105 protein-coding genes and 1 tRNA gene (2 of these 106 running past the window's edge) are annotated in these 113,500 nt (G+C 63.8%); 56 read left to right on the forward strand and 50 right to left on the reverse strand.

What is annotated here, in order from left to right; all coding sequences use genetic code 11:
- Together DL237_RS02205 and DL237_RS02210 are read left to right on the forward strand one after the other, a co-directional pair.
- Positions 1–185 carry the end of a DUF1285 domain-containing protein gene (locus tag DL237_RS02205; RefSeq protein ID WP_119397666.1) on the forward strand. It extends 409 nt beyond the left edge of the window, so the window shows 185 of its 594 coding nt (coding positions 410–594); the start codon falls outside the window, past its left edge; the stop codon is at positions 183–185.
- 64 nt (positions 186–249) lie between these two features.
- On the forward strand, positions 250–1,038 hold the full coding sequence (locus DL237_RS02210) for a hydroxypyruvate isomerase family protein (RefSeq protein WP_119397399.1): 789 nt from the start codon (positions 250–252) through the stop codon (positions 1,036–1,038).
- Between the two features lie 315 nt (positions 1,039–1,353).
- Here DL237_RS02210 and DL237_RS02215 read toward each other — a convergent pair whose 3' ends face one another.
- Positions 1,354–2,328, reverse strand: coding sequence for a cation diffusion facilitator family transporter (locus DL237_RS02215; protein ID WP_119397400.1), 975 nt, complete (start codon positions 2,326–2,328; stop codon positions 1,354–1,356).
- A 94-nt stretch (positions 2,329–2,422) separates the two neighbouring features.
- Here DL237_RS02215 and DL237_RS02220 point away from each other — a divergent pair, with 94 nt between their 5' ends.
- Positions 2,423–2,833, forward strand: a complete 411-nt coding sequence (locus tag DL237_RS02220) for a MerR family transcriptional regulator (protein WP_119397401.1) — start codon at positions 2,423–2,425, stop codon at positions 2,831–2,833.
- A 127-nt stretch (positions 2,834–2,960) separates the two neighbouring features.
- Here DL237_RS02220 and polA read toward each other — a convergent pair whose 3' ends face one another.
- From polA to DL237_RS02240, 4 genes are all read right to left on the reverse strand, one after another.
- Positions 2,961–5,765 (reverse strand): DNA polymerase I, encoded by a 2,805-nt coding sequence (gene polA, locus DL237_RS02225; RefSeq protein ID WP_119397402.1) that lies wholly within the window; start codon positions 5,763–5,765, stop codon positions 2,961–2,963.
- Positions 5,766–6,046: 281 nt separating this feature from the next.
- Positions 6,047–6,238, reverse strand: a complete 192-nt coding sequence (locus tag DL237_RS02230; RefSeq protein ID WP_119397403.1) for a zinc-finger domain-containing protein — start codon at positions 6,236–6,238, stop codon at positions 6,047–6,049.
- A 98-nt stretch (positions 6,239–6,336) separates the two neighbouring features.
- Entirely contained in the window at positions 6,337–6,711 is a 375-nt protein-coding gene (locus tag DL237_RS02235) for an HIT domain-containing protein (RefSeq protein ID WP_119397404.1), read from the reverse strand.
- 46 nt (positions 6,712–6,757) lie between these two features.
- Entirely contained in the window at positions 6,758–8,335 is a 1,578-nt protein-coding gene (locus tag DL237_RS02240) for a DUF5928 domain-containing protein (RefSeq protein ID WP_119397405.1), read from the reverse strand.
- A gap of 177 nt (positions 8,336–8,512) precedes the next feature.
- Here DL237_RS02240 and DL237_RS02245 point away from each other — a divergent pair, with 177 nt between their 5' ends.
- Complete coding sequence (locus DL237_RS02245; protein WP_119397406.1) at positions 8,513–9,331, forward strand: sulfotransferase family protein; 819 nt, start codon at positions 8,513–8,515, stop codon at positions 9,329–9,331.
- Positions 9,332–9,441: 110 nt separating this feature from the next.
- Here DL237_RS02245 and DL237_RS02250 read toward each other — a convergent pair whose 3' ends face one another.
- The 4 genes from DL237_RS02250 to DL237_RS02265 form a co-directional block, all read right to left on the reverse strand.
- Positions 9,442–10,485: an acyltransferase family protein gene (locus DL237_RS02250; RefSeq protein WP_119397407.1), complete on the reverse strand. Its 1,044-nt coding sequence runs from the start codon at positions 10,483–10,485 to the stop codon at positions 9,442–9,444.
- A gap of 310 nt (positions 10,486–10,795) precedes the next feature.
- A complete protein-coding gene (locus DL237_RS02255; protein WP_119397408.1) occupies positions 10,796–11,896 on the reverse strand; it encodes a site-specific DNA-methyltransferase in 1,101 nt (366 codons plus the stop codon).
- Positions 11,897–12,001: 105 nt separating this feature from the next.
- Positions 12,002–12,631 carry a ribonuclease HII gene (locus DL237_RS02260; protein WP_119397409.1) on the reverse strand — a complete coding sequence of 210 codons (630 nt, stop codon included), beginning with the start codon at positions 12,629–12,631 and terminating at the stop codon, positions 12,002–12,004.
- A 208-nt stretch (positions 12,632–12,839) separates the two neighbouring features.
- Positions 12,840–13,367, reverse strand: a complete 528-nt coding sequence (locus DL237_RS02265) for a hypothetical protein (protein ID WP_119397410.1) — start codon at positions 13,365–13,367, stop codon at positions 12,840–12,842.
- Positions 13,368–13,588: 221 nt separating this feature from the next.
- Between DL237_RS02265 and DL237_RS02270 the strand changes: the two genes are divergently transcribed.
- Genes DL237_RS02270 through DL237_RS02280 form a run of 3 tightly spaced genes read left to right on the forward strand, consistent with a single transcriptional unit; the run spans position 13,589 to position 15,357 of the window.
- Entirely contained in the window at positions 13,589–13,903 is a 315-nt protein-coding gene (locus tag DL237_RS02270; RefSeq protein WP_119397411.1) for a hypothetical protein, read from the forward strand.
- The gene (locus DL237_RS02275) at positions 13,875–14,576 is read left to right on the forward strand and encodes a hypothetical protein (protein WP_119397412.1); all 702 of its coding nucleotides are present in this window, start codon (positions 13,875–13,877) and stop codon (positions 14,574–14,576) included. Before DL237_RS02270 ends, DL237_RS02275 begins: the two co-directional genes overlap by 29 nt.
- Positions 14,577–14,598: 22 nt before the next feature.
- Positions 14,599–15,357 carry a LamB/YcsF family protein gene (locus DL237_RS02280; protein ID WP_119397413.1) on the forward strand — a complete coding sequence of 253 codons (759 nt, stop codon included), beginning with the start codon at positions 14,599–14,601 and terminating at the stop codon, positions 15,355–15,357.
- 111 nt (positions 15,358–15,468) lie between these two features.
- Here the strand turns inward: DL237_RS02280 and DL237_RS02285 are convergent, their stop codons facing one another.
- From DL237_RS02285 to DL237_RS02300, 4 genes are all read right to left on the reverse strand, one after another.
- Positions 15,469–16,647, reverse strand: coding sequence for an ABC transporter permease (locus DL237_RS02285; RefSeq protein WP_119397414.1), 1,179 nt, complete (start codon positions 16,645–16,647; stop codon positions 15,469–15,471).
- Between the two features lie 4 nt (positions 16,648–16,651).
- Positions 16,652–18,361 carry an ABC transporter permease gene (locus DL237_RS02290; RefSeq protein ID WP_407691894.1) on the reverse strand — a complete coding sequence of 570 codons (1,710 nt, stop codon included), beginning with the start codon at positions 18,359–18,361 and terminating at the stop codon, positions 16,652–16,654.
- A 114-nt stretch (positions 18,362–18,475) separates the two neighbouring features.
- Positions 18,476–19,570 carry an extracellular solute-binding protein gene (locus DL237_RS02295; protein WP_119397415.1) on the reverse strand — a complete coding sequence of 365 codons (1,095 nt, stop codon included), beginning with the start codon at positions 19,568–19,570 and terminating at the stop codon, positions 18,476–18,478.
- 117 nt (positions 19,571–19,687) lie between these two features.
- The gene (locus tag DL237_RS02300) at positions 19,688–20,788 is read right to left on the reverse strand and encodes an ABC transporter ATP-binding protein (RefSeq protein WP_119397416.1); all 1,101 of its coding nucleotides are present in this window, start codon (positions 20,786–20,788) and stop codon (positions 19,688–19,690) included.
- Positions 20,789–21,202: 414 nt separating this feature from the next.
- Between DL237_RS02300 and DL237_RS02305 the strand changes: the two genes are divergently transcribed.
- Complete coding sequence (locus tag DL237_RS02305; protein WP_119397417.1) at positions 21,203–21,880, forward strand: TetR/AcrR family transcriptional regulator; 678 nt, start codon at positions 21,203–21,205, stop codon at positions 21,878–21,880.
- Positions 21,881–22,187: 307 nt separating this feature from the next.
- Here the strand turns inward: DL237_RS02305 and DL237_RS02310 are convergent, their stop codons facing one another.
- A complete protein-coding gene (locus DL237_RS02310) occupies positions 22,188–23,492 on the reverse strand; it encodes an NAD(P)/FAD-dependent oxidoreductase (RefSeq protein ID WP_119397418.1) in 1,305 nt (434 codons plus the stop codon).
- Between the two features lie 86 nt (positions 23,493–23,578).
- Positions 23,579–24,346: an IclR family transcriptional regulator gene (locus DL237_RS02315; RefSeq protein WP_119397419.1), complete on the reverse strand. Its 768-nt coding sequence runs from the start codon at positions 24,344–24,346 to the stop codon at positions 23,579–23,581.
- Positions 24,347–24,603: 257 nt separating this feature from the next.
- Between DL237_RS02315 and DL237_RS02320 the strand changes: the two genes are divergently transcribed.
- From DL237_RS02320 to DL237_RS02330, 3 genes are all read left to right on the forward strand, one after another.
- Positions 24,604–25,620 (forward strand): taurine ABC transporter substrate-binding protein, encoded by a 1,017-nt coding sequence (locus tag DL237_RS02320; protein WP_407691895.1) that lies wholly within the window; start codon positions 24,604–24,606, stop codon positions 25,618–25,620.
- A gap of 85 nt (positions 25,621–25,705) precedes the next feature.
- Positions 25,706–26,512, forward strand: coding sequence for a taurine ABC transporter ATP-binding protein (locus DL237_RS02325; RefSeq protein WP_119397421.1), 807 nt, complete (start codon positions 25,706–25,708; stop codon positions 26,510–26,512).
- Positions 26,509–27,777 carry an ABC transporter permease gene (locus DL237_RS02330; protein WP_119397422.1) on the forward strand — a complete coding sequence of 423 codons (1,269 nt, stop codon included), beginning with the start codon at positions 26,509–26,511 and terminating at the stop codon, positions 27,775–27,777. The genes DL237_RS02325 and DL237_RS02330 overlap by 4 nt, the downstream gene beginning before the upstream one ends.
- Before the next feature lie 105 nt (positions 27,778–27,882).
- Here DL237_RS02330 and DL237_RS02335 read toward each other — a convergent pair whose 3' ends face one another.
- Positions 27,883–29,202 carry a GH1 family beta-glucosidase gene (locus DL237_RS02335; protein ID WP_119397423.1) on the reverse strand — a complete coding sequence of 440 codons (1,320 nt, stop codon included), beginning with the start codon at positions 29,200–29,202 and terminating at the stop codon, positions 27,883–27,885.
- Between the two features lies 1 nt (position 29,203).
- Positions 29,204–30,235 carry a LacI family DNA-binding transcriptional regulator gene (locus DL237_RS02340; RefSeq protein WP_119397668.1) on the reverse strand — a complete coding sequence of 344 codons (1,032 nt, stop codon included), beginning with the start codon at positions 30,233–30,235 and terminating at the stop codon, positions 29,204–29,206.
- Positions 30,236–30,477: 242 nt separating this feature from the next.
- Between DL237_RS02340 and DL237_RS02345 the strand changes: the two genes are divergently transcribed.
- The 5 genes from DL237_RS02345 (at position 30,478) to DL237_RS02365 (ending at position 36,804) form a co-directional block, all read left to right on the forward strand.
- A complete protein-coding gene (locus tag DL237_RS02345) occupies positions 30,478–31,746 on the forward strand; it encodes an ABC transporter substrate-binding protein (RefSeq protein WP_119397424.1) in 1,269 nt (422 codons plus the stop codon).
- 124 nt (positions 31,747–31,870) lie between these two features.
- Positions 31,871–32,878, forward strand: a complete 1,008-nt coding sequence (locus DL237_RS02350; RefSeq protein ID WP_119397425.1) for a carbohydrate ABC transporter permease — start codon at positions 31,871–31,873, stop codon at positions 32,876–32,878.
- Between the two features lie 9 nt (positions 32,879–32,887).
- Complete coding sequence (locus tag DL237_RS02355; RefSeq protein WP_119397426.1) at positions 32,888–34,048, forward strand: carbohydrate ABC transporter permease; 1,161 nt, start codon at positions 32,888–32,890, stop codon at positions 34,046–34,048.
- A gap of 8 nt (positions 34,049–34,056) precedes the next feature.
- Entirely contained in the window at positions 34,057–35,715 is a 1,659-nt protein-coding gene (locus DL237_RS02360) for an alpha-glucosidase (protein WP_119397427.1), read from the forward strand.
- Positions 35,716–35,718: 3 nt separating this feature from the next.
- Positions 35,719–36,804: an ABC transporter ATP-binding protein gene (locus DL237_RS02365; protein WP_119397428.1), complete on the forward strand. Its 1,086-nt coding sequence runs from the start codon at positions 35,719–35,721 to the stop codon at positions 36,802–36,804.
- Positions 36,805–36,852: 48 nt separating this feature from the next.
- Here the strand turns inward: DL237_RS02365 and DL237_RS02370 are convergent, their stop codons facing one another.
- Positions 36,853–37,698, reverse strand: a complete 846-nt coding sequence (locus DL237_RS02370; protein WP_119397429.1) for an SDR family NAD(P)-dependent oxidoreductase — start codon at positions 37,696–37,698, stop codon at positions 36,853–36,855.
- A gap of 342 nt (positions 37,699–38,040) precedes the next feature.
- Here DL237_RS02370 and DL237_RS02375 point away from each other — a divergent pair, with 342 nt between their 5' ends.
- On the forward strand, positions 38,041–39,138 hold the full coding sequence (locus tag DL237_RS02375) for a DUF475 domain-containing protein (RefSeq protein ID WP_119397430.1): 1,098 nt from the start codon (positions 38,041–38,043) through the stop codon (positions 39,136–39,138).
- A 113-nt stretch (positions 39,139–39,251) separates the two neighbouring features.
- On the opposite strand, the gene DL237_RS02380 is transcribed toward DL237_RS02375, so the two are convergent.
- A tRNA-Lys gene (locus tag DL237_RS02380) sits at positions 39,252–39,327 on the reverse strand.
- A gap of 138 nt (positions 39,328–39,465) precedes the next feature.
- Here DL237_RS02380 and dapF point away from each other — a divergent pair.
- From dapF to DL237_RS02400, 4 genes are all read left to right on the forward strand, one after another.
- Positions 39,466–40,293 carry a diaminopimelate epimerase gene (dapF, locus tag DL237_RS02385; protein WP_119397669.1) on the forward strand — a complete coding sequence of 276 codons (828 nt, stop codon included), beginning with the start codon at positions 39,466–39,468 and terminating at the stop codon, positions 40,291–40,293.
- Between the two features lie 3 nt (positions 40,294–40,296).
- A complete protein-coding gene (gene mtaB / locus DL237_RS02390) occupies positions 40,297–41,553 on the forward strand; it encodes a tRNA (N(6)-L-threonylcarbamoyladenosine(37)-C(2))-methylthiotransferase MtaB (protein ID WP_119397431.1) in 1,257 nt (418 codons plus the stop codon).
- A gap of 341 nt (positions 41,554–41,894) precedes the next feature.
- Complete coding sequence (locus DL237_RS02395) at positions 41,895–42,536, forward strand: FMN-binding negative transcriptional regulator (protein WP_119397432.1); 642 nt, start codon at positions 41,895–41,897, stop codon at positions 42,534–42,536.
- Positions 42,537–42,620: 84 nt separating this feature from the next.
- Entirely contained in the window at positions 42,621–43,223 is a 603-nt protein-coding gene (locus DL237_RS02400; RefSeq protein ID WP_119397670.1) for a glutathione S-transferase family protein, read from the forward strand.
- 153 nt (positions 43,224–43,376) lie between these two features.
- On the opposite strand, the gene DL237_RS02405 is transcribed toward DL237_RS02400, so the two are convergent.
- Entirely contained in the window at positions 43,377–44,066 is a 690-nt protein-coding gene (locus DL237_RS02405; RefSeq protein ID WP_233544836.1) for an outer membrane protein, read from the reverse strand.
- 219 nt (positions 44,067–44,285) lie between these two features.
- Here DL237_RS02405 and petA point away from each other — a divergent pair, with 219 nt between their 5' ends.
- Genes petA through DL237_RS02420 form a run of 3 tightly spaced genes read left to right on the forward strand, consistent with a single transcriptional unit; the run spans position 44,286 to position 47,013 of the window.
- Positions 44,286–44,867 (forward strand): ubiquinol-cytochrome c reductase iron-sulfur subunit, encoded by a 582-nt coding sequence (gene petA, locus DL237_RS02410; RefSeq protein ID WP_119397672.1) that lies wholly within the window; start codon positions 44,286–44,288, stop codon positions 44,865–44,867.
- Positions 44,868–44,878: 11 nt separating this feature from the next.
- A complete protein-coding gene (gene petB / locus DL237_RS02415; protein ID WP_119397433.1) occupies positions 44,879–46,201 on the forward strand; it encodes a cytochrome b in 1,323 nt (440 codons plus the stop codon).
- 17 nt (positions 46,202–46,218) lie between these two features.
- A complete protein-coding gene (locus tag DL237_RS02420; RefSeq protein ID WP_119397434.1) occupies positions 46,219–47,013 on the forward strand; it encodes a cytochrome c1 in 795 nt (264 codons plus the stop codon).
- Between the two features lie 218 nt (positions 47,014–47,231).
- Here the strand turns inward: DL237_RS02420 and pbpC are convergent, their stop codons facing one another.
- Positions 47,232–49,292, reverse strand: coding sequence for a penicillin-binding protein 1C (pbpC, locus tag DL237_RS02425; protein ID WP_119397435.1), 2,061 nt, complete (start codon positions 49,290–49,292; stop codon positions 47,232–47,234).
- Entirely contained in the window at positions 49,289–54,769 is a 5,481-nt protein-coding gene (locus tag DL237_RS02430) for an alpha-2-macroglobulin family protein (protein ID WP_233544837.1), read from the reverse strand. Before DL237_RS02430 ends, pbpC begins: the two co-directional genes overlap by 4 nt.
- A gap of 156 nt (positions 54,770–54,925) precedes the next feature.
- Here DL237_RS02430 and DL237_RS02435 point away from each other — a divergent pair, with 156 nt between their 5' ends.
- Positions 54,926–57,367: a response regulator gene (locus tag DL237_RS02435; protein ID WP_119397436.1), complete on the forward strand. Its 2,442-nt coding sequence runs from the start codon at positions 54,926–54,928 to the stop codon at positions 57,365–57,367.
- Positions 57,368–57,477: 110 nt separating this feature from the next.
- Here the strand turns inward: DL237_RS02435 and yaaA are convergent, their stop codons facing one another.
- The 3 genes from yaaA to DL237_RS02450 all read right to left on the reverse strand — a co-directional run bounded on the left by yaaA (position 57,478) and on the right by DL237_RS02450 (position 60,769).
- Positions 57,478–58,251: a peroxide stress protein YaaA gene (gene yaaA, locus DL237_RS02440; RefSeq protein WP_119397437.1), complete on the reverse strand. Its 774-nt coding sequence runs from the start codon at positions 58,249–58,251 to the stop codon at positions 57,478–57,480.
- A gap of 68 nt (positions 58,252–58,319) precedes the next feature.
- The gene (gene recQ / locus DL237_RS02445) at positions 58,320–60,365 is read right to left on the reverse strand and encodes a DNA helicase RecQ (RefSeq protein WP_119397438.1); all 2,046 of its coding nucleotides are present in this window, start codon (positions 60,363–60,365) and stop codon (positions 58,320–58,322) included.
- A gap of 116 nt (positions 60,366–60,481) precedes the next feature.
- The gene (locus tag DL237_RS02450; protein ID WP_119397439.1) at positions 60,482–60,769 is read right to left on the reverse strand and encodes a YggT family protein; all 288 of its coding nucleotides are present in this window, start codon (positions 60,767–60,769) and stop codon (positions 60,482–60,484) included.
- A 127-nt stretch (positions 60,770–60,896) separates the two neighbouring features.
- Between DL237_RS02450 and DL237_RS02455 the strand changes: the two genes are divergently transcribed.
- The 6 genes from DL237_RS02455 to arfB all read left to right on the forward strand — a co-directional run bounded on the left by DL237_RS02455 (position 60,897) and on the right by arfB (position 66,296).
- Positions 60,897–61,436 carry an acyl-CoA thioesterase gene (locus DL237_RS02455; protein WP_119397440.1) on the forward strand — a complete coding sequence of 180 codons (540 nt, stop codon included), beginning with the start codon at positions 60,897–60,899 and terminating at the stop codon, positions 61,434–61,436.
- The gene (locus DL237_RS02460) at positions 61,402–62,895 is read left to right on the forward strand and encodes an MFS transporter (protein ID WP_325048623.1); all 1,494 of its coding nucleotides are present in this window, start codon (positions 61,402–61,404) and stop codon (positions 62,893–62,895) included. Before DL237_RS02455 ends, DL237_RS02460 begins: the two co-directional genes overlap by 35 nt.
- The gene (gene mepA, locus DL237_RS02465) at positions 62,895–63,821 is read left to right on the forward strand and encodes a penicillin-insensitive murein endopeptidase (protein ID WP_119397442.1); all 927 of its coding nucleotides are present in this window, start codon (positions 62,895–62,897) and stop codon (positions 63,819–63,821) included. The genes DL237_RS02460 and mepA overlap by 1 nt, the downstream gene beginning before the upstream one ends.
- A complete protein-coding gene (locus DL237_RS02470; protein ID WP_119397443.1) occupies positions 63,794–64,699 on the forward strand; it encodes an esterase-like activity of phytase family protein in 906 nt (301 codons plus the stop codon). The genes mepA and DL237_RS02470 overlap by 28 nt, the downstream gene beginning before the upstream one ends.
- A 63-nt stretch (positions 64,700–64,762) precedes the next feature.
- The gene (locus tag DL237_RS02475; RefSeq protein ID WP_119397444.1) at positions 64,763–65,407 is read left to right on the forward strand and encodes a queuosine precursor transporter; all 645 of its coding nucleotides are present in this window, start codon (positions 64,763–64,765) and stop codon (positions 65,405–65,407) included.
- Between the two features lie 475 nt (positions 65,408–65,882).
- Positions 65,883–66,296, forward strand: coding sequence for an alternative ribosome rescue aminoacyl-tRNA hydrolase ArfB (gene arfB, locus DL237_RS02480; protein WP_119397445.1), 414 nt, complete (start codon positions 65,883–65,885; stop codon positions 66,294–66,296).
- A gap of 250 nt (positions 66,297–66,546) precedes the next feature.
- Here the strand turns inward: arfB and DL237_RS02485 are convergent, their stop codons facing one another.
- The 3 genes from DL237_RS02485 to DL237_RS02495 all read right to left on the reverse strand — a co-directional run bounded on the left by DL237_RS02485 (position 66,547) and on the right by DL237_RS02495 (position 70,229).
- Positions 66,547–68,001 carry an ATP-binding protein gene (locus DL237_RS02485; RefSeq protein WP_119397446.1) on the reverse strand — a complete coding sequence of 485 codons (1,455 nt, stop codon included), beginning with the start codon at positions 67,999–68,001 and terminating at the stop codon, positions 66,547–66,549.
- A 44-nt stretch (positions 68,002–68,045) separates the two neighbouring features.
- Complete coding sequence (pncB, locus tag DL237_RS02490) at positions 68,046–69,338, reverse strand: nicotinate phosphoribosyltransferase (RefSeq protein WP_119397447.1); 1,293 nt, start codon at positions 69,336–69,338, stop codon at positions 68,046–68,048.
- A gap of 135 nt (positions 69,339–69,473) precedes the next feature.
- The gene (locus DL237_RS02495; protein WP_119397448.1) at positions 69,474–70,229 is read right to left on the reverse strand and encodes an SDR family NAD(P)-dependent oxidoreductase; all 756 of its coding nucleotides are present in this window, start codon (positions 70,227–70,229) and stop codon (positions 69,474–69,476) included.
- Between the two features lie 173 nt (positions 70,230–70,402).
- Between DL237_RS02495 and DL237_RS02500 the strand changes: the two genes are divergently transcribed.
- A complete protein-coding gene (locus DL237_RS02500; RefSeq protein ID WP_119397449.1) occupies positions 70,403–71,299 on the forward strand; it encodes an AraC family transcriptional regulator in 897 nt (298 codons plus the stop codon).
- A gap of 4 nt (positions 71,300–71,303) precedes the next feature.
- Here DL237_RS02500 and pncA read toward each other — a convergent pair whose 3' ends face one another.
- On the reverse strand, positions 71,304–71,897 hold the full coding sequence (gene pncA / locus DL237_RS02505) for a bifunctional nicotinamidase/pyrazinamidase (RefSeq protein WP_119397450.1): 594 nt from the start codon (positions 71,895–71,897) through the stop codon (positions 71,304–71,306).
- Positions 71,898–72,086: 189 nt separating this feature from the next.
- Between pncA and trhO the strand changes: the two genes are divergently transcribed.
- Entirely contained in the window at positions 72,087–73,001 is a 915-nt protein-coding gene (gene trhO, locus DL237_RS02510; protein ID WP_119397451.1) for an oxygen-dependent tRNA uridine(34) hydroxylase TrhO, read from the forward strand.
- Between the two features lie 109 nt (positions 73,002–73,110).
- Here the strand turns inward: trhO and fliP are convergent, their stop codons facing one another.
- The 4 genes from fliP to fliF are packed head-to-tail and all read right to left on the reverse strand — an operon-like array spanning position 73,111 to position 76,322.
- Complete coding sequence (gene fliP, locus DL237_RS02515) at positions 73,111–73,857, reverse strand: flagellar type III secretion system pore protein FliP (RefSeq protein ID WP_407691898.1); 747 nt, start codon at positions 73,855–73,857, stop codon at positions 73,111–73,113.
- Entirely contained in the window at positions 73,857–74,144 is a 288-nt protein-coding gene (locus tag DL237_RS02520) for a FliM/FliN family flagellar motor switch protein (protein WP_119397452.1), read from the reverse strand. The genes fliP and DL237_RS02520 overlap by 1 nt, the downstream gene beginning before the upstream one ends.
- Complete coding sequence (locus DL237_RS02525) at positions 74,137–74,733, reverse strand: FliH/SctL family protein (RefSeq protein ID WP_119397453.1); 597 nt, start codon at positions 74,731–74,733, stop codon at positions 74,137–74,139. Before DL237_RS02525 ends, DL237_RS02520 begins: the two co-directional genes overlap by 8 nt.
- On the reverse strand, positions 74,730–76,322 hold the full coding sequence (gene fliF, locus DL237_RS02530) for a flagellar basal-body MS-ring/collar protein FliF (RefSeq protein WP_119397454.1): 1,593 nt from the start codon (positions 76,320–76,322) through the stop codon (positions 74,730–74,732). Before fliF ends, DL237_RS02525 begins: the two co-directional genes overlap by 4 nt.
- Positions 76,323–76,444: 122 nt before the next feature.
- On the opposite strand from fliF, the gene DL237_RS02535 reads away from it, so the two are divergent.
- From DL237_RS02535 to DL237_RS02575, 9 genes are all read left to right on the forward strand, one after another.
- Positions 76,445–76,939, forward strand: coding sequence for a flagellar basal body-associated FliL family protein (locus DL237_RS02535; RefSeq protein WP_119397455.1), 495 nt, complete (start codon positions 76,445–76,447; stop codon positions 76,937–76,939).
- A gap of 11 nt (positions 76,940–76,950) precedes the next feature.
- Complete coding sequence (locus DL237_RS02540) at positions 76,951–77,376, forward strand: hypothetical protein (RefSeq protein ID WP_233544839.1); 426 nt, start codon at positions 76,951–76,953, stop codon at positions 77,374–77,376.
- A 9-nt stretch (positions 77,377–77,385) separates the two neighbouring features.
- Positions 77,386–78,057 carry a MotE family protein gene (locus DL237_RS02545; protein ID WP_233544840.1) on the forward strand — a complete coding sequence of 224 codons (672 nt, stop codon included), beginning with the start codon at positions 77,386–77,388 and terminating at the stop codon, positions 78,055–78,057.
- Positions 78,058–78,106: 49 nt separating this feature from the next.
- Entirely contained in the window at positions 78,107–78,976 is an 870-nt protein-coding gene (gene motA / locus DL237_RS02550; protein ID WP_119397456.1) for a flagellar motor stator protein MotA, read from the forward strand.
- On the forward strand, positions 78,973–81,324 hold the full coding sequence (locus DL237_RS02555) for a hypothetical protein (RefSeq protein ID WP_119397457.1): 2,352 nt from the start codon (positions 78,973–78,975) through the stop codon (positions 81,322–81,324). Before motA ends, DL237_RS02555 begins: the two co-directional genes overlap by 4 nt.
- Positions 81,325–81,460: 136 nt before the next feature.
- Positions 81,461–83,551 (forward strand): flagellar biosynthesis protein FlhA, encoded by a 2,091-nt coding sequence (gene flhA, locus DL237_RS02560; protein WP_119397458.1) that lies wholly within the window; start codon positions 81,461–81,463, stop codon positions 83,549–83,551.
- Entirely contained in the window at positions 83,544–84,311 is a 768-nt protein-coding gene (locus DL237_RS02565; protein WP_119397459.1) for a flagellar biosynthetic protein FliR, read from the forward strand. Before flhA ends, DL237_RS02565 begins: the two co-directional genes overlap by 8 nt.
- Before the next feature lie 10 nt (positions 84,312–84,321).
- Positions 84,322–85,410: an EscU/YscU/HrcU family type III secretion system export apparatus switch protein gene (locus DL237_RS02570; RefSeq protein WP_119397460.1), complete on the forward strand. Its 1,089-nt coding sequence runs from the start codon at positions 84,322–84,324 to the stop codon at positions 85,408–85,410.
- On the forward strand, positions 85,407–85,871 hold the full coding sequence (locus tag DL237_RS02575) for a hypothetical protein (RefSeq protein ID WP_119397461.1): 465 nt from the start codon (positions 85,407–85,409) through the stop codon (positions 85,869–85,871). Before DL237_RS02570 ends, DL237_RS02575 begins: the two co-directional genes overlap by 4 nt.
- Before the next feature lie 6 nt (positions 85,872–85,877).
- On the opposite strand, the gene DL237_RS02580 is transcribed toward DL237_RS02575, so the two are convergent.
- From DL237_RS02580 to DL237_RS02620, 9 genes are all read right to left on the reverse strand, one after another.
- The gene (locus DL237_RS02580) at positions 85,878–86,384 is read right to left on the reverse strand and encodes a flagellar basal body-associated FliL family protein (RefSeq protein ID WP_119397462.1); all 507 of its coding nucleotides are present in this window, start codon (positions 86,382–86,384) and stop codon (positions 85,878–85,880) included.
- A 9-nt stretch (positions 86,385–86,393) separates the two neighbouring features.
- The gene (flgH, locus tag DL237_RS02585) at positions 86,394–87,131 is read right to left on the reverse strand and encodes a flagellar basal body L-ring protein FlgH (RefSeq protein ID WP_119397463.1); all 738 of its coding nucleotides are present in this window, start codon (positions 87,129–87,131) and stop codon (positions 86,394–86,396) included.
- On the reverse strand, positions 87,128–87,547 hold the full coding sequence (flgA, locus tag DL237_RS02590) for a flagellar basal body P-ring formation chaperone FlgA (RefSeq protein ID WP_119397464.1): 420 nt from the start codon (positions 87,545–87,547) through the stop codon (positions 87,128–87,130). The genes flgH and flgA overlap by 4 nt, the downstream gene beginning before the upstream one ends.
- Positions 87,547–88,332, reverse strand: a complete 786-nt coding sequence (gene flgG, locus DL237_RS02595) for a flagellar basal-body rod protein FlgG (RefSeq protein WP_119397465.1) — start codon at positions 88,330–88,332, stop codon at positions 87,547–87,549. Before flgG ends, flgA begins: the two co-directional genes overlap by 1 nt.
- Before the next feature lie 9 nt (positions 88,333–88,341).
- Entirely contained in the window at positions 88,342–89,055 is a 714-nt protein-coding gene (locus tag DL237_RS02600) for a flagellar hook-basal body complex protein (RefSeq protein WP_119397466.1), read from the reverse strand.
- 2 nt (positions 89,056–89,057) lie between these two features.
- Positions 89,058–89,324 (reverse strand): flagellar biosynthetic protein FliQ, encoded by a 267-nt coding sequence (locus DL237_RS02605; RefSeq protein WP_119397467.1) that lies wholly within the window; start codon positions 89,322–89,324, stop codon positions 89,058–89,060.
- 82 nt (positions 89,325–89,406) lie between these two features.
- On the reverse strand, positions 89,407–89,700 hold the full coding sequence (gene fliE, locus DL237_RS02610) for a flagellar hook-basal body complex protein FliE (protein WP_119397468.1): 294 nt from the start codon (positions 89,698–89,700) through the stop codon (positions 89,407–89,409).
- A gap of 12 nt (positions 89,701–89,712) precedes the next feature.
- On the reverse strand, positions 89,713–90,105 hold the full coding sequence (flgC, locus tag DL237_RS02615) for a flagellar basal body rod protein FlgC (RefSeq protein ID WP_119397469.1): 393 nt from the start codon (positions 90,103–90,105) through the stop codon (positions 89,713–89,715).
- 20 nt (positions 90,106–90,125) lie between these two features.
- On the reverse strand, positions 90,126–90,518 hold the full coding sequence (locus DL237_RS02620; protein WP_119397676.1) for a FlgB family protein: 393 nt from the start codon (positions 90,516–90,518) through the stop codon (positions 90,126–90,128).
- An 85-nt stretch (positions 90,519–90,603) separates the two neighbouring features.
- Between DL237_RS02620 and DL237_RS02625 the strand changes: the two genes are divergently transcribed.
- The gene (locus DL237_RS02625; RefSeq protein ID WP_119397470.1) at positions 90,604–92,043 is read left to right on the forward strand and encodes a FliI/YscN family ATPase; all 1,440 of its coding nucleotides are present in this window, start codon (positions 90,604–90,606) and stop codon (positions 92,041–92,043) included.
- A gap of 221 nt (positions 92,044–92,264) precedes the next feature.
- Here the strand turns inward: DL237_RS02625 and flbT are convergent, their stop codons facing one another.
- The 5 genes from flbT to DL237_RS02650 form a co-directional block, all read right to left on the reverse strand.
- Positions 92,265–92,669, reverse strand: coding sequence for a flagellar biosynthesis repressor FlbT (gene flbT / locus DL237_RS02630; protein WP_119397471.1), 405 nt, complete (start codon positions 92,667–92,669; stop codon positions 92,265–92,267).
- Positions 92,666–93,046 carry a flagellar biosynthesis regulator FlaF gene (gene flaF / locus DL237_RS02635; RefSeq protein ID WP_119397472.1) on the reverse strand — a complete coding sequence of 127 codons (381 nt, stop codon included), beginning with the start codon at positions 93,044–93,046 and terminating at the stop codon, positions 92,666–92,668. The genes flbT and flaF overlap by 4 nt, the downstream gene beginning before the upstream one ends.
- An 83-nt stretch (positions 93,047–93,129) precedes the next feature.
- Complete coding sequence (locus tag DL237_RS02640; RefSeq protein ID WP_119397473.1) at positions 93,130–94,404, reverse strand: flagellin; 1,275 nt, start codon at positions 94,402–94,404, stop codon at positions 93,130–93,132.
- Positions 94,405–94,619: 215 nt separating this feature from the next.
- A complete protein-coding gene (locus DL237_RS02645) occupies positions 94,620–94,979 on the reverse strand; it encodes a flagellar export chaperone FlgN (protein WP_119397474.1) in 360 nt (119 codons plus the stop codon).
- A complete protein-coding gene (locus DL237_RS02650) occupies positions 94,976–95,254 on the reverse strand; it encodes a rod-binding protein (protein ID WP_119397677.1) in 279 nt (92 codons plus the stop codon). The genes DL237_RS02645 and DL237_RS02650 overlap by 4 nt, the downstream gene beginning before the upstream one ends.
- A gap of 114 nt (positions 95,255–95,368) precedes the next feature.
- Here DL237_RS02650 and DL237_RS02655 point away from each other — a divergent pair, with 114 nt between their 5' ends.
- The 3 genes from DL237_RS02655 (at position 95,369) to DL237_RS02665 (ending at position 99,421) form a co-directional block, all read left to right on the forward strand.
- Positions 95,369–97,747, forward strand: a complete 2,379-nt coding sequence (locus tag DL237_RS02655) for a flagellar hook-length control protein FliK (protein WP_147405304.1) — start codon at positions 95,369–95,371, stop codon at positions 97,745–97,747.
- Between the two features lie 18 nt (positions 97,748–97,765).
- Entirely contained in the window at positions 97,766–98,461 is a 696-nt protein-coding gene (locus DL237_RS02660; protein WP_119397476.1) for a flagellar hook capping FlgD N-terminal domain-containing protein, read from the forward strand.
- Positions 98,462–98,524: 63 nt separating this feature from the next.
- Positions 98,525–99,421, forward strand: a complete 897-nt coding sequence (locus DL237_RS02665) for a phosphotransferase (protein ID WP_233544841.1) — start codon at positions 98,525–98,527, stop codon at positions 99,419–99,421.
- Between the two features lie 43 nt (positions 99,422–99,464).
- On the opposite strand, the gene ubiB is transcribed toward DL237_RS02665, so the two are convergent.
- Positions 99,465–100,994: a 2-polyprenylphenol 6-hydroxylase gene (gene ubiB, locus DL237_RS02670; protein ID WP_119397477.1), complete on the reverse strand. Its 1,530-nt coding sequence runs from the start codon at positions 100,992–100,994 to the stop codon at positions 99,465–99,467.
- Positions 100,995–100,997: 3 nt separating this feature from the next.
- Positions 100,998–101,741, reverse strand: a complete 744-nt coding sequence (ubiE, locus tag DL237_RS02675; protein WP_119397478.1) for a bifunctional demethylmenaquinone methyltransferase/2-methoxy-6-polyprenyl-1,4-benzoquinol methylase UbiE — start codon at positions 101,739–101,741, stop codon at positions 100,998–101,000.
- A 240-nt stretch (positions 101,742–101,981) separates the two neighbouring features.
- Here ubiE and mutM point away from each other — a divergent pair, with 240 nt between their 5' ends.
- Together mutM and DL237_RS02685 are read left to right on the forward strand one after the other, a co-directional pair.
- Positions 101,982–102,833 carry a bifunctional DNA-formamidopyrimidine glycosylase/DNA-(apurinic or apyrimidinic site) lyase gene (gene mutM / locus DL237_RS02680; protein ID WP_119397479.1) on the forward strand — a complete coding sequence of 284 codons (852 nt, stop codon included), beginning with the start codon at positions 101,982–101,984 and terminating at the stop codon, positions 102,831–102,833.
- 87 nt (positions 102,834–102,920) lie between these two features.
- The gene (locus tag DL237_RS02685) at positions 102,921–103,697 is read left to right on the forward strand and encodes an enoyl-CoA hydratase (protein WP_119397480.1); all 777 of its coding nucleotides are present in this window, start codon (positions 102,921–102,923) and stop codon (positions 103,695–103,697) included.
- A 29-nt stretch (positions 103,698–103,726) separates the two neighbouring features.
- On the opposite strand, the gene DL237_RS02690 is transcribed toward DL237_RS02685, so the two are convergent.
- Positions 103,727–104,869 carry an NAD(P)/FAD-dependent oxidoreductase gene (locus DL237_RS02690; RefSeq protein ID WP_119397481.1) on the reverse strand — a complete coding sequence of 381 codons (1,143 nt, stop codon included), beginning with the start codon at positions 104,867–104,869 and terminating at the stop codon, positions 103,727–103,729.
- A 397-nt stretch (positions 104,870–105,266) separates the two neighbouring features.
- On the opposite strand from DL237_RS02690, the gene rpsT reads away from it, so the two are divergent.
- The 8 genes from rpsT to gyrB all read left to right on the forward strand — a co-directional run.
- Entirely contained in the window at positions 105,267–105,530 is a 264-nt protein-coding gene (rpsT, locus tag DL237_RS02695) for a 30S ribosomal protein S20 (RefSeq protein ID WP_119397482.1), read from the forward strand.
- 496 nt (positions 105,531–106,026) lie between these two features.
- On the forward strand, positions 106,027–107,463 hold the full coding sequence (gene dnaA / locus DL237_RS02700) for a chromosomal replication initiator protein DnaA (protein WP_119397483.1): 1,437 nt from the start codon (positions 106,027–106,029) through the stop codon (positions 107,461–107,463).
- 173 nt (positions 107,464–107,636) lie between these two features.
- Positions 107,637–108,419, forward strand: a complete 783-nt coding sequence (locus tag DL237_RS02705) for a transglutaminase-like domain-containing protein (protein WP_119397484.1) — start codon at positions 107,637–107,639, stop codon at positions 108,417–108,419.
- A gap of 609 nt (positions 108,420–109,028) precedes the next feature.
- Positions 109,029–110,147: a DNA polymerase III subunit beta gene (gene dnaN / locus DL237_RS02710; protein ID WP_119397485.1), complete on the forward strand. Its 1,119-nt coding sequence runs from the start codon at positions 109,029–109,031 to the stop codon at positions 110,145–110,147.
- A 68-nt stretch (positions 110,148–110,215) separates the two neighbouring features.
- Positions 110,216–111,331 carry a DNA replication/repair protein RecF gene (recF, locus tag DL237_RS02715; RefSeq protein ID WP_119397486.1) on the forward strand — a complete coding sequence of 372 codons (1,116 nt, stop codon included), beginning with the start codon at positions 110,216–110,218 and terminating at the stop codon, positions 111,329–111,331.
- Positions 111,328–111,756: a VOC family protein gene (locus tag DL237_RS02720; RefSeq protein WP_119397487.1), complete on the forward strand. Its 429-nt coding sequence runs from the start codon at positions 111,328–111,330 to the stop codon at positions 111,754–111,756. The genes recF and DL237_RS02720 overlap by 4 nt, the downstream gene beginning before the upstream one ends.
- A gap of 10 nt (positions 111,757–111,766) precedes the next feature.
- Positions 111,767–112,387, forward strand: a complete 621-nt coding sequence (locus DL237_RS02725; protein ID WP_119397488.1) for a LysE family translocator — start codon at positions 111,767–111,769, stop codon at positions 112,385–112,387.
- Between the two features lie 151 nt (positions 112,388–112,538).
- Positions 112,539–113,500: the start of a DNA topoisomerase (ATP-hydrolyzing) subunit B gene (gyrB, locus tag DL237_RS02730; RefSeq protein ID WP_119397489.1), read on the forward strand. 1,456 nt of this gene lie beyond the right edge of the window; the window shows 962 of its 2,418 coding nt (coding positions 1–962); it begins with the start codon at positions 112,539–112,541; its stop codon lies off the right edge, out of view.

Here is a 113,500-nt window from a genome sequence, read left to right on the forward strand (position 1 = left end):
CGGGCGAGCCATCGCCCTATGTGCTGGTGCGCGACAGGCTGGAGGCGTTGATTGATCGCAAGAGTTTCTACCGCCTCGTCGATCTGGGCGACACCTGCGAAAGTGAGGGGCAGGACTGGTTCGGGGTCTGGTCCGGCGGCACGTTTTTCCCGATTATTCCGGCGGACGAGTTGACCGCGCCCTAGGCCGCACGCATCCTGATTCCAGACGGTCGGGCCCCTTGGGCCTTGCGCGGAAGGGGGATGAACCATGCCGAAATTCGCAGCCAGCCTGACGACGCTGTTTACCGAAATTCCCATGCAAAAAAGGGTCTTGGCGGCAGCCGAGGCCGGGTTCGAGGCGGTCGAGATCCCGTTCCCCTATGACACGCCCGCGCAGGACATCCGCAATGCCCTGGGCTTTGCGAACCTGCCGCTGGTCCTGATCAATGCGCCACCGCCCAACTACACGGGTGGCACGGCGGGGTTCGCCGCGATTGTCGGCGCGCAGGAGAGGTTCCGGCATGATTTCCGGCGCGCGTTGCGCTATGCGCAGACGTTGAAAGCCAGGCATATCCACGTCATGTCCGGGGCCGCGTGGGGCGACCAGGCCTTTGATACCATGGTTGAAAACCTCAGATGGGCCTGCGCCTTCGCACCAGAACAGAGCCTGACCATCGAACCGATGAATGCGACCGACCTGCCCGGCTATTTCCTGTGCGATTTCGAGCGTGGTGCGGGGGTCATCGCGGCGGTTGGCGCAGAAAACCTCGGGCTGCAATTCGACACCTACCATGCCCATATGATCACCGGTAACGTACTGGAAAGCTGGGATAAATATGGCGGTCTGGCGCATCATGTGCAGATTGCCGGGCCGCAGGGCCAGCATGAGCCCGAGCAGGGAGAGATCGATTTCCGCAGCTTTTTCGCCCGCCTCGATGCCAGCGGCTATGACGGCTGGGTCGGTGCCGACTATCGACCACGCGGCAGGACCCAGGACGGACTGGGCTGGCTTGCCGATGCGCAGGCGGGACTCGGGGCGTTCAAACGGCCCGCCTGACGTCTGCGATTGGGGCGATGACGCCCCCTGCTGACCCGGATTCAGGAACGTCGGTATTTGAGCGGTATCTGGGCGGTAACTAGGCGGTTTTTGCGCCGCTGAAACCTTTACGAACAATGACTTGGTGCGCACGTTGCCACGTCGGTATCCGGCACCGCCATGCGCCGCGAAAGGTGGCGTCGCGGGCTGGCCGAAGCGTGGCCGCCGACGCCGGGTTGAGCGGCCTTTCACAACCCCGACGAGGAGCCTCGATCAGGCCGACCAGAGGGGGAGACCGATTTGCCCGGGCGGCGGGCCACGCGCCTGTGCCGTATGTCAGTGACCGATCAGGGGGGCGTCGTTGCAGGCATTCGTCGGCTCCTCAAGCTCGATCGTGACATGGGTCAGGCCAAAGGACTCGGACAGGCATTGCTTGATCGCCGCGCGGGTATCTGCGCCGCCGGAAGGGGCCGCGAAGGCGTCGGGGGTCAGAACGACATGCGCCTCGAGCGCGACTTCGCCTTCCTGCATCTGCCACAGGTGCAGGTGGTGGACCGAGGCGACGCCGGGCACGGTGCCGAGCTGCGCCGTCACATCGCCCACGGTCGGGGTTTCGGGACTGCCCAGCATCAGCAGGCGGATCACAGGCGTAATCTCGCTGCCGGCGTGCCACAGGATATAGGCTGAGATGGCGATGGTGACGATGGGATCGACCAGCGTCCAGTCATACAGCAGGATCACCGTACCGGCGACAATCACCGCAACCGAGCCGAGCGCATCAGCCACGTTGTGCAGAAAGGCCGCCCGCATGTTCACGCTGTCACGGGACAGGCGCAGCACCAGCAGCGCGGTGATGGTGTCGATGACCAGCGCGACGGCGGCGACGATGACAACCATCCATCCCGCCACATCGCGCGGTTCAAAGAATCGCTGCACGCCTTCGGCTGCGAGGAACAGGGCGATGACAATCAGCGTGGTATAGTTGATCAGGGCGGCGACGACTTCGGCCCGGCCATAGCCGAAGGTCATGCCGGCATCCGCCGGGCGGCGGGCAATGCGGCGCGCCAGATAGGCGATCACCAGCGACAGGGCGTCCGACAGGTTATGCACCGCATCCGCGATCAGGGCCAGGGAACCGGACAAGATACCGGCGATGATCTGAACGACCGTCAGCAGGATGTTGACGGCGACGGCCCATGCAACGCGGCGGTCCCCGACAAGATCCGGATCGGTATGATGATGCCCGGCGTGGGAGTGGCCCGCGTGGGAGTGACCTTGGGGGCTGTCGTGGTGCGAATGATCATGCGGCATATTGCGTCTTTCGTAAGGGTTTGTCGGGGCTGGCCCCCAGGTTGCCCTTAATCTAGGATCTCTAGTCACTAGAGCTTCAAGAGGAGATTTCACAATGTTTTCCATCGGAGCCCTGTCCCGGCAGACCGGGGTGAAAGTGCCGACGATTCGCTATTACGAACAGGCCGGGCTGTTGCCGGAGGGCGAGAGGACGGCGGGCAATCAGCGCCGCTATGGTCGCGCCGGGTTGGACCGGCTGCATTTCATTCGCCATGCCCGCGACCTGGGCCTGCCACTGGAGGCGATCCGGCATCTGCTGGAGCTGAGCGACAAGGGGCGTGACTGCCACGGCGCCCATGAGATTGCGCGCGACCATCTGGCCGACGTGCGGTCGCGCATCACCCGGTTGAAACGGCTGGAAACCGAGCTGGAGCGCCTGGCCGCCACCTGTGACCATGCCCCGGGAGAGCCTTGCGGGCTGATCGAGGCGCTTGGCGACCACGGGCAGTGCAGCGGCGCGCATTAGGCCCGCGATTCGGCACATCTCCGGCCCGCCCCGCCGCGCAGGGGGCGCGATGCAATCGCGGGCCCTGTTCGCGGAGAGGGTATTAGCGGGGGCGGGTTTGCAGGGCCGGGTTTGCGGGGGCCGGGCGCTAGTGCGCCTCGGCCCAGCTCTTGCCCTTGCCCGCATCGACGACCAGCGGCACGTCGATGTGCACTGCCGGATCGGCGGCATTTTCCATGACGCGGCGGGCGACCTCGGCCACCTCGTCAGCGGCGCTTTCGTCGACCTCGAACACCAGTTCATCGTGGACCTGCAACAGCATCTTGGCGGGCAGGTCGGCGATGGCGTCGGGCATCCGGATCATGGCGCGGCGGATGATGTCGGCGGCAGTGCCCTGGATCGGCGCGTTGATGGCGGCGCGCTTGGCGAAGCCGGCGCGAGGGCCGCTGGCGGCGATTTCGGGCGTGTGGATGCGACGGCCGAACAGGGTTTCGACAAAGAGGTGTTCCTTGGCGAAGGCGGTCGTGGCCTCCATGTATTCCTTGATGCCGGGGAAGCGTTCGAAGTAGCGGTCGATGAAGCCCTGAGCTTCGGCGCGCGGAATGCGCAGGTTTCGCGCCAGGCCAAAGCCCGAGATGCCGTAGATGACGCCGAAGTTGATCGCCTTGGCCTGACGGCGCACGTCCGACGTCATGTCTTCGAGCGGGACGCCGAACATCTCGGACGCGGTGGCGGCGTGAATGTCCTGGCCTTCGTGGAAGGCCTGTTTCAGCGCGTCGATGCCGGCGGTATGGGCCAGGATGCGCAATTCGATCTGGGAATAGTCGAGCGACAGCAGCACCTTGCCTTCGGGGGCGACGAAAGCCTCGCGGATGCGGCGGCCTTCCTCGGAGCGCACGGGGATGTTTTGCAGGTTCGGGTCGGTCGAGGCCAGGCGCCCGGTGTTGGCGCCGGTCTGGACATAGGAGGTATGAACGCGGCCCGTTTCGGGATTGATGTGTTCCTGAAGCGCGTCGGTATAGGTCGATTTCAGTTTGCTGAGCTGGCGCCAGTCGAGGATGCGGCCCGGCAGGTCATGTTCGGTCGCGAGGTCTTCGAGGATATCCGCGCCGGTGACATAGGCGCCGGTCTTGCCCTTCTTGCCGCCGGGCAGGGACATCTTGTCGAACAGGATCTCGCCCAGCTGCTTGGGCGAGCCGACGTTGAAGGTTTCGCCCGCGAGGTCGTGAATTTCGGATTCGAGTGCGGCCATCTTTTGGGAAAAGGCATTGGACATCCGCGAGAGCGTGTCGCGGTCGACCTGGATGCCGTGCATTTCCATCTGCGCCAGCACGGGCGAGAGGGGGCGTTCGAGGGTTTCGTACACCGTCGCGACCTTTTCGCGGTGCAGGCGGGGTTTCAGCTGCTGCCAGAGGCGCAGCGTGACATCGGCGTCCTCGGCGGCGTATTTCGCGGCCTTGTCGATGGCGACCCGGTCGAAGGTGATCTGGGATTTGCCCGACCCGATCAGCTCCTTGATCGGGATCGGGGTGTGGCCGAGGTAGCGTTCGGACAGCGCGTCCATGCCGTGATTGTGCAGGCCCGCATTCAGGGCGTAGCTGATCAGCATCGTGTCGTCGTAGGGGGCGACGGTGATGCCGTAGCGGCGCAGGATCTTGGCATCGTATTTCATGTTCTGCCCGATCTTGAGGACTGAGGCGTCCTCAAGCAGCGGTTTCAGCATGTCGAGCGCCGTGTTGAGGGGCATCTGGCCATCGGCCAGCGTGTCGGAGGCAAAGAGGCCCTCTCCTCCGTCCTCGGCCTTGTGACCGACGGGGACATAGCAGGCATGGCCGGCGTCGATGCAGAGGCAGAACCCGACCAGGTCCGCGACCATTTCGTCCAGCCCCGTGGTTTCGGTGTCGAGCGCGAGGTGGCCGCGTTCGTAGGCGCGGTCGATCCAGGATTGCAGCGCGGCGGCGTCGGTGACGATCTCGTACCGGCTGTCGTCGATCGCGGGCGCTTCGGGCATATCCGCCGCGGCAGCCGAGGGCGCGGGTTCGGTGATTTCAGGGGCCTCGGCGCCGAGGTGTTCGGCGACCCGGCGCGACAGGGTGCGGAATTCCATCTCGGCCAGGAAGGGCAAGAGGACCTCGGGGTCGGGGTCGCGCACCTCGAGGTCGTCGAGGGTGAATTCGAGCGGCGTATCGCAATCGAGCTGGACCAGCTTCTTGGACAGTTCGATCTGTTCGCGGAAGTCGATCAGGGTCTGGCGACGCTTGGGCTGCTTGATTTCCCCGGCGCGATCCAGAAGGTCTTCGAGCGAGCCGTATTCGTTGATCAGCAGGGCCGCCGTCTTGATGCCGATGCCGGGGGCACCGGGGACGTTGTCGACGCTGTCGCCCGCCAGGGCCTGCACGTCGACGACGCGGTCGGGCTTGACGCCGAACTTGGCCTCGACCCCCTCGACATCGATGCGCAGGTTCTTCATCGCGTCGAGCATTTCAACCCCGCCGCCGACCAGCTGCATCAGATCCTTGTCGGACGAGATGATGGTGACACGCCCGCCTGCCTCGCGTGCCTGGCAGGCAAGGGTGGCAATGATGTCATCGGCCTCGAATCCCTCGATCTCCTTGCAGGCGATGTTGAAGGCTTCGGTCGCGCGGCGGGTCAGCGGCATCTGCGGGCGCAGATCCTCGGGCATGGCGTCGCGGTTCGCCTTGTAGAGATCATAGAGATCGTTGCGGAAGGTATGGCTGCCCTTGTCGAAGATCACCGCGACATGGGTGGGCGCGTCGGGACCGGTGTTTCCCTCGACATAGCGGTGCAGCATGTTGCAGAACCCCGCGACCGCGCCGATCGGCGCGCCATCGGATTTGCGGGTCAGCGGCGGCAGGGCGTGGTAGGCGCGAAAGATGAAGGCCGAGCCATCGATCAGGTGAAGATGGCAGCCCGTGCCGAATTGTGTGCTCATGTTGCGCCTCCGGATGTTGCGGAGACCGTAATGCCACGAAGACCGCGGAGTCGCCAGCGTGCATCAACCGCCCTTGCCGCGACGGCCGCGCCCCCGACCGGCGAATGTGTCGGGACAAGGGGGCAATCCGGGGGCAAGGGAGGGGGGCGCTGCCCCCCGCGCCGGGGCGGCGCCCCCCCGGGGTATTTCCCGCCAGATGATGAAGAGCGCGCGGCGAAGACGGACCGACGGTGAGTTTAGGCGCGCCGGGCCGTGGGTGCGTGCGGGCCTAGTGACTGGGCCTAGTGGCTGGGCGCGTCGGGGGTGCCGTGGTCCTTGAGGACATATTTCGCGTCGCAATAGCCGCATTCGACGAAGCCGGTGTCGTCGGGGATGGTGAGCCAGACGCGCGGGTGACCGAGCGCCCCTTCGCCGCCGTCACAGGCGACCTTGTGGCTATCGACGATCCTGGTTTCCGGTGCTTCGATCGGCATGGGCTGTCCCTTTGCGAATGGCTGAGCTGCTGTGCTGGAATTACCGCGAAACAAGGCTCCGTGGCAAGCGGTGAGGCAGGCGGGCGCCGCGGCGCCGGTCAGGCCTGAGGCGCGACCATGCGGCCCATGTTGCGACCGGCCAGGATATGCAGGTGGAAATGCGGCACCTCCTGCACGCCATCGGGGCCGGCGTTCGAGATATAGCGCGCGCCGGTGTCCGGGGTGATCCCGGCGTCGGCGCAGATGCGCGCGACGGTGCGGTTGAAATCGACGATCTCGGCGTCGCTCGCCTCGGCTGCGAAATGGTCATAGGTCACGTAGGGGCCCTTGGGGATGACCAAGACATGAGTCGGGGCCTGCGGGCGGATGTCCGCGAAGGCCAGGGTGTGATCGGTTTCGAGAACGGTGTTGTTGGGAATTTCACCGCGCAGGATTTTCGCGAAGATGTTCTGGTCGTCGTAGGAATAGGTCAAGGTTTACCTCGGGTTGGCAGGGGTCGGGTGCGGGTCAGGACGGGCCTCAGTCCGTGAACAGGTGGTCGAGCGCCACGATATCATGTGCGGTGGCCAGTGGCACGCCCAGGAATCCGGCGACCGCGGGGGCATTTTCCGCCGCTGCCTGCTGTTCGCGGATGCGGTAGAGATTTTCGAAATCGCTGTCGCGGATCTGATCGGATTCGAAGGTCATGTCGTGGCGGATGGTGGGCAGCAGGCGCGCCAGGGTTTCGGGCGGCGTGCGTTCGCCCGCGAGACCGACGCGCCGGGCGTGGCCGGTGAGATAATCGTCGCTAAAGGCGCAGTCGATTTCGAGCAGGCGGGTCTGGGCGCGATCACTGCAGAAGTCGTGCAGCAGGTCGAGGCCGGAGGGATCCATGCAGACGACCATGCGGTCCGTCTTGTGATAATCGAACAGCATCCGCATCAGCGCGCGTCGGTGGCGGGTGCGTTTTTCCAGGTTGGTCTGGATGCCGCCGAGGTCGGGCAGCGGCGTGTGGTCTTCGTGAAACAGGTAATCGACGCAGTGCAGGCCGGTCACCTGGCGGATCTGGTCGACCAGCCGCTTTGCGACGTGCCATTTCTTGCAGATCACGATCATCAGCTGGCGTTCCCGTCCCAGCGAGCTTTCGGTTTCCCAGAAGCGGGTGGCAAAGCGGCGCCCGACGCGGCCGCGCCCCGAGAGGAACCGGAACAGCGAGCGCCCCTCGTTCGAGATCTGGAAATCGACACCGCGGGCGGCGTAGAGCTGACCCAGGCGGCGCTTCATTTCATGCGCCTGGGGGCTGATCTTGCGGGCAAAGAGGTAATCCTGGCCAAGCAGCAGGTCGTAGTGGTCGTTGTAGAAGGTGACCGGCATGCCGTAGTCGGTGAACAGCAGGAACGTCAGGGTGCGGGCGCTGATTTCGGTTTCCGGCACCAGGTGGCGCACGAGGGTCTGGAAGAACGTCTCGTCCGGGATCCAGGTGCGGCGGAAAAAGCGCATCACGTCGCGGCGGGTGCGGCAAAAATCGAGGATCGCCTCGATCGTGCGGCGGCGCAGGCACCACCACTGGGAGCCGATCTGGATCTGCAGGTCCGCCGGGATGCTGCGCGCCAGACCGAAGCGCCGTTGAAAGGCGATGGATCTGTAGAAAAGACGCTTGTTCTTTCGCTCGTTGAAGGGGTGCCGGTAGATCAGCCGTTCTTCCTTGATGCCGGTCTTGATCCAGCCCGAGCTGTGGAAATCGAAACTTTCGATATAATCCACCTCGTCGCGGTCAAGGACATCATGGGCGTATTCGGCGGATTTGATCGCCATGCAGTCGCCGGAGACCATGTAGAAATGCGTCGCACGCGGAAAGGCGTCGACGGCGGCCTGCACGGCGTGGAGCGTGGCCTGCACCAGGCTCCATTCGCCCCATCCGCACTTGGCCCGCTTGTGCGCAAAGACGACACGGGGATTGTCGTGGAGCGCGGCGCGAATGCGCTGATAGTCCGCCGGACTGGCACGGGCGTCGAAATGAATCGACATGTAGTCGCCCACCGCTGTCAGCCGCTGCGCCTGATCTATGATGGCCTCAGGATCCTTGTGGCACAACAATATGAATGCAATGGTCGCCATTGGCGAAACGTTAAGCCTTTCGACTGCATCAAGGTAGCCAAGTTTATGCGGCAACTTGGGTGCAAAAAACAGGCCTTGTTTGGGTTTTGCTGCACTATGGTCAAAGGGGCCGGAACGGGAGACGAGACCGGAACTGGCCGCGCGCCGGATCTGGCGGTGAGATCGGAGACTGGGTGAATGGGTTTTCCCGGAACATGGATGACGGAGAGCGAGAGCGTGATCTATCGCGTGGTGCCCAAGTGCGCCTGCTCGACCATCGGACAGATCCTGTATTATTCCGACCACGGACAATTCTTTGACGGGGACATCCATGATGCCACGGGCGGCCTGCACAAATGGGCGCTGGAGGCGAGCCAGCCCCTGATCGAGGGCAATGCAAGGGCGCACAAGAGCTTTGCCTTTACCTGCGTGCGCAATCCCTACACGCGCATCCTGTCCTCCTTTTTCGACAAGATCTGCGGCATCCAACGCAACGGCAGCCGCTATCGGGGCAACCTGGTGCCGATGCTGACCCAGAAATACGGCATCGAGGTTGGCGGCGCCGATGGCACCGAAACGTTTGACCAGATTGCCAGTTTTCGACGGTTTCTGCTGTTTGCACGCGACACGATCCGCTGGCGGCGCCCGATGGACCCCGATATCCACTGGTCGGCCATGTCGGGGCATGTCTCGACCTATATCGTCAACGGCGGGCGCTATGACGCGATCTTGTGGACCGAGGCGTTCAACGATGGCATGGGCAAGGTACTGGACCACATCAAGACCCCGCATCCCGTCGACCTGGCCACGATCCCGCGTTTCAACGAAAGCGAAGGGCATGGCCCGAAACGCCTGCACCCGGTCGAGGATTATTTTGACGATCTGTCGATGCACCTGGTGTACGAGATCTACAAACGCGATTTCGACATGTTCAAATACGACGCGCACGACCCGTCCAACAAGATGCCGGGGGGCGAGATCGACCTGGACGAGGTGCACGCGAAGCTGGGGGAGTAGGGCGGCCATGCGCGCCGCCCCCCCCTCACCCGTCGCCGGAAGCCAGCCCCCCCCGACACCGGCCAAGAATAGTCTGGCCGCAACCGCAAGACGATCGGCCTTGCCATGGCTCAGGCGGGTCGCACCGCCCTGAAAGGCCTGGTCCACCGGGTCACCGCCGCAAGCAAGGGCTTTTCGAGGCATAGATACGTCCCGACGCCCGCAGCGACCCCCAGCGTGACCATGATCAGCAGCGCAATCCAGGGATGGTTCGGCACGAACGGCGAGGCCAGCCGTACCGAGAAGTGAAACGACAGCAGGTGCACAAGGTAGATGGAGAAACTGGCATCGCCAATCAGCTCGAGCCCCGGAAATCGCCTTGGGGTGCCCGACGCGGCGAAAATCGCGCAGGCCGAGACGGCCCCATAGATCAAGGTTCGCGCCGCGCTGGACAGGCCCGGCAGGTTGAACAGCACGATCGGGGCGACGATCAAAGCCACAACCGAGACCGCAAACGCCCCGGTGGTATCGCGCATCCCCTTCGCCCGCAGGTAGAGCGCCGCCACACCGACGCCCATGGGAAACAGCAGGTTGAGATTGCCGGCCAGCACGTATTTCAGGGTCGCAACGCCAGAGTAATCGGGGCTCTGACGCACTGTGAAAGCCAGGCAGCTTAGTGCCCAGATCGCCAGAAGGACGTAAAAGGCGCGGCTGGAAAAGAAGAAGCACGCAAAAACGAGATAGAAGAAAAGCTCGTGCCTCAGCGTCCAGATGACCACCGGCAAGGGGCGCTCGACCGCGGGTATGATCAGCGCCGAGCTTAGCCAGGTCAGGACTGAATGGGTTTCATTCGTCACACCCACCGCGTTCAGGACGACCAGGAACGCGAACCAAAGCGAGACGACCATGAAGGTGATCGGAAAGATCCTGACAAAGCGCTTGAGCGCGTAGTTCTGAAGCGAGACCGGCCCCTTTTCGTCAGCGGCGTGGATGAAATATATGATGAACCCGCTCAGAACGAAGAACAATTCGACACCGCGCGTCCCAAGGTCCAGGTCCTCGACCCGGGTCAGGGTCGGGTTCTGCCTGGCCAGCCAGCTGGAGGCGTGATGAACAACGACGCCCGTCGCGGCGAGTCCCCTGAGCACCTGCAATCCGGCCAAGTGCCTTTTCATGTAACCACCTGATTAAAAAGGAAAAGCACCTAAGCGTGGTGAGCGTGTCGCCGGCATGTCAAGTCAAAGCCGCACCGCGATCCGCCTCTTTGGATTGCCCGCACAAAGATGCCGCGAAACCCGCCTGCTTGAACGCGGATGCCCATTTTCGCGCCCCCTCGGCAATCCCCGGGCCGCACAAAAAAAGCCCCACCGCAAGCGGCAGGGCCCAGTGCGCACCCTGCGTAAGACGCAGCGGTACAGGCGGCTGTGGTTTGGAGGGTACCCCGCGCGGGACCGGGTCAGGCGCGGGGCGAATTTCGCAGTGACGTCAGATCATCTCGGCACGAATCTGCTGGCGCAGCAGGTCGATCGGGATGGTCTGGCCATCTTTCTTGAAGCACCAGTAAGTCCAGCCATTGCAGGAAGGTGCACCTTCCAACGCGGCGCCCACCTGGTGGATCGAGCCCTTGACGTCATCGCCGATCAGCGTGCCATCGGCGCGGACCTTGGCCTTGTGACGGCCATTCATGCTCCACAGTTCCTCGCCCGGACGCAACATGCCGCGTTCGACCAGCTGGCCAAAGGGCACGCGCGGCTCTGCGCGTTTGGAGGCCGAGACCTCAAGCGTTTCACGGTCGAACTTGCGCACCCGTGCCAGACGCTTTTCCGCGACCTTGCGATAGGACTCTTCACGCTCGATCCCGATGAAATCACGGCCCAGCATCTTGGCGACCGCGCCGGTGGTGCCGGTGCCGAAGAACGGGTCGAGAACGACATCGCCGGGGTTGGTGGAGCCGACAAGAATGCGGTGCAGCAGCGATTGCGGTTTCTGCGTCGGATGCGCCTTGTCGCCGTTGTCGTCCTTGAGCCGCTCGTGACCATTGCAGATCGGCAGCACCCAGTCGGATCGCATCTGCACGCCTTCGTTCAGCGATTTCAGCGCCTCGTAGTTGAAGGTGTACTTTGCCCCTTCGGATTTCGAGGCCCAGATCATCGTTTCATGCGCGTTGGTAAAGCGTTTGCCGCGAAAGTTCGGCATCGGGTTCGACTTGCGCCAGACCACGTCATTCAGGATCCAGTAGCCTTCGTTCTGAAGCGCGGCCCCGACCCGGAAGATGTTGTGATACGACCCGATCACCCAGATTGCGCCGTTCGGTTTCAGGATCCGGCGCGCAGCCTTGAGCCAGTCCCGCGTGAACCGATCATAGGTTTCAAAGCTGGCGAACTGGTCCCAGGCGTCGTCAACGGCGTCGACCTTGGAATTGTCCGGCCGGTGCAGATCGCCCCGCAGTTGCAGGTTATAGGGGGGATCCGCAAAAATCAGGTCGATGGAATTTTCGGGAAGGCTGTTCATTGCCTCCACGCAGTCACCATCAAGAATCGAGTTCAGTGGGAGCATTTGCGCCCCCTTTACCTTGGTTTTCATCATTGCTCTGCCTCGTTACGGCGCGATTTTCGCGCTCGTTGTTATGGCTAAATGATGAGTCAAAGCAGAATCGGGGTCAATTTGTTTATTTGATTCAGGGGGTTAGTTTTAGTCTCGACACAATATATTGCGCACGGGGGCGAAGCTGCGCCTATGATGTGGGGTCACACCCAAATCCTGTAGGGCCGCCTTGTGTTGTTTCGTAGGATAGCCTGCGTTGCGTTCCCAGCCGTAGCCGGGAAAGTGTTGCGCCAAATCCCACATGATGTGGTCGCGGGCAATTTTCGCCATGATCGACGCCGCCGCGATGGAGAGGGAGCGCGCATCACCCTTCACCAGCGCCGTCGCGGGAAGGTTGAGACCGACGGGAATCCGGTTGCCATCGATCAGCACATGGTCGGGGCGCAGCGCCAGCCCCTGAACGGCGCGGCGCATCGCAAGGTGGCTGGCCTGGAGGATGTTGATCTCGTCGATCTCCTCGACCGAGGCATGGGCAACAGAAACCACGGCACAATCGCGCAGCAGCGCATAGACATCCTGCCGCCGTTTCAGACCCAGCTTCTTGGAATCGTTGATGCCATCGGGGATGCGCGCGGGGTCGAGGATGACGGCGGCGGCCGTGACCGGCCCGGCCAGCGGCCCGCGCCCGACCTCGTCCACCCCGGCGACATGCAGGGCTCCGGTCGCGCGGGCCTGCGTCTCGTAATGGAAATCGGGTTTGGGCGGCAACTGGATCATGGTCCGTGTTTTGATCAGAGGCCGGGCGCACACGCAAGATCTCGCACCATGTGTCGCACGAACGAGTGGGGAGGCGCGGCGGCGCCTCCCCACGATCATCCCGGCAGGAGATCTGCCCGGACAGTCATGGACCTGTCCATGGGCACTTGCCGGGATGGCCCGCGCGCCGCTTGGGGATATGTCAAACGGCGCGCGGTAACCGGGTGTCTCAGGAGGCCTGCCAGCCGTTCTGCTGCATGCAGACCTGGCGATAGATGTAGCGCGGCCCCTGGCGGCTGGAGGTTTCCTGCAGGCACGATTGCGGCAGACGCGTCGGGATCGACGCGTAGTCACGCGCACAGGCCGCCGAATACCCCTTGGCGCGGTAGCCATCGACATAGGTCATGACCAGGCAGTGGCTGGGCACGGCCATCACCGGGCGCGGCTGGTAACGCGGGTACGTCGGCCGCGAATCGTAGGCACGGCCCGGGCGATGATCATCGCGGCCCCGGTCACGGTCGTGCCGACGGTCATCGCGCCAATCCGGCTGCGGACGCGGGGGGTCACGCCGGGCCTGCTGCGTCTTGCGGTTGTTTTCATTGATCGCGTTTCCAATGATGAACAACGCCGTGGCACCGACGAACAGCTTTGCCAGATCCTCGTTCTTGGCCTGGACCGGTGTGGCGATCAGGGTGCTCATCGCCAGGGCGGCTGCGGCCAGCGTGGTAGTGAACTTGCGGGTTTTGCTCAGGAACATTGTTCAGTCCTCTCTCGGGGGGCGGTGATCCGGTGCGGACTCACCTGGGGTGGGGCGCCGGGCACAGGCTCCGGGCTTGATGTCCCGACACTGGCCCTGCCCCCCTTCGCCGCACAATAACGGCGCGTGGTTATCCGATAACACGCCCGCAACCACTGCGCCGTGGCGGGCGGCTTCGCTCTGTTATTGAATGGCAGCAGCAGTTCGCCCAAGGTCAGCGCATGACACGCACACATCCTCTCTCGCCGATTCCAATGGTGATGGCCCTCGGGCTGTCGCTGATCGCGGCCTTCGCCGTGCCGGCCACGGCTGCCGGCGCCTGCTATGCCGATTACAAGGCCAAGCGCGACAAACCCTATGAACTGCACTACGGGGTCATGCAGGTGTCGACCTGCGACAAGCAGCAGGCCGCCGACGAAGCCCGCAGCAGGCTTGCGCGCAACGGCTGGACATTGCTGAATATCGTCTCGGTTTTCGACGACACCGGATTGGCAGGCAGGAAAAGTGATGCAGGACCCTATTATCTTCGCTTCTGACCTCAGGCGCAGCGGCACCCGTGCCGTCGTTATCGGTCTGGGGGCGGTCGTGGCGGTCCTTTTGCTGGCGGCGGTGTTTCTGTTCGTGAACCTGCCCGACGCCAATGCCTTCAACACCCGGGTCGAACGGATCTTCGTGGACAACGACCTGACCACGCTGGCCGAGGTCAAGCTGCTGAACATCCTCGCCCTGTCCGGCACGGCGTTTTCGGAAACGCTGGCCAGCTACCGCATGGTGATCTTCGTTCTGCTGGTGTTTGCCACGGCACTGCTGCTTGCGGCGCTCGGCTTTCTGATCATGCTGATCGCGATGAACCGGCGCATGGCCCAGATCGAACGCGCCGGCATCGAGGTGAATTCGCTGATGATCAGCCGCGATGAAAAGATGGTCTACCTCAACAACCTCGGCTTCAAGCTGACGGATGCGGCCATCGAAACCCTCTCGGTCCTGGCCGAGGCGCGGATGGACGACGACGTCCTCTCCGGCGTGCAGATCGAGGCGATGATCAGCGGCAAACCCGAGGTGGATTGCGACGAGGCGGCGGGCGCCACCCGCATCAAGCGCCTGCGCGACACCCTGGGCAACCAGATCGTCAGCGAACTGCTGATCAAGAACATTGCGCGCCGGGGCTATGTTCTTTCCGTCGGCAAGGATGTTATCCGTGTGATCTGAACAACGGACCGGAGGGCCAGAGATGACGCAGATCGACCTGAATTCCGACCTGGGCGAAGCCTTTGGCCCCTGGAGCATGGGCGACGATGCCGCCATGCTCGACATCGTCAACAGCGCCAATATCGCCTGCGGCGGCCATGCCAGCGACCCAGAAACGATGTTCCGCTCGCTGACCCTGTGCAAGGAAAAGGGCGTGCAGATCGGGGCCCACCCCGGCTACGCCGACCCGCTCGGCTTCGGTCGCCGCGTCATCCCGATGTCCCCGCCCGAGATAGAGCGCCTGGTCGCCGCCCAGATCGGCACGCTGCAGGGCATCGCCGCCCTGGCCGGTGCGCAGGTCAGCTATGTCAAACCGCACGGGGCCCTGAACAACTTCGCCGCCGCCGACCGTGACGCCGCAGATGCCATCGCCCGCGCCGTCCGTGCCATGCCCGGCGCCCTCGCCATGCTCGCCGTCTCGGGAACCGAACTTGAGAGCGCCGCCCGCGCCATCGGCCTCACCACCGTGTCCGAAATCTTTGCCGACCGCGGGTATCAGCCCAATGGTCAGCTCGCCCCGCGCGGCACCCCAGGCGCGATGATCCACGCCCCCGACCAGGCCGCCGATCGCCTGCTGCAATTCCTCGCCACCGGCCTGATGCCGACCGTCGGCGGCGACCCCATCCCGCTGGAGGCCGCGTCGATCTGCGTGCACGGCGACAGTCCAGGCGCGGTTGCCATGGCCCGTCACCTGCGCGACCGGCTACAGGCCGAGGGCATCGCCCTCAGGGCCTTCACCTGATCCATGTTTCCCTGTTGAAAAAATCCTCGGGGGGATGAATTGCGGCCCCAGGGGACGCAAGAAGGGGGGCCGACAGCCCCCCTTCCCTCGCAAATATCCCTGAAAACCCGATCAGCTCGGCGTGATGCCCCGCATCCGCTCCGACCGGCGGCGCAACAGCTCGACCGTGGTCAACAGGCAGATCGACACGACGACAAGGATCGTCGCCACCGCCAGGATCGTCGGTGAAATCTGCTCTCGCAGCCCGATGAACATCTGCCAGGGCAGCGTCTTCTGCCCCGCCGAGCCGACGAACAGCACCACGACCACCTCGTCGAACGACGTGATGAAGGCAAACAACCCGCCCGAGATCACGCCCGGCAGGATCAGCGGCATCTGGATGCGAAAGAAGGTCGTCACCGGATTGGCCCCCATGTTCGCCGCCGCCCTGACAAGGGATCGGTCGAAACCGACCAGCGTCGCCGTCACGGTGATGATGACAAAGGGAATGCCAAGCGCAGCATGGGCCAGAACGACGCCGAGGTAGGTGCCCTGCAAGCCGATGCGCGAATAAAAGAAGTACATGCCCGCCGCCGAGATGATCAGCGGCACGATCATGGGCGAGATCAGGATCGCCATGATCGTCTGGCGGAACGGCACGTGCGGCTGGCTCAGCCCGATGGCCGCAAGGGTGCCGAACCCGACCGACAGCAGCGTCGCCATCGGCGCGATACGAACCGAGTTCCAAAGCGCCTGTTGCCAGTCGCTGTTGGTAAAGAAGTCACGGTAGTGACGCAGCGAATACCCGGCCGGATCGAAACTCAGCATTTCCGGCGTGAAGGTAAAGAAATTCTCGGCGTTGAAGCTCAGCGGCATGACGACAAGGATCGGCGTGATCAGGAACACCAGGATCGCACCGGCAATGGTGCGAAACGCATAATGCCACAGCACCTGCCCCGGCGTCGCATAGGGGGGCACGGCGGTACGGTACCGCCCCGAGGCCACCCAGAAGATGATATGGCCGAAGAAATAGCCCAGCAGAGCCCCCAACACCGCGCCGGGAATACCGCTCAGCAGCGCTCCGACGATGACGAACAGCGCCAGGATGCCCCATTTCGCGGTTTTTTCCTGGTCCCGCATGAAGGTGACGGCAAGGAACGCCAGCCCCCCCATCAGGATCGCTCCGCCCAGGACCCCGATCAGGCCTGAGCCCTGCGATGTCCCGATGAACAGACCGAAGAAGGCACCGAAGGCCGCCACCACACCGGCGGCGAACGAGACGGATTTGGGTTCGATTACAGCAAGTTTCATGTGATCACCCCAGCTTCACGTTGTCGATGCCGACGATACGGTCGTAGGCCCAGTAGAGAATGAGGACGCAGGCCAGCAGGATTGCCCCGAGCGCGGCACCAAGCCCCCAGTTGAGCGAGCTGGAAATGTGATAGGCGATCCGGTTCGAAATGAATGTCCCCGTCGTGCCGCCCACGATTTCCGGCGTGATGTAATAGCCGATGGACAGAATGAACACGAGGATCGACCCCGCACCGATACCCGGCACCGACTGCGGGAAATAGACCCGCCAGAACGCTGTCCAGTTGGTCGCCCCGAGCGATTTTGCCGCGCGCAGGTAGGTCGGCGGAATGGTCTGCATCACGGAATAGAGCGGCAGGATCATGAAGGGCAGCAGAATGTGCGTCATGGCCACGATCGTACCGAACTGGTTGTTGATCATCACCAGGCGGTCGCCGTCGGACACCAGCCCCAACCAGACCAGCACATCGTTGATCACGCCCTGTTGCTGCAACATCACCTTCCACGCCGAGGTCCGCACCAGAAGCGAGGTCCAGAACGGCAGCAGCACGAGGATCATCAACAGGTTCGCGCTTTTCGATGGCAGGTTGGCCAGCAGCCAGGCCACGGGATAGCCCAGCAGGATGCATGACCCCATGATCATCATCGACATGAACAGCGTCCGCTTGAACAGCATGATATAGATCTGCTGGTTCTCGGGGCGCATCTCGATCCCGTCCGGGGTCAGCTGCATGTCGATCGCGTTGAGAAAGTAGCCAGAGGTATATTTCGGGCTGTAGGTCTGGATGGTCGCCCAGACCGACGGATCCACCCAGTCCTTGTCCTCGCTCTGGAAGAAGGATTTGAGCGAGACCTGTTCAATGCCGGGCAACGCGGCCTTGGCGGCCTTGAGCGCATCCGCTTCGGGTCCGGTGTAGCCGTCGACGTTGGCCTCTTCGAGGTCGGAGATCAGGCCGACATAGACCGATTCCCAGGGGTCTTCCTCGGCCACCACATCGCCATCGACAAGCGCGGTATAGACCGCGAAATCGGAATAGGCGCGCACCGTCGTCGGCAGAAGCGTGGCAATCGAGTTCGAGGGCGCAAAGCCGACGTCGCCGCTCAGGCTGTCGCCGCTCATCCGGGCCAGCGCCTTGCGGCGGGCCTCGACGACTTCGGGGGCGGAGGTGCCGGTACCGCTCATCAGGGCGTACCAGAAATCACCGTCACCCCAGCGTTCGTCGGTTTCCTCGAGCGCGTCCAGATAATCGTCGCCGATGTCGTCCAGACCGCGCCCGGTAGAGCGGAACATGGAGGAAACACCGGTCTTTTCATAGTTCAGGCGGGTGCCGAGCTTGGTATGTTCCTTGGCCTCGGACGCCAGGAACAGGTCGAAGTAGAAATCTTCGAAGACCGCCTCCGATGGGGGCTCTCCGGTGGTGTGATCCCAGCCTTCGAGTGCTTCGGTCGTTGTGGGCAGCGTGTTCGAGACAATATCGTTTTCCACCGAGCGGAACAGCATGTCCGCGATCGGGGCAATGAAGGTGAGCAGCACGAAGATCAGCAACGGTGCGATCAGCGCCAGCGCCCGCAACTTCTGGCGCCTCAGGGCACGGTTCAGGCTGCGCTTGAGAGGGGTACCATCCGCTGCCAGCATCGGGCCCTTCTTCTCGGCCGTGTCGTTCGCTGCGGAGTTGCCCATGTCGATCGGTCCGGTCTGGGTCGTATCGCTCATGTCGTCCCTGTCGTTTTTTCTGTGAGCCGGCCCATTCTGATTTGTTTCGGGGCCGCTTTGGGGTGGGATGGGCCGCGTCGGCCCATCCCGGTATCACGTCAGGTCAAAACCCGATTACTGAGCCAGCCAGGACTGGAATTTCGCGTCGATATCGTCGCGATAGTCAGCCCAGAACTCGTAGTTGTAGAGGAACGTGTTCTCGGCGTTGGCCGGATCGGTCGGCATGTGCTGCTTCATCTCTTCGGGCACCAGCGGCGCCGAGGAGGCACGTGCGGGACCGTAGGAGATGTATTTCGCCTGATCAGCAAGACGCTGGGTGTCGGTGGCGAACATGATGAAGTCCTTGACGCGGGCCAGGTGTGCCTCGTCCAGACCTTCGGGGATGATCCAGCCGTCAAGGTCATAGACCTGTGCGTCCCACATCATGCCGACGGGCTGGTCCTGCTCCTCGATCACCGAATACAGGCGACCGTTGTAGGTGGAGCCCATGAAGACTTCGCCATCGGCCAGCAGTTGCGGCGTATCGGCGCCAGCGGACCACCAGATCACGTCGTCCTTGATGGTGTCGAGCTTGGCCAGAGCCTGCTCTTGCCCTTCGGGGGTTGCCAGAACGTCATAGACTTCGTCCTTGGCCACGCCGTCGCAGAGCAGCGCCCATTCCATGTTGTTGATCGGGCGTTTTTCCAGCGCGCGCTTGCCCGGGTATTTTTCCAGGTCGAACACGTCACAGATGTTGCTGGGCGCATCGACGCCTTCGGGCACCATGTCGGTACGATAGCCGAACGTGGTCGAATAGACGATCTGCGGGATGTAGCAATCGGAGACGATCAGGTCACCGAAGTCATCCGATGCCGAGGTGCCGTCATCGCCTTCGGCGAGCAGCTCGTCGGGATCGTATTCCATTGCCAGGCCTTCGTCGCACAGGCGGATGGCGTCAGCTGCAACGACATCGACCAGATCCCAGGTGATGTTGCCGGCTTCGTTCATCGCGCGCAGCTTTGCCACCGCTTCGTTGGAGCTTTCGTCCCAGGTCACGGAGACCTCGGGGTGCATTTCCAGGTAGGGCTCGACATAGGCTTTCAGCTGCGACGATTGATAGGCACCGCCCCAAGACACGATGGTCATGTCGTTGGCCATATCCTGAGCCGATGCTACGCCAGCCGTCATGGCCAGAGCCGTACCGGCAAGGAGGGTTTTCGTGAGTTTCATGTATAACTCCCAGTTATCCCCGTTGTTGATTTACGGATCCCGCGCTACGGGCGGAACGAACGGGATCTCGATAGGCCGCAGCAGCCTGACGGCCGCCGCGGAAACGTGCGATGATCGTCAGGCCTCGAGGGCCCGGCAATCCTCGGGCAGCCAGCCGATCTCGACTGTCTCGCCCCGTTTGAGGCGGACCTGATCGGGCGCGTTCCGGGTCTTGACGATAAAATCGTCGCGCCCCGCCACACGCAGACGCGTGCGGAAGATGTCGCCCATGTAGATGAATTCCATCACTTCGGCCTTGAGCAGGTGCGCGCCTTCCTGAAGGCGTTCCTTGTTCATCTCGACCCGCTCGGGGCGGATCGACACGCGGGTCCGGTCACCGGGTTTGGTGACGTTGATCGGACGGGCCGAAATCAGCTCTCCACCGTCCAGCTGGACGGTACAGGTTTTGCCGGAGATTTCCTTGACGGTCCCCTCCAACGTGTTGTTTTCACCGATGAATTGCGCGACGAAGCTGTTTTCGGGCTCTTCGTACAGCGTGTCGGGCGGCGCGAGTTGCTGGATGCGGCCATCGTTGAAGACGGCGACACGATCCGACATGGTCAGCGCCTCGGTCTGGTCGTGGGTCACATAGACCGTGGTGATGCCCAGTTCATGGGCAAGGCGGGTGATTTCGAACTGCATGTGTTCGCGCAGCTGCTTGTCCAGCGCGCCGAGCGGTTCGTCCATCAACACCAGTTCCGGTTCGAACACCAGCGCGCGGGCAAGCGCGATCCGCTGTTGCTGCCCACCGGACAGTTGAGCCGGGCGGCGGTTCGCAAAATCGCCCATCTGCACCATGTCGAGGGCGCGCATCACCTTCTTTTCACGCTCGGACTTGCCGATCTTGCGGACTTCCAGCGGGAAAGAGAGGTTTTCACCGACGGTCATGTGCGGGAACAGGGCATAGTTCTGGAACACCATGCCAATGCCGCGCTTGTGAGGCGGAATATTGTTGATCGGCGTGCCGTCCAGCATGATCTCGCCGTGCGTAGCGGTTTCGAAACCGGCCAGCATCATCAGGCAGGTGGTCTTGCCTGACCCCGACGGCCCGAGCATCGTCAGAAACTCGCCCTTGGGCATGCTGAGGTTCAAATCTTTCACGACCAGCGTTTCGCCGTCGTAACTCTTCTGCACGCGTTCGAACGCAACGAACGCTTCGCTGTCAGATGTTGATGCCAAATCCGGCTCCCCGTTCAGTTTTTTCTTCGCAGACGCTTGTGCTCCGCGTTAGGCTGTAGGCGACCTGTCGCTTGCGGACGATCCGTGGACCCAGCCTGTAGATCAACATGCCCGGTCCGAGCCGTCCGATAATCTACTCCAAACATGGGCCAATTATCGCCGTTGTCACCCCTGAATGTCGTTCAGGTGCAATTATTAATCATTTTTGATCAGGATTCACATCCCGTTTTCTTCAAATTTTCTGGTTTTATCGGTATTTTCGCGCATATCGCGACCTGACTGCCGGTTTGCACGGCATTTGTGCACATCTGCCCAGCATCACCCCTGAGGCAGGGATGAAGAGAGTCGCAAGCATCATTCACTTGCGAGGCTCCTCAAGCTTGAATATCGTTCACTTTCATGAGGGCGATTTGAATGGCTGACAACAAGGGTGAATCCCTGAAAGAAGGGCGCGTTGCGCGGCGGCAGAGGCGCAATCGCGAGGCGCTGATTCGTGCGGCGAGCGACGTCATGTCCGAAAAGGGCATCGATGCAGCCACCATGTTGGAGATCGCGGACCGGGCGGATGTGGGCGCGGGGACAGTCTACAACTATTTCCGCTCAAAAGATGACCTTGCCGTGGCCGTGCTGGAGGAGATCATGCAGGATCTTTCGCTGCGGGTCGAAACCGCAACGGGCGATTTCGCCGATCCCGCCCATGTCTATGCCGTGGCGCTGCTGACCGTGCTGGAAACCGCAACGACCGACGACCGCTGGCGGCAATTGCTGGGCCGCTCGGGCATCGTCGCGGATGTCATGTTTCGCAGAATTGGCCCATTTGCCATAGACTTGCTGAAGCAGGGGGCGCACAGCGGACGCCTTTCGCCGGGCGATGCCGCGATGACCTGGCGGCTGACGACACATGCCATCGTGGGGGCAGGCCTGTCGGTCAGCCATGGCGATCTGCCGGCAACGGAGATGCCGGACGCCGCCGTCCGACTGCTGTGCATGGCCGGGCTGAGCGCGGGTGTGGCGCAGGAACTGACCGCTCGTCCCCGCCCGACATTGCCCCCGGAAGAGGGGCTGGGCAGCATGGCGGCGCAGGGCCACTGACCCCGCCGCAGGCATCGGTTTCAACGTCGGTATCATGACGGTATCTGAGCGGTGGAATGACCGGTGCGCGGGAACCGGTGCGCAGGACCGGCGGCAGAGGTTCATCAAACGGCCCTGCCGGGACAGACGCGCCATTTGCCGCCGCGAAACCATTCCCCCATCGGGCGCCCCCGCCACGCGGATCGCGCCATAGCCAGCGGTTGCGCCGAACGCCCCCCTTACCTGACCCGGCGCGGTGTCGAAAACGGCCGGGGGCCGCCCCACGTCCGGCGGCGACGGGTGAGGCGCACGGCAGGTGCGGCGCTGTTCAGCGGGTTTCGAGATAGTCCATAAGCTTCATCAGGCGCACGGCGGTGGCGAGACCCAGACGCTTGGTACGACCCAGCGGAAAGGCGCGGGCCTGCGTCACCGGGAACGGCAAGGCCGCAGGGTCAGCGCCAAGGATGCGTTCTGCCATAACCCGCCCCATGACATGCGACAGGGCGACACCGCGACCGTTGTAGCCCAGCCCGACGAGCATTCCGCTGCGCGGTTCATGCAGATGCGGCAGGTGATCATCTGTCACGGCAACCTGCCCGCCCCAACGATAGCGCCAGCGCTGACCTTTCAGCTGGGGGAACACGCGCTCGGCATCGCGGATCAGCCAGTCAAAGCCATCGAAGGTGCCGTCGCGCCTTGGCTTGCCGACGCCGCCGTACACCATGCGATTGTCGGCCTCGCGGCGCGCGTACATGATGACGCGGCGGCTGTCAGAAATGGTGTGCCCCTCGGGGAGGATCGAATCGACCACCTCATCGGGCAAAGGCTCCGTCGCGATCTGGATCGGGGTCAGCGGCAGGACGCTGGCCGCAAGACCGGGCAGCAGCTCTCCGCTGTAGCCATTGGTCGCGACGACGACCCAATCCGACGTGACAGACCCGCCCGGGGTGGTCGCGCGCCAGACGTCACCGTCCTTGCGCAGCGCCGTCACCGGGCTTTGCCCGAAAATCTGCGTGCCGCGGGCAATGGCGGCGCTGGCCACACCGCGCGCCAGCATCAGCGGTTGCACCGCACCGCCCCGCGGCGTGACGACGCCGGAGGCGTAGGCCCTGCTGCCGGAAATACGCTCCAGCTCGGGTCCATCGACGTGATACATGCCCGCCCCGAAGGTGTTCCAGGCTTTTACCCCGGCTTCGGCGTTGCGGCGGGCGGTGGCGTTGTGATTGACCCGCAACCAGCCCGCTTGACGCGGTTTGCAGGCAATGCCGTACTGCCGGATCAGCGCGAACAATTCATCCGCCGACGTCAGCGACGCCTGGGTCAGCCGGTCGAAATAGGTGGCGCCCAGGATCTTGTGCAGCATGGCGGGGGTATTGTGGGGCAACATCGGATTGACCTGACCGCCGTTGCGCCCCGAGGCCCCCCAGCCGACATCGCCGGCATCAAGAACCACGACGCGGCTGCCGGCCTCGGCCAGGGCCAATGCGCAGCGCAGCCCGGTGAACCCGGCGCCGATCACGGTCACGTCGGCGCGCATATCGCCCTGCAACACCGGGCTGGCATCGCGTGCGCCCGCCGTCGCCTTCCAAAGGGAGTCTGGCCATGTTGGGCGGGCGACAGGAAGGTCAAACATAGGGGTCTCGTACCATGGAACGCGGGTGCCAGTATTCGAAGCGATGCTGGGTTTCGTCAAGGTGTGACCCTGTGTACAGGCGGTTCTCAGCCCGCCTGCCACCCCATTTGCCGCGAAATCTGTCGGGCGGCGGCGATGACCCGCTGCGCCTGCGATTCGACCTGCGGCGCGGTGGCGAGGTCGGACATCGTCCAGACGTTCAGACAGGCGGTAACCTGATCCTGCGCGTTCCAGATCGGCGCGGCGATTCCGATGACCGGCAGGTATTCCTCCTGCACCGCCATGCCGTAGCCGCTGCGCAGGATGGCGGGGAATTCGGCAGCAACGTCCTGCGCCGTGACCTTGGTAAATTCGGTGAAACGGTCATACCGCAGCGCACCCAGAAGCGCATCGCGCCGGGACTGCGCCATATTCGCCAGGAACACCTTGCCCGCCGCGGTGCAGTGCAGCGGCGCGTGATCGCCGGGGTGGGCGGCATAGCGCACCGGCATCTGGTCGACCGTGCGCAGGTACAGGATGGTGTCGCCGTCCAGCACCGACAGTGCGACGTTCATGCCCGTCTCGTCCCCGAGGCGCAGCATGACGCCGCTGGCAATCTGCTGCAAATCAATGCGACGCCAGGCCGAGCGCGCCCAATTGTGCAGCCGCGTGCCGGTTTTGTAGGTGCGGCTGGCCTTGTCGTATTCAACAAGGTCTTCGCCCTGAAGCACCGCGAGGATACGGTGGCAGGAGCTTTTGACGAACCCCGTCTGCGCGACGATTTCGGAGAAGGCCATGGGGCCGCGCGATTGCGACAGCACGTCCATGATCTGCGCACACTTGGTGACAATCGAACTTTCGCTGGATCGGCCCATGATCGGCCTCCGTGGTCTATTGCATTGCAGGACGCGACGGCGCGCTGCGGAAAGGCAAGGCAGACGGGGTCGCGCGACCGTCCCGAGAGACATGTTAAGGTTGACTGTGAAAGTCCGCCGTCCCTACTTTTGTGATACAGAACAAAAGTTCCGCAATTCGATAGATAAAGCAACCCTGTTCGACGGACATGCCTTGCGCGGGCGACAAGAGACGCAAGCTGGATCGCCGGACGACATGCACCCAACAGGAGCACATGATGAAAAACCCCCTTGCCACGTTTCTGGGCGGCACGGCGCTGGCCCTCTGCGCACTGACACTGAACAGCCCGGCGGCACAGGCCCAGGGCCTGGACGAGATCACGGTCGGCTATTTCCTGGAATGGCCGCTGCCGATGATGGAGCCGAAGGCGCTCGGCACCTATGACGAGGCGCTTGGCCTGACGGTGAACTGGGTCAGCTTTGAAACCGGCACCGCGATGAGCGCGGCCATGGCCTCGGGCGACGTTCAGATCGCGGTCAGCCAGGGCGTGCCGCCCTTTGTCGTCGCGGCCTCGGCCGGGCAGGACCTTGAGGCGCTGGATGTCGCGGTGTCGTATTCCGACAACGACAATTGCGTCGTTGCCAGCAAGCTGGAGATCGACAAGACCAATGCGGCCGACCTGGCGGGCAAGAAGGTGGCGGTGCCGCTGGGCACCGCGGCGCACTATGGCTTTTTGCGGCAGATGGATCATTTCGGCATCGAGCTGTCCAGCCTGAGCATCGTCGACATGGCACCGCCCGAAGGCGCCGTGGCCCTGTCGCAGGGCGCGGTGGATTTCGCCTGTGGTTACGGCGGCGGTCTGGCGCGGATGAAAGAGCATGGCAACGTGCTGCTGACCGGCAAGGAAAAGGAAGATCTGGGCATTCTGGTGTTCGACGTCACCTCGGCCCCCGAGGGGTTCGTCGCGGAATATCCCGATCTGGTCGCCAAGTTCCTGGCCGTGACGGCAGACGCCAATGCCCGCTGGAACGCCGGGGATGAGGGTGACGCGATGCTGAAAGTCATCGCCGAGGATTCCGGCATGGACCTGGAGGCGGCGCGGGCCGCGATCGCCACGATGGAATTTCCCAGCGTCGAGGAACAGCTGAGCGCGAAATGGTTCGACGGGGGCGTGCAGACCTTCATGAAGGGTGTCGCGGATGTCTTTGTCGAGGCGGGCAGCATCGGCAGCGCACGTGACAGCTATGCCGGCAACGTCAATGTCGAGCCGCTGAAGATCGCCGCCGGCGAGTGATCCGGTTGCGGGCCCGTGCACGCGGGCCCGCGATAGACCTGCGGCGAATTTGCTGCGACGCCCTCACATCATGCGGAGGCCGGATATGACCGGATTGTCCATCGACCGAATTTCCATGCGCTTTGATCTGCCCAACGGCAGCGCGGTGCAGGCGTTGAAAGACGTTTCGCTGACCATCGGGCAGGGCGAGATCCTGACCGTCCTTGGCCCGTCGGGGTGCGGCAAGAGCACGCTGCTGAATATCGTCGCAGGGTTTCTGGCCCCGACGTCGGGCAAGATCACCCTGAACGACACACCCGTGCGCGGCCCCAGCCGCGAGCGTGGCATGGTGTTTCAGAAAGGCGCGCTGTTCGAGTGGATGAACGTGCGGGACAACGTCAGTTTCGGGCCGCGCATGAAAGGGCAGAAACCGGGCGACTACGCGGCGGAGGTCGATCACCTGCTGGAGGTCGTGGGCCTGCGCGATTTCAAGGAAAAGGCGATTTACGAACTGTCGGGCGGGATGCAGCAGCGGGTGGCGCTGGCGCGCTGCCTGGCCAACCACCCCGACGTGATCCTGATGGATGAACCGCTGGGCGCGCTGGACGCGCTGACGCGCGAAAAGATGCAGAGCCTCGTCCTCAAGCTGTGGAAAGAAACCGGCAAGACGATCATCCTGATCACCCATTCGGTCGAAGAGGCGCTGTTGCTGGGGGAACGCCTGCTGGTGATGGCGCCCCGCCCCGGCCGCATCCATTCCGAATACCGCCTGCCCTTTGCCGACATGGGGGTCGACATGGACCTGCGCGAGGTCAAGAAGCACCCCGATTTCGCCCCAAGGCGCGAAGAGATCCTGTCGCTGATCTGGGACATGGAAGAAGAAATCATGGGCCGCAAGGAGGTCGCGGAATGATCCCCCTTCTGCTCTACATCGGCTTTTTCATCTTGACCTTCGCCATCGTCAGGGCGCTGACCGGCAGCATGAGGAAGGACGATTTCATCGCCCGCAAGACCGTGACCTTTGGCGATGAAAGCGCGGTTGTCGCGGATCGCCGGGCCTCGTTCTTTTCGATCTTTGCGATCTTCCTGTTGTGGGCCAGTTTCACCGGGTCGGTCCTGTTGCCGGACTTTTTGCATATGCCGGGGCCGTTCACCGGCACGGGCACCTTTACCTATACCGCACAGACAGCCGACGGGCAGAGCGATGACGCCACGGTGTCGGTTACCGTGCTGGCCGATGCGCAGGAGTCCGACGCGGTCGAGGTCGCGCCGGGCGAGGGGTTCGCCAAGAACGACAGCATGGCGATTTCGACCTATCGCAGTTCGCTGGCGCGCGTCGATGCCAATGACGAGGTGACGCGCGACGATGGTGCGACCGTGGTGGCGGTCAACGGCGAGCCGATTGCGCCGGGCGGCGAGGTCAGGACCGACTTTGCCCGCATCGGCATGTCGCAGCGCGGCACCTTGAACGTGGAGCCGAACAGCGGCTGGCAGATGGAGCCGATCTGGCTGCCGGCCCCGGAGGCGGTGTTCAAACGCTTTGTCGAGATCGCCTCGACCGGGTTCCGCAATTATACGTTGCTGGAGCATCTGGGCTTTTCCCTGTTCCGGGTCGTGTCGGGGTTCGTGCTGGGCGCCGTGGTCGGCATTCCGCTGGGCTATGCGATGGGGCTGTCCAACTGGTTTCGCGGCTGGTTCGACCCGATTGTCGAATTCATGCGGCCCGTCCCGCCGCTGGCCCTGATCCCGCTGGTGATCATCTGGGCAGGCATCGGCGAGGGCGGCAAGATCATCCTGCTGTTCCTTGCGGCACTGTGGATCATGGCGATTGCGGCGCGGGCCGGGGTGTCGGGTGTCGATATCGCCAAGGTCCACGCGGCCTATTCGCTGGGCGCGTCAAAGGCCCAGATCATGCGCCATGTGATCGTGCCGAACTCCCTTCCGGAGATATTCACCGGCGCGCGGGTTGCCATGGGCGTCTGCTGGGGCACGGTTGTTGCTGCCGAACTGGTGGCAGCGGAAAAGGGCGCGGGCATGATGATCATGGTCGCGTCGAAATTCCAGAACACCGACATCGTGCTGATGGGCATCATCCTGATCGGCATCATTGGCTTTGGCATCGACATCCTGATGCGCTGGTGCGAGCGGGTGTTGGTGCCCTGGAAAGGACGCTCCTGAGCGGCGTTATGGGAAGACTGAAAGGACGCTCCTGAGCGGCCTGACAAAGCGAAAAGAAGGGCCGCGCAACATGGCGCGGCCCTTCTTTCTTTACTTCACCAACCGTCAGGTCAGCGCTTTTTGCAGCGCGTAGTAGGAGTCTTTCGGGGTCCGCTCCATCGTGTCGAAATCGACGTGGACCAGCCCGAAGCGCTTTTCATACCCAAGCGCCCATTCGTAATTGTCCATCAGGGACCAGACGAAATAGCCCTGCATCGGCACGCCTTCGGCTACGGCGCGGCGCACCTGTTCGACGTGCTGGTTCAGATAGTCGATGCGGGCCCGGTCCGGCACGGTGCCGTTGACGATGTGATCCTCGTTCGACATGCCGTTTTCCGTGACGAGGAGGGGCAGGTCGCCGGTGTATTCCGCAGCCGTCCGCTTGAGAAACTTGTAGAGGCCTTCGGGGTAGATCTCCCACCCCATCTGGGTCTTGGGCAGCGGGCCCTCAACCTCGTGGTGATGCGGCCAGGGGCCATTGTCGGGGCCGATCAGCTTGCGCGTATAGTAATTCACGCCGCACCAGTCGAGCGGCGCTGCGATGGTGTCGAAATCGTCCTGCCAGCCCTCGGGCATATGGGGGGCGAACCCCTCCATCACGTCCGCCGGGTATTCCTTGTTGAACACACCGCCGAGGAAGAAGCGGTTGTAATAGGAGTCATAAAGGGTCGCGGCCTGCTGCGCCTGCGGGGTTTCATCGGCGGGGTCGGCCCATTCCATGTTGAAGACCGCCCCGAGGTTGGACATGCCGAGGCCGCGCATGGTTTCGATGGCGCGGCCATGTGCCAGCAGGACGTGGTGCATGGCGCGGGCAGTGGCGCGGATGTCGCGCAGACCGGGTGCATGATGGCCGAGGAAATGGCTGAGCCAGCCGACGCACCAGGGTTCGTTGATCGGGGCGACGTTGTACATGCGATCCCCGATGCGGCCCATGATCACCTCGGTGAAATCCGCGAACCAGCCGGCCACGTCGCGGTTGCGCCAGCCGCCGAGGTCGGCCAGCGGCGAGGGCAGTTCCCAATGATAGAGCGTCGCGCAGGGTTTGATGCCGCGTTCCAGCATCGCATCGGTCAGGCGGTCGTAGAAATCGAGCCCCTCGGCGTTCACCGGGCCGCGCCCTTCGGGCATCACCCGCGCCCAGCTGGTGGAAAAGCGGTAAGCATCGAAACCGGCGGCCGCGATCAGGTCGAGGTCGGATTCGTAACGCAGGTAGTGTTCGCAGCCCCGGTCGCCGTTTTCGCCGCGCACGACATTGCCGGGGGTGGCGGCGAAATCATCCCAATGGGTGCGCCCTGCCCCGCCGAAGGCATGGCCTTCGATCTGGTAGGACGAGGTGGCGGTGCCGAAGAGGAACCCTTCGGGGAAATCCTTGCGGGTGAAGTTCATGTCAGGTTCTCCTGCGGGCCGGCCCGGTGGACCCACCCACGACCAACTCTGCCTCAATCATGTGGTGAACGGGGCCGCTCTCCGGGGCGGAGATCAGCGCAACCAGCTGTTCGGCCAGAATGGCGCCAGCCGCGCGGACCGACGCCCGGGTGGCGGTGAAAATCGGAATATCGTCACCGTTGCGCAGATAGGACAGGTCGTCATCGTGGGTGATGACCGACACGTCGCGGCCCATCGTCAGGCCGGATTCCTGTATCGCGCGGCGAATGCCGATGGCCGCCAGCATAGAGGCCGACAAGATCGCGGTGGGCGGATCGGCAAGGTGCAACAGGCGCCGGGTTTCACGATACCCGTAGCCTTCGGTCATATCGGCACTGCACATCAGGGCAGGATCGGCGGCAATGCCGGCGGCATCCAGCGCCTCTTGATAGCCGGAGCGACGGCGTTGGGCAAAATCCATGTATTCCAAGCCGTTGATCAGCGCGATGCGACGGTGGCCAAGGTCGGTCAGGAACTGCGTGGCGCGCCTGAACGACCGTTTGTTGTTGACGTCCACCCAACTGTAGGGCGCGGTGATCCCGGTCGAGCGGCCATGCACGATGTAGGGCATCCCGATCTCGTTCAGCAGCGGGATGCGCGGATCCTCGACCGACGGCCCTTGCAGGATCACCGCATCGACCGCGCCACGTGCATGAAGTTCGCGATAGATCTTGCCCTCGTCATCCTCGAGCACGCGGCTGATCATCATGTCGTAGCCGAAACGCGCCAGCGCCTCTGTCGCGCCGCCGACGAAATCGCCGAAGATCGGGTTGACCATCTCATGCTCGGACGACCCCGGCACGATCTGCGCGACGACCATCGACCGCCCGGTCGCCAACCCCTTGGCACGGCTGTTGGGCCGGTAGTTGAACCGGACCGCAGCATCCTGCACGCGCAGGCGGGTCGCTTCGCTGACCTCGGGATAGCCGTTCAGGGCCCGGCTGACCGTGGTTTGCGACAGCCCCAGTTTTTCGGCCAGGGTCTTGAGGTTCATCATCGCTCCAAAGCGGTTTGGAAAATCCGTATTGAGTCCTCTTTGAAGCGAAACAGGCAGCAGGTCAATCCCGTTGACGTCTCAAGATAAAACTTCCAGAATGCGTTGGAAATGAAAGAATTTGAGACAATAGATTGACATCGCGCGCCAGTGTGGACATTAAAATGCAGCATTCAAAGCGCTTTGAAGCTTGAGTCGTGATCGGCGCAATGACACGCTCAATGCAACCGGGAGGAGAAACAATGAAAAATACGTTTATTATGGCCACCGCAGCCCTGGCACTGATGGCTGGCGGCGCCCATGCCGAAAAGGTCACGGTGTTCGGCCCATGGCTGGGGCCGGACCAGGAAGATGTCGAAGCGGTCATGGCCGGGTTCGCCAAGGCCTCGGGGCACGAGGTGTCCTATGTCGGCTCCGACAGCTTTGAACAGCAGATCCGCATCGATGCCGAGGCCGGTTCCGCGCCCAATATCGCGATCTTTCCCCAGCCCGGCCTGGCCAAGGACATGGCGCGCGCCGGGTTCCTGACGCCGATGCCCGATGGCACCGCCGACTGGGTCAAGGAAAACTATGCCGCGGGCCAGTCCTGGGTCGATCTGGGCACCTACCCCGGCCCCGATGGCGAGGATGCGCTGTACGGCTTTTTCTACAAGGTCGATGTGAAATCGCTGGTCTGGTACGTGCCCGAGAACTTTGAGGATGCGGGCTATGAGGTGCCCGAGACGATGGAAGACCTCAAGGCGCTGACCGAACAGATGGTGGCCGACGGCGAAACGCCGTGGTGCATCGGGCTGGGTTCGGGCGGCGCGACCGGCTGGCCTGCGACCGACTGGGTCGAGGACATCATGCTGCGCAACAACCCGACGGATGTCTACGACGGATGGGTCAGCAACGAGATCCCCTTCAACGACCCCCGCGTCGTGCAGGCGATCGAGGATTTCGGCTGGTTCGCCCGTGACGACGCCAAGGTGTCGGGTGGCGCAGGGGCCGTTGCCTCGACCGATTTCCGCGACAGCCCCAAGGGCCTGTTTTCGGCCCCGCCGCAGTGCTACATGCACCACCAGGCGTCGTTCATCCCCAGCTTTTTCCCCGAGGGGACGCTGGTTGGAGAAGACGCTGATTTCTTTTACTTTCCCGCCTATGCGGACAAGGACCTGGGCAGCCCGGTCCTGGGCGCGGGCACCCTGTGGGCCATTACCGACGACAGCCAGGGCGCGCGTGATCTGATTGCCTACCTCGAAACCCCCGAGGCGCATGAGATCTGGATGGCACGCCAGGGGTTCCTGACCCCGTTCAAGGGTGTCGACACCGAGGTCTTTTCCGACCCGACGCTGAAGAAGATGAACGATATCCTGCTGAATGCCACCACTTTCCGCTTTGACGCATCCGATCTGATGCCGGGTGCGATCGGGGCCGGGTCATTCTGGACCGGGATGGTCGATTATACCGGCGGCAAGCCCGCACAGCAGGTCGCGGACGAGATCCAGTCTTCCTGGGACGCCCTGAAGTAAAACCGACGACGAGGGGCGACGCGTCGCAAGCGCGTTGCCCTTTCGTGCATTTGAGACCAAGATTTCGGTCAGCCGGCGCAGACAGCCGGCGCAGACTCGGGCCGCGACGAAGGGGAAGGGCAAGATGAACTCCGCACTGCAGGCCGTGCTGACGATCCTGATCGGGCTGGGAGGGTGTATCAGCTATTTCTACCTGTCCAACCTGTTGCTGGACAAGGTGATCTGCCGCCCCACGGGTCCAAACGCCGGGCGCAACATCAACCGCGCCAACCTGATCCGGCCCTGGCTGTTTCTGTTTCCCGCCATCTTTGCCCTTGGCGTTTATCTGGCCTATCCGGTGTTCGAGACCCTGCGCCTGTCGCTGACCGACCGGGTGCCGGGCGGCGGCTATCGCTGGGCGGGGCTGAGCAATTACACCCAGATGTTCAACGAGCCGAAGTTCTGGGAGGCGATGCGCAACAACATGCTGTGGCTGATCGTGGTGCCTGCCGCGTCGACCGCGTTCGGGTTGCTGGCGGCGCAGCTGACGGACCGGATCCGGTGGGGGGGCATCGCGAAATCGCTGATCTTCATGCCGATGGCAATTTCATTCGTCGGTGCGGCGGTGATCTGGAAGCTGATCTATGATGCCCGTCCCATCGACCAGGCGCAGATCGGCGTGTTGAACGCGATCTACATCGCCCTGGGTGGAGACAGCCCGCAGAACTGGCTGACAATCCCGTTCTGGAACAACTTTTTCCTGATGATGGTGCTGGTGTGGATCCAGACGGGGTTTGCCATGGTGATCCTGTCGGCCGCCCTGCGCGGTATCCCCGAAGAGACGGTCGAGGCGGCGATCGTGGACGGGGCGAACCCGTTCCAGATCTTCTTTCGCATCAAGGTGCCGCAGATCAGGACGACCATTCTGGTGGTCTGGACCACGATCACCATCATCGTGCTGAAGGTCTTTGACATCGTCTACGCCATGACCAACGGGCAGTGGGAAACGCAGGTTCTGGCCAACTACATGTTCGACAAGCTGTTTCGCGCCAATGACTGGGGCATCGGATCGGCATCGGCCATGATCATCATGCTGCTGGTGTCGCCCATCCTGGTCTGGAACGTCCGCAATGCGCGGAAAGAAATGCGCTGAGGGGCAGACATGGACAATATCGCCGGTACCAAATCTTCGCTGACATGGGCGGTGCATCTTTCGGTGGCGCTGCTGGTGGCCCTGTGGCTGTTCCCCACCGTGGGCCTGTTCGTGTCGTCGTTTCGCACGGCCGACCAGATTGCCACGAACGGTTGGTGGAAGGCGCTGTTTCCGTCGGAGCAGAACCTGACGCTGCGCACAGACAGCCCCGAAACGCAGGTGCAGCAAGGTGCGCTCTACGTGATCGAGGGCAACCTGTTTGCCGTCGACGGGCGGCCCGTGGACGAGGCGACGGTTTCCGCCTGGGGTACCTCTTCGCGCGACATTGCCGCCTATGAGCCGGGCGACGTGGCCGAGGTTGACGATGGGGCCACCCTGACCGTGGACGATGCCGGCAACTATCGCATGGAAGGCCCGGCCGAGTTCACCGGACGACGGGGCGAGCGGGTGTTTGTCGTCGCCACCACCCCGCCCGAGCTGACGTTCGAGAATTACCGCAACCTGCTGTTCAGCGGGCGCAATACCGATGGCATGGTGAATGCGTTCTTCAGCACCATGACGGTGACGATTCCGGCGACGGTGATTCCGATCCTGATCGCCGCCTTCGCCGCCTATGCCCTGGCCTGGATGGATTTCAAGGGCCGCGCCCTGCTGATCGCGCTGGTCGTCGGGCTGCTGGTCGTGCCGCTGCAACTGGCGCTGATCCCGCTGCTGAAGCTGCACCTGGCCATCGGCATCGGCAAGGGCTACCTGGGCGTCTGGCTGGCCCACACCGGGTTCGGCCTGCCCATGGCAATCTACCTGCTGCGCAACTACATGGCGGGTCTGCCGCGTGACATCATCGAAAACGCGCGCGTGGATGGCGCAACCGAGTTCCAGATATTCACCAAGATCATCCTTCCCTTGTCCTTCCCCGCCCTTGCCAGTTTCGCGATCTTTCAGTTCCTGTGGACATGGAACGACCTGCTGGTGGCCAAGGTGTTCCTGATCGACGCCACGGGTCAGACGACCGTGATGACGGCCCAGATCGTCGATTTGCTGGGCACCCGGGGTGGCAATTGGGAAATTCTTGCCACGGCCGCGTTCGTATCCATTGCGGTGCCGCTGTTCGTGTTCTTTGCCATGCAGAAATACCTGGTCCGCGGCCTGTTGGCCGGTTCCGTGAAATAGGACACTCCATGACCTCACAACTCGCCCTATCGACAGAAACCACAACCGCTGGCGCCGATGACTGGTGGCGCGGGGGCGTGATCTACCAGATCTATCCGCGCAGTTTCCAGGACAGCAACGGCGACGGGATCGGCGATCTGGCCGGGATCACCGAACGCCTGCCCTACGTCGCCTCGCTGGGAGTGGACGCGATCTGGATTTCGCCGTTCTTCACGTCTCCGATGAAGGATTTCGGCTATGACGTCAGTGATTACTGCGACATCGATCCGATGTTCGGGGCGCTGGCCGATTTCGACGCGCTGCTGGCGCGGGCCCATAGCCTGGGGTTGCGGGTGATGATCGACCTGGTGCTGTCGCACACGTCGGATCAGCATCCCTGGTTCGCGGAAAGCCGAAACGGTCGCGACAACGACAAGTCGAACTGGTACGTCTGGGGCGACGCCAAGCCCGACGGCACACCGCCCAACAACTGGCTGTCGATCTTTGGCGGGCCCGCCTGGCAGTGGGATTCGCGCCGCCAGCAATATTACCTGCACAACTTCCTGACCTCTCAGCCGGACCTGAATTTCCATTCTCCCGCCGTTCAACAGGCGCTGCTGGATGTCGCGACCTTCTGGCTGGACCGGGGCGTGGATGGGTTTCGCCTGGATACCATCAACTTCTACACCCACGACGCGGAACTGCGGAACAACCCCGCCATTGCGCCCGAGCTGCGCACGGCCAAGACGGCCCCGGCGGTAAACCCCTATAACTGGCAAGAGCACCTCTACGACAAGTCGCGCCCCGAAAACCTGGAGTTCCTGCGCCGGTTGCGCGCGGTGATGAAGCCATACGGGGCCGCCGCCGTGGGCGAGGTCGGGGATGAACAGCTCGGCCTGGAGATATTGGGCCAGTACACCGCCGGCGACGACCTGATGAACATGTGCTATGCCTTCGAGTTGCTGTCAGGCGACACGCCGACGGCGAAATTCATCAAGGAAACGATGGACCATGTTGCGCGCGTGGCGAGCGATGGCTGGGCCTGCTGGGCCTATTCCAACCATGACGTTGTGCGCCATCCGACGCGCTGGCTGCTGACCGACGTTGCCACAAAGACGTTCAACACCCTGCTGATGTGCCTGCGCGGGTCCGCCTGCATCTATCAGGGCGAGGAGCTGGGCCTGCCCGAGGCCGATGTGCCCTATGAATCGCTGCAGGATCCCTATGGCATCGAGTTCTGGCCCGAGTTCAAGGGCCGCGACGGCTGCCGCACCCCGATGGTCTGGGAGGCGAATTCGGACCACGCCGGGTTCGGGTCGGAAATGCCCTGGCTGCCGATCAGTTCGTCCCAGGCGGTGCTGGCGGTGGACCAGCAGGAGGTGCGCAAGACCTCGACGCTGAACCACTATCGCCGCACCATCCAGATGCGCCACGACAGTCCGGCGCTGATGCGCGGCAGCCAGGAAGACATGCAGGCGAATGGCGACCTGCTGACGTTCCTGCGTGTCGATGGGGCCGAAACCGTGTTCTGCGCCTTCAACCTGGGGCGCGACGGCACCAGCGTTACCCTGCCCGCAGGCGAATGGGAGAACATGGCAACCGACATCATCGGCGCGACCGAGGCGACCTCAGGCCGCGCAGAGCTGCCCGGTTGGGGCTACCTGGTCGCAAGAAAGAAGGCGGATTGAGCCATGTCCCAGGTCACACTGAGCAATGTCGAAAAAACCTATGGGGGCGCGGTGCGCGTCCTCAAGGATATCAACCTCGAAATCGAACCGGGTGAGCTGATCGTCTTTGTCGGGCCGTCGGGTTGCGGCAAGTCGACCCTGCTGCGAATGATCGCGGGGCTGGAGAAGATCTCGGGCGGGGACCTGATGATCGACGGGCAGCGGATGAACGACATTCCGCCGGCACAGCGCGGCATCGCGATGGTGTTTCAGAGCTACGCCCTCTATCCGCACATGACCGTGCGCGAAAACATGGCCTTCGCCCTGAAGCTGGCCAAGAAATCCAAGGCCGAGATCGACAAGGCCATCGAAGATGCGGCCCGTGTCCTGCAACTTGAGGATTACCTTGACCGGCTGCCCAAGGCGCTGTCCGGCGGGCAGCGTCAGCGGGTCGCGATCGGTCGTTCGATCGTGCGCGATCCGAAGATCTACCTGTTCGACGAGCCGCTTTCGAACCTGGACGCCGCGCTGCGGGTCGCGACCCGGATCGAGATTGCCCGCCTGAAGGAGGCGATGCCGGACCGCACGATGATCTACGTCACCCATGATCAGGTCGAGGCAATGACCCTGGCCAGCCGCATCGTGATGCTGGCCGACAAGGGCATCGCGCAGGTCGGCACGCCGATGGACCTTTATGAGCGGCCAGCCAATGAAAAAGTCGCGCTGTTCATCGGGTCGCCCGCGATGAACCTGCTGCCGGGAAAGGTCACGGCGACGGGCGCACAGACGCAGGTACAGCTGGAACATGGCGAATACGTGCTGTCGGACATTCCGACGACCGAGGCCGATATGGGCAAGACCGTCAACATCGGTGTGCGCCCCGAGCATCTGGAGGTGACCGAGGGCGCGGCGTTGTTCCGGGGTCGCATCGACTTTACCGAAGCACTGGGCGAGGTCACGCTACTGTATTTCGAGACTGTCGGGACCGATCCTGCCCTGATTGCCAAGCTGAACGGCGTGCATGCCGGTCTGCGCGGTCAAACCATGGGCCTGACCGCCGCACCCGAAAACGTGCATCTGTTTCACCAGGGCGAATCGATGCGCCCCTGAGGATGCACTGGCAATTTATGCACCCCTTGGGGGTAAACTGGCAGAGGATCAGCCTTCCTCGGCCATGTAGGCCCTGAACGCGTCGGCGTGATCGGGGTGCCAGCGTGACAGGGCAGGACGGTTTTCAGCGACGTCACCTGCCGCCCAAAGCATCCTCTTGCGATCAGTGGCGGTGTCGACCTCATTATCCGGGCACAAGATGTAGAAGTCTCCGGCGGCCAAACGCTCCATCATGTAGTCTGCGACCTGTTCGGCGCTCCACGCGGCCTCTGGTTTTTCCTCCACGCCACGGGCGCGGGTCAGGCCGGTGAACGTGAACCCGGGGATCAGCAGGTGCGCCGAGACGCGCCCCGCCGTCTGCTGTACCAGATCATGCGACAAGGATTCCGTCAGCGCCTTGAGTGCCGCCTTGCTGACGTTGTAGGCGGTATCGCCGGGCGGCAGGGTGATGCCCTGTTTCGAGCCGGTGCAGATGATCGCGCCCGGCGCGCTACCCGCGATCATGTCGGGCGCGAACACCTGCGTGCAGTGGATCGCCCCCCATAGATTCGTCTCGAGCGTGGCCCGCCAGACCTCTTCGCCCGCGAACAGCCCGCCCCCGCCTTCGCGGCCGGCATTGCTCATCACCACGCTGACCGGGCCGAGCGCCTGCGCCGCCGCGCGCAGCGCCACGATATCGGCGCGGCAGGACACGTCGGTAGGCTGGGCGTGAACCGTATGCCCATCCGTGCTCAGCGCCTGTTGTGCCGCGTCCAGCGCCGGGCCAGGCAGGTCCGCAATCACGACCTGCATCCCCGCAGCTGCAAAACGGCGGGCGGCGGCCAGGCCGATTCCGCTGGCACCCCCTGTCACGACGGCAACGGTTCCGGGAACGATGGCGGGGTGGTGGGTCATTGTGCGGTCTCCTGTCGATGCCCGGGGATGGCACATCCGCCCTCCCCGGAACAGCCTGCGATGTCACGGCCCCCGACGGGTTTTCGTGACATGCGAGACGGCCCGGACGAACGTGGGCCGACCTTTCCGCAAAGACCATAGGGCCATGGCAGCAAAGGGAAAGGGTCCGCAAAGGCCGCCGGTGGCCCGCGAAACCCGATTTACGTTTGCCCCGAAACTGCGTAAGATGGGCGCACCAGGCCGTACGCGGCCTGTGCAGCGACCGGGCCCCTCTGGCGAAAGTGGCGGTGCTTTCGTGATGTCGGCACTGCGTTCGGTTCCAGCCGCCTGGACCTATCCAGCATGCTATTCAGGACGTTGCTCACACGCGGGCCAAAACGGCAAACGCCGTCCTCGGGCGCATTCATGCACTACTTTTTCTGGGCCCTCGTGGTCACGGCCGTCGGGCTGGCACTGGCCGCCCTTCTGGGATGGCAAACCACCGGCACGCTTCGCGGCACACTGACGGTTTTCCTGATCTGCGCGATTCTGGCGGTGCTGGAAATCAGCCTGTCGTTCGACAATGCCATCGTGAACGCCAACAAGCTGAAGGAAATGACACCGCTGTGGCAACGCCGCTTTCTGACGTGGGGCATCCTCATCGCCGTGTTCGGAATGCGCATCCTGTTTCCGCTGCTTGTCGTCGTCGTCGCCGCCGGAATCAGCCCCTGGAAGGCGCTGATGCTGGCCTCGACCCGGCCCGAGGAATACGCCGAGATCATGCATCACGCCCATCTGCCCATCGCGGCGTTCGGCGGAACCTTCCTGATGATGGTGGGCCTGAATTTCTTTTTCGATACGGACAAGGATATCCATTGGCTGAACTGGCTGGAATGCCGCATGTCGCGCGTCGCCTCGATCCGAAGTGTCGAGGTGGCGGTTGTTCTGCTGATCATCCTGACCTTTTCGGCACTGCTGCCCGGGCGTTCGTCCCAGGTCTTTATCTGGGCTGCAATCTGGGGACTTGTCACCTTTCTGCTGGTCGAGATCCTGGGCCGCGCGCTGGACAGTCCAAAGGCCACGCTGGGCGCCGGCGCGCGTGGGGGGCTGGGCGCCTTTCTGTATCTTGAGGTGCTTGACGCCTCGTTTTCATTTGACGGGGTGATCGGGGCCTTCGCGCTGAGTCAGAACCTGTTCATCATCGCCATCGGCCTGGGAATCGGTGCGATGTACGTGCGATCAATGACCATCATGCTGGTCGAAAAGGGCACCTTGACCCAATACCGCTATCTGGAACACGGGGCGTTCTACGCCATTATCGCGCTGTCCGTCGTGATGTTCGCACAGGCCCTGATCGAGATTCCCGAAGCGGTGACCGGGCTGGGCGGTGCGGTCGTGATCGGCGCCTCTCTCTGGTCGTCGATCCGCTGGAACAAGCAGTGCGACCACACCCGCGCCTGACACATCGCCACCCCGGCCCAACTGCGGGTCGGGGTCGACATCGCCGTGTCGTCGAGATTGGCGCAGATCAGGCCCAAGGCTCTGATATCGCGCAACAACAAGGTTGGGGTGAGTGGTGAGCCGTACAGGGTTCGAACCTGTGACCTACTGATTAAAAGTCAGCCGCTCTACCAGCTGAGCTAACGGCCCACTCGAGCCGCCGTCTAAGGGTGCCAGCGGGTAGGGTCAAGCAGAAATCCACAAAAAATTCACAGAAAAGCGCGCGCGCACCTGGACGGCGTCGTGGCGCGCCTTTTCAACAAGGGTCGGAGGGTCTATATCGCCGCAATGCAGATCAACGATTTTCCCCATGGCCTGCCCTTCATGAAGATGCATGGGCTTGGCAACGACTTTGTCGTGATCGACTCGCGCGGGCGCGAGGCGGTGACGACGCCTGCGCTTGCACGTGCGGTGGGCAGTCGCCATTTCGGCGTCGGCTTCGACCAGTTGGCCGAGATCAGGGATGGCGACGGGTCCGACATCACGCTCGACTTCTGGAACAGCGATGGCACCCGCGCACAGGCCTGCGGCAATGCCACGCGCTGCGTGGCGGCGCATGTCCTGGCAGAGGGCGGCGACAGCATCACGATCCGCACCGCACGCGGCCTGTTGCAGGCCCGGCGCGAGGGCGATCAGATCAGTGTCAACATGGGGCCGCCGCAGCTGGACTGGCACGAGGTGCCACTGGCGCGCGCCGTCGACGTGAAGCACCTGCCGCTGGCGGGTGACCCTGTTGCCGTCGGCATGGGGAATCCGCACTGCGTCTTCTTTGTCGACGATGCCGAAGCGGTGCCGTTGATGCAGCGCGGCCCCGAGGTCGAAAAAGATCCGCTGTTTCCGGAACAGGTGAACGTCGAATTCGCACAGGTGCGCAGCCGCGACGAGATCCGCATGCGGGTCTGGGAACGGGGCACCGGCGTCACCCTCGCCTGCGGGTCGGGCGCCTGCGCCACGGCCGTAGCGGCGGCCCTGCGCGGCCTGACCGAGCGCCGGGTGCGCATGGAGCTGGACGGCGGCTGGCTGACGCTGGACTGGCGCGATGATGGCGTCTGGATGACCGGACCGACCGCGCATGTCTTCGACGGCGTCCTTCCCGCCGCAATCACAGGGGCCTGAGCGATGGACAATACGCCACTCTTCACTACGCTCGGCTGTCGCCTGAACGCCTATGAAACCGAAGCGATGAAGGCGCTGGCCGCCGAGGCCGGTGTCGAGAACGCAGTGGTTGTCAACACCTGTGCCGTGACATCCGAGGCCGTGCGCAAGGCCCGGCAGGACATCCGGCGCCTGCGCCGCGAAAACCCCCAGGCGACGCTGATCGTCACAGGCTGCGCGGCCCAGACCGAACCCGAAACCTTTGCCGCAATGTCCGAGGTCGACCTGATCATCGGCAATACCGAAAAGATGCAGCCTGCCACCTGGGCCAACCTGTCACCTGATTTCATTGGTGATACAGAGCGTGTGCGCGTCGATGACATCATGTCCGTCACCGAAACCGCCGGGCACCTGATCGACGGCTTCGGAACCCGCTCTCGCGCATATGTCCAGGTGCAGAACGGGTGCGATCACCGCTGTACCTTCTGCATCATCCCCTTTGGCCGCGGCAATTCCCGGTCCGTCGCGGCAGGGGTCGTGGTCGAACAGATCAAGCGGTTGGTCGATCAGGGATATCAGGAGGTCGTGCTGACCGGGGTCGACCTCACCTCCTGGGGGGCGGACCTGCCGGCGACGCCGAGGTTGGGCGACCTGGTCCTGCGCATCCTCAAGCTGGTCCCCGACCTTGCAAGGTTGCGCATCAGCTCGATCGATTCGATTGAGGCTGATGACGCGCTGATGCAGGCGATCGCGACCGAACCGCGCCTCATGCCACATCTTCACCTTAGCCTGCAGGCCGGCGACGACATGATCCTGAAACGGATGAAACGCCGCCACTTGCGCGATGACGCTATTCGGTTTTGCGAAGACGCACGGCGCCTGCGCCCCGACATGACATTCGGTGCGGACATCATCGCGGGCTTTCCGACGGAAACCGAGGCGATGTTCAGCAACTCGTTGAAATTGGTGGAGGATTGCGACCTGACCTGGTTGCATGTCTTTCCCTATTCGCCACGCCCAGGCACCCCCGCCGCGCGGATGCCCCAGGTGAATGGGCGCGCGATCAAATCCCGCGCCGCGCGCCTTCGCGCGGCCGGTGACAGACAAGTTGCACGACACCTTGCGGATCAGCCCGGCAAAACCCACAGCATCCTGATGGAGAGCCCGAAGATGGGGCGTACGGAACAGTTCACCGAGGTACATTTCACCGCTCCCCACCCCGAAGGCCAAATCGTAACGGCACGGATTACCGGGCACAGCGACGGACATCTTACGGCCTGAAAGGAACAACGGGTTTACCGGGGCTTTGCCACAATTCCGATGGGCGGCTGCAAAGACGACGCGAAAGCCGACCTCGGTATCGCGTCGGTATCGCGTCGGTATTCAGACGGTGGAACTGCCGGTGCTGAAATACGGCTCGCCGAACGCCTCCGGCGGGGGTATTTTCGGCCAGATGATAAAGAGCGCCGTCCTGCATGTTTCCCTGTTCGAAATATCCCGGGGGAGGCAGCGTAGCTGGCGGGGGCAGAGCCCCCATGCGTGTCACCGCAGTGGCGGATTGAGATTGCATGGCGGAAACCCTGCGACAAGGATGACTCTCGCCCGATAAGAAGGATTCCTGAATGCACCCGAACCCGATCTACCGCACCATGTCTCGACAAGAAAACCTGCGCTTTGCCGCAGAGATCGGTTTCGGTGTTTTTTGCCTGTCGGACGGAGACGCACCGCCCTTGGTGGCGCAGGCCCCTTTCGTGATTGATGAGGAACACCTGATCCTGCATCTGGTGCGCTCGAACCCCGTGGTGCGGGCCTTGCGCCATGGGGGTCGGCAGGCACGGTTGGTGGTGATGGGTCCGCATGGATATGTTTCGCCCGATTGGTATGGCATTGAGGACCAGGTGCCGACCTGGAACTATGTTTCGGTCGAAGTGACAGGATTGTTGTCCCTGCTCGAGGAGGCTCAGATGCGTCCTGTGCTGGACCGCTTGTCCGAAAATTTCGAGACACGCCTGGCACCAAAGCCGGTCTGGCACAGCGAGAAGATGAACGAGCCCGCACTCGAGCGGATGATGCGGGCCATTCTGCCATTGAAAATGCACATCGAGACTGTCGAGGGGACCTGGAAATTGTCACAGAACAAGTCCGATGCGGTGCGCCTTGCCGCCTCGGCAGGCATGCAGCAGGCAAGCATTGAGCATCCGGGGTATGGGTCGGATTCAGCAGCCCTGGCAGCGTTCATGCGCGGGGTTCGCGGGACCGGCTGAGCCCCGGCGCCAATGCGATGGACAGGGCCTCTGGCCAGGCCTAGGGTCGCCACGACGCAATGAGGAGTCATGTCCATGTCCGGTCTGAAAGCCATCGTATCGCCACTGTCGCCCTTTGCCCGCAAGGTTCGGGTGACGGTCCTGGAAACCGGTCTGTCCGACAGTGTGTCGTTGGAGAATGTCTCGACCTCGGCGCTCGAGTCGCATCCGGTGCTGGTTGCGGCGAATCCCCTGGGCAAGTTGCCGGCGTTGGTGCGTGAAGACGGACCGATGATCTGCGACAGCCGGGTAATCTGTCGCTACCTCGATTCGCTGGGGGGCGGGCGGCTGTACCCCGAGGCGCGGACCTGGGAGGTCCTGACGCTGGAGGCGCTGGCCGATGGCATGATGGAGGCGGCCGTCCTGATGGCCTATGAGCACCGCCTGCGGCCCGAGGAAAAGGTGTTTCCGGACTGGGTCGAGGCGCAGTGGCAAAAGGTGTCGCGTACCCTGAGCGTGATCGACGCGCGCTGGATGAGCCACCTGGCCGGCCCGCTGGATGCGGCGCAGATCGCCCTGGGCTGTGCGCTCGGCTATCTGGACCTGCGGCACGACGCGCGCGCCTGGCGCGAGGGCAACGACAATCTGGCAGCCTGGTACGAGACCTTTGCCGCCCGTCCGGCGATGCAGGCAACCGTTCCGGCCTGAGGCCAGCCACGGGCCTGGGACGCCCCGCAATCGATCGACATCAACCGCAGTCGACCGACATCGGGACCATGCCGGAGCAAACAGAACAGGCCCGCCGGACGCCGGCGGGCCTGTTCGTGTCGATCATCCGGTTTGCGATGAGCCGGAACCGCGTCAGAAGCGGAAGCCGACACCGACGTTCAGCGCGTTGGTGAAGATGCGTGTGTCGAGGTTGCCACCCCCTGAGAGGTCGGTTTCGTTCCTGGACGCCGTGAATTGGTATTCCCCGAACAGCGACCACTGATCGCTGATCGGATAGCTGGCCCCCGCTGTCAGGCGCATGGCCGGACCGCCATACTGGTATTCGAAGGTTTTCTGACCGCCGGTCGGCGTCACCTCGACATGGGGAATGGATATGCCGATGCCACCGCTGACATAGGGCGTGATATTGCCCCACTGATTCTGCCAGCGGCGCGAGGCGTTGACGGTAATGATGTTCAGCCCGTCGGTGAATTCGAGGTGCGAGAACCCGGCAGCGGCCATATCGTCTTCGTCCGCATAGACCTTGTCATGGGTGAATTCGAGACCGACGCCCCAGTTGTCATCGCGCCACCAGGTGGCGCGCACACCGTAGTAGGGAGGCATATCGAAGCTCTTGCCTTCCCAGCCGATCAGCGCGTTGAAATCGCCGTTGGTCGGCGAGGTGCCCTTGACGCGGCTGTGCGGCGCCGTCTGGTACCCGGTGAAGAGGTTCACCTCGATCTCGGCCCGTGCAGGCGCACTGGAAATGCCGGTCAGCAAGGCAGCTGCGGCGATCGTTGCGGCGGTGCTGCGCAGGGCACAACGGGAAGGTTTCTGCATCATCGGAGGGGTCCTGACGTGATCTGTCTTTGCAACAGGCTTACACGCGCGGCACAAGGGTCTCAAGCGCGACACATGCGCGCCCCTTTTCGCAATCGGCGATTGTATGCTGGACCTGTGGAATGAGGCCCGCTAAACAACCGCTTGGAACGGCTGTGCATCTGCGCGGCCCCGAACCCGTATGTGGCCGCCGTCGGCCGGCCGAAGAATGGAGCTAAGTTCGTGTCCCACGCAGAAGATCACGAAGGCACCCGGAGGGACTTCCTCTATTACGCCACAGCCGGCGCAGGTGCCGTCGCAGCCGGTGCCGCCATCTGGCCACTGGTCAATCAGATGAACCCCTCGGCAGACGTGCAGGCGCTGTCCTCGATCCGGGTTGACGTCTCCGGTGTCGAAACCGGAACACAACTCACGGTAAAATGGCGCGGCAAGCCGGTGTTCATTCGCCGCCGCACCCAGGAGGAGGTCGACAAGGCGAAAGAGGTCGATCCTGCGACCCTGCCTGATTCGAACGCGCGCAACGCCAACCTGACAGGCGATTCGATGGCCACGGACGAAAACCGCGCCACGGCCCCCGAGGGTGCCGAAGGTCTGGCCGCCGAGGAATGGCTGGTCATGATGGGCGTCTGTACGCACCTGGGCTGTGTGCCGCTGGGCGAATCCGGTGACTTTGGCGGCTGGTTCTGCCCTTGCCACGGGTCGCACTACGACACCGCAGGACGGATCCGCAAAGGTCCGGCGCCTGAGAACCTGCCTATTCCGCTGGCCGCCTTCGATGGCGAGTCCGAAATCATTCTGGGCTGAGGGAGGACATCATGGCCGGAATTCCGCACGACCATTACGAACCCAAGAGCGGGCCTGAAAAGTGGGTGCATTCGCGCCTGCCGGTCATCGGCCTGCTCTACGACACCATCATGATCCCCACGCCCAAGAACCTGAACTGGATGTGGATCTGGGGTATCATCCTGACCTTCTGCCTGGTGATGCAGATCGTCACCGGCATTGTCCTGGTGATGCATTACACCCCGCATGTCGACATGGCCTTTGCCAGCGTCGAACACATCATGCGCGACGTGAATGGCGGCTTCATGCTGCGCTACCTGCATGCCAACGGCGCCTCGCTGTTCTTCCTCGCCGTGTACCTGCACATTTTCCGCGGCCTCTACTACGGCTCCTACAAGGCCCCACGCGAGATCACCTGGATCATCGGCATGATCATCTACCTGCTGATGATGGCAACCGGTTTCATGGGCTACGTCCTGCCCTGGGGTCAGATGTCGTTCTGGGGTGCGACCGTGATCACCGGCCTGTTCGGGGCAATCCCCTGGATCGGTGAATCGCTTCAGGTCTGGCTGCTGGGCGGACCGGCCGTGGACAACGCGACGCTGAACCGTTTCTTCAGCCTGCACTACCTGCTGCCCTTCGTGATCGCCGGCCTTGTCGCCGTGCACATCTGGGCCTTCCACTCGACCGGGAACAACAACCCCACGGGTGTCGAGGTGCGGCGCACCAGCAAGGAGGACGCGGCCAAGGATACCCTGCCGTTCTGGCCCTACTTCGTGCTGAAGGACCTGTTCGCCCTGGCGGTGATCCTGGCGGTCTTCTTTGCCATCGTCGGTTTCATGCCGAACTACCTCGGGCACCCCGACAACTATATCGAGGCGAACCCGCTGGCGACACCGGCGCATATCGTGCCCGAATGGTACTTCCTGCCGTTCTACGCGATCCTGCGCGCCTTTACCGCCGACGTCTGGCTGGTCCAGTTCCTGCATTGGCTGACAGGTGGCATCATCGACGCCAAGTTCTTTGGCGTGCTGGCGATGTTCGGCGCGATCGCGGTCATGGCCCTGGTGCCGTGGCTCGATACCAGCCGCACCCGGTCGGGCCGCTATCGTCCGATGTTCAAGTGGTGGTTCGCCCTGCTCGCGCTGGATTTCGTCATCCTGATGTGGGTCGGCGCACAAACGCCCACCAATCTGACCGGCTGGATCTCCCTCATCGCGGCTGCCTACTGGTTCGGCTACTTCCTGGTGATCCTGCCCCTGCTCGGCGTGATCGAGAAACCGACCACCCCGCCCGCGACCATCGAAGACGACTTCGAAGCGCATTACGGCAGCAAGAGCCACCCGGCCGAATAAGGAAAGGACAGAGACACATGTTCAGGAAACTCCCCCTCTCTGCCCTTGCAGCCCTGGCCCTCACGGCCGGCGCCGCCACGGCGCAGGAGCATGAATCGGCAGAAATCCACGACGTGGATTTCTCGTTCGAGGGGCCATTCGGCGCCTTTGACGAAAACCAGCTGCAGCGCGGCCTCAAGGTCTACACCGAGGTCTGCGCGGCGTGCCATGGCTTGCGCTATGTCCCGATCCGCACGCTGGGCGATGACGGCGGCCCCGGCCTGCCCGAGGATCAGGTGCGGGCCTTTTCGGGCCGTTTCGAAGTCTTCGATGCAGCGCTGGACGACTATCGCGCGGCGACTCCGAACGATCACTTCCCGGGCTCCGCGCTGTCGAATGCCCCGGATCTCAGCCTGATGGCCAAGTCCCGCGCGGCTTTCCACGGCCCGGCGGGTACCGGTATCAACCAACTGCTGAAGGGGATCGGCGGGCCGGAATACATCACTGCCATCCTGACCAGCTACACTGGTGAAACCCGCGAACAGGCAGGCGTGACATACTACGAGAACACGGCGTTCTCTACCGGCTGGATCGCGATGCCACCGCCCCTGGCCGGCGAGGACCTGGAGTTCGACGACGGACATTCAAACGAATTGCACCATGAAGCCGAAGACGTCGCTGCCTTTCTTATGTGGGCAGCCGAGCCGAAGCTGATGGCACGCAAACATGCCGGTCTGGTTGCCGTCATTTTCCTCGTCCTGCTTTCGGTCCTGCTCTACCTGACCAACAAGCGGATCTGGAAACCGGTCAAGTACAAGACTGAATCGGTCTGAGTTCCAGAAATCCGCACGACAAGCTTGAAGCCCCGTCAGAGAAATACTGGCGGGGTTTTCAGTTTCCGCAGAAAGGGGGGGCTCCGCCCCGCCAGCTTCGCTGCCTCCCCGGGGTATTTTCGGCCAGATGACAAAGAGCCTGCCTCGCCATGTTTCCCTGTTGGAAATATCCCGGGGGAGCCGCAGGCGGGGGCAGAGCCCCTTCTTCCTTCACAAGATCATTGTAGTCGCACGTTGGCGCGATCCGAACGCCCATTGGCGTCGACCACCGTTACCTCGGAAAAGCCTAGTCCCATGGCGGACAAGATGGCGTCGCTGCGGCGCGAGCCAATCACAACAGGCGTGCCGTTGACCAGCCAGGTAAAAGGCGGTTTTCCTTGGCGCACCCTGACGGGCAACCCTTCGGGCATTGCATCCAACGCTACGCCGTCCGGAGGAAAAACCAGCTCCGGTGCGTCGCGCTCAACCGAGAGGCCGATGCTGCGGCGATGAAATTCGCGCAAGGGCAGCGGCAGTTTCGAACCTTCGACCAGTAGCGTTTCTGGTGGCGGAGGCGGAAGCGGTGTCAGGGTGGGTTTGAGCCGCTGAAATGCCTCGAAGAGGACCGGCGCTGCCGTGTCGCCGCCAAAGACGCCGGGAACAGGGGTCCCGTCCGGGCGACCGACCCAGACGCCGATCACGTGCGCACCGTCAAAGCCGATTGCCCAGGCATCGCGATGCCCATAGGAGGTTCCGGTCTTGTAGGCCAGCCGGTTCAACGGTGCGCCCGCCGGAGGCGCGAGTCCGGAGAGGATATGCGACACTTGCCAGGCGGACGCGGAAGCCGTGATCCGAAGCGGCTGCTGTACTGCGGCCTCAGCCTGCCAGTACAGCGGATGCGCATGGCCGTCGTTGGCGAGTCCGGCATAGAGCTGCACCAGGTCCTGCAATGAAAGTCCCAGACCGCCGAGGGCAATGGCCAGTCCGGCCTGCCCGCCCGGGACGTGAGGATCAAGGCCGCCGCGGCGGAGCGCGGCCATGATGTTGGCGGGACCGAGGGCTTCGGTGAGGAGGACGGCGGGGAGGTTGAGGGACAGTTGCAGGGCATCGGTGGCCCGGACCGGCCCGCGGAAGGTGCCATCGAAGTTTGTGGGCTGGTAGCCGTTGAAATCGGTGGCGCGGTCGTCGATCAGGGTTTCAGGGTGCGCAAGACCCTGATCGAAGGCCAGGGCATAGATCAGTGGCTTGAGCGTTGAACCGGGAGAGCGCAGAGCCTGAGTCATGTCGACAAACCCTTGACCTGTATCGGAGAATCCGCGCGACCCGACGGAGGCGAGGATGCGACCGTCGCGGTGATCGGCCACGAGAATGGCCAGGGAGAGCTGAGATTTGCGACCCTCGAGCGCCGTTGCGGCCAGGGATTCGAGCGCGGCTTGCAGCGGTGCCTCGATCGTCAGCGTCTGGCGCGCGAGGTCGGGATGCGCGGCCAGGGCGCGATCCGTGAGGTGCGGAGCGAGGGCCGGAAAGCGTCGGCGTTGCGTCGGTATCCTGTCGGTTTTTGCAGCCCGTGCGGTGTCGGTGGAGATCACGCCGTCCTGCGCCATGCGGGTCAGCACGCGGTCACGCGCCGCCTGTGCCACAAGCGGCGCGCGGTCGGGGCGGCGGGCCTCGGGTGACTGCGGCAGGGCGACCAGAAGCGCAGCTTCGGCGGGGGTCAGGCGCGTCGGCTCCTTGCCGAACCAGGCCAGCGTGGCGGCGCGCAGCCCTTCGATATTGCCGCCCATTGGCGCGAGGGTCAGGTAGAGGTCGAGGATCTGATCCTTGGAAAGCGTCCGCTCCAATGCCAGTGCGACGCGGGTCTGGCGCAGCTTGCCCGACCAGCGGCCTGTGCTGCCCTTCTCAAGCAGCCGGGCGACCTGCATCGTCAGGGTCGAACCACCGGACACGACATGACCGTTCGTCAGCATCTGCCAGAGCGCCCGGGCCATGGCGCGGGGATCAACCCCGTGGTGGGTGGCAAAGCGGCGGTCCTCATAAGCGACCAGCATCCTGAGGTAGAGGGGATCGGCGGGGCCGGACATCGCCAGCCGCCAGCGCCCGTCATCGACCATGTAGGCGCTCAACAGGCTGCCGTCGGCGGCGCGCATTTCGACCGCCGTGGCGGGGTGCAGCGGCGGCAGGACGGTCGCGTCGATCCAGGTGTCCGCCGCATCGCGCCCAGCGGCCAGCGCCAGCAGGGCGGCGACCGACAGGGCAACCAGCGTGCCGCGCCAATCACGCCTCGTCCTGTCGCGCGTCATGGCGTGACCGAAACGCGGCCTTCGTCGGTGCGGGCGCGGTAGCGGGGGCGGTACATATCCTCGACCGAGGCCGCCGGGTGCAGGTAATCGCCCGGCGTCACCGCCCGCACCACGTAGGCCAGCGTGAAGGGGTCGGCAGAGCGCCAGTCGAGTGCGGCGAGAAAGCGGTCGCTGCGAAATTCGCTCATTTCCGGGGTCACGGTTTTCAGCCAGTCGAAGGCGGCCACGTCACCGGAGGACAGCAGGCGGGGGTTGTCGATCTCGAATCCGGCGGGCAGCGGATCGTTGACCATCAGGCGCGCGCCGGTGTCAGCAAAGGGCGTGACCGTGATCACCGTCACCAGGCGGTCGCCGGAGTGCAGGCCGCCCGGGTCGGTCTCCTGACCGTCGAGCGTATAATAGCGGCGCGTGATCCCGTAGCCTTCGCCGCCCGCCGCCACCGGGCCATCGGGAACGCCGAGGGTGGTGAGGGTCAGGTCGGTCGCGGTGGCGCCGGTGTTGGTGACCGTGACGGGCTGCATCGCGTCGCCTTGCATCACGCGCACCATCGGCCCTTGTGCGGGCGCACCGTTGACCGAGAGGCCCGCGACGGAAGGGTCACTGACCAGCGATTTCGCGGCAAGCAGGGTCCATGCGCTTTCCTGCGTCGAGCGGGGGGCCGTTTCGCCCCCGATCTGCGAGATCAGGCCGGGGCGGTCAAGCGCGTTGCTGCCGGCCTCGGCCGCCAGCGTCAGAACGGCGGCGGCGTCGCGCAGGTGGGTCCCGAAGTCGGGTCGAAGGGTCTGGGGTTCGGGGCCGGTGAGGTCGGCACGCAGCAGGGCACCGGCGCGGGCGAACATGGCGTCGGCGCGGGCCGTGTCGCCGTAGGTGGCCAGCGCCGCACCGATCTGGGCCATCGCCAGCGGCGTCGCGAAATCGCCGCCCTTGGTGTCGGCGTAATAGCGCAGGTCGCCCATCTGCGCTTCGCCTTCGCGGGCCAGCACCAGCAGTTGATAGGCCAGCGCCTCGCCGCCGTCGTTTTCATCGCGCGTGAAATCGGGGGCGTAGTTCACCTGGTTGCGCAGATTGTCGAGGGCGCGGCGGAAGGCGAGGTCGGGCACGTGGATGCCGTTCGCGCGGGCGCGCGACAGGAAATCGGTGACATAGGCGTCGAGCCAACCGCCCCCCGCCGTATCTGACCAGAGGTTGAAGCCGCCGTTGGCCTGTTGGCGGGCAAGGACCTGATCGACGGCCTGCGCAAGGCGTGTGTCGACCTGCGCCTGCGGGACGAGGCCCATCTGGTCGGTGATCGAGGAGAGGTAGAGCAGCGGCATCGCCTGCGACGTCACCTGTTCGGTGCAGCCGTAGGGATAGCGGGCCAGCTGGGCCAGCAGGCCGGGCACGTCGAGCTGCGCCAGCGGCCCGGCCGAGAGCGTGGCCGAGGCGGTGTCGATATGGAAGCCGTCGAAGGCGTCGGCGTTCAGGGTGAACGTCGCGCCGGGGGCCAACGAAAAGCGCCGGGTTTGCGCGACCTGCGGGGTGTTGCGGCGCACCGGCAGGGTCAGCGATTGCCTGAGGGTGCGGCCATCCGGCGTCGTCAGGGCGATCTGCACAATGTTGTCGCCTGCCTGCTGCGCCAGGATCGGCACCGAGAGGGTGGTTTTCTGCTGCGCGTCCAGCGTGACCTGCGCCGGGACATCGCCGAGGCTGAGGGTATCGGAGGTGACGGAGAGGCCCATCACGCCCGTCGGGCCGGTGGCATGGGTGATCTCAAGCAGCATCCGCGACTGATCACCGGGGGCGAGAGTGCGAGGCAACGAGGCACTGACCACGACCGGATCGCGCACCAGAACGTCCGACTGGGCGGATCCTACGCCGGTCTCGCTCCACCCAAGGGCCATCAGGCGGACGGTGCCGTTGAAGGCGGGGATGTCGAAGCTGGCCTGTGCGGTGCCGTCGGCATTGACGGTGACGGGGCCGGAGAAGAAGGCGACAAGGTCCTGATCGGGCGGCGGGCTGTCCATGGCGGCGCGGTTGGTGGCGTCGCCGCCCGAGCGGACGCGGCCCATTTCGCCCTGAAGCCCGTCGATCAGGCGACCGTAGAGATCGCGCAGTTCAACCCCGAGGCGGCGCTGGCCGAAGTAGTGGGCCTGCGGGTCAGGTGTTTCAAAGCCGGTGAGGGTGAGGATGCCGAGGTCGACGGCGGCAAGGGTGACGTAGCCGGTATCGCCCGCGGTCAGGCCGTCGACATGCACCGTCGCCGCAAGGGGGCCGCGCGGGTTGGAGGTTTCGGGCGCATCGATGCGCACCGACAGGGCCTTGGCGCCGGGATCGACGGGGGCATAGTCGAGGCCGAGGGCGCGGGCCGGGTTGTGCCCGGCGGCGACATCCATCGGGCGCAGGACGGTGGCGGTGACGTAGGCCCCCGCGCCCCAGCCTTCGGTGACCGGCAGGTCGACGAGGTTTTCGCCCTCTGTCACCTCGACGATCTTCATGTCGATCAGGTGGTTGGAGAGGACCGAGACCAGCGCGGTGCCGGCATAGCGCGGCACGAGGCGCAGCGTCGCCGTATCCCCGATGGCGAAACGATCAGCGGTCAGCGACACGTCGAGCATGTCGGGCGTCGTCGTGGCATCGGCGGGCACGTACCAGCCGGCGTAGACATCGATGCTGGCCGCCGCGGTCGGGGTCTGCGTGCTCTCAACCACGATCTCGTAGCGGCCCCAGTCGACGGGGGCCGAGACGGTGACGGGGTCGGGGCCGAGCGTCACGTCGCCCTCAGACACGGGGGCGCGGGTGGTGAAGGCCTCCCACTCCCAGTTGCCGTATTGGCGGTACCATTGGTAGCGGGTGGTGACGCGGTTGATGGTGTAGTGGACGGGCAACGCGGTGCGGTGAAGCGCGGCGTCGAGCGCGATGAGGTCAAAGCTGGCCTCGCCCCCCTGCGGGACCACGCCATCAGCGACGGGACGGATGCCGATCATCGGGTCGTCAGGCGTCATGATGCGGGTGATGCGACGTTCGACCGGGCGACCGGAGCCTTCCTGCACGCGCAGCGTGGCGGTCAGTTCGACCGGGGCCGCGACGTTGGGGGCGTAGCTGTCGAAGGAGAGGGTTGTCGCGGTGCGCCCCTCGGCGTCGGTCGGATCGAGCGAGACATAGTCGCGCGTTGTGTCGCCTTGCGCGTCGTAGAGACCGAAGTGGTAGCCGGGGAAACCCGGCAGCGTGTCAAGCGGGCGCAGGGCGTAATCGCCGGAGGCCGAAAGATCGGCGGCGGGGGCACCGAACAGATAGCGCGCCTCGATCGCGAGGGCCTGGGGGCTGGCAAGGGGCAGCGGAGCGTCGGGCAGATCAAGGGTGAAATCGAGGCGTTCGGGCAGAAAATCCTCGACCAGGACGGTTTGGGACGCCAGCGCGGGGGCGTCGAGGTCGGATTTCACCGCGATACGCCATGTGCCGCGCGGGACCGTGGGACCAACGGGAAAGGCAAAGACATGGCCACCGGCCTGACCCTTGGCCGAGGTCTGGCGGGCATATTCCACACCATCCGGGCGCGACAGGATGACGGTGACGGGCAGCCCCTCGATTGCCTTTGCTTCAGCGTCGCGGCTGAGGGCGGTGACATGGATCACCTCGCCCGCGCGATAGGCCCCGCGATCCGTGGCGAGAAAGACGTCGACGGCGGGCGAGGGCGCGCGCCCCTCGACACCCCGGTCCGACAGGTCGAAGGCCGGGCCGGTCAGCGACAGGAACGACAGATCATCGCCCTTTTGTGCCAGGATCGCCGCCGGGGCCGCGCCGCCCGTGCCGCGCAGCAGGCCGGGGGCAAAGGTGGCAAGGCCCCGGTCATCCGTGGTGGCCGTGGCCAGTACCTCGTTTGCATTCGACAGCAGGCTGAGCGTCACATCGGCGCGGGCACCGGCATCGTTCAGGCCGCGCACCACGGCGGTCAGGCCATCGGTGCCCTGCATCGTGGTCAGCCCCAGGTCGGTCAGCACGAACCATTGCGTCGCGGCCGGTATATCGTAGGGATCGGAACCGGGCACCGCCGCGCGCAGGGTATAGACGCCGGGGGCCTGACCCGCCAGCGCCTCGCCCATCGGCAGGCGCGAGGTGATGGTCTGGTTGCGTTCGGAGCGGACCTCGGCCGTGCCGGTCCAGACCTGTTCGGCAATCTTGGTCGAAAAATCATCCAGCTCGTAAGCTTCGATATCGCGGCCAAAATAGCTGTCCTGCACCGCGCGGACGATCGTGCGGTCCGAGATGCGGGACAGGGTCAGATCCACCGCGGCGACGTTGACCGTGTCGATGGGCAGGGCGGCATCAGTGGCGCGCGGCAGGACATAGCCACGACCGGGAAAGCGCGCCGAGGGGTCGCGGTCGGGGATATAAAAGCGCAGGTCGACGTCTTTTTGCAGCACCTCGCCGCTGCGCGCGGGCAGGCCCTGACGAAAGGTCGCGGCATAGGTTTCACCATGTGTGCCGCCGGTCAGGCAAATCTGGTTGCCGTCAGCCTCGACCGCCATCGACGGGTCGGGCAGGCGCACGAAGGGGGTGTAATCGACACCGGCCAGCGCAAGGGGTTCGGAAAAGTCGGCGCAGATGCGCGGGCTGGCCAGATTGCTTTCGACCGTGTTGCCGGTGATGCGAAAGCCATAGAGACCAATGGCCTGGTCGAGTTGCGCCGCGACGGCATCCGTCGGGCGCAGGTCTTGCGCCAGGCGCAGCGCCGGAATTGCGTCACGGCCCCGGCCCATGGGGATCAGCGCATCGGCCATCAGGATCAGCGCATCCGCCGTGGTCGGGACGTCGTCACTGCGCAGGTAGGCGTTGATCGCCGCCGACAGGGCCTGCGCGGGCAGGTCGCCCCGCGGGCCGGGATCCTGATTGTAGAACGCCAGGGTATAGGCGGCCAACCGGGCCCAATGACCGGGCGCGTCGGAGATTGCAGCGGCGCTGGCCATCGAGGCCTGCGCCCCGGCGAGGTCGCCGTTATCGGCGCGCAGGTCCGCATCTGCCGCAAGATCACCGGCGGAGGCGGTGCCGCTGGTGCGTGTCCAGGGCAGATCGCGGGCGAAGGTGCCGGCAGTGGCCAACGTGTCGGCCCCCAGGAACGCAAGCGATTGCGCGGCCGTTTCGGCACGCGCGCGCAGGTCAGGCCCAACCGGGACAACCCGTGCGGACATCGCCCCGTCAAAGGGTGTGGTCCCGGTCACGCCGCTTTTGGGAAAGCAGGAATTGTTGCGGGCGTTGAAGGTCAGCGCGACACATTGGTCGTTGTCGAGGCAGGCCGCCCGGCAGGCCTGAAGCGAGGTGTCGAAGATCTGTTGCAGGTCCGAGCCGGCGAAATCGGTATTCGCGCTGACGACAAAGCGTTTGGCGGGCACGATCGACGCCGGTGTGCCCTGCCCGACCTGCGGTGTCTGGTCCTGAGCCACGGCGCAGGTGGCAAACAGGGTGGAGGCTGCGACCAGCGCGACTGCAAGCATACGGGGCATGTGACGTCTCCTGCCGGGATGGGGCCAAGGTCGCACGACAGCGGGTATGGCGGCAAGTTTTCCTTGGGTTGGCCCTAATTCCTAAACGGATTTTTCATTCAAAACCGGGAGTCTCTGGCACGGGTCCGCAACAGGACCGCTACGGAGAACACCCGGATGACCTTGGCAAGCAAACTGGCAGAGGAGCGGCGCGCGCGCCTCGCTGCGGAACGCTTGCTTGAGCAGAAACAGGCCGAGTTGCAGGCCGCGAACCGCAAACTCGGCCGCCACGCCAAGCATCTGTCAGAGCAGATCCACGAAAAGCGGGCCGAGGTGGAGACGGTGCTGAGCGAGCATGAGCGGGTAAAATCCGACCTGAGCGCCGCAAATCACCGCATCGAAGTGGCCGAGCGGCGATTGTGGCTGTCGATCGAGACGATCCGCGACGGATTCGCCTTTTGGGATGCCGAAGGGCGGATGATTGCAGCCAACAACGCCTGGATGATGATCTTTGACGGCCTGACCGAGGTCAGCCCCGGCGTCAGCTACATCCGAATGCTGCAACTGGCGACCGAGGAAGGCGTGGTCGACATCGGAGAGGATGCGCCACAGACCTGGCGGCAGGGGATGCTGGCGCGCTGGCACATGCCGAACCCCGATCCGCGCGTCATCCGGCTTTGGAACGGACAATACGTCAAGCTGCTGGATCAGAAGGGCCATGACGGCGATGTCGTGACGCTGGCGCTGAACATCACCGGTACGGTGCGCTATGAACGCCGCCTGCGCGAAGCCCGCCAGAGGGCAGAGGCGGCAAATCGGGCGAAATCGACCTTTCTTGCCAACATGAGCCACGAAATACGCACGCCGATGAACGGCGTCGTCGGCATGGCCGACCTGCTGGTCGACATGGGTCTGAGCGAGGAACAGCGCGTCTATGTCGAAACCATCCGCAGTTCGGGCGAGGCCCTGCTGGAGATCATCAACGATGTGCTGGATTATTCCAAGATCGAGGCGGAAAAGCTGGTGCTGCATCCGCGCCCCTTCGATCTGGAACGCTGTATTCACGAGGTGCTGTTGCTGCTGCAACCGCGCGCCCGTGAAAAGAACCTGAGCCTGCTGATCGATTACGACCTGTTCACGCCGACCAGCTTTGTCGGCGATCCCGGACGCATTCGGCAGGTGCTGACGAACCTGATCGGAAATGCCGTAAAGTTTACGGCCCACGGGCATGTGCTGATCCGGGTGCTGGCCCTGCCCTGCCCCAATGGCAGCGCGGTGAACCTGACCGTCACGGTCGAGGACACCGGCATCGGCATCGCGCCGGAAAAGGTGGGCATGATCTTTGGCGAATTCGCCCAGATCGACAGCGACAGCACCCGCCAGTTCGAGGGCACCGGGCTGGGCCTGGCGATTTCGCAGCGGTTGATCCGCCTGATGGATGGCACGATCTGGGTCGACAGCGCCCTGGGCGAAGGATCGGCCTTCGGGTTTCGGATTTCGCTGCCCGCGGCAGAGGATGGGCATGCCGAACCGGAGCCGGTGCCAAGCCTTGGGCGCGTGCTGGTCGTGGATGACAACCCGCTGCACGTCTCCATATTGGAAAAACAGTTGGAATTGCTGGGGGCCGAGACCGTGTCGTGCCAATCCGGGGCAGAGGCCCTGGCCCTGCTGGACGATCGCATCACGCTGGTCCTGACAGATCACAACATGGAAGCGATGGACGGGCTGGAGCTGGCCGAGGCCATCCGCGAGACTGGCAGCACGGTGCCGATCATCCTGTTGAGCCCGGCGGTGCATTTCGCCGAGATGGACCCGGCCCGCCGGCATCTGCACGCGATCCTGCAACGCCCCACCTTGCGGGACGATCTGTTTCGCGTGCTGCGCACGCTGAATGCCGATACGGTGGTCGAACGCACCGCGCCAGACGTGGAACCGCAGCCGCAGGCCGCGACGGGCGGACGCCGCTGCCGGGTGCTGGCCGCCGAGGACAACAGGACCAATCGGCTGGTTTTCGAAAAGATCCTGGCGAGCGCGGATGTCGAACTGCGCTTTGCCAACAACGGAATCGAGGCGGTTCAGGCCCATGCAGATTTTGACCCGGACGTGATCTTCATGGATATCTCGATGCCGCTGATGGACGGAAAAGAGGCGACGCGGCGCATTCGGGCGGCCGAAGCGGGCAGTGACCGGCGGGTGCCGATCGTGGCGATGACCGCGCACGCGATGGAAGATGACGAAGAAAAGGTGTTTGCCGCCGGGCTCGACCACTATCTGGCCAAACCGTTGCGCAAGGCGGATGTGCTGGACAGGTTGGCAGCCCTGACGCCTGCCGGGCTGCACCCGCCGTTTCACGTGAAGCAGATGCCAGCGGGCGCAGCGTCTGGCGCCACGCACGCGGACACACCGGCAGACGCGGCCGCGCATCCCGAAGCCCCCCAGGGGACCCGTAGCGACAGCCTGTCAGAGGCAGCGCCCGATCCGGCGACATCGGACCCGGAGGCGGTGATCGACATGGCCCTGCCGGTGGACGGCGACGAAAGCTTTGACGCGCCGGAGCAGGAGGCCGCGCAGGCCGCCCTGCCGGTGTTCATGCGCCGCGCCGCAAAAACCGGGCGCTAACGCGGGGCCGGAGCGGCGGTCAGCGCACAGGCCGATCCCGAAGGGCTGAGAGTTGATGCGGCAATCACGGGATGCGGCAGCGCGGAACGGCCAGTGTTCCGCCCCCGGACTCAATCGGGCTGTGCCGGGCGCAGAAAGATCATCTCGTCCTGCGTGGACCTGTCGGGTTGATAGATATAGCCGCCTGTATCGAAATCGTGCAGCCCGTCGGGCGCGGTCAGACGGTGGGTGATGATGTAGCGGGCCATCGCACCCCGCGCACGTTTGGCGTTGAAACTGATCACCTTTTCCCGGCCCTTGGAGACGTCGAGGAAAACCGGCGTGATCAACCGCAACCCAAGCGCCTTGAGATCGACCGCGCCGAAATATTCCTGGCTGGCACAGTTCACCAGAACGTCGGTGCCGATCGCCTCGGCCTGCGTCTTTAGCGCCCTGGCGGGGGCATCGCGCCAGTATTGATAGAGGTTGCTGCCGCGCCGCGTCTTGAGGCGGGTGCCCATTTCCAGCCGGTAGGGCTGGATCGCATCCAGCGGGCGCAACACACCGTACAGGCCCGAGAGGATGCGCAGATGGTCCTGCGCAAAACTCAGCTCCTCTGCGTCCAGGCTGTTGGCATCAAGACCCTGATAGGTATCGCCTGCAAAGGCCAGCGCGGCCGGACGCAGGGCATCGGGTGCAGGATCATCCTGAAAATCCCGGAAGCGGTCGCGGTTCAGGCGCGCCAGATCTTCGGACAGGCTCATCAGGTCGCGCAGATCCTTGATGGATTTCTGGCGCATGGTGGCGGCCAGGCTGCGGCTTTCGTCGGCAAAGACGGGCGTCGTCGTCTGCTGATCGCGCGTGGCCCAGTCCAGGCGTTTGGCGGGGGAAATCACGGTCAGCATGTTCAATCCTTCGGTCTGTGGTATGTCGTCTGCGGGAGGGTCGGTATGTAGCGGATGCGCGGGGGCCGTCAAACGCCGTCGCGCAGCACCTCGAGAAAGGCATCCGCGAAGCGTTCGGCGCGCCGTTCGCCCAGAATGCGGCTGAGCGCGGCTGTGTCTTTCGGGCGGGTCTCGGCCACCTTGGCAATCAGCGACTGCGAGCAGGTCAGCGGTTTGTCGATGCCATCCGGCCCACGCGCCAGGTCGGTCTGAACCGCCATCAGGCGGTCGAACAAGGTGCCCGCGTCGCGCCCCGCAAGGCGCCGCCGCTGGGGATGCAGGGCCGCGACCTCGCCTGCGATGACGGACAGGAAGGTCGCGCCGTAGGCTTCGAGCTTCTTGGCGCCGATCCCCGAGATCCCGGCCATTTCATCGAGGTTTTGCGGCCGGGTCTGGGCCATTTCGATCAGCGTCTTGTCATTGAAAACGACATAGGCGGGGACGCGCTGTTCCTCGGCCAGCGCGCGGCGCTTGGCCTTGAGGGCCGAGAGCAGCGGCTCGTCCTCTTCGGACACGAGCGTGCGCACGGCCGGTCGGCGGTCCTTGCTGGCGGCAGCAAGGCTGTCCTTGCGCAACAGGATCTGGTCTTCTCCGCGCAGGATCGGACGGGCGGCTTCGGTCATGAACAGCGCGCCGTGGCGTTCGCCATTGGGGCGGATCAGGTCGAGGCCCATCATCTGACGGAAGATTGCCTGCCATTCGGTCTTTTTGTATTCTTTTCCAACGCCATAGGTCGGCAGTTGGTCGTGACCGCGTTCGCGCACCTTGTCGGTTTCGGTGCCGGTCAGGATGTCGATCAAGTGACCCGCGCCGAACCATTCGCCGGTGCGCAGGATCGCCGAGAGGCCCTTGCGTACCGCTTCGGTCGCGTCGAAGGTGGCGGGCGGGCTGTCGCACAGGTCGCAATTGCCGCAGCTCTGACAGTCTTCGCCAAAGTATTTCAGCAGCGTCGCACGGCGGCAGGTCAGCGCCTCGGCAAGGCCCAGAAGGGCATTCAGGCGGGCGTGATCGGCGGCGCGGCGTTCGGGCGGAGCCATGCCTTCGTCAATCTGGGTGCGGCGCAGGCGGATATCGTCGGGGCCGAACAGGGTCAGCGTTTCAGCGGGGGCGCCATCGCGACCGGCGCGTCCGATCTCCTGATAATAGGCCTCGATCGACTTGGGCAGGTCCGAGTGGGCGACCCAACGGATGTCGGGCTTGTCGACGCCCATGCCGAAGGCGACGGTGGCGACGACGATCAGGCCGTCATCCTGCTGGAACTGAAGCTCGGCGGCACGCCTGTCGTCTGGCTGCATCCCGCCGTGATAATGAATCGCGGCCATGCCAGCATCGCGCAGACCCTGCGCAATGCTTTCGGTGCGGGCGCGGGTGCCGCAGTAGACGATGCCGGACTGGCCCTTTCGGGCGGCGGCAAAGGTCAGGATCTGCTTGCGGGGGGAATTCTTGGCGGCAAAGGCGAGGTGGATGTTTGGCCGGTCGAAACCGCGCAGGAAGGTCGTAGGCTGGACGCCGTTGAACAGGCGGATGACGATCTCGGCGCGGGTTTCCTCGTCCGCCGTGGCGGTGAAGGCGGCGACGGGAACGTCGAGCATTTCGCGCAGCTCGCCGATGCGCAGGTAGTCGGGGCGAAAATCATGGCCCCATTGGCTGACGCAATGCGCCTCGTCCACGGCGATCAGCGACACGTTGATGCGCCGCAGCATCTGCATCGCGCCCCCCGAGGCGAGGCGTTCGGGCGCGAGGTAGAGCAGCTTGAGCGTGCCCGCCTCGAGCGATTGCCAGACGGCCTCGGTTTCCTCGTCCGTGTTGCCGGAGGTCAGGGCTCCGGCCTCGACCCCGGCGGCGCGCAGCGCACGAACCTGGTCGCGCATCAGGGCGATGAGGGGGGAAATGACCACCGTGACGCCATGGCGCAACAGGGCAGGCAGTTGGAAACACAGGGATTTCCCGCCACCGGTGGGCATGATGGCGAGGGTGTTCTGGCCCGCTGCGACCGCTTCGACGATCTCGCCCTGGCCGGGGCGGAACGCATCGAACCCGAATACATCGCGCAGCAGCGCCTCTGCCTCTGCCATGTTCGCCTGTCATCCTGTGTCAGTTGCCGCCGGGCCATCGAGGGCCCCATGCGGCGGTTGTCCCACACTCTGCGAGGGCCGACAAGGTCAGCCGCCGCAAGATGGTGCGCGAAGGATCAGTACATATACCCGATATTGTTCGAAATCACGATGCGCAGCGCCATGATCGCAAGCAGGACAAGCAGCGGTGCAAGATCGAAACCGCCCATCGGCGGCAGGATCCGGCGGATCGGGTCATACAGCGGTTGCAGGATCCGGTTCAGGCCGTACCAGATCTGCGCCACGAACTGCTGGCGGGTGTTGAGCACCTGAAAGGAAATCAGCCAGCTCATGATCACATGGGCGATGACGAAGAACCAGACGACGTTGAGGACGAGGTTGATGATCATCAACAGTGATTGCATGGGCGTTTTCTCCGAGTTTGACAGCCGGACTTAGGTAAGCAGCCAAGGCCAAATACGCAAGTCGGACGCAAGGTTCTGGTTGACGTTGTCCATGCGGCACCGCAGCAACGCAGCAAAGGAGAGCCGAATGTACCCCTATCTGCGCTTTGCGATGGAAATGCTGCGGGTCCGCAAGGCCGGACCACTGGCCATCCACGAGACCCATGTTTCCTTCCACCGGATCTGGCCGGGCGACATTGACCCGTGGATGGAGTTGAACAACGGACGCACCCTGACGCTGTACGATCTGGGGCGCATCCCCTTTGCCGTACGCTGCGGTTTCAACCGTGTCCTGCGGGAAAAGGGCTGGGGTCTGACCGTCGCGGGCAGCGTCGTGCGCTATCGCAAGCGTCTGACGCTGTTCACCAAGATCGAAATGCAGACGCGCCTGATGGGATGGGACAGCAAGTTCATCTACATCGAGCAGAGCATGTGGACCGAAGACGGCACCTGCGCCAACCATGGCGTCATCCGCACCGGCATCATCCGGGATCGCAAGCTGGTGCCCACGGACGAGGTGATCGCCGCACTGGGCGGAACCGGCACCACGATCACCCTGCCGGGATGGGCGCGCGCCATGTTCGATGCCGAGGATGCGAGGGACTGGCCGCCGGCGCGCAGCGCCTGACCGGGCGTGCAGCGGCCCCACACACCGCGTCGGGTCGGACACGCCCGTCGGCAAATTGACCCGGCGGCACAGGATTGGCTTGCCCGGCCCGGCCAATCAAAGTCATATCCCTGCAAACGACAGGTGGGGACGGACAATGCGCAAACGCATCTGGGGATGGTTCTTTTTCGACTGGGCCAGCCAGCCCTACAACACGCTGTTGCTGACCTTTATCTTTGCGCCTTACGTCAAGGAGTTGATGGGCGACGGGGCGGCAGCCCAATCTGCCTGGGGCTTTGGCATCGGCGCCGCCGGGTTTTGCATTGCCATCCTCGCGCCGGTCCTGGGGGCGATCAGCGATGTATCCGGTCAGCGTCTGCGCTGGATCTGGTTCTTTTCGGCCCTCTATATCATCGGATCGGCAATGTTGTGGTTCGCCGCGCCGGGCGATTTCAACCTGCATCAGACGTTGTTCTTTTTCGCCATCGGCCTGATAGGGATGGAGTTCGCCACCATCTTTACCAACGCGATGCTGCCCGACCTCGGCCCGCGCGAAGACATCGGTCGTATCAGCGGCAATGGATGGGCCTTCGGATATGTAGGCGGGCTGATCGCGCTGGTCATCATGCTGACGCTGCTGGCCGAAAATGCCAGCACCGGCAAGACGTTGATCGGTATCGATCCGATTTTCGGCCTGGATGCCACCACCCGCGAAGGCACACGCGCCGTCGGCCCGTTGACGGCGATCTGGTACGTTGTTTTCATGATCCCGTTCTTTGCCTTCGTGCACGACCCGAAACAGGCAAGGGCCCAGAAGGGTGCGGTACCCGCGGCCCTGCGCAACCTTGGCACCACCCTGCGCGACCTGCCCAGAACGCCATCGTTGTTCGCCTATCTGGGGTCGTCGATGATGTACCGCGACGCGCTGAACGGGATGTATTTCTTTGGCGGCATCTATGCCTCGGGCGTGCTGGGCTGGAGCGTGACCGAAATCGGGATATTCGGGATCATCGCCATCATCTCGGGTGCCTTGTTTGCCTGGCTTGGAGGGTATGCGGATGCGATCTGGGGGCCCAAGGCGGTCATCCGGGTCTGTATCCTGCTGCTGACCCTGGTCGCCATCGTCACCGTTACCATTTCACCCGTCAACGTGCTGTGGTTCGGGGTTCCGCCCGGATCGTCCCTGCCGGACATCGCGTTCTTTGTGATCGGCGCCATCATTGGCGCGGCAGGTGGGGTGATCCAGTCGGCCAGCCGCACGATGATGGTACGACAGGCCCGCCCCGATCGCATGACCGAAGGGTTCGGCCTGTATGCTCTGGCGGGCAAGGCCACGTCGTTCATCGCGCCGACACTGATCGGAATCGTGACAGCGATAAGCGGGTCTCAGCAGATCGGGATCACGCCGCTGGTTTTCCTTTTCCTCTTTGGTTTGGTCCTGTTAGCTTGGGTGAAACCTGATGGAGACCCGCTGACCTGATGCGCCTTTCCCGACTGATCCCCCTTGCGACGATCCTTGTGACCACCCTCGTGGGCTGTATGGCCAGCGACCGGGCCGATACCGTGACCCGGCAGGCGGTGCCGCCCGAATTGTCGGGAAAGGAAGCCCGCGATCTGTTCGGGGCGATGCCCTTTGCATCGTCGCAGCCATCGCAACCCTTTGGCAGTTATGCAAAAGGCTGCATTTCAGGCGCGGTGCAACTGCCTGAAACCGGCCCCGGCTGGCAGGCGATGCGCCTGTCGCGCAATCGCAACTGGGGCCACCCCGAGCTGGTGGACTATCTTGAAAAACTGGCGGGACAGGCGGCGCAGCTGCCCGGGTGGAACGGCATTTACATCGGGGATCTTTCGCAACCGCGCGGCGGTCCGATGCGATCCGGCCATGCGTCGCACCAGATGGGGTTGGACGCGGATATCTGGATGCTGCCCGGCGGCAACATGAGCCTGAGCCGCCCGGATCGCGAACGGATCTCGACCATTTCGGTGGCGCGCAATCGCAACACCGCCGTCAACGGCAACTGGACGCCGCAATATACCGAGCTGCTGAAAGCCGCCGCCAGCGACCCCAGGGTCGAGCGGATCTTTCTGTTTCCCGGCGGCAAGGTGCAGATGTGCAAGACGGCGACAGGCGACCGTTCCTGGCTGCGCAAGATCCGGCCCTGGTATGGCCATGACGACCATTTTCATGTTCGTCTCGCCTGCCCCAGAGGTATGAGCGGCTGCACCCCGCAAAACCCGCCGCCGCCCGGCGACGGCTGTGACGAGGCGCAGACCTGGGTCAACAATATCCTGAACCCACCGCCGCCCAAACCGCGCGACCCGAATGCGCCGCCCCCGAAACCGAAACGCCAGCTGACACTGGCCGACCTGCCCGCGCAATGCGTCTCCGTACTGCAATCGCGCTGATCGCGGTTGGGGGAGCAGTTCTGGCCGGCGTGTCCTGCGGTGCGGTTCTGACCGCATCAGAGGATCGCACCCCAATTGCGATCGTGCCCGTGCGGTCTGATCTGGCCAAGATCGGCGGCCTGTCCGGCCTTGAAGTCAGCGCGGATGGAACACGCTTTATCGCGTTGAGCGACCGAAGTTTTCTGGTGTTCGGGCGCCTGGCTCGAACGGAGGGAAAGCTGGTCGATGCAATCGTCGAGCGTCGGCAGGATTTCGTGCGCCCCAACGGCAAGCCGGCCCCCGTTGGCGCCGGTGACAGCGAAGGTCTGGCGCAGGCCAAGGATGGATCGCTGGCCATTTCGCTGGAACATCAGGATTCGGTCTGGCGGTTGCAGGACGATGGGCGGACGAAATGGGTCCGCCCTCCCCCCGAGACCGATGAATTGCATGAAAACGGCCGGTACGAGGCGCTTGCCGTCGATGACAGCGGCGCCCTCTATACCCTGCCCGAAACGCCGATTGCACAGCGCACTCATGTCCCGCTTTGGAAACTTGAGGGGCGCGACTGGCGCAAGGTGCGCGATATCGCCTTGGTCGACCGCTTTCGCCCGGTCGGCGCGGACTTCGGACCCGACGGCGCGCTGTACCTGCTCGAACGTGCCTTCGGCGTCGGATTCTCCAATCAGATCAGGCGGTTCGATCTGAACGACCCGGCCGACCCGGGCAAGGTGATCTGGCACACCGACGCCTACCGCCGCGCCAATTTCGAAGGCCTGTCGGCCTGGCGTGACCCCCAGGGGCATATCAGACTGACCCTCGTGTCGGACAACAATTTTCTGCCCTTCCTCGACTCGGCCATGATCGAGATTTCCCTTGATTCACTGGGGCCGAGCCGGTAAACGCCGCCAATTCCCCGCTCTGGGGACAAGTCTCCGCGACCTTGTCTAAAAAACGGATCAAACATGCAACGTCTTCATATTCCTGGCATTCTTGCCATGGCCGCGATCGTCGTGGCCTCCAACATCCTGGTTCAGTTCCTGATCCTGGACGGCCTGCTCACCTGGGGGGCCTTTACCTATCCCTTCGCCTTTCTTGTTACCGACGTGATGAACAGGATCTATGGCCCGGCCGCCGCACGTCGGGTCATTCTGGCCGGTTTCCTGACCGGAATCCTGTGTTCGCTGATCGGCACGCAGATCATTTTGCAAGGCGACGGCTATACTTACGCGGCGGTGGCGCTGCGCGTCGCGGTCGGATCGGCCTTTGCGTTCCTGATCGCCCAGCTGGTCGACGTGGCGGTCTTTGACCGGCTGCGGAAAGGCAGCTGGTGGCGCGCCCCGCTGATCAGTTCGATCATCGGATCGGCGCTGGATACGGTGATCTTCTTTACCATCGGATTCGCGCAATTCATTGCTTTCTTTGGCGAAAATGCCGATGCGGAGATCAGCTGGGCCTGGGGCCACGCGCCCTTCCTGAACTTTGGGCCGGATGTACCGCTTTGGGTATCGCTCGCCATGGCCGACTGGATGGTCAAGATGACGCTGGCGCTGATCGCTTTGCTGCCTTTCCGGGCAATTATCGCGAAAAAGCTGACTCCTGCTGCGTGATTTTCTTTGACTTTTAACAGCTTCATGCGAGGCTGAAGTCATTGGAAACAGTCAGAAAGGAGGTGCTCTAGTGTCTAATGAGGTATTGGAGAAAGGTGTCGGAACAGCCTGGAGGGATAGTCGCTGAGGCAGCCCTTGGCTGAACATCCTGACAGGTTGGTTTGGGCCTAACCGAACCACCTCCTGATCTCGTGAAGGGCCGTCCTGATAGCAGGGCGGCCCTTTCTGCATGCCGGTTCTGGACGGCACGTCGGCATTGTCGGGGCGGGGCGGCATAAGGCCTTGAAATGGCCGATTTTCAACGTCGGTATCTTGACGGTATCAAAGCGGTATCTGAACGGTGCCGTTCCGCGCCCGCCGATTGCGGCGGCGACGCGCGCAAGACGCCCGTGTCGGCCAGCAACGGAACCTTGCGTCACGGGGCGCATTGGGACCATGAACAGGAGAGCCCGGGCCACGGGCAGTGGAGAGGACGATGCTGAGGATCAACGACCGGATAACCATCGAGGACTGGGAGCTGGTGGAACAATTCATCCGCGCCTCCGGCCCCGGTGGGCAGAACGTGAACAAGGTCAGCAGCGCGGTCGAACTGCGGTTCGAGGCCGAGCGGTCCCCCAACCTGCCCGATGCGGTGAAGCGCCGCTTGCAACGCCTGGCCGGCCGGCGCTGGACGAAGGATGGCGCGGTGGTGATCCAGGTGCAGGAGGAACGCAGCCAGGCCCGCAACCGCGAAATCGCGCGTGAGCGCCTGGCGGCGCTGGTGCTGCAGGCGACGCTGGTGCCGAAGCGGCGGGTGCCGACGAAGGTGTCGCAGAACCAGAAGCGCAAGCGGGTCGATGCGAAGAAAGCGCGGTCGGAGGTGAAGGAAACGCGGGGGTGGGAGAGGTAGGGGGGGCATGGCGTTTCCATCCTGCGGCTGGTCGCCATCAAGAAAACAAGTCAAAAGACTGCCCATATTGTGTGTCTTACGACAGCAACACTACTATCAGTGCGTCCGAGGCTTCCATCTCAACCTGTTTGAGCCAGGATGATCAAGAGTGGATCAAGAAAGTGAAAGGCACCAAAAACACCCTAAGGCATTGCAATGAATTAAAAAAAACACACCGTTCCGATATCCACATGAAACACGGACAAGAGCGTCAAGACCACCAAGGATGATAGCCAGCTCTAGGGTGATCCTCATCTGCATACTTAATCAAGCCAGCGTCGAGAGCCTTACCGATCACAGCAGAAGCCTGCGCGGCATTCTTCTTATCGATCCCAAATCTCTCACACAAAGAGGTGTTTTTCATGCGCTCACCCGCCATAAAACGGAGCACAGTGTGAAAATAACAAGCTCTGACCCGTTCTTCCGGCGTCATTTCAGCAAAGGTTCTAGGCCCATAAAGAACAACCTGCATAGCGGCCTCAGTCGAACGTAGTAGCGGAGCGGGAAGCTGGAAGACCTCAACTTCCCGAAAAACCTTATCCAGCCCACTTCCCTGCTCTTCACACATGCCCATCCGTCGCATAAGGGCAGCAAGTGTTTCATTTCTAGAACGCGGAGGTTGATCAATCATACGGTCCGTATCGACAAGTGGACAACCCGGATTAGTAATTTCTATCCTATCGGCAAACAACTCTATTTGCGGACCTGCACCTGTAATTGTAAGATCTTGATGAATCAGGGCATTCGCGATTAGCTCTCTCAAAGACAGACGAGGAAATAGTGGATGGCTTTCCCTTAAAGCCTGCCCAATATGTTCATTCTGAGGAAGTAACCCATTCACATACTCCAATAGATTTTCGAAGCCTGCTGCGTATCCCTTTTTTCCATCTTGACGGTGTGTGACCGTTGTCGTTCTGTCAGCACCGCTATATCTCACGAACCGGACTCCTTTTCGGGCCATCGATGGACCAAAGTCGGACAGGTTACTTGCAAAGAGTATCGCTCCGAGGTTCAAGACATCCCACCTCGCGCCAAAATCGTTCCTAACTAGGCGCTCAACCTCAAGTCTTTCAAGGACCCGATCATCAGAATCCGGTCTACTCTCGCCCAGTAAGCGGTAATATACGTCAACATCCAAAAGCCTCAGGACATCACTTGTGGAAACGTAACTCAACGCAACTCCGTTCTCCCAAGTGTATGGCCTTAGTTTCTCAATTAACGCCTGGTAGCGCAATTGATCCTCTGACAACTTAGGAGTAGCGCTCCCAGACCTAATGTACGCAATACTATCAAATGCGGTAGGTGCCAGAATTGGGGCTGGAATCTCAAGAAGAACCACTCGGCCAGATGGATGAAGTACTTCCCTAAAATGAAAGGCTGGCGCGGGGCTAAGACGCTGCCTAAGCCACATTTCCAAAGGTTGATTCCCAACGATCTCTAAACCTGGATCAAAAGAAGTGCCTACTATCTCATGGGTATCATTTTCAACGCCCCATACCAAGTACGCGCTATCTTTACCTTCAAGTCTAGCGGAATTTGAAAGTGCAGATATATAGATCCCAATCTTAAAGGGGTCTTTCCAATTTTTCTTGAACTCAAGCCAACCATTTTCGGATGAGCGTGCGCGAAGGTCATCTACTATTTCAATGTCCCGATTTTGACTCAACTCGATCTCCGCTTACATCCTGAAAAATTAAAATAAAAAGCCCCCTAAACCACAACCGCCATCCGCTCCTGCTCACCCACCCCGAACACCCTTTTGTACCGCTCGATCTCGCTCTTCGGGCCCATGGCTTTCTCGGGGTTGTCGGAGAGTTTGACCGTGGGGCGGCCCTCGGCAGAGACGGCCTTGCAGACCAGGGAGAAGGGCGCGAGGGCGTCGTCTTTCACCAGACCTCGGAAATCGTTGGTCAGCAGGGTGCCCCAGCCGAAGGACACGCGGACGCGGCCCGAGAACTGGCGGTGCAGCTCTTCTATCTTGGCGACGTCGAGACCGTCGGAGAAGATCACCAGCTTTTCCGTCGGGTCCTCGCCCCGGGATTTCCACCAGTTAATCGCGGTCTCGGCGCCGGTTGCCGGGTCGCCTGAATCGATGCGGATGCCGGTCCAGCCGGCCAGCCAGTCGGGCGCATTGGCGAGGAAGCCAGACGTGCCATAGGTGTCGGGAAGGATGATGCGCAGGTTGCCCGAGTGCTCCTCCTGCCAGTCGGCCAGCACGTCGTAGGGGGCGCGGCGCAGGGCATCGTCTCCGTCAGCCAGGGCGGAGTAGACCATCGGCAGCTCATGCGCGTTGGTGCCCACTGCCTCAAGATCGTCGCGCATGGCGATGAGGCAGTTGGAGGTGCCGGTGAACTTGTCGCCCAGACCTTCGATCATCGCCTGCACGCACCAGTCCTGCCAGAGGAAGGAATGGCGGCGGCGGGTGCCGAAATCGGCAATCTTGAGACCGTCGAGATCGCGCAGACGCGTGATCTTTTCCCAGAGTTTCGTCATGGCGCGGGCGTAGAGGATCTGCATCTCGAAGCGGCCCATGCGGTTGAGGACGGCGCGGCCGCGCAGCTCCATCAGGATCGAGAGGGCGGGGATTTCCCAGAGCATGACCTCGGGCCAGGACCCCTCGAACGTCAGCTCGTACTGGTCGCCCTTGCGTTCGAGGTGGTAGGCGGGCAGGCGCAGGTTCTCGAACCACTCCATGAAGTCGGGGCGGAACATCTGGCGCTTGCCGTAGAACATGTTGCCGCGCATCCAGGTGGATTCACCGCGGGTGAGCGAGAGCGAGCGGACATGATCGAGCTGTTCGCGCAATTCGCCTTCGTCGATCATCCGCGCGAGGGGTATCGAGGTGGTGCGGTTGATCAGCGAAAAGGTGACATGGGTGTCGCGCTTGTTGCGAAACACCGACTGGCACATCAGCAGCTTGTAAAAGTCGGTGTCGATCAGGGAGCGGACGATCGGGTCGATCTTCCACTTATGATTGTGCACTCGGGTGGCGATATCGACCATGGACAGGCTCCTCACGTTGGGGGTGATAAAGCCGGGATGGGGCGGGGAATGCAAGGGCAGCCCGCAAAGGCCGAAGGAAACAGGCCGCGTGACTGCGGCCTGTTTGAGGGGCGTGGGCGCGCGCGCTGCGCGCGATCAGATCAGCTGACCGCCGGAAACCTCGATCCGCTGGCCGGTGATCCAGTTGCCATCCGACAGCAGCAGCGTCGCCACGGCCGCGCCTATATCGTCGGGCAGACCGACCCGCCCCATGGCGGTCAGGCTGGCGACATGGGCATTGGCGTCGGGGTTGTCGCGCAGGACTCCGCCGCCGAAGTCGGTTTCGATGGCGCCGGGGGCAAGGGCATTCACGGAAATGCCGCGCGCGCCGAATTCCTTGGCAGCGTAGCGGGCCAGCACCTCGATCGCGCCTTTCATCATCGCATAGGCCGCATAGCCCGGCAGCGAAAAGCGCGCGAGGCCGGTCGAGATGAACAGCACCCGCCCGCCATCGGCCACCAGCGGCATCAAGGCCTGCGTCAGAAAGAACGGGCCACGGATATGCACGCCGACAAGGCTGTCGAACTGGTCAACCGTGGTGTCAGCGATGGGGGCGTTGATGCCGAACCCGGCATTCTGCACGACCCCGGTGAGGGCATCGTGACCCATGTCGGAAAGGGCGGTCTTCAACGCCACTCCAAAGGCGGGAAATGCCTCGACCTCGGTCGTGTCGAGCGGCAGGGCGGCGGCGCGGCGGCCCAGTGCCTGAACCTCGGCCACGACACTGGCGGCCTGATCGGCACCGGTGCGATAGGTGATGACGACATCCGCGCCGCCCCTGGCAAGGTTCAGCGCCATGGAACGGCCAAGGCCGCGATTGCCGCCGGTGATGAGGAAAACTCTGTCTGTCATGGCAAGATAACTCCTGTTGCGTGATGAGGAAGATATAGCCGCCGGACCGGCGCCGATCCTGCCGCATCCTCCGCAAGACTTGCCAATTCCTGCGGCGCACCCCAAATACACCTTGCACGGCGGGCCATTTTTCCGCCCCATGCCCCCGAAGGGCATTGCGCAGGAGACATGACATGACCGACCCGATGCGGGCCAGTTCGCTGACCGATGCCGTTCAGGATTACGCCATTCGCGAGGGTCTGGGCCATCTCCCCAGCCCTTTGGCGGTGCCGAACCTGTCGGTGATGTATTCCCAGGCACCGACCGTCATGGCCAACACGCTGTATGAACCGGTGTTTTGCATGGTGCTGCGGGGTGAAAAACTTGCCGATTTCAACGGCAGGCCCTTGCGCTTTGCCGAAGGTCAGGGGCTGATCGTATCGCTTGATCTGCCCGCGATGAGCTGGGTCACCAAGGCCAGTGCGGCACGGCCCTATCTGGCGCTGGCGACGCGGCTGGATCGGGTTCTGCTGGGCGAACTGTCCCGCGGGATGCCCCTGATCGAAGACGAGGTGGCTGAAAGCGTGCTGTCGAGCGCGCCGATTTCGCCGCCGCTTTACGATGTGATGGCGCGGATGTTCGCGCTGCTGGACGCGCCGGAAGATATTGCCGTGTTGCACCCCCTACTGATGCGCGAGCTGCATTACCTGCTGTTGAAAGCGCCGCAGGGGGCAATGCTGCGCCGCATCGGTCAGGCGGGCAGCACCGCGGAACGGATTGCCGAGGTTGTCGCCCATCTGCGCGCCCATCTGGATCAGCCGATGCGGGTGGAGGCGCTGGCACGCATCGCGGGGATGAGCGCGACCGTGTTTCATCAGTCGTTCAAGGCGATGACCGGCACGACGCCGGTGCAATTCCTGAAGCGGTTGCGCCTGCTTGAGGCGCAGCGTCAATTGCGTGGCGGCGAGGCCAGCGTGACGCAGGCCGCCTTTGGCGTCGGCTATGAAAGCCCGTCGCAATTCAGCCGCGATTACAGCCGGATGTTCGGGACCAGTCCGCGCAGCGACCGCATGGGTATCGCGGCGGAATAATCCGTCAGAGCGCGACCCCGACATCCGCCATCGCCGCAAGCGCCCGGTCACGCGACCCGTCGAAATCGATGGCGCGGCACAGATCAGGGCGGACAGTTACGTCGAAACCCAGCTGCGCGGCGTCCACCGCGCTGTAATTGACGCAGAAATCCAGCGCCAGCCCGACCATGGTCAGTTGGGTGATGCCGCGCGATTTCAGGTACCCCTCCAGGCCCGTCGGGGTGGTGTGGTCATTTTCAAAGAACGCCGAATAGCTGTCGATCGCCGGGTTGAACCCCTTGCGGATGATCAGATCCGCGCGGTCCACGGCAAGGTCGGGGTGAAAGCTGGCCCCGTCCGAGCCCTGGATGCAGTGATCGGGCCAGAGCACCTGCGGGCCGTAGGGCATGTCGATCACGCTCATCTCGGCGGCCCCGTCGTGCGAGGAGGCAAAGGAGGAATGACCCGCCGGGTGCCAGTCCTGCGTCAGGATCACCGCGTCGAATTCGGTCATCAGCGCGTTGACCTGCGGCACGATCAGGTCGCCTTCGGCCACGGCAAGGGCGCCCCCCGGGCAAAAGTCTTTCTGAATGTCGATGACGATGAGAGCGTTGCCCATGGTCTGGCCCCTTGTGCGGAATTTGCCGCGACCTTGGCCGAGGCGGGGCGTAGGGTCAATCGGTGCGACCGGTTTGGCGGCACAGCGCCGCCCTTGGTGCACCAACTGGCCGGATTTTCGCACAAGTGTCGCGGCGCGCGTGGCCCCTCGCCGCTTGCCTGACGCGGCAGAAGCGCTTAGATCGCCGCCATGTTCACCGTTGCCGCACTCTATCAGTTCACCCGGTTCGAGGACCCTGCCGCGTTGCGGGGGCCGCTGGTCGCGCTGTGCGAGGCCGAAGGGATCAGTGGCACGCTGTTGCTGGCGCGTGAGGGGATCAACGGCACGATCGCCGGGTCGAAGAACGGGATTGCCGCGGTGCTGGCGCATCTGCGCGCCCTGCCCGGCTGCGATGATCTGGAATGGAAGCTGTCGACGGCGGCCGAACGCCCCTTTGCCCGCATGAAGGTGCGGCTGAAGAAAGAGATCGTGACGATGGGCCAGCCCGATGTCGATCCGCGCGCCCGCGTCGGGCATTACGTGGAGGCGGCGGAGTGGAACGATCTGATCCGCAGCCCCGATGTGGCCGTGATCGACACGCGCAACGATTACGAGGTCGCCATCGGCACCTTCGAGGGCGCGGTTGACCCCGAGACGGCGTCGTTCCGTGATTTCCCCGCCTGGTGGGAGGCGAACAAGGGGCGCTTTCACAACAAGCGGATAGCGATGTTCTGCACCGGCGGCATCCGCTGCGAGAAAAGCACGAATTTCCTGCTGGGTCAGGGGGTTGAGGATGTCTATCACCTGAAGGGCGGCATCCTGAAGTACCTGGAAGAGGTGCCCGCCGAGGAGAGTGCGTGGCAGGGCGAATGCTTTGTCTTTGATCGTCGCGTGTCAGTCGGGCACGGGCTGATCGAGGGGCCGCATGAGCTGTGCCACGCCTGCCGCCGCCCGATCCTGCCCGAAGAGCGCGCGCATCCGGCCTTTGAAGAGGGCGTGTCGTGTCACCACTGCGTGGATGAGACCAGCGAAGACGACAAGGCCCGGTTTCGCGAGCGGCAGAAGCAGATCGCACTGGCCCGCGCCCGCGGAGAACGGCATCTGGGCGATTTCGACGGGATATGAACGGCGCCCGCGATTGCGGCCCCGCGCCTGCGGCGGGCGGGGGAGCCTAGCGGCGCGGGCCCCTGTCATGCGCGGAGCCGACGGACACGGACCGCTCGGTTAACCATGTTCAGAAATAGCTGCGCACCAGGCTGCTGGTGACGAGGGTCCATCCATCCGCGATCACGAAGAAACTGAGCTTGAACGGCAGCGACACGATCGCGGGGGGCACCATCATCATACCCATGGACATAAGCACCGCAGCGACCACAAGATCTATGATCAGGAACGGCAGGAACAGCAAGAATCCGATCTGGAAGGCGCGGGAAATTTCGGACAGCATGAAGCTGGGAACGAGCACCGAGAGCGGTGCCTCGGGGCCAGTCACGATCTGCGCGGCGTCGGGACGCAGGGCGGCCATCGCCTCGAACGTGTCCGGGTCCATGCGGTTCGCCATGAAGCCACGGAACGGCGCGATCGCCAGCGGCAGGGCCTGTTCAAGCTGCATCTCCTCCTCGACCAGGGGCTGGATGCCGTCCTGCCAGGCCTGCTGAAACACCGGCTCCATGATGTAGTAGGTCAGGAACATGGCCAGGCTGATCAACAGCATGTTGGGGGGCGACTGCTGCAATCCGATGGCCTGCCGCAGGATCGACAGCACCGTGACCAGGAAGGGAAAGCAGGTGATCATGATCAGGATGCCCGGCGCGAGGCTGAGCACCGTGAGCAGGAGGATCATCTGGATGCCACGGGCGGTCAGCGAGCCGTTTTCCGCGATATTCACCGAGATGTCCTGCGCCGAAACGGGCGTCGACAACAGCAGCGCGGTCACGAGCAAGAGCGCGATCAGGAGAATTCTTCCCGGATGCGACAAGATCAGAGCTCTCCCGACAGGTCGCTGACCTCGGTCAGGCGCACGGCGAGCTGACCGGCCTGGTCGCCCTCGAGCTCCTCAAGCTCGCCACGTGCGATCAGGCGATCCCCGACGTAGAGTTCCACGGGATCATCGACGCGCCGGTCCAGCGGCAGCACGCTGTCGCGCGTCAGCTTGAGCAGATCGCGGATCAGCGGGCGCGCCTTGCCGACCGAAATCGTGATTTCGATCGGGACGACGGTAAAGGGGTTGCCACGCGGTGCAGCGCCCTCGGCGGCTTGATCATCCATTCTGAATTTTCCTTTCCTGTTCCGTGAAGAAGCTGTCGACCGCCTGGCGAATGCCATCGGTCACCGCGTTCAGGTCGATCTCGGTCTCTTCATCATCGAAGCGCAGGAACACCTGACCCTCGGAGAGCGTGTCATCGGGGACGACGGACAGCGGGAACCCGAAATCCTCCTCCATCAGGCCTTCGGTCGTGGCCAGGTTGTCCGGCGCGACCAGGATTTCGACACGCTGCGACGCCTTGCGCTTGGCCATCTGCTCCAGCTCGGTCTTGATGCGCAGCCCAAGGGTTTCGCGGGCAAGATCCGGCACCACCTTGTCGATGATATCGCCCATCAGCGGGCGGATGGCCGAAAGCACCGCCGAATGCGCCTCGGTATAGGTGAAGGAGAGATCCTGGAGATTGCGGGCCAGGTCGCTGGCGATATGCGACTGCTCCTCCCTCAGCGCCTTGGCGGCATCGTCCCACCCGGCCTTGTAGCCATTTTCAAACGCTTCCAGGCGGATCGTTTCCAGCTCTTCCTCGTTCATGGCAGGGCCGGCAGGCAGCGGAGCCGTGCCAAAATCCTCTAGAATACGGGCAATCTGTTTCATGCGGTTTCCTTGGTTTCCTCGAGCCAGCTGCGCAGGATCTCCAATGTCTCGTCCTTGCGCTCCTCGATCAGGGACTGAAGTTTGACCACCGGGTCGTCGCTGCTGCCGCCGCCATCGAAATCGCCCATCATCGGAAAGCCGCCGTCCTCGCCGCCGAAACCGCCCATCGACAGGTCGGGCAGGGCGAAATCATCGTCCTCGATCTCGCCCGTCAGAACCGGACCATCGCCGCCTTCCAACAGGGGGAGGCTGTCGGCGCCCGCGCGCCCCGTCAGCACCGGACGCACGACGAAAAGGCCAAGCACCAGCGCCACGATGGCCAGCACGGCCATCTGCACCAGCGACATGACATCGAGGTTCAGCCCGGCGACAAAGCCCTGTTCGCTGCTGGTGCCAAGCTGTGCGAGGGGTTCGAACTGCATCGACTTGATGGTGATCACGTCACCGCGTTCCGAATCGAAGCCAACGGCGGATTCGACCAATTCGCGCAATTCGCCCAGCTCCTCCTCGGTGCGGGCAACGGGGGCGGTATCGGGGGCCGCGGCGCTGATGCCATTGACCAGAACCGCAACGGTCAGGCGACGAATCGCCCCGGCGGCGCGGGTCACCTCGCGGCTGGTTTCCGAGACCTCGTAGTTCACGCGTTCACGGGTTTCGCTGTTCTGGTTGGACGAAGAGCCGCTGCCCGCAGCATCGCCGCTGGGCAGGTTCGAGGCCACCGTGACATCGCCGGAATCGGAGTTCTTGGAACTGTTGCTGCGTTCCTCGGTATCGGTGCTGATGGCGACGCGTCCATCGGGGTCGAACCGCCGTTCGACGATGGATTCACTCTCGTTGTTGGTATCGACGCTGACTTCGACCACGGCATTGCCGAGGCCGACGCGCGCCTCGAGCAGCCGCTGCACCTTTTCCTTCAGTTCCTGCGCGCGGTCCTGCCCGGCCGTTGTGCCGGTGTCTTCGGTGGCGCCGACCAGTTCGCCCGCATCGTCGATCACCGCAACGTCGTCAGGGGACAGCCCGGCGACGGCAGAGGAGACGAGGTAGCGCAGCGCCTTGGCCTGGGCGCCGCTGATGTCACCGCTGGTCGCAAGCGAGATCGACGCGGTCGGGCGCAGGTCGCGCTGAAACGGATTGGCGCCCTGATGCGCGATGTGGACACGCGCCGAGTCGATCTGCGGGCTGGAGGCGATGGTACGCGCCAGCTCCCCCTCCTTGGCACGCCAGTAGGCGGCATCGAACATCTGCGACGTCGTGCCGAAGCCGGACAGGGAATCGAGCAGTTCGTACCCCTGGCTGGAGTTGCGAGGCAGGCCTTCGCTGGCCAGGGTCATGCGCAGTTCGTCGCGCGATCCGCCCTCGACATAGATGCTGCCGCCGCGCACCTCGTAGACGACGCCGCGCTGTTCCAGCGCGCTGACGATTTCGCCCGCCTGACCGTTTTCGAGGCCTGAATACAGCAAGCTCATCGACGGTTGCGACGCCATGCGCGCCAGGCCCAGAACCGCCGCGAACATCGCGACCGTGGCCAGAATCATCAGGATCCGGCGCCGTGTTTCAAGGCTGTTCCACAGGGTCATGAACTGTTGCAAACTGCATCTCCTGTCCAGCCGGCATTCTACCGGCGACTACCCCTTAATTGGCCGAACGGGCTTAATAATCGGTTAGTTCATCACGGTTAAAACGGACCCTGTTGAGAGAATTTGGTTGGGCCATGTCAGAAGAGACCACGGACACAGAGGAAGAACCGAAAAAGCGTTCCAAGCTGCCGCTGATCCTTGGGGTCGTGCTGGCGCTGGTCGGCGGTGGCGGCAGCTTTTTCGCGATTTACAGCGGCATGATTCTGGGCGGCGACGATGCCCAGGCCGAAGCGGCTGCCGAGACCCCGACAGAGGTATTCGTGGCCCCCGACGTCGCTTTCGTGGCGCTGGAACCGATGGTGATTTCCTTCGGACCGGCATCAGAAAACCGCCACCTGCGCTTTACCGCCAGCCTGGAGGTACCCTCGGGGCAGCAGGGAGCGGTCGAAACGGTGCGCCCGCGCGTCATGGACGTGCTGAACAACTATCTGCGCGCGTTGCGGATGGCCGATTTCGAAGATCCGGCGGCCCTGGTGCGCATACGCGCCCAGATGCTGCGGCGAATCCAGGTGATCACCGGGCCAGACGCGGTGCGCGACCTGCTGATCGTCGAATTCGTGATGAGTTGAGGGGACAGGACATGGAAATGATTTCGGACATCTTGCTGGTCGCGGGCGCCCTGGGGGCCGCGTTCTATTGCTTCATCCTTGCGCGTCGGCTGGCGCGGTTCAACGACCTGGAAAATGGCGTGGGTGGCGCGGTCGCGGTGCTGTCGGCCCAGGTTGACGACCTGACCCGGACACTGAAGGCGGCCCAGGGTGCGGCGGGCGAGGCCAACGATTCGCTCGGCCAGCTGACCGAGCGGGCAGAGGGGGTGGCAAAGCGGCTGGAGCTGTTGGTCGCATCGATGCACGATCTGCCCGATCCCAATGCCAACCCGCAGAGGGGACCGGAGACAGAGGCCGGGCCGGCGTCCATGCTGCATCGCACCACCACGCCGCAGCTGAGCGAAGCCGCACCGCATAGCGAACAGCCGGTCTTTTCGCGCCGCTCGGCGTCGAGCTGAGGCCTGGCAATGGCAAAGGTCCCGAAACCCGCAAAGGCCAGCCAGAGGGTTGCTGGAAAAGGCGCCGCAAAGGGCAAGGCCGCACCGCGTCGGCGACGCGCGCGGCGCGGCACCCTGATGATGATCGCGGCGCTGCTGGTCACCTCGGCCATCCTGCGCGTCGGCACACAGACCGGTCACGTCCTGGCGCTGGAAAAATTGACCAGCGGTGCTGCGGAGGCCGCTGACGCAGGACAAGAGAGCGCTCAGTCTGACGCGCCAATGGCCATGTCACCGGATATCGAGGCCATGCTGGCGGCCTTCAAGGCGCGCGAAGCGAGACTGGATCAGCGCGAGGCACAGATCCGCGACCGGATGAACGCCCTGGCCATCGCGGACGAAGAGATCGACAAGAAGCTGGCGCAGCTCGAAGCCGCGGAAAATGCCCTGAAACAGACATTGGCGCTGGCCGACAGCGCCGCGGAAAACGACCTGTCCCGCCTGACCGCAGTCTATGAGAACATGAAGCCAAAGGATTCCGCGGCGCTGTTCGAACAGATGGACCCGGATTTTGCCGCCGGCTTCCTTGGCCGGATGCAGCCCGGCGCGGCCGCCGCCCTGATGGCCAGCCTGACGCCGGAGCGTGCGTATACGATCAGCGTCGTGCTGGCCGGGCGAAATTCATCTGTTCCAAAGAAATGACCTCTAGCGTGAACAGCAACGTGCAGGCAGTGGATTCGAGGCGGCGGACATGATTGGTTTTATCGGTATTGCGGTCATCTTCATCATGGTCTTCGGCGGCTATATCCTTGCCGGTGGCAAGATGGGGATCATCCTGAAGGCGCTGCCGTTCGAGATGATGATGATCGGGGGTGCCGCCCTCGGCGCCTTCCTTCTGTCGAACGACATGGCCGGGGTGAAACACACCGCCAAGGATATCGGCAAGGTGTTCAAAGGCCCCAAGTGGAAGCATGAGGATTACCGTGACCTGCTGTGCCTGTTGTTCGAATTGATCAGGCTGGCCAGGCAGAACCCCGTCGCGATCGAGGAACATATCGAAGCGCCCGAGGAATCGACGATTTTCAGCAAGTATCCCAAGATCCTTGGCGACAAGGAGGCGATCAATCTGATCTGCGACACCATGCGGTCCGCCTCGATGAACTATGACGATCCGCATCAGGTGGAAGAGGTCTTGGAGAAGCGCATGGAGGCAAACCTGCACCACGCGCTGCATTCCAGCCACGCCTTGCAGCAGGTCGCTGATGGGTTGCCCGCCCTGGGCATCGTTGCGGCCGTGTTGGGGGTGATCAAGACGATGGCCTCGATCGACCAGCCGCCCGAAGTTCTGGGGAAAATGATCGGTGGCGCGCTGGTTGGCACATTCCTGGGGGTGTTTCTGGCCTATGGTCTGGTCGGTCCCTTCTCCGGCAAGGTCAAGACGGTGATCGAAGAGGATGGGCATTTCTATCAACTGATCCGCGAGGTGCTGGTGGCCAACCTGCACAACCATGCAACCAACATCTGCATCGAGGTCGGTCGCCAGAATACACCCTCTCATTGCCGCCCCAGTTTTTCCGAGCTGGAAGAGGCCCTGAAGGAAGTGAAAAGCGGGGCCGCATGATGCTGCGATGGTTGCCCCAGATCCCGGCTTCGCCCCTCTCCATGCTTTTGGCGTTGTTGCTGTTGCCAGGTAGCGCGGCGTCGCAGGTCGCGACCGTGCGCTCCGGTGACCACCCCGATTTTTCCCGCCTGACCGTTGCTCTGCCCGCTGGCACCCAATGGTCGATGGAGCAGACGCCGGGACGCCTGCGAGTCGACCTTGCAGGCGACCTTGGTGCCCTGGATCTGAGCCAGATCTTTCGCCGCATATCCCGCGATCGTATTGCGGATGTTCAGCCGCTGCCCGGAACCGGGCTGGACATCCGCTTGACCTGCGATTGCGCTGCCGAGGCGCAATTGTCAGCAGACAACCTGCTGATCATCGACATCAAGGACGGCCCGCCCCTGCCCGCACCTGCCCCGGCGCAGCTCGCAGCGCCGCGTCGCCTGCCGACGGCGGGTGCAACACAGCTGAGCTTTGGCGAAACCCCAAGCGTCCCTCTGGTGGCCGATGCCAATCCGGACACGCCCCCCGCACCCCAACAGCCACCCGAAATACCACAGCAGACGCCCGAGGAGCGCGCCCGCACAGAGCAGGCCGAGAAATTTGCATTGCGTCGGATCAACAGCCTGCCCGATCTACCGCCGCCCACACCCGAACCCGACCCGAACCTGACCCGGGAATTGGAAACCACGCTGTTGCAGGCAATTGGTCGCGCAGCGACAGAGGGGTTGCTGGATGCGGATGCGGCGAATGCCTCTCTCCTGCCTGCGGATCTACGGCAGGTCAGCACCACCAAGGACAGCGACGCCCACACGGACCCCGGAGTGATGGCGACCCCGGGCACGCTTGAGGCGGCCAAGCCCGGTGAGAACACTCGCTTCGTCCTGTCCGGGGACAGCTGCGAACAGACTATGCCCCCCACCATCGCCGACGACACCGAGGACGATTTCGCGGCGCGTCTCGGCCAGCTGCGTGCGGCGCTGACGGCGGAGTTCGACCGCGACGACAGCACCGCCTATCGGGATCTTGCCCGGTTCTACCTGCTGAATGGTTTTGGCGCCGAGGCATTGCGCCTGTTGGAATCGGTGCCGCAAGACCCCGCGCTGGCCGAAGAAATGAAGACCTTCGCCACAATTCTTGAATATGGCCATGGTGCGGCGGATGGTCCGTTTTCCGGCAAGATCGGCTGCGATACCGAAGCCGCAATGTGGGCCGCGCTGACCGGACCGACCCTGGCGCCTGGTCAGGATTTCGACGGTGCAGCGATCTTGCGTTCTGTCGCTGCCCTGCCGGTACCGCTGAAATCCTACCTTGGTGCTGTTCTGGCCGAGCGCTTCAGTGCCGCGCAGGAAAACGAGATGGCAAAGGACCTGTTGCGCATCGTTGATCGCGATGTAAGTGAAGCAACCGCCCTTCGTAATTTTGCCGCCGCGCGCATCACCTCGCATGAGGCCGGCCAGCCCGATCATGCCGCCTACCAGGACTTGATCGCGCAGAACGACGATGTTTCGCCCGAGGCGCTGCTGCACTACACCAACGAATCGATCGACAATGGCGACAGCATCGACCCCGAAACCATCGGCCTTCTGGAAAGTTACCGCACGCAGTACCGCGATGCCCCGATCTCGGCCAAGTTGGTACAGACCGAGATCGTTGCCCACGCCTCTGCCGGCAATTTCCCGGCAGCCTATGATCTGTTTGCCAGTCAGGCCGATACGATGGATGCGGATGCGCGCGCCACGGTGGCCGATGGCCTGACGCGCAACCTGGCCAGCCACGCCGCCGACGCCGTATTTACCCGGCAGTTCTTCGGCCACGAGGGGATCATTCGCCAAGGCGCGCGGCCAGAGACCATGAATGCAGTTGCCCAACGCTTGCTGGATCTCGGATTTCTCGACCAGGCGGAACAGCTGATCACCAAAGGCGCGGATGGCGAAGCCGGGCGCCAACGGCGCATTCTGCGCGCCAAGATTGCCCTGGCAGGCAACCAACCCCGACGCGCCGAAGCCGAGCTGTTCGGGCTGACGGGCGAAGATATCGATCTGCTGCGCGCCAAGGCATCGCTGGATACGTCCGACTATGCCCAGGCGCAGACGCTGTTTGACGCCGCCGGCAGCACCCAGGACGCGGGAACGGCCGCATGGCTCGGGCGTGACTGGACCACGATGAGGACGTTGGAGGACCCGCCCAAGGCGCGGCTCGCCGACGTGGTGACCCAGCAGCAGGATGCGCCCATCGCCCTGCCGGAGATCGGGCCCCCGACGCTGGCTCTCAGCCGCGACGTGCTGAGTCAGAGCAGCGATACGCGCACGGCACTGCGCGAGTTGCTCTCGACCGTTCAGGTCGAAACCGCGCTGGACCAATAACCCGCATACCACCGCGAAATATTTGCGAGTCTTCAACCATTTCCCGGAATAGTCGGCCCCAGACGACAGCGTACGACGCGCCAGAATGGCACCGGCCACCCAAAGCGGCCGCCCGCAGAATGCAAGTGGGACATTGATGACCGACTCCGAATCCCGACCGCTTTTTCAGCCCACGATCCTGTTGGCCCTGGCGCTTATGTCGATCATCGTCATGATGATCCTGCCAGTGCCCGCCTTTGTACTGGATGTCGGCCTGGCAGCCAGCTTTGCCTTGGCGATCCTGATTTTCACCGTCACCCTGTTCATCGAAAAGCCGCTCGATTTCTCGGCGTTTCCGACGGTGCTGCTGGCCTCGCTGATGCTGCGACTGTCGCTCAACGTGTCTTCGACAAAGCTGATCATTGGCGAAGGGCATACCGGCACCCGCGCCGCGGGCGATGTCATCCGCGGATTTGCCGACTTCGTCATGGGCGGATCCGTGTTTCTCGGCCTCGTTGTCTTTGGCGTTCTGCTGATCGTCAACTTCATGGTCATCACCAAGGGTGCCGCGCGCATGGCCGAGGTCGGCGCGCGTTTCGCCCTGGACGGAATGCCCGGCAAGCAGCTGGCCATCGACAGCGACATGTCCGCCGGCGCCATCGACCACGTGCAGGCCAAGGAACGGCGCGAGCGCGAGCAGTTGGAAACCACATTTTTCGGCTCGCTCGACGGCGCCTCGAAGTTCGTCAAGGGCGATGCTGTCGCGGGCCTGCTGATCACCATCCTGAACCTGGTCGTGGGGCTGATGATGGGTGTCATCGTGCACGGCATGGCGCTGGGCGATGCTTTTGAAACCTATGCCATCCTGACCGTCGGCGACGGTCTGGTCACGCAGATCCCCGCTGTCATCATCTCGATCGCCTCCGCTCTGCTGCTGGCGCGGGGTGGCGCGACGGGCGCAACCGATCTGGCGCTGGTCGGCCAGCTGGGGCGTCACCCCGCCGCGCTGACCACCGTGGCCATCCTGATGATGCTGTTCGCCTTCGTGCCCGGCCTGCCCTTTCTGCCCTTCGTGATCGGCGGGCTGGTGCTGGGCGGATCCGCCTTTGCCGTCCATCGCAAGAACAACAAGGCGGCGGACAGTGCCAAGCATGACAGCAGCGACATGCCGGCTCTCAAGCCCAAGTCGCTGGGCGACACGCTGGATCTGGACGATGTGCACGTGGAATTTGCACCCGACCTCGTCAACATGGTGCTGGACCCCGGCACCGGGCTGGATGCCCGGATCGAGAATATGCGTCTGCATGTGGCAGAGAGCTATGGTCTGATCCTGCCCGAAATCCGGCTGACCGACGACCCCTCCCTGCCCTCGGGCAGCTATGTCATCCGCATTCAGGGGGTCGAACAGGCCCGCGCCACCCTGCGACCCGATCACATCCTGGCCCTGATCCAGGGTGGCGGCGACGATGTGCCCTCGGGCGAGGACGTCAAGGAACCGGTATATGGCGCGCCCGCCCGTTGGATCGACGGATCAACCCAGGAAAGCGCGGCGCTGTCCGGCACCACCCTCGTCACCCCGACCGAGGTGCTGGCGACCCATCTGCTGGAAACGATCAAGCGGAATTTCCCGCGTCTTCTGACATTGAAATCCATGCGCCGCGTGCTGGAGGAAATGACGAACCTGACCGATGCGCACCGTGCCGAGGCGAACCGCAAGCTGCTCGATGAACTGGTGCCCGACAAGGTTCCGCTGGACCTGCTGCACCAGGTGCTGCGCCTGCTGGTCGGGGAACAGGTTTCCATTCGCAACATGCCCCTGATCCTTGAATCCGTGGCCGAGATCCGCCCCCACATGCCCCAGCCCGAATCGATCTGCGAACACGTGCGCCATCGCCTGGGTTTCCAGTTGATCGCGGATCTGCGGCGCGCGGATGGCACGACACCGTTGATCCAGCTGGCACCCGGGTGGGAGGACATCTTTGCCACCTACCAGCTGGACCGCGAGCGGGGCAGCATCGACATCGCCCTGCCGCCCGACATCTACAATCGACTGGTCGGCAATGTCTCGGCCGCGATCAGCGATGCCAGCGACAAGGGGATCTACCCCGCCGTCGTGACGTCGACCCAGCGCAGACGTTTCCTGCGCATGGCGCTGAGTGCGCGCGGCATCACCAATCCGGTCCTGTCGTTCGAGGAAATCGGCGTTGACGCCCGCCCGGCGCTGATCGCGATGGTGCCCGATGAATGAGGCCGCCGCAGATGTCCTGACCCTGCTGCGGTTGCAGGGATGGACGGCCGCTATGATCTTTCTTCGGGTCGGCGCGTTCACCTCGCTCGTGCCCGGCTTCGGAGAGCAATCCGTCCCCACCCGCGTCAAGCTGGCGGTGGCGATCAGCCTGACTGCGGTCGTGCTGGCCGCCGCACCCGCCCTGCCCGAGGGCACCGCGCCGGACCTCGCGACCTTCCTGCGGTTTCTGGCAACCGAAACGCTGATCGGGCTATCGCTCGGCCTGGGGCTGCGGTTGTTCGTCATCGGCTTGCAGACCGCAGGGTCGATGATCGCACAGGCGACCTCGTTATCGCAGATCCTGGGCAATGCGGGGGTAGAGCCGATGCCAGCCATCGGCCACGTCCTGGTCATTGCCGGTTTGGCGCTGGCAATGACGCTGGGGCTGCATGTGCACGCCGTACTCTACCTGTTGATGTCCTACGAGGTGATGCCCCCCGGCCAGTGGCCCGATGCCAGCGATATCGCGCAATGGGGTATCGGCCTGACCGCGCAGAGTTTTCAGATGGCCTTCAGCCTTGCTGCGCCGTTCATCATCATTTCTTTGATCTACAACCTTACGCTGGGCGTCATCAACCGCGCCATGCCGCAGCTGATGGTGGCGTTTGTCGGTGCGCCCGTGATCACCTTTGGCGGGCTGGCCCTGCTGCTGATCCTCTCGGTGCAGATCCTCAGCAGCTGGTCCGGGCGGCTCATGGCCTTTCTCGTGGCCCCGTTCTGAGGCGGCGAAGATGGCAGAAGACGACCAGAGCAGCGAAAAACCACACGAGCCGACACAGCGAAAGCTGCAAAAGGCGCGCGAACAGGGCGAAGTGCCACGGTCGAACGACCTGTCGACAGCCGCGGCCTATGGCGGGTTGTGCATTGCCGGGGTTGCCGTTGGCGGGCCGGCGCTGATCCGCCTCGGCGGGACCCTGCAAAGCCTGATCGACCGGCCGGAGTCCCTGGCGCCTCTCTATTTTGACGGCGCCGGCACGACTCCGACCGGCGGGCTGATGGCCAGCGTCGCCCTGTCGCTGCTGCCGTTTTTCCTGGTCCCGGCTGTGGCGGCGTTGACGGCGGTCATCGCGCAGCAGGCCTTTGTCGTCTCGGCCGACAAGATCCGCCCGAAGCTGTCGCGCATCTCGGTCATTTCCAACGCCAAGAACAAGTTCGGGCGCGGCGGTCTGTTCGAATTCTTCAAGAGCTTTGCCAAACTGCTGATCTATTCGGCCTGCCTGTATTTTTTCGTGTCGGCCAAGCTGCCGGAAATGATCAACACACTCTATCTCGGCCCCGGCATCACCACGGCGACGTTGCTGCGGCTTTGTATCGAATTCCTGTTCATCGTCTTTCTCATCTCGCTCGTCATCGGCGGCGTCGACTTCCTGTGGCAGCGGGCCGAGCACATGCGCAAGAATCGCATGTCCGACAAGGACATGCGCGACGAATTCAAGGATTCCGAGGGCGATCCGCACATGAAACAGCAGCGTCGCCAGCGTGGCCAGGAAATTGCCAACTCACAGATGATGGCAGACCTGCCCAAGGCCGATGTGGTGATCGTCAACCCGACCCACTATGCCGTGGCGCTGAAATGGGACCGCACACGCGGATCTGCCCCGGTGTGCCTGGCCAAGGGGGTCGACGAGGTTGCCGCGGTCATGCGCCGTATCGCGGGCGAACACGCCATACCGATCCACAGCGATCCGCCAACTGCGCGAAAGTTGCATGCAACGGTCGAAATCGGTGACCAGATCGACCCGGACGACTACCGCGCCGTCGCGGCTGCCATACGGTTCGCGGACCAGATGCGCAGCAAGGCGAAAGGGCGGATCAGATGAGCCTGCCGAACACTCAGCGGCTTGCGCCGCTTGCCGCGATCACGGACATGGCGCATCAGGCCGCCCTGATGCGCCTGCGTCGCATCACCGCACGGGAACAGGCCCTGCGCGACAGCCTGGCGGATCTGGACGATCGGGCGGCAAACGGATTTCTGCGCTCTCTGTCCGGTCACGACAATGTGGATGGCGTTGCGAACCTGGGGTTCGTCGGCGGACAGGAACGCAACTGGCGCGACTGGATCTCGGTCCAACGGGCCTCGCTTCAGGTCGACCTGGCAAAGGTTCTGGGTGAAAAGGCCGAGCACATGACCCGGCTGACACAAACCCTGGGCCGCAAGGATGTGGCGGAAAAAATGCTGCGCGCCGCGCAGGAGCGCGACCGGCGGGACCGATCGCAAAAGCAGATGGCTGCGCTGCAAGAGCTTTCGCTGATGCTGCACAGCCATCGCACCAGACGGTGACGAAGGTCAGGAATCCTGCCGCGCGATATCGGTGATCAGAACATCCGACACCAGCGGCCCGAGCGATTTTGACGCCACCCTGTACAGCGCGGCCCGAAGCACATCCAGGTTGTTGGAGCTCGTGAACGATCCCTCGAACCCACCCATGTTGGCGTGATCGAACATCACCTGCAGAAAGGCATCACGCAATTTCGGCTCTCGCCCATAGACCACGTCGCTGCGACCCGGTTCGATTTCAAGGCTGATCGAGACCACGACCAACGCGCCGACACGTTCCTGCGTGACGACCGGCACGATGAACTGATCGTGCATCTTGATGTATTCCTTGTCCGCGGGATCGGCCTCGACCTTTTCTTCGGGGTCGGGGGCGGCATGGGTGTCTGTCGCCATCTCGGTGTCGCCGCACGGGTTGATCGCCGCCATTTCCTGCGGGGCAGGTTTCAGCATCAGGCCCGCGCCGCCACCGGCCCCGATTCCGAGCAGAATCAACAGGATGGGAAGGAGTTTTTTCATGAACTTTCCTCAGAACGGCAGGACGCGGTCGATGATCTGCTGACCGATGCGGGGTTGCTGCATGTCGGTGATCTGTCCACGCCCGCCATAGGAAATGCGCGCCGAGGCGATCTTGTCATAGGTGATTTCGTTCTGGCGCGAGATATCCTCGGGTCGCACGTACCCTGACACCAGCAGTTCGCGCAGTTCATAATTCACCCTCACCTCCTGATTGCCGGTGATCGACAGCACGCCGTTGGGCAACACATCGACGATGGTTGCCGCGACCCGCAGCGTCAGCTTTTCGTTGCGGCTGACCGTACCGTCGCCATTGGCGCTCGATGAAGATGAGATAGACACCGCGTCGGCGGCGCTGGCGCCGGCGGGCAGCTCCGTATCCAGGCGTTGCGGCAGGCCGAACAATTGCGGAATGCCAAGGCTTTCCGATCCGTCACGGGACCGCGAGGTGGAATTGGAGATCTCGGCCTTGTCGTCGATCTCGATCACCACTGTCATGATATCGCCCTGTTTCATCGCCCGCCGATCCCCAAGCAGCGACCCGCGATCACCGGTCCACAACGACGCTTCCTGCAACACTCCGCGCGCACGGGGGGCCGTTTTCGGCAGCCCCGGGGACAGCATTGCATAATGTTCGCGGGTGTTCATATCGTCGGTGAAGTCGGGCGTCTTGCCGATATGATGGTCGCCACAACCGGAGACGAGCAGACAGCAAGCACCGGCAATGGGCGTATAAATTCTCAATTTCATTGGACCTTCACCGTTCCGTCAGGTTGCACGACACCGTTCACCGTCTGACGCGACGACAGGTTCATCACCCGGATGCTCTCGCCTTCGCCGGCGCGGGCGAGCGAGCGTGCCTCGGCCACGATGACCAGCCCGCCACGGTCGTAGACCAGGCTGACAATCGCATTGCGTTCGATCAGCGCCGGCGGGCCAACATCGCCCATCCGCAACGGCCGCCCGGCATAGATCGCGACACGGGTTTCCTGCCCGATCAATCCTTCGATCTGCGTCAGCGCACCGGGCATGTCGCCCTCTCGCAGGACAAGGTCGCCGGGTCCGATCAGGCTCTGGGCCGGCAGCGTTCGTGCGGCGACGACCGTATCTGCCAGCACACCCGCGCCGGGCAGACCCAGCAACAGGCAGGTGATCAGCCCACGCATCAGCGCACCTGCGCCGTGGCGGCCAGCATCTGATCGGCGGCGGTGATCACCTTGGCGTTCAGTTCGTATCCGCGCTGCGCCTCGATCAGTTCCGTCACTTCGCGCACCGGATCGACCGAACTGTCCTCCAGGTAACCTTGCCGCACCGTGCCCAACCCGTTCAGCCCCGGCGTCGTCACCGTGGCGGGGCCAGATGCTTCGGTTTCGGAAAACAGGTTGCTGCCGATTGCCTCCAACCCCTTGGGATTGCTGAAACCGGCGATGCTGATCTGGCCCAACTGCTGCGCCTGAGTCTGGTCGGCGAAATAGGCATACACCTCGCCATCGGCATTGATCGAAACCGAGCGCGCATCGTCGGGAATGACGATTTCCGGCGAAACGGGAAATCCATCCGACGTGACGATCAGCCCCTCACCAGTGCGCTTCAGCGCGCCGTCGCGGGTATAGGCCGGCTGACCATTGGGCAGCGTCACCTCAAGATAGCCGCGACCCTCGATCGCCAAGTCCAGGTCGCCGCCGGTGTTCGACAGCGACCCTTGCGCAAGCTGCATCGACACCGCCGAGGGGCGCACCCCGAGGCCCAGCTGAATCCCCGTGGGCAGAATCGTCCCGTCGGCCGAATTCACCGTACCTGCCCGTGCAAACTGCTGATAGTGCAGGTCCGCGAATTCGGCGCGCCGCGCATTGTACCCGGTGGTCGACATGTTCGCGAGGTTGTTCGAGATCGTCTCGACCCGCATCTGCTGGGCGGCCATCCCGGTGGCCGCGATCTTGAGGGCTCTCATGGCGCGTTCCTATTTCAACAATGTTTTCATGGTGGTACGAATTCGTTCGTCTTCCTTGTCCAGAAAGGACTGACCCAGTTCATAGGCGCGTTGCACGCTGATCATGCGGGCGATCTGGCCGATGGGATCGACGTTGGAGGATTCGATGAACCCCTGAATGGCACGGGGCGCCTCAACTGGCACAACGCCTTCGTCCGCCCGGAACATCACACCGCCTTCGCGTTGCAGGCGCAGCGGGTCGACGGGCGCGACGATGCCGATTTGCCCGATGGGCCGGCCCCCCGTGCTCAGCGTGCCATCGGCGGCCATGCCCAGATCGGTTGCATCTGGGGGGATGAAGATCGGGGCGCCGCCCGGATCCAACACCGGATAGCCGTCGTTCGTCACCAGGTCTCCCGCAGGCGACAGGGCAAAACTGCCTGCACGGGTCAGCCGCTGCCCACCCGGTGCCTGCACCAGAAAGAACCCGTCGCCCTCGATGGCGAAATCCAGATCGCCGCCGGTCTTGGTCAGCGTGCCTTGGCTCAGATCGATACTGCGCACATTCGCCGTGGCCATGGACAGCGACGGCCCGACCTCGGTTCCCTTGACGAATTCGGAAAAGATCAGACCTTCCTGCCGGAACCCGGTGGTGGCGCTGTTGGCGATATTGTTGGCGATCACGCTCATCTCGCGCATCAGGCCCGATTGTCGGGTCAGGGTGGTGTAACCGGCGTTGTCCATGCTCAGCCTCCGATGACGAGGGGGATCAATTGGTCCTGAAAGAAGGACACGAGGGTTTGCGTCATGAAGCCCATCGACAGCCAGAAGACGACGACGATGGCCATCAGCTTGGGCACGAAGGTCAGCGTCATTTCCTGGATCGAGGTCAGCGCCTGGAACAGACCGACCGTGACCCCCGCAACCAATGCCACCGCCAGGATCGGGGTCGAGGTGATGACCGCGACCCACAGGCCCTGGCGCAGGCTGTCGAACAGAATGGCTTCGTTCATGCGGCACCTGCCTTTTCGGAACAATCGCGCCGGGCGATCAACCATTGCCGCACGCGCGCGCATCCGAGTTCATTGCGAATGCTCAGACCGGCATCCGCAGGATTTCCTGATAGGCTTCGACGACCTTGTCGCGCACCGTCACAGCCGCCTCGACAGCCAGTTCGGTCTGCGACAATGCCTGGACCAGCGAATGCGGATCGGCCTGGCCGATCATTGCGGCTTTCGCCGTTTCTTCGCCTTCTCGAAATGTCTCGGCGAAGTTTTTCGCAACTTCGCCGAGGGCTTGGCCAAGTCCTGTGCCGGTTCCGGGGACAGGTTCGGTGGCCGGGCGGGCTGCCGCGTACTTCTGGGCAGCATTCAATGCACGAATGTCCATTCTGGACCTCCTTTATCGACGTAAAAGTTCAAGCAGGCTGGCCGACATCTGTCGGGCCTGGTCAAACATCTTGAGGTTCGCCTCGTAGCTGCGCTGCGCTTCGCGCGCGTCAGCGATTTCGACCACCAGATCGACGTTCGATCCATCGTGGTGGCCGGTTTCATCGGCGAGGGGATGTGACGGATCATAGATCCGCACCAGTTCGCTCTGGTCGAGTTTCACTCGACCCGTGCGCACCTCGCCCGCGCCATCATCGGAACCCGCCACGCTTTCGAACGGGACGGTCTTGCGCCGATATCCGGGCGTGTCCGCATTGGCGATGTTTTCCGACGTGTGCTGTAGCCGCTCTGCCTGCGCGCGCAGGCCAGTCGCCGAAACGGACATGGAATTCAGGAAATCACCCATTCTGGGGGCTCCTTTCGGGGTTATCTGCGACCGATGGAGGTGCGCATGATGGTCAAAGCACTGCGGTAGATCGACAGCGCCCGACTGTGCTCCTGCTGTACTTCGACCGACTTCAGCACCTGCTGCTCCAGCGAGACGGAGTTCCCGTTGGGCGAGGTCCACATGTTGCGATCACGGAAAGATTCGTATGCGCCCTGATCCCCTGCGCTGCCGTTCAGGTGGCTTGCACGGGTCGCACGGGCCGCGAACCCGGGGGCGGTACGATTCAGTGTTTCGGGAAAGGGAAGGATGTCACGCGCCTTGAAACCAGGCGTATCCGCGTTCGCCATATTCTCGGCAATCACGGTCTGCCGCTGACCCGCATGGCGGGCCATGGACTCCGACATGCGGAATATTTGCAGGTTTTCAAACACCGGGGCTTCTCCCTCGATTGGCTTCAATCAAGGCTTAACTCCGATTCCTTTAGAAATGGTTGGTGTCTTATGAAGGAGGCGACCGATGCCACAGAATGTGCTGCAAGGGGTCCGTGCGGAAATCGAAATGCTTTCGGCTGTGCGGCACGTTGGCCGGATCGAGGCGGTCGATGCCGAGGTGCTCAAGGTCACAGGTCTGGGGCGCCATGCCCGGCTTGGCGACATCCTCAGGGTCACCCGTGCCGACGGAACCGACCTGCACGGCGAGATCGTCAAACTTGACCGAAACGCGGTGACGGTGATGCCCGATGCCCCCGCCGAGGGCGTCTCTCTCGGGGATCGCGTGCTCTTGCGCGGACCGCTGCGTATTGCACCCGACGATTCCTGGGTCGGGCGCGTGATCGACCCACATGGCCAACCGCTGGATGGCCACCCTATCCTGCCGGGAAGTGTCTGGAAACCCTTGCGAAATGACCCGCCTGCGCCGGCGGATCGCCGCGGCCTTGGCGCGCGACTGGATACCGGCATGACGGTGTTGAACACGCTGCTGCCGATCGTCGAAGGGCAGCGCGTCGGCCTGTTCGCAGGCTCCGGCGTCGGGAAATCCAGCCTGATGGCCCACCTGGCGCGCAACATGCAGGCCGATGTTGCGGTGATTGCGCTGGTCGGTGAACGCGGCCGCGAGCTGCGTGAATTCATCGACAAGGTGTTGGGCCCCGAGGGGATGAAACGCGCCGTCGTCGTCGCCGCCACCTCTGACCGCTCCGCGCTGGTGCGGCGTCGCTGTGCCTGGACCGCGATGAGCGTCGCAGAACATTTCCGCGAGCAAGGCCAGCACGTCTTGTTCCTGGCCGATTCGATCACCCGCTTTGCCGAGGCCCACCGGGAGGTCGCTGTCGCGGCGGGCGAATTGCCTGCGCTGCGCGGCTACCCACCCTCGACCGCGCACCAGATCATGCAATTGTGCGAACGCGCCGGGCCAGGTGCGGGCGACGCAGGGACCATCACCGCCGTGCTCAGCGTTCTGGTCGCCGGGTCGGACATGGATGAACCCATCGCCGATATCCTGCGCGGCGTTCTGGATGGCCATATCGTGATGGACCGGGTGATTGCCGAACGCGGGCGGTATCCCGCGATTGACCTTTTGCGCTCGGTTTCGCGCAGCCTGCCCGACGCCGCGACCGTCGACGAAAACCGCGTCATTACCGAGGCGCGCCACCTGCTCAGCGCCTACGCCAGATCGGAATTGATGGTGCAGGCGGGGCTGTACCTGAGTGGCAGCGATGCGACGCTGGATCATGCCATTCGCGCCTGGCCAGAGCTTGACCGTTTTCTGGCCGAAACCGAGACGCAGGGAATTTCCGCGTCGTTCGACAAACTTCGACTTCTCCTGCGCCGGTCGGCCTCCGCAGGTGCGGCGCGATCGACCGGAGCCGCCAAATCCCGGCCGTCACCGTCGCGGAGCGCAGGCGACCCGATGCGCCAGGTCGGCGCACCGGTATCCTTGCCCGGCCGATCAGGCTGATCCGATCAGATCGGGCTTGCCGACAAAGGCGGGCGCGCAAGGCGACAAAGGAACGCCGGAGCCATTCGCATTGGATGGCACCGGCAGGATCGAGGTATCGACAGGACATGGCGTCGCCCCCCACGGCAAAGAAAAGACCGCGCAACAAGGGCCGACGAATTTTCAGGCGGGAACACGATAGGGGCCAACGCGGCCCCGGTCCGACCGCGGTACGACCGGGGTCAGGACAGGCGTGTGTTCAGCAGACGCTCCTCGCGCGGTAAAAGCGCACGCAGGGATTTCAGGCATTGATAGAACTGGTTGCCGATAACGGCATCCGTTGCAGCGCCCAGCAGGGCGCGACTGTCCGGGTCAGTCAGGATCTGGCTCAGTTCCTCGATGCGACGCAGCATCTGGTGGCGCGTCTCTTCGGGATCGGCATCTCCTGTCAGGACCAGCTGCGCCGCATAGCAGACACGCCGGACCGGTGTGGTCGCCTCCTCTGGGTGGATTGCATCGCGCAGACGCAAGATCTTGACGTTCGGCGTGACGATCGACAGGCGCGACCGGCGGTCCCCGTTTTCGATAACGGCACCGTTGATCAGAACCCGTTCCTTTGGTGATAATTTCAGAACAAGACCACTCATTTGGAGATCCCCTCGCTGCGCAGGCCCCGCATGATCGAGGAATTCACTTCGATCAACGGCAGCACATTGGCCTCTCCCTTCAGCACCTTGCGGCTATGGGCCTGTGTGAACTCGGAAAGATAGAAAATCTGGGCGCGCAATTGCGCTGGCAGTTGGTTGGCATCGTCCACCACTTCGCTGGCCAGCAGGGTCCATAGCTGGCGATTGTCGAAAACGGCGCGGGCGATATCGGGGAAGGCAGCCTTGCTGCCTTTCTTGGCAGTCGCGATCAGACGGTGCGTGATGCGTGCGAATACGTCGTATTCCAGCCCGCGTGCCGTCCGGATGGGTGTCTGCGCCTGGCCATAGGCCCGCAGAGCTTGAGAATGAGCTGTCACGTGAAGTCCTTCCAGTGAGCCGTGAGATTTCAGGGAACCTCATCAGGGGCGCGCCGCGCGCGCCCCTGACAGTCGCCAATCCGTTAACGGAACAGCGAGAGCAGCGTTTGCGGTGCCTGGTTGGCAATCGACATTGCCTGAACGGCCAGCTGTTGCTGGACCTGCAGCGCTTGCAGGCGGGCCGATGCTTCTTCCATGTTGGCATCGACCAGGGTGCCGATACCGGATTTCAGCGAGTCGGTCAGCGTACCGATAAAGTCGGACTGGGTTTCAATCCGGCTTTGAACGGAACCGAAGGACGCAGCCGCGTCGATCGAGGTCTGGATCAGGGTCTCGATCTCGGTCAGCGCGCTGGCAGCGCCGGAGTCGCTGGTGATGTCGATATCCGTCACCGCCGACAGACCGCCACCGATGGTGTTACCAGCAGCCGCGTAACCGTTCGCTGTGATCGAGAAGTTGTCACCCGTCACCGACGATCCGGTGAAGGTCACGACACCCGCGGCAGAGGTCGCGGCAACCGTGCTGACATCATCGCCCATCTCTTCGGCAACATAGGCGTTGAAGGCTTTCGCCAGGCCCGCGGCAACATCCGTCACCGTGTCCCCGTCACGGGCAACGTAGGAGATGTCGTTCAGACCGCCAGTCGCGACTGCGGCATAGTTACCGGCACCCGCAGTAATCGCCAGCGAGTAGCCAAAGCCGGCTTCGACGCCGGTCACGGTCAGTGCCGAGGTGGGCGGCGTCGCCGCGCCTGTCAGGGCGGAGGCCGCCGCATCTGCCGCGCCGGTCAGGTTGTTGGTCGCGGTTGCGATAGCGGTCCCCGTGATCGCCGATGCCGTGGTGCCGAGGTCCTGCTTGCCGACGGCAATCTGGCTGACAGCCACGCCGGACGTCGACCGGTCGAGCGAGGACAGGATGTTGACCGTGCCGCTGCCCGCCGTCTTTTCAGCGTTCGACAGCAGGTTCAGGCCGTTGAACTGCGCGGCGCTGACCACGGTACCGATCTGGCCCCGCAGCGCGTCGACATCCGCCTGGATCTTTTCGCGGTCGACGTTCTCTTCCTGGGACGCGACGATCTTGCCCTTCATCTGGGTCAGAAGGTCGGTCACGGTTTCCGAGGCCTGACGTGCCACCGCAACGGTCGATTCACCCAACGCGAGGCTTTCCGAGATGCCCTTGAAGCCCTTCACGTCGGACTCCATGACCTTGGAAATCGCCCACACGGCCGAGTTATCCTTGGCGCTGGCAACTTTCATACCGGTCGAGATCTGGCCCTGAATGCCGACCATCGATTTGTTGACGGATTTGAGGGTTTGCAGCGCGACCATTGCGCTGTTGTTTGTCAGAATGCTGGACATGCATTGTTCCTTTGATCGATTGGGCGCTTTACGCCCGTAAATTTACCATCCCTTTCGGGTCGGCTCGGATGTCATTCTGACGGGTGCAGGATCTGGGACTTTGCCCGAACTTGCGCCATCCGTTTGGATGCAAGGGGGAACATGCGCTACAGGTGCTAATGGTTTGCTAAATGCCGGACAGTCAGTGCCCGGCATTTGATGCAATTGCGATCGGGTCAGGCCCGCTTCTCCAGCTTGTTTTCGTGTTGCTGGACCAGCGCGGACTTGCGCCCCTTGTCGTCATAGGTTTCCAGCGTGCGGCGGATCTTGCGCAGCGTCGAAAACCGGTTCGCGACGGTGCGGATGCCCCGCAGTGCGCCATCCAGCAGCGCCTGGTTGCGCATCACCTTGCCCTTGAGAGGTTGCAGGTGATGGGCTTCGATCCCGTCCATTTCATTCAGGGAATCGATCAGCCCTTCCTTCAGCTCCAGCAATGCCGGCAGGCTGTCGAGCTTTCCGCTGACGAGCGCTTCACGCTCCTGTTCCAGAAGTTTATCGAGTTCTTCGATCAGGGTCTGTTGCGGGTCTTGAGTCATTTCTCTTTCTCCAGGAGTGATTGATAGAGCATTTCGGCCAATCCGATTCCCCCCGCCTCCACCATGGCGTGGGCCTGTTCTTCACGTAGAAAAGAAGCAAACTGGTCCTCTCCGGTGCCGCCGCCGAAGGACTCCGGGGTTTCGCCCAACCCGGCAGATTTCAACATTTCCGACAGAAAGGCGGCCTCCATCTTCTGCGCGGCGTCCCACAGCTCCTTCTTGCGGGGGGGCGGGGCGGGCGGAGTGGGCGGGATGGATGCGAGGCTGTCGGTCATGGTGAAAGGCTCCAATTTGATCCAGTTCATTGAAAATGCAGCATCACCGGTAAAGAAGCGGTAACCGTGATTGGCCATAGTACCAGGACGCGGAAGAACTCCCGGAGAGCCATCATGAATTTCCTCCCAATGCCCCGCACGGGCCCGGTGCCGGGCAACACCTCTGCCCTGGCGCAATCCGCCGCACAGCGCGCTCGCCCCGCGGCGGCGTCCAGATCCGGACCGGATCGCCCCCCCCATCAGGATCAGCGATCAGGCACGACCGCCGGCACCCCGCAGGGCGGCGGCCCACACCCGCAGGGCAATGGCGACACCGGGCCGGGGGCGGCAGAAACACCGTCGCGCAGGCAGCTATCGCGCCAGGTATCCGCCGGATCCGACACCGCCCGCACGTCTGGGCTGACCACAGGGGCCCGCCCCGGCGTCACGGCGCAGGGCACGGCTGCCGCACGCGACGAGGCGCCGGGCTTTGCCGCCGTTTTCAGCGCTTTGTCGGAGTCGCAAACGCCCCCCCTGTCTGCCCCCTCGGCTGCCCCCGTGATCGGCACGCGATCCGACGCCAAGGCGGATCGCACTGACGCTACCGACGCTGCATCGGACACCACGGCGCATCCTTCCTCCGCCGACGACGCGCTGGATAAGGCTGGGGCACACGATGCGCCCGGCCCTGGCACACGCCCCGGGACAACGGCTGGCACGACCTCCGGCATGGCCCCTGGCCAAACATCCGACACTTATGGCGACGCCGACCCTGCGACCGACGATCGCGATCCGCGCGCCCTGCCCCCCGACTCGGGCCCGGACCGTCCGCGTCATGGCGCGCTGCACCCGGTCGCCTTTCCCTACGCAGATCCGCCCGGTGCAATGTCCGGCCACAGCGCGGCGACTGGTCCCACCCCGCAATTGCGCAGCAACGACGCCCCTATGGCGAGACAGGCAGATGCCGCCGCCCGCGCGCCCCAGGTCGGCAACCACACAGGCAGGCCGCCGGCGCATTGGCCAACGGCCCCGCTCACGGCTTCGACCTCGCGAATGGCGGTGCAACAGGGTGCGGCCCCATCCGCAGGCGCGCCCACCGCCGTGCAGGCCGATCCCTCCGGTGAAACACGCGCGGCCCCCATCGCCAACCAGTCCGGCATTTCCCAGTCCGGCATTTCCCAGTCTGGCCTTGCCCAGTCTGGCCATATCCAGCTTCGTACGGCCCAGTCTGCACCGGCCCAGGACCTCCCACAAACCGCCAGCCGCCAATCGCCCCCCGAACAGGGCACCCAACCGCGAGAGAATGCGCTTCGGGTCACCGACGCCCCCTCGTCCGCTCGGCAAGGCGGGCCCTCGGCACCGTCGGACACCGCCACCGACGCCACGCGCAATCGCCCGGCGCAGCAGCCTTTCGGGGATCGCACCCTGCTCTCCGCCTCCGGCACCACATCTGCGGTCAGGGCAGAACAGACCTCAGCGCCGCCCCCGGTCTCACAGACCGGGCCGGCGCAGCACGCCCCTGCGCCTGCCGACCTCCGCGCGGCGCAGGGGGCACCGCCGCGGGCAACACCCTCCGAATCCTCCGGCGCTCAGCCGCTGCCCTCCGCCGATCCCCGCCCGACCGCGCCCCTGATGGCGCAACTTGCGCCCGGCACTGGCGCCAATGGTGCCACCGATCCCCGGATCGGCGCACAAGCCACGCCGCCGCCTGCCCTGCAAACCGGCGATACAACCTCCCGACGTGGCACCACACCTCAGGCCGCCGCATCGCCCGCGCGGATGACCGCGCCACGTGCGCTGACTGCGACACCGGCACCGACTGCGACTGCGACTGCGTCCGTCTCCGTGACGGCGCTCTATTCCGGCCCCCGCAATGCCCCCCGGCAAAACGCTGCCGCCGCCCAACCGGCACCGGTTACACTGACGGCAGAGGGTGATCCCGCGCTGACACGTGGCGCCGACGGCCTTGATGGCGATCTCACCGGCCTGCGCTCCGCCGACATGCCCGGTGCAGCGCCCGATGGCCGCGCCGTCACGCAGCGCGACCTGGCGCGCCACATCGCCAACCAGATTGCCAGCGCTGCCGCCCGGCCGGATACGCGATCCGACGCCCGCATGACCGAGGTGCGCCTGGACCCCGAGGAACTGGGGCGGGTCAGCCTGCGCCTCAGCGCCGATGACATCGGCGTCACCCTGCACGTCACCGCGGAACGGGCCGACACGATGGACCTCATGCGTCGCCATATCTCCCTGCTTCAGGACAGCTATCGCGCCATGGGGTACCAGCGGGTCGAGATTTCGATCAATGGCCAGCAAACCGGCGGCAGCCATGGCCAGTGGGCTGGCGGCGGCGGCACGGGCAACGGCCCCGCTCCAGACGGATCCGGTGACCGGCCTACCCCGACGCCCCCCGCGCCCGAGGCTGCGGCCACCGCACAAACCGAATCGGGCCTGCGCCAGGGGGGTCTGCGCCAGCCCGGCCAGCAAACCGACAAGATCGACATCAGACTTTAAGCTCGGAAGGAGCCTCCCATGGACGTTGCGCAAACCACCGCCGCGGCACAGACCAGCGCCGCCTCGGCAGCCAGTTCCGCCAGTTCCGCCAGTTCCGTCAACAGCGACGCCAAGCCCGGCATCAGCTCGGATTTCGAGACATTCCTGCAAATGCTCTCGACGCAGCTCAAGAATCAGGACCCCCTGAATCCCGTCGAATCCGCCGATTTCGCGGTGCAGCTGGCGACGTTCTCCTCGGTCGAACAACAGGTGCTGACGAACAACCTGCTTCAGGGGCTGGCGGGGCAATTCGCCTCCTCCGGCATGTCGGACCTGGCCAATTGGGTGGGCATGGACGCGCGCTCTGCCGCGCCCGCCAGCTATTCCGGGTCACCGATCAGCATCGCGCCCGCGCCGCAGGCCGGTGCCGATGAAACCCGCCTGATCGTGCGCAATGCAAACGGAACGATCGTGTCCAGCGCCCCGATTCCGGTGTCCGACGATCAGCTTGAATGGGATGGCAGAACCGCGTCGGGTGCCGCCCTGCCCCATGGCACCTATACCTTCGAGCTTGAGAATTACGCCAATGGTGCCCTTCTCGGCACGGATGTGGTCGAAAGCTATTCCCGCGTCAGCGAAGCCCGCATCGTCGATGGTCAGACGATGCTGGTCACCACGTCGGGAACCATGCTGCCCAGTTCGGAAATCTCGGGGCTGCGCCAGCCCGGCGCCTGACACCTTGCTGCCTGCCCGCGCAGCTTTTAGGTATGCGGGGCGGCAGGCAACAGGGGCAGCACGGTGCAGCAGACAGGCAACAGCGGGCCGCCCCAAAGGGCGCAGGCACCGGGCGCAGGCGGCCCTGACGCCGCCACCGACCTTGCCCGCCTCGGGCTCGCACGGGGGCTGGCCCGCGATCCCGCGCTCTGGCAACCCCAGACAGGGGGGCGCAGCAACCTCAGCTGGCGCGTGCCGCATCCCAACGGTGACTGCGTGGTCAAGCTGTTCCGGCCCGCCCGTGGCTGCACCGTCTTTCCCAATGATCCGGCGGCCGAGGCGCAGATGCTGCGGCACCTGTCAGGGTGCGACATTGCGCCGACCCTGTTGCACGCGGGCGACACGCCGCAGGGTCCCTGCATCGTCTATCGCCATATCGCCGGGCCAACCTGGGCAGGCGGGCGGGCCGAGATCCCCCGGATTGCGCGCCTCCTGCGACACCTGCACGGCCTGCCGGCCCCCTCAGGCCTGCGCCGCGGCCCGAACGGCACCGATGCCCTGCGGGACGAGATCGCGGCCCAGTTGCCACCCGGTGCGCACTGCCCGCCGCTGCCCGATGTCACGCTGCCCCCGGTCGCGCCCCGGCTGATCCATGGCGATCCGGTGCCCGGCAATATCGTGATCTCCGCAAGCGGTCTGCGACTGATCGACTGGCAGTGTCCGGCCCTTGGCGATCCCTGTCTCGATCTGGCGACGTTCCTGTCGCCGGCGATGGGGCTGCTCTATCTCGGCAAACCGCTCGATTCGGCGGCGCGTGCGGACTTTCTGGCGGCCTATGGCGATGCGCAGGTCGTCGCGCGCTATCACGCGCTGGCGCCGTTCTTTCACGCAAGGATGGCGGCCTATTGCCTCAGCCGCGCGGCATCCGGGTCCGCCGCGGATCGCCGCGCGGCCACTCTTGAACTTGCCGCTCTCGCTTGAACTGGCGACCTTGGCGCGGGCTGACCACGCGCCGCGACCCTGATCAGAAACTTTCGGCCAGCAGCATCACCAGCAGGCCCAGCGCCAGACCACCGCCGCCCCAGAGCATCCGCGTCCGCCAGGTACGCTGCGGTTGCGGGGGCGTTTCGGCCATCTGCTGGCTCAGCGCCTTTTCCACAAGACCGGGCAGGCGCGGGCCAAAGCGGGCCATGACCTGCGCCGTGCGGCCCAGATCGCGCAGCAAGGCGCGCGGCCCGATGCTCTTGCGGATATAGTCGCCGACGACCGGCTGGGCGACCTGCCAGATATTGATATTGGGGTTGAGCGAGCGTGACACCCCCTCGACCACCACCATCGTGCGTTGCAGCAGGATCAGCTCGGTCCGCGTCTCCATCCCGAAACGCTCCGTGACCTCGAACAGATAGCTCAGCAGACGGCCCATCGAAATCCGCGTGGCGTCCATGCCGAAAATCGGCTCTCCCACCGCGCGCAGGGCGCGGGCGAATTCGTCGACATCGCGGTCGTGGGGCACGTAGCCCGCTTCGAAATGCACCTCGGCGACGCGCAGGTAATCGCGCTTGATGAAGCCATAGAGGATCTCGGCATAGACGCGGCGTGTGTATTCGTCGATATGCCCCATGATGCCGAAGTCATAGGCGATGATATCCCCGTCGAGCGAAACCTTCAGGTTGCCCTGATGCATGTCCCCGTGGAAAAACCCGTCGCGCAGCGCGTGGTTCAGGAACAGGGTCAGCACCCGTTCACCCAGCACGGCACGGTTCAGGCCGGCGGCGTCCAGCGCGTCGTTGTCGCCCAGCGGCACCCCTTCGGCCCAGTCCATCGTCATGACGCGGCGTGTCGAATACATCCAGTTGATCGCGGGCAGGCGGAATCCGGGGTCATCCTGGGTATTGGCCGAAAATTCCGACGCGCTGGCCGCTTCCAGCCGCAGGTCCAGCTCGGCGTTCACCACGCCCTCGAAATGCTTGATCACCTCGGACGGGCGCAGCCGGCGCGACGACGGCGACAGCCCCTCGATGATCGACGCCGCCAGGTAAAAGGCATCGACATCGCGGCGGAACGCACGTTCGATACCCGGGCGCAGGATCTTGACCGCGACATCGGCGCCGGTTTCGGCCAGGCGGGCGCGATGCACCTGCGCGATCGACGCGGCGGCGACCGGGGCGGAAAAGTCGGTATAAATCGACTCCAGCGGTTGCCCCAGCTCCTGCTCGACCGCGTTGCGGGCGGCCTGCTGGCTGAACGGGGGCAGCTTGTCCTGCAACACGCGCAATTGCAGCGCCAGCTCGGGGCCGACGACATCGGGGCGCGTCGACAGGATCTGGCCGAACTTGATATAGGCGGGGCCCAGCGCCTGAAGGGCGCGCGGCACGGGCGGCATCGCCGCATCGCCCTTCAGCCCCAGGAACTGGAACGGCCAGCCAAGGATGCGCGCGGCAAGGCGCAGCAGCGGCGGGGCCTGGTAGGCATCAAGGATAACGCCCATCGCGCCGGTACGCTCGAACGTGGCGCCGGTGCGCACCAGCCGCCAGATGTTGTGCGGTCCGCGCATGATCTAGATTTTCCATCCCGAATGCAGGGCCGCAACACCCAGGGTCAGGTTGCGATACTTGGCGTTTTCAAAGCCCGCGTCGCGCACCATCTGCAGGAACGTCTCCTGGTCGGGAAAACGGCGGATCGATTCGACGAGGTACTGATAGCTGTCGCGATCATTGGCGATCAGCTGGCCCATCGCGGGAATCATGTTGAAGCTGTAGCGGTCATAGGCCCATTGCAGCGCCGGGGTGGGGATCTGGCTGAATTCCAGCACCATCAGGCGGCCCCCCGGGCGCAGCACGCGGTAAGCCTCGGCCAGCGCGTCCTGCGGGCGGGTGACGTTGCGGATGCCGAAGCTGATCGTGTAGACATCGAAGCTGTTGTCGCGGAAGGGCAGCGCCATGGCATCGCCGGTGACCCAGTCGAGACTGTCGGCCATCGCCGCCGCCTCGGCGCGCTTGCGGCCCGCGACCAGCATCGGCTCGGTCAGGTCCAGCACCGTGGCATGGCCGAAGCCCGCGCGCTTCAGGAACCGGAACGAAATGTCGCCAGTGCCGCCCGCCACATCCAGCAGCTGCTGGCCGGGCCGCGGGGCCAGCCAGTCCATCATCGCATCTTTCCAGATGCGGTGAATCCCGAGGGACATCGCGTCGTTCATGACGTCGTATTTCGAGGCAACCGAATTGAAGACGCCCTGCACACGGCCGGCCTTCTCGTCCTCGGGGACTTCGCTGAATCCGAAATGGGTGGTCTTTTCGTTCATGGCTCTTGCGCTTATCTGTGCTGTGCCCTTCCTTATAGGGTGCTGGGCCGTCGCTGCAATGCGTGCATGTGGCACGGGGCCGCGACAGGCGGAAAGGGGGCCATCTGCCGGTGTGCTGTCCTTTGTCGAGCCGGGCTGCGTGGAACCGCGCGGGGGCCAGCCCCCGCGACCCCCGGGATATTTGCAACAGGGAAACCTGTAGAGACCACGAGAATGGCAGCGGGCCTGCCGGGAGAGCACATGCCGGAACTACCAGAGGTCGAGACCGTGCGCCGGGGGCTGGCGCCCGCGATGGAGGGTGCGGTGATCACGCAGGCCGCCGTCAACCGGCCCGATCTGCGCTGGCCGTTTCCCCAAGGAATGGCCGCACGGCTGCAGGGCCAGAGGGTTCTGCAGTTGCGCCGCAGGTCCAAGTACATCCTGGCCGATCTGTCGGGGGGAGAGAGCCTGCTTGTTCACCTGGGCATGTCGGGTCGGATGACCGTATCGGGCGATCCGCTGGGGCAGTTCGTGCATGAGCACCCGCTGGCCGCGAAGCACGACCACGTGGTGCTGGACATGGACAATGGCGCGCGCATCACCTTCAACGATCCGCGTCGCTTCGGGTCGATGGACCTGATGGCGACGGCAGGGGCCGAGGCGCACAAGCTGCTGGCCGGGCTGGGGCCGGAGCCCCTGGGCAACGCCTTTTCCGGTACATACCTGGCACAGGCCCTCAGGCTGCGGCGGACACCGGTGAAATCGGCCCTGCTGGATCAGCGCGTCGTGGCGGGGCTTGGCAACATCTATGTCTGCGAAGCGCTGTTTCGCGCCGGGATATCGCCGTTGCGCCGCTGTGACCGGATTGCGACACGGCGGCTGGCCGCGCTGGTGCCGGTGATCCGGGATGTGCTGGGCGAGGCGATCGAGGCGGGGGGATCGTCGTTGCGCGATTTTCGCCAGGCCAGCGGGGAATTGGGCTATTTCCAGCACAGCTTCGACGTTTATGGCCGCGAGGGCGATCCCTGTCGCACCCCCACATGCGGCAGGCCGATCCAGCGCGTCGTGCAATCGGGACGGTCGAGCTTCTTTTGCCCGCAGTGCCAGCGATAACGCGACGGCGCGCAAAGATAACTTGATCCGGGGTCGCAAAGTGTTAGGGAATCGGGACTAAATCTTAACCAAAGGGATCCTGACCCCATGGCCTATGAGACGATCATCGTCGAAATAGAAGATCACATCGCCCTGGTGAAACTGAACCGGCCGGACGCGATGAATGCCCTCAACGATACCCTGCTGGAGGAATTGGCCGATGCGCTGACGGCCGCGCAGAAGAATGCGCAGGTGCGCTGCATCGTGATTGCCGGCACCGAGAAATTCTTTGCCGCCGGCGCCGACATCAAGATGATGTCCGAGAAGAGCTTTGTCGATGTCTTCATGGGCGATCTGTTCGGGGCGGAAACCGCGGCCATCGCGCGGATTCGCAAGCCGATCATCGCCGCCGTGTCCGGCTATGCCCTGGGGGGCGGTTGCGAACTGGCGATGATGTGCGATTTCATCATCTGTTCCGATACCGCCAAGTTCGGCCAGCCCGAGATCAACCTCGGCGTCATTGCCGGGCTGGGCGGCACCCAGCGGCTGACCCGCGCCGTGGGCAAGGCCAAGGCGATGGACATGAACCTGACGGGCCGTTTCATGGACGCCGAGGAAGCCGAGCGCGCGGGCCTCGTGTCGCGTGTCGTTCCCGCCAAGAAGCTGATGGAAGAGGCGATGGGCGCCGCCAACAAGATCGCGGAAAAAAGCATGATCACGGTCATGGCGGTCAAGGAATCGGTCAACAGGTCGTTCGAGACCACCCTGACCGAAGGGATGCTGTTCGAACGCCGCCTGTTCTTCTCGATGTTCTCGACCGAGGATCAGAACGAAGGCATGACCGCCTTTCTGGAGAAACGCGAAGCGCAGTTCCGCGACCGCTGATCTATCGGGGGGGGGCGCGGCGCGGCCGGTCAGGCGAAACTGGCCGACAGCCGCTCCGGCGCCAGGTCCGCCAGGTCGAGGCCCGGCACCGCCGGGTGCCTGCCTGCGGGCGCAATGCGCCCCTCGACCAGGTCCGCCGCGATGCGCGACAGCGCAGGCGCGGTCTGGATGCCCGTTTCGCCCTGCCCGGCCAGCCAGAAGAACCCCTGCGCCCGTGGGTCGAAACCGCAGACCGGATTGCCATCGGCGGCAAAGGTGCGCAGCCCGGCCCAGACCGCGTCCGGCTGGCCGATCTTCAGATCGAACGCCGCCATCAGGCGATCCACCCCCTTGGCCACGTCCAGCGGCGCCGGGCGCGCGTCAGAGGGCAGGCAGGGCGTGTCGTCGCCGGGCGTTCCCTTGAACCGGCCGTTTTCGGACTTGAGAAAGAAGCACGCATCGATATCCGCAACCATCGGCAGGCCCGCCACGTCGACCCCCGGCGGCGCGGACAGCGATAGCGCGGTGCGCCGTTTCGGTGTCAGGCTAAGCGGGCTGGCCCCTGCCATCGCACCGACCTGCCCCGCCCAGGCCCCGGCGGCATTGATCACAACCGGCGCCTGATAGGTCCCGGCCTCGCTGGCGACCTGCCACGCGTTGGTCCTGCGCAGCAGCGTCGTGACCTCTGCGCCACAGACCAGGCGGGCACCGCGGGCCTCCATCCTCGCCTGATGCAGCGCCATCAACCGCCCGACGTGGATGTCGCGCACCTCGGCCTCCAGGACACCGGCGGCGGCATATCCGGGCCGCAGGATCGGCACCCACAGCCTGACCTCCTCGCTGTCCAGCCAACGGCAGAGCGGCTTGGGCCCCGCCGTGTCGAAAAAGCGGTGCAGCTGGTCCAGTTGATCAGCGCGGGCGACCCGCACCAATCCGCGGGGTGCCAGCAGCGGCAGATCCTCGATTTCCCGATAATGGCCCGACAGCTCGGCCAGCGATGCGCGGGTCAGGGCCTGCACCACCTGCGATCCCTGGTTGAACTGCATCACCGCCGTTCCGCGGCCCGTCGCATGATAGCCCGGCTGCGGTTCCCGCTCCAGCACCAGCACGCGGGCCCGTTCCGCCAGCGCGCTGGCAGCCGCCAGGCCACACAGGCCGGCACCGATCACGATGATGTCGTAGGCTTCGGCCATTGTCCTCTCCGGCGCCCCGTTCCTGCAGGGGGTGTGGCTGACCGGGAGACTCGTTGCCGCACCGCCCTGTCGGTGCCCGATCGACAGAAAATCTAGCCAAGCGATTCTCGTACGTAAACAAATTGATCTTTCCCATCGGCGGTGCGACGCCACCTGTCACAAATTACCGGCCCGAAACCGCCCCGAGTCGCGCATGAGAGTCAGCCGGCCGGCCCCCGGTCCGGCCGGTCGCGGCAAAAACAGGCAGTTCTGCGTCCCATGGCATACCGCGCCCGTTGCACGTAAAAAGCCACCAGAGGGCAAAGAATGCGCCCACACCTGTTGACTCGGAGGCGACTCGCCTCTAGAGACCCAGCTTCAAGAATTCACCGAACCCAAAACATGGGACGATACTAATATGGCCAACTCGCCTCAGTCGAAGAAACGCGCCCGTCAGGCAGATGCACGTCTGACCGTGAACAAAGCGCGCCGCTCGCGCATTCGCACCTTCCTTCGCAAGGTTGAAGAAGCGATTGCATCGGGTGACAAATCTGCCGCCGAAACCGCCCTGCGCACCGCTCAACCCGAGCTGATGCGTGGCGTGACCAAAGGCGTCTACCACAAGAACACCGTGTCCCGGAAAATGTCGCGCCTGTCGTCGCGCGTCAAAGCGATCGCTTAATTTTTCCGACCAACTGATCGAAGAAAAGGCGCTGCTTCGGCCGCGCCTTTTTTTATGTCTGGGCGCTTGTGCAACAGCTCTGCGATTCCTTTCGGCAAGAGTTTGAGTCAAGCACGTTGTGCGGTTGTAAGCGTCCCGTCACAGTTGATACCTTCGAACTTGCGAGTCACTTCGCCTTGGGGGGGCATCGCGGTTCTACCTGTTCCGCACGCCGATAAGGGCACGATAACTGGGGTTTTCGTGCGCTGCCACTATCGGCAATGTCCAAGCACTGACGACTGGTCATGCGTCTTACGGCACGGCATTTTTACGATGCCCGACCCGGATGCAGATCTTTGACCAATTGTAGCCGGTCAACCGGCCTGCCGCCTGTTTCGTCTCGGCAACGAAACGGATCGGTACGTCTTTGCCTGTCCCAGGGCACAGTGAGACAGTCCCGGCACCGGGCGCGCAAAAGGGCACTGACGTATGCTGCACAGGGGCAAAAGAGAATAAGATGGCGACGATGAGTTGGGGCGAACTTAAGGACAATCTCCGCAAGAAAGTCGGAGAGCATAACTTCACGAACTGGATTGCACCGCTGGAGCTGGATTCGCTGAAGGATGGTGTTGCCACCCTCTCCGCGCCCTCCACCTATGCGGGCACCTATGTTCAGCGCAATTTCGGTGACGTGATCCTGGGCGAGATGGGCGCGCTGCCCGACAATGTCCGGCGCATCGAATTTTCCGTTGCGCGCCGCAATGCCCCGGCCCCGATGGCCGCCGCCAATGGCCGCGCCGCCACCGTCAACGACACCGGCGACACCGCTCCGGCCCCGACCCCGGCGCCCGGCGCCGCACCGCGCCGCGCCGGCACCTATGATGCCGACACCCGCTCGATGCAGGAACGGATGCTCCAGCCCGCGCCGCTGGATCCCGGCTGCACCTTCGACAGCTTCATCGTCGGCAAGCCGAACGAACTGGCCCATGCCGCCGCGCGCCGCGTCGCCTCCGGGGCCGAGGTCGAATTCAACCCGCTGTTCCTTTATGGTGGCGTCGGTCTGGGCAAGACCCACCTGATGCACGCCATCGCCTGGGAACTGAAATCCAGCAATCCCGACCTGAACGTCGTCTACCTGTCCGCCGAACAGTTCATGTACCGCTTCGTGCAGGCCCTGCGCGACCGCAAGATGATGGATTTCAAATCCCTGTTCCGCAACGTCGACGTGCTGATGGTCGATGACGTCCAGTTCATCGCCGGCAAGGATTCCACGCAGGAAGAATTCTTTCACACCTTCAACGCCCTGATCGAACACAATAAACAGATCATCCTGTCGGGCGACTGCGCCCCGAACGAGATCAAGAACCTGCCGCCGCGCATCTCTTCGCGCCTCAGCTCGGGCCTTGTCGTCGATCTGCACCCCACCGATTACGAACTGCGCCTCGGCATCCTGCAATCCAAGGTCGACGTCTTTCGCATCAAGCATCCCGGCCTTGTCGTGGCCGACGGCGTTCTGGAATTCCTCGCGCATCGCATCTCGACCAACGTGCGTGTGCTTGAGGGCGCGCTGACCCGCCTCTTCGCCTTCGCCTCGCTCGTGGGCCGTGAAATCACCATGGACCTGACGCAGGATTGCCTGTCCGACGTGCTGCGCTCCTCCGATCGCAAGCTCACGATCGAGGAAATTCAGCGCCGCGTCGCGGAACACTACAACATCCGCCTGTCCGACATGATCGGCCCCAAGCGCGTGCGCAGCTTTGCCCGCCCGCGTCAGGTGGCGATGTACCTGTGCAAGAAACTGACCTCGCGCAGCCTGCCCGAAATCGGCCGCCGGTTTGGCGGGCGCGACCACACCACCGTCATGCACGGCGTCAAGCGCATAGAAGAGCTGATGTCGCAGGATTCCCAGATTGCCGACGATCTGGAAATGCTGCGCCGCTCGCTTGAGGCCTGATCGGCCCCCGCAGCCGCGACATACCCCCGTTTTCCCGCAAACCCGGCGCCGCCCCAGCGTCGGGTTTGCCTTTGCCCGTGCTTCGCCTTACCTCACCCGGACAGGGCCGCCCGCATGGCCCGACTGCGCCGCGCCTTTCCCTGCCCTCTCCCGCCGACAGGACCATTCTGCACATGCGCCTCAATATCGACGTCACAATGGAATATCAGCTCGAGGATCCGATGGTCTTTCTGACGATCGAGGCCGCCGACACCGATGGCCAGATCGTGATTGATCAACAGCTCGACGTTCAGAACGCCACCCTGTCGTGGGTCGACGGAGAAGAGGGGCTGGGCCAGCGCGTCTGGGCGCGGGTCGGGGGCGAGGTGATGCGCCTGCACTATCGCGCGCTGGTCGATGTCACCCGCAGCGACATCCCGCTTGCGGGCTTGCAGGCCGCCGCCCGTGAAACCCTGCCCGGCAGCGTCATCACCTTTCTGCGCCCGTCGCGGTTCTGCCAGTCCGACCTGTTCACCTCCTTCGTGGATCGCCAGTTCGGCTATCTTGACGGCGGCGACAAGATTGCCGCCATTCGCGATTGGGTTGCGGATGAAATGACCTACGTGCCCGGCAGTTCGCACGCCGGCACCACCGTGCTCGATACCTTCGCCGCGCGCGAAGGCGTCTGCCGTGATTATGCCCATATGGTCTGCGCGCTGGCCCGCGCCGCCGACATTCCCGCCCGCTATGCCGCCGTCTATGGCCTCGGCGTGACGCCACCGGATTTTCACGCGGTGGCGCAGGTCTGGCTCGACGGGGCGTGGCACCTGGTCGATTCGACCCGCATGTGCACCCCAGAAGACCTGGTGGTGATCGCCGTGGGCCGCGATGCCTGCGACATCGCCTTCATGGAAACCGGTGCCTTTGCCAACATGGTCGCACAGGATGTTTCGGTCATCGCCGTGCCCGAGGGCTGAGCGAACCGCGATCGCGCCCACCCCTCTCTGGCCTCACCCCTCTCTGGCCTGACGCTCTGGCCTTTCCTCTGCATGGCGCTCTCCGCCTGCGTCCGCCGCGTGGCGAAAGGCCGCCGCCTTTCCCTGCCCGGCCGGATCGGCGATTCGCGGCGCGGACGGGGCATTAACGATTGTGCGGCACCTGTTTTTGCACCGCCCGGTTACCGTTCGAATACCGACGCAAGCACCGACGTGCCGTTTCCGCGGTTTCCCCAGTTAACCGACGCAACCCAGGCGATTCGGCCATTGGCGCCACTGAAACGGTACCGACACGGTGGTGCGGTGCAGCAGAGGGCCGTTAACCTGCGCAGATGTCACCCGCCGCCGCCCCGCCCCCCCATCAGCGCCCCGCATCAGCGCCCTGGCGCCGGTCGGTTCGGCGTGCATCGGCAGGGGATTTGCCCGCCATGGGGCGCGGCTGTTGTTTTATGGCCGCGCCTTGATGACACCTGCTGGTGCAAAGCGGCAAAATGCGCAAATACCCGTTGTGCTGACTGTAGAAACGGGTAGCTTTTCGGTCCCGGCAGCAGTGCGCCCGGCGGGACCACGACAGGGACAGGGAAAAAAGCCATGAAACTCAGCATCGAACGCGCGGCTCTGCTCAAGGCGGTGTCGCAGGCCCAATCGGTTGTCGAGCGGCGCAATACGATTCCGATCCTCGCCAACGTGCTGATCGAGGCGACGGGCAACGACGTGATGTTCCGCGCCACCGATCTGGATATCGAGGTCGTGGACAAGGCCCCGGCCATGGTCGAACGCGCCGGAGCCACCACGGTTTCCGCCGTAACCCTGCATGAAATCGTCAGAAAATTGCCCGACGGCGCGATGGTCACCCTGTCGGATGACGGCACTGCCGGGCGCCTGATGGTGCAGGCGGGGCGGTCGAACTTCAACCTCGCGACGCTGCCGAAAGAGGATTTTCCGGTGATGGCCTCGTCGGAATACAGCTCCAATTTCAGCGCCCCGGCGCCGGTGCTGCGCCGGCTGTTCGACAAGTCCAAGTTCGCCATCTCGACCGAGGAAACCCGCTATTACCTGAACGGCGTCTACATGCACGTGGCCGATGGCGACGAAGGGCGCGCGCTGCGCTGCGTGGCCACCGACGGTCACCGCCTGGCCCGTATCGACGCGCCGCTGCCCGAAGGCGCCGAGGCCATGCCCGGCGTCATCGTGCCGCGCAAGACCGTGGGCGAGCTGCGCAAGCTGCTGGATGACGACGACATGGAGATCGCCGTGTCGGTGTCGGAAACCAAGGTGCGATTCGCCACGCCGCAGATCACCCTGACCTCCAAGGTCATCGACGGGACGTTTCCGGATTATTCACGGGTCATCCCGCAGAATAACACCCGCCGTCTGGAAGTGGACGCGGCCGAGTTTGCCAAGGCCGTCGATCGCGTCGCCACCGTCAGTTCCGAACGCTCCCGCGCCGTCAAGCTGAGCCTGGACGAGGATCGCCTGATCCTGTCCGTCAACGCCCCCGACAGCGGCGCGGCGGACGAGGAGCTTGCCGTCGCCTATTCTGACGAGCATCTGGAAATTGGCTTCAATGCCAAGTACTTGCTGGAAATCGCCAGCCAGGTGGATCGCGAGAACGCGGTGTTCATGTTCAACTCATCGGGGGATCCGACGCTGATGCGCGAAGGCAATGACCTGAGCGCGGTCTACGTCGTGATGCCGATGCGCGTGTAATATCGCCCGTTCCGGGCGATGCCTCCGGCGGGGATATTTTCAACAGGGAAACGGGAAGGAGTCCGGGTTTGGCGGAGCTGTGTCTGACCCGGCTGGAGCTGTCGCATTTCCGGTCGTGGAAGCGCGGCACGATCCGCGTCGATGCCCGTCCCGTGGCGATCTGGGGGCCGAACGGCGCCGGCAAGACCAATATTCTTGAAGCGGTTTCAATGTTTTCGCCCGGACGCGGGCTGCGCCGCGCCGCGGCCGAGGAGATGGTGCGCCGCCCAGAGGGACTGGGCTGGAAGCTGAGCGGTGTGCTGCGGTCGCTTCACCAGATGCACGAGGTCGAGATGCTGGCCGAGGCGGGACAGTCGCGCACCCTGCGCATCGATGACAAGGCAGCGCCGCAGGTCGCGCTTGGCCGGATCGCGCGGGTGCTGTGGCTGGTGCCCAGCATGGACCGCCTCTGGACCGAGGCGGCCGAGGGGCGGCGGCGGTTCCTGGATCGCATGGTGCTGAGTTTCGTGCCCGGTCATGCCGATGCGACGCTGGCTTATGACAAGGCCATGCGCGAGCGGAACCGCCTGCTGAAAGACATGGTGCGGGACGAGCCGTGGTACCTGGCCCTGGAACGGCAGATGGCCGAAACGGGGACGCAGATACGGCTCAACCGGTTGAAAGCGCTGCAATTGATTGCCGAGGCGACGGAGGAGGCCGAGACGGCGTTTCCCGCGCCGCAACTGTCGCTGACCCACCCCGAGGGCGAGTTGCCGGCGACCGAAGCCGATCTGCTGGTCGCATTTCAGGAGAGCCGGCGGCGCGACATGGCCGCCGGGCGTACCCTGATCGGGCCGCACCGCGTCGACCTGGAGGCGTTCTGGACCACCAAGGGGATCGCGGCCCGCGATGCCTCGACCGGAGAGCAGAAGGCCTTGCTGGTGTCGCTGATCCTGGCCAATGCGCGCGGCCTGGCCCGCGATTTCGGTGCGCCGCCCATCCTGCTGCTGGACGAGGTTGCCGCCCACCTTGACGCAGGCCGTCGTGCCGCGCTTTATGACGAAATCTCGGCCCTTGGCGCGCAGGCCTGGATGACCGGCACCGGGCCGGAGCTGTTCAGTGAACTGGGCGATCGGGCGCAGTACCTCGACGTTACCGAACAGGGCGGCGAAAGCCGTGCCGAGCAGAAGGACACCGCCACATGACCCCGCAACGCGTTACGCTGATCACCCTGGGCGTCGCCGATCTGTCGGTCGCCCGGGCCTTTTACGCCGCGCTTGGCTGGACCGTCACGGCAGAGCAACCCGGCGTTGCCTTCTACCAGATGGACGGCATGGGGCTGGGTCTGTTCGGGTTGGAAGATCTGGCCAAGGATCAGGGGCGCGCAGGTGCCGCGTTGGGAACCGGCGCGATCACCCTGGCCCAGAACATGGCCGACCGCGCCGCTGTCGATGCCGCCTGGGACAGGGCGATGCAGGCCGGGGCGGTTGCCCTGAAAGCCCCCGAAGAGGTCTTTTGGGGCGGGTATTCAGGGTATTACGCCGACCCTGACGGCCACGTCTGGGAACTGGCGCACAACCCGTTCTGGCCGCTGGACGACGCCGGCCGCCTGACCATCCCCAAGACCTGAGAGCCCCCGGATGACAGTCTCACTTGCGGAACTGGCGCTGTATGCCGGGGCGATGTTCATCATGGTCCTGACCCCTGGCCCGGTCTGGCTGGCCCTGGCCGCGCGCACCCTGTCCGGCGGGTTCGGCGCCGCCTGGCCATTGGCCCTGGGGGTGGTGATCGGGGACGGTCTCTGGCCGCTTCTGGCGATCCTCGGGGTGTCCTGGGTGGTGGGGCAGATTGAGGGGTTCATGCTGGTGCTGCGCCTTGTCGGGGCCGTGATGTTCCTGTTCATGGGGCTGGCCCTGCTGCGCAAACCCGACCGCGGCATCACCAGCGACGGGCGCCTGACCCGCCCCGGCAGGCTGGCGGGGTTCCTGGCCGGGCTGGCCGCGATCGCGGGCAACCCCAAGGCCATCCTGTTCTACATGGGTATCCTGCCCGGCTTCTTCGACCTGACGCGTGTCACCGGTTGGGATATCGCCGCGGTTGTCGGTATTTCGATGGGCGTTCCGCTGGTCGGCAACCTGCTGCTGGCCGGGCTGGTCAGCCGGGTGCGGCGGCTGTTGACCTCGGGCAGCGCGATGCGCCGGACGAACATCTTTGCCGGGTGTCTGATGGTCTGTATCGGCCTGGTCATTCCCTTTGCCTGACGGCGCTGCCACGGTCGCCCGGGCACCGAAATGACGGGTCAGGATCCAATGCGGGGAAAACCGCTGCGGCGCCCCTGAATCTTGTGTCATACGCGTGACATTCCCCCCACGAGAGCTTAGGTTGAGCCAAGAAATTCCAAAGGGGACACGCATGGCCGAGGCCCAACCGAACATACCTGAGTATAACGCTGATTCCATCAAGGTTCTCAAGGGCTTGGATGCCGTCCGGAAACGCCCGGGCATGTACATCGGCGATACCGACGATGGCTCGGGTCTGCACCACATGATTTACGAGGCTGTCGATAACGGTATCGACGAGGCGCTTGCCGGCCATGCCGACTTTGTCCGGGTGATCATCCACGCCGACAACTCGGTTTCGGTGCGCGACAACGGACGCGGCATTCCGGTGACGATCCACACCGAAGAGGGCGTCTCGGCGGCCGAGGTCATCATGACCCAGCTGCACGCGGGCGGCAAGTTCGACCAGAACTCCTACAAGGTGTCGGGTGGTCTGCACGGCGTCGGCATCTCGGTCGTGAACGCCCTGTCCGACTGGCTGGAACTGCGGATCTGGCGCGACGGCAAGGCGCATTACGTGCGCTTTGAGGATTCCGTCACTGTCGCGCCGCTGATCGTCACCGGCGACGCGAACGGCGAACAGGGCACCGAGGTGCGATTCCTGTCGTCGACCAAGACGTTTTCCAACCTCGAATACGATTACCACACGCTGGAAAAACGCCTGCGCGAACTGGCCTTCCTGAACTCCGGTGTGCGCATCACGCTGGAAGATCACCGCCCCGCCGAAGCCTTGAAGACCGAGTTGTACTACGAGGGTGGCGTCAAGGAATTCGTCAAGTACCTCGACCGGTCGAAAACGCCGGTCTTTCCCGAACCGATCTTCATCACGGGCGAACGGGACGATATCGGCATCGAGGTCGCGATGTGGTGGAACGACAGCTACAACGAAATGGTGCTGCCGTTTACCAACAACATCCCGCAACGCGATGGCGGGACCCACATGGCGGGCTTTCGCGGCGCCCTGACCCGGACGATGACGAAATACGCCCAGGACAGCGGCATCGCCAAGCGCGAAAAGATCAGCTTTACCGGCGA

The organism is Pseudooceanicola sediminis, assembly GCF_003575965.1.
In the GTDB taxonomy this organism is placed as follows: Bacteria; Pseudomonadota; Alphaproteobacteria; order Rhodobacterales; family Rhodobacteraceae; genus Pseudooceanicola; species Pseudooceanicola sediminis.

Excerpts from the sequence above, each read along its gene's own strand:
- DL237_RS02210 (WP_119397399.1), top strand. The coding sequence starts at position 250 with ATGCCGAAATTCGCAGCCAGCCTGACGACGCTGTTTACCGAAATTCCC.
- DL237_RS02215 (WP_119397400.1), bottom strand. The coding sequence starts at position 2,328 with ATGCCGCATGATCATTCGCACCACGACAGCCCCCAAGGTCACTCCCAC.
- DL237_RS02220 (WP_119397401.1), top strand. The coding sequence starts at position 2,423 with ATGTTTTCCATCGGAGCCCTGTCCCGGCAGACCGGGGTGAAAGTGCCG.
- polA (WP_119397402.1), bottom strand. The coding sequence starts at position 5,765 with ATGAGCACACAATTCGGCACGGGCTGCCATCTTCACCTGATCGATGGC.
- DL237_RS02230 (WP_119397403.1), bottom strand. The coding sequence starts at position 6,238 with ATGCCGATCGAAGCACCGGAAACCAGGATCGTCGATAGCCACAAGGTC.
- DL237_RS02240 (WP_119397405.1), bottom strand. The coding sequence starts at position 8,335 with ATGGCGACCATTGCATTCATATTGTTGTGCCACAAGGATCCTGAGGCC.
- DL237_RS02245 (WP_119397406.1), top strand. The coding sequence starts at position 8,513 with ATGGGTTTTCCCGGAACATGGATGACGGAGAGCGAGAGCGTGATCTAT.
- DL237_RS02250 (WP_119397407.1), bottom strand. The coding sequence starts at position 10,485 with ATGAAAAGGCACTTGGCCGGATTGCAGGTGCTCAGGGGACTCGCCGCG.
- DL237_RS02255 (WP_119397408.1), bottom strand. The coding sequence starts at position 11,896 with ATGATGAAAACCAAGGTAAAGGGGGCGCAAATGCTCCCACTGAACTCG.
- DL237_RS02260 (WP_119397409.1), bottom strand. The coding sequence starts at position 12,631 with ATGATCCAGTTGCCGCCCAAACCCGATTTCCATTACGAGACGCAGGCC.
- DL237_RS02265 (WP_119397410.1), bottom strand. The coding sequence starts at position 13,367 with ATGTTCCTGAGCAAAACCCGCAAGTTCACTACCACGCTGGCCGCAGCC.
- DL237_RS02270 (WP_119397411.1), top strand. The coding sequence starts at position 13,589 with ATGACACGCACACATCCTCTCTCGCCGATTCCAATGGTGATGGCCCTC.
- DL237_RS02275 (WP_119397412.1), top strand. The coding sequence starts at position 13,875 with ATGCAGGACCCTATTATCTTCGCTTCTGACCTCAGGCGCAGCGGCACC.
- DL237_RS02280 (WP_119397413.1), top strand. The coding sequence starts at position 14,599 with ATGACGCAGATCGACCTGAATTCCGACCTGGGCGAAGCCTTTGGCCCC.
- DL237_RS02285 (WP_119397414.1), bottom strand. The coding sequence starts at position 16,647 with ATGAAACTTGCTGTAATCGAACCCAAATCCGTCTCGTTCGCCGCCGGT.
- DL237_RS02290 (WP_407691894.1), bottom strand. The coding sequence starts at position 18,361 with ATGAGCGATACGACCCAGACCGGACCGATCGACATGGGCAACTCCGCA.
- DL237_RS02295 (WP_119397415.1), bottom strand. The coding sequence starts at position 19,570 with ATGAAACTCACGAAAACCCTCCTTGCCGGTACGGCTCTGGCCATGACG.
- DL237_RS02305 (WP_119397417.1), top strand. The coding sequence starts at position 21,203 with ATGGCTGACAACAAGGGTGAATCCCTGAAAGAAGGGCGCGTTGCGCGG.
- DL237_RS02310 (WP_119397418.1), bottom strand. The coding sequence starts at position 23,492 with ATGTTTGACCTTCCTGTCGCCCGCCCAACATGGCCAGACTCCCTTTGG.
- DL237_RS02315 (WP_119397419.1), bottom strand. The coding sequence starts at position 24,346 with ATGGGCCGATCCAGCGAAAGTTCGATTGTCACCAAGTGTGCGCAGATC.
- DL237_RS02320 (WP_407691895.1), top strand. The coding sequence starts at position 24,604 with ATGAAAAACCCCCTTGCCACGTTTCTGGGCGGCACGGCGCTGGCCCTC.
- DL237_RS02325 (WP_119397421.1), top strand. The coding sequence starts at position 25,706 with ATGACCGGATTGTCCATCGACCGAATTTCCATGCGCTTTGATCTGCCC.
- DL237_RS02330 (WP_119397422.1), top strand. The coding sequence starts at position 26,509 with ATGATCCCCCTTCTGCTCTACATCGGCTTTTTCATCTTGACCTTCGCC.
- DL237_RS02335 (WP_119397423.1), bottom strand. The coding sequence starts at position 29,202 with ATGAACTTCACCCGCAAGGATTTCCCCGAAGGGTTCCTCTTCGGCACC.
- DL237_RS02340 (WP_119397668.1), bottom strand. The coding sequence starts at position 30,235 with ATGAACCTCAAGACCCTGGCCGAAAAACTGGGGCTGTCGCAAACCACG.
- DL237_RS02345 (WP_119397424.1), top strand. The coding sequence starts at position 30,478 with ATGAAAAATACGTTTATTATGGCCACCGCAGCCCTGGCACTGATGGCT.
- DL237_RS02350 (WP_119397425.1), top strand. The coding sequence starts at position 31,871 with ATGAACTCCGCACTGCAGGCCGTGCTGACGATCCTGATCGGGCTGGGA.
- DL237_RS02355 (WP_119397426.1), top strand. The coding sequence starts at position 32,888 with ATGGACAATATCGCCGGTACCAAATCTTCGCTGACATGGGCGGTGCAT.
- DL237_RS02360 (WP_119397427.1), top strand. The coding sequence starts at position 34,057 with ATGACCTCACAACTCGCCCTATCGACAGAAACCACAACCGCTGGCGCC.
- DL237_RS02365 (WP_119397428.1), top strand. The coding sequence starts at position 35,719 with ATGTCCCAGGTCACACTGAGCAATGTCGAAAAAACCTATGGGGGCGCG.
- DL237_RS02370 (WP_119397429.1), bottom strand. The coding sequence starts at position 37,698 with ATGACCCACCACCCCGCCATCGTTCCCGGAACCGTTGCCGTCGTGACA.
- DL237_RS02375 (WP_119397430.1), top strand. The coding sequence starts at position 38,041 with ATGCTATTCAGGACGTTGCTCACACGCGGGCCAAAACGGCAAACGCCG.
- dapF (WP_119397669.1), top strand. The coding sequence starts at position 39,466 with ATGCAGATCAACGATTTTCCCCATGGCCTGCCCTTCATGAAGATGCAT.
- mtaB (WP_119397431.1), top strand. The coding sequence starts at position 40,297 with ATGGACAATACGCCACTCTTCACTACGCTCGGCTGTCGCCTGAACGCC.
- DL237_RS02395 (WP_119397432.1), top strand. The coding sequence starts at position 41,895 with ATGCACCCGAACCCGATCTACCGCACCATGTCTCGACAAGAAAACCTG.
- DL237_RS02405 (WP_233544836.1), bottom strand. The coding sequence starts at position 44,066 with ATGATGCAGAAACCTTCCCGTTGTGCCCTGCGCAGCACCGCCGCAACG.
- petB (WP_119397433.1), top strand. The coding sequence starts at position 44,879 with ATGGCCGGAATTCCGCACGACCATTACGAACCCAAGAGCGGGCCTGAA.
- DL237_RS02420 (WP_119397434.1), top strand. The coding sequence starts at position 46,219 with ATGTTCAGGAAACTCCCCCTCTCTGCCCTTGCAGCCCTGGCCCTCACG.
- pbpC (WP_119397435.1), bottom strand. The coding sequence starts at position 49,292 with ATGACGCGCGACAGGACGAGGCGTGATTGGCGCGGCACGCTGGTTGCC.
- DL237_RS02430 (WP_233544837.1), bottom strand. The coding sequence starts at position 54,769 with ATGCCCCGTATGCTTGCAGTCGCGCTGGTCGCAGCCTCCACCCTGTTT.
- DL237_RS02435 (WP_119397436.1), top strand. The coding sequence starts at position 54,926 with ATGACCTTGGCAAGCAAACTGGCAGAGGAGCGGCGCGCGCGCCTCGCT.
- yaaA (WP_119397437.1), bottom strand. The coding sequence starts at position 58,251 with ATGCTGACCGTGATTTCCCCCGCCAAACGCCTGGACTGGGCCACGCGC.
- recQ (WP_119397438.1), bottom strand. The coding sequence starts at position 60,365 with ATGGCAGAGGCAGAGGCGCTGCTGCGCGATGTATTCGGGTTCGATGCG.
- DL237_RS02450 (WP_119397439.1), bottom strand. The coding sequence starts at position 60,769 with ATGCAATCACTGTTGATGATCATCAACCTCGTCCTCAACGTCGTCTGG.
- DL237_RS02455 (WP_119397440.1), top strand. The coding sequence starts at position 60,897 with ATGTACCCCTATCTGCGCTTTGCGATGGAAATGCTGCGGGTCCGCAAG.
- DL237_RS02460 (WP_325048623.1), top strand. The coding sequence starts at position 61,402 with ATGCGAGGGACTGGCCGCCGGCGCGCAGCGCCTGACCGGGCGTGCAGC.
- mepA (WP_119397442.1), top strand. The coding sequence starts at position 62,895 with ATGCGCCTTTCCCGACTGATCCCCCTTGCGACGATCCTTGTGACCACC.
- DL237_RS02470 (WP_119397443.1), top strand. The coding sequence starts at position 63,794 with ATGCGTCTCCGTACTGCAATCGCGCTGATCGCGGTTGGGGGAGCAGTT.
- DL237_RS02475 (WP_119397444.1), top strand. The coding sequence starts at position 64,763 with ATGCAACGTCTTCATATTCCTGGCATTCTTGCCATGGCCGCGATCGTC.
- arfB (WP_119397445.1), top strand. The coding sequence starts at position 65,883 with ATGCTGAGGATCAACGACCGGATAACCATCGAGGACTGGGAGCTGGTG.
- pncB (WP_119397447.1), bottom strand. The coding sequence starts at position 69,338 with ATGGTCGATATCGCCACCCGAGTGCACAATCATAAGTGGAAGATCGAC.
- DL237_RS02495 (WP_119397448.1), bottom strand. The coding sequence starts at position 70,229 with ATGACAGACAGAGTTTTCCTCATCACCGGCGGCAATCGCGGCCTTGGC.
- DL237_RS02500 (WP_119397449.1), top strand. The coding sequence starts at position 70,403 with ATGACCGACCCGATGCGGGCCAGTTCGCTGACCGATGCCGTTCAGGAT.
- pncA (WP_119397450.1), bottom strand. The coding sequence starts at position 71,897 with ATGGGCAACGCTCTCATCGTCATCGACATTCAGAAAGACTTTTGCCCG.
- trhO (WP_119397451.1), top strand. The coding sequence starts at position 72,087 with ATGTTCACCGTTGCCGCACTCTATCAGTTCACCCGGTTCGAGGACCCT.
- DL237_RS02520 (WP_119397452.1), bottom strand. The coding sequence starts at position 74,144 with ATGGATGATCAAGCCGCCGAGGGCGCTGCACCGCGTGGCAACCCCTTT.
- DL237_RS02525 (WP_119397453.1), bottom strand. The coding sequence starts at position 74,733 with ATGAAACAGATTGCCCGTATTCTAGAGGATTTTGGCACGGCTCCGCTG.
- DL237_RS02535 (WP_119397455.1), top strand. The coding sequence starts at position 76,445 with ATGTCAGAAGAGACCACGGACACAGAGGAAGAACCGAAAAAGCGTTCC.
- DL237_RS02540 (WP_233544839.1), top strand. The coding sequence starts at position 76,951 with ATGGAAATGATTTCGGACATCTTGCTGGTCGCGGGCGCCCTGGGGGCC.
- DL237_RS02545 (WP_233544840.1), top strand. The coding sequence starts at position 77,386 with ATGGCAAAGGTCCCGAAACCCGCAAAGGCCAGCCAGAGGGTTGCTGGA.
- motA (WP_119397456.1), top strand. The coding sequence starts at position 78,107 with ATGATTGGTTTTATCGGTATTGCGGTCATCTTCATCATGGTCTTCGGC.
- DL237_RS02555 (WP_119397457.1), top strand. The coding sequence starts at position 78,973 with ATGATGCTGCGATGGTTGCCCCAGATCCCGGCTTCGCCCCTCTCCATG.
- flhA (WP_119397458.1), top strand. The coding sequence starts at position 81,461 with ATGACCGACTCCGAATCCCGACCGCTTTTTCAGCCCACGATCCTGTTG.
- DL237_RS02565 (WP_119397459.1), top strand. The coding sequence starts at position 83,544 with ATGAATGAGGCCGCCGCAGATGTCCTGACCCTGCTGCGGTTGCAGGGA.
- DL237_RS02570 (WP_119397460.1), top strand. The coding sequence starts at position 84,322 with ATGGCAGAAGACGACCAGAGCAGCGAAAAACCACACGAGCCGACACAG.
- DL237_RS02575 (WP_119397461.1), top strand. The coding sequence starts at position 85,407 with ATGAGCCTGCCGAACACTCAGCGGCTTGCGCCGCTTGCCGCGATCACG.
- DL237_RS02580 (WP_119397462.1), bottom strand. The coding sequence starts at position 86,384 with ATGAAAAAACTCCTTCCCATCCTGTTGATTCTGCTCGGAATCGGGGCC.
- flgH (WP_119397463.1), bottom strand. The coding sequence starts at position 87,131 with ATGAAATTGAGAATTTATACGCCCATTGCCGGTGCTTGCTGTCTGCTC.
- flgA (WP_119397464.1), bottom strand. The coding sequence starts at position 87,547 with ATGCGTGGGCTGATCACCTGCCTGTTGCTGGGTCTGCCCGGCGCGGGT.
- flgG (WP_119397465.1), bottom strand. The coding sequence starts at position 88,332 with ATGAGAGCCCTCAAGATCGCGGCCACCGGGATGGCCGCCCAGCAGATG.
- DL237_RS02600 (WP_119397466.1), bottom strand. The coding sequence starts at position 89,055 with ATGGACAACGCCGGTTACACCACCCTGACCCGACAATCGGGCCTGATG.
- DL237_RS02605 (WP_119397467.1), bottom strand. The coding sequence starts at position 89,324 with ATGAACGAAGCCATTCTGTTCGACAGCCTGCGCCAGGGCCTGTGGGTC.
- fliE (WP_119397468.1), bottom strand. The coding sequence starts at position 89,700 with ATGGACATTCGTGCATTGAATGCTGCCCAGAAGTACGCGGCAGCCCGC.
- flgC (WP_119397469.1), bottom strand. The coding sequence starts at position 90,105 with ATGGGTGATTTCCTGAATTCCATGTCCGTTTCGGCGACTGGCCTGCGC.
- DL237_RS02625 (WP_119397470.1), top strand. The coding sequence starts at position 90,604 with ATGCCACAGAATGTGCTGCAAGGGGTCCGTGCGGAAATCGAAATGCTT.
- flbT (WP_119397471.1), bottom strand. The coding sequence starts at position 92,669 with ATGAGTGGTCTTGTTCTGAAATTATCACCAAAGGAACGGGTTCTGATC.
- DL237_RS02640 (WP_119397473.1), bottom strand. The coding sequence starts at position 94,404 with ATGTCCAGCATTCTGACAAACAACAGCGCAATGGTCGCGCTGCAAACC.
- DL237_RS02645 (WP_119397474.1), bottom strand. The coding sequence starts at position 94,979 with ATGACTCAAGACCCGCAACAGACCCTGATCGAAGAACTCGATAAACTT.
- DL237_RS02650 (WP_119397677.1), bottom strand. The coding sequence starts at position 95,254 with ATGACCGACAGCCTCGCATCCATCCCGCCCACTCCGCCCGCCCCGCCC.
- DL237_RS02655 (WP_147405304.1), top strand. The coding sequence starts at position 95,369 with ATGAATTTCCTCCCAATGCCCCGCACGGGCCCGGTGCCGGGCAACACC.
- DL237_RS02660 (WP_119397476.1), top strand. The coding sequence starts at position 97,766 with ATGGACGTTGCGCAAACCACCGCCGCGGCACAGACCAGCGCCGCCTCG.
- ubiB (WP_119397477.1), bottom strand. The coding sequence starts at position 100,994 with ATGCGCGGACCGCACAACATCTGGCGGCTGGTGCGCACCGGCGCCACG.
- ubiE (WP_119397478.1), bottom strand. The coding sequence starts at position 101,741 with ATGAACGAAAAGACCACCCATTTCGGATTCAGCGAAGTCCCCGAGGAC.
- mutM (WP_119397479.1), top strand. The coding sequence starts at position 101,982 with ATGCCGGAACTACCAGAGGTCGAGACCGTGCGCCGGGGGCTGGCGCCC.
- DL237_RS02685 (WP_119397480.1), top strand. The coding sequence starts at position 102,921 with ATGGCCTATGAGACGATCATCGTCGAAATAGAAGATCACATCGCCCTG.
- DL237_RS02690 (WP_119397481.1), bottom strand. The coding sequence starts at position 104,869 with ATGGCCGAAGCCTACGACATCATCGTGATCGGTGCCGGCCTGTGTGGC.
- rpsT (WP_119397482.1), top strand. The coding sequence starts at position 105,267 with ATGGCCAACTCGCCTCAGTCGAAGAAACGCGCCCGTCAGGCAGATGCA.
- dnaA (WP_119397483.1), top strand. The coding sequence starts at position 106,027 with ATGGCGACGATGAGTTGGGGCGAACTTAAGGACAATCTCCGCAAGAAA.
- DL237_RS02705 (WP_119397484.1), top strand. The coding sequence starts at position 107,637 with ATGCGCCTCAATATCGACGTCACAATGGAATATCAGCTCGAGGATCCG.
- dnaN (WP_119397485.1), top strand. The coding sequence starts at position 109,029 with ATGAAACTCAGCATCGAACGCGCGGCTCTGCTCAAGGCGGTGTCGCAG.
- DL237_RS02720 (WP_119397487.1), top strand. The coding sequence starts at position 111,328 with ATGACCCCGCAACGCGTTACGCTGATCACCCTGGGCGTCGCCGATCTG.
- DL237_RS02725 (WP_119397488.1), top strand. The coding sequence starts at position 111,767 with ATGACAGTCTCACTTGCGGAACTGGCGCTGTATGCCGGGGCGATGTTC.